Origin of the sequence: Nocardia jejuensis NBRC 103114 (assembly GCF_001613145.1) — a bacterium.
GTDB lineage: Bacteria > Actinomycetota > Actinomycetes > Mycobacteriales > Mycobacteriaceae > Nocardia > Nocardia jejuensis.
This window is the reverse complement of the sequence record NZ_BDBU01000035.1, coordinates 1-115,343: the sequence shown is the minus strand read 5'-3', so window position 1 is coordinate 115,343 and position 115,343 is coordinate 1. Positions and strand designations below refer to the sequence as shown.

The 115,343-nt window shown below is 68.1% G+C and carries 103 protein-coding genes and 1 pseudogene (1 of these 104 running past the window's edge); 70 read left to right on the top strand and 34 right to left on the bottom strand.

Translation table 11 applies throughout. The features are described from left to right. Positions 1–1,927, bottom strand: partial view of an asparagine synthase (glutamine-hydrolyzing) gene (gene asnB, locus NJ1_RS26850; RefSeq protein WP_067699277.1) — the 5' portion only. The gene continues 101 nt to the left of window position 1, outside the view; 1,927 of the gene's 2,028 nt are visible here — the first part of the coding sequence; it begins with the start codon at positions 1,925–1,927; its stop codon lies off the left edge, out of view. Between the two features lie 466 nt (positions 1,928–2,393). Between asnB and ctaC the strand changes: the two genes are divergently transcribed. Beyond that, entirely contained in the window at positions 2,394–3,485 is a 1,092-nt protein-coding gene (ctaC, locus tag NJ1_RS26845) for an aa3-type cytochrome oxidase subunit II (protein ID WP_084478888.1), read from the top strand. A 13-nt stretch (positions 3,486–3,498) separates the two neighbouring features. Further along, entirely contained in the window at positions 3,499–3,915 is a 417-nt protein-coding gene (locus NJ1_RS26840) for a cytochrome c oxidase subunit 4 (RefSeq protein ID WP_067699275.1), read from the top strand. Between the two features lie 64 nt (positions 3,916–3,979). On the opposite strand, the gene NJ1_RS26835 is transcribed toward NJ1_RS26840, so the two are convergent. The 3 genes from NJ1_RS26835 to NJ1_RS26825 form a co-directional block, all read right to left on the bottom strand. Continuing rightward, positions 3,980–4,789 carry an SDR family NAD(P)-dependent oxidoreductase gene (locus tag NJ1_RS26835; protein ID WP_067699273.1) on the bottom strand — a complete coding sequence of 270 codons (810 nt, stop codon included), beginning with the start codon at positions 4,787–4,789 and terminating at the stop codon, positions 3,980–3,982. A gap of 115 nt (positions 4,790–4,904) precedes the next feature. Further along, a complete protein-coding gene (locus NJ1_RS26830) occupies positions 4,905–6,164 on the bottom strand; it encodes an FAD-binding oxidoreductase (RefSeq protein ID WP_067699271.1) in 1,260 nt (419 codons plus the stop codon). A 54-nt stretch (positions 6,165–6,218) separates the two neighbouring features. Further along, a complete protein-coding gene (locus NJ1_RS26825; RefSeq protein WP_067699269.1) occupies positions 6,219–7,817 on the bottom strand; it encodes an alkaline phosphatase D family protein in 1,599 nt (532 codons plus the stop codon). A 137-nt stretch (positions 7,818–7,954) separates the two neighbouring features. Here NJ1_RS26825 and NJ1_RS26820 point away from each other — a divergent pair, with 137 nt between their 5' ends. Both NJ1_RS26820 and ybiA read left to right on the top strand, forming a co-directional pair. Next, entirely contained in the window at positions 7,955–8,605 is a 651-nt protein-coding gene (locus tag NJ1_RS26820) for a DUF1444 domain-containing protein (RefSeq protein ID WP_067699267.1), read from the top strand. 58 nt (positions 8,606–8,663) lie between these two features. Next, a complete protein-coding gene (gene ybiA, locus NJ1_RS26815) occupies positions 8,664–9,215 on the top strand; it encodes a riboflavin biosynthesis intermediates N-glycosidase (protein WP_067699265.1) in 552 nt (183 codons plus the stop codon). A gap of 18 nt (positions 9,216–9,233) precedes the next feature. Here ybiA and NJ1_RS26810 read toward each other — a convergent pair whose 3' ends face one another. Then, positions 9,234–10,406, bottom strand: coding sequence for an FAD-dependent monooxygenase (locus NJ1_RS26810; protein WP_067699263.1), 1,173 nt, complete (start codon positions 10,404–10,406; stop codon positions 9,234–9,236). Positions 10,407–10,511: 105 nt separating this feature from the next. On the opposite strand from NJ1_RS26810, the gene NJ1_RS26805 reads away from it, so the two are divergent. Next, entirely contained in the window at positions 10,512–11,126 is a 615-nt protein-coding gene (locus tag NJ1_RS26805; protein ID WP_067699262.1) for a TetR/AcrR family transcriptional regulator, read from the top strand. Here the strand turns inward: NJ1_RS26805 and NJ1_RS26800 are convergent. Beyond that, on the bottom strand, positions 11,053–11,943 hold the full coding sequence (locus NJ1_RS26800; RefSeq protein ID WP_084478887.1) for a helix-turn-helix transcriptional regulator: 891 nt from the start codon (positions 11,941–11,943) through the stop codon (positions 11,053–11,055). The two genes, NJ1_RS26805 and NJ1_RS26800, sit on opposite strands and share 74 nt — an antisense overlap. Positions 11,944–12,028: 85 nt before the next feature. On the opposite strand from NJ1_RS26800, the gene NJ1_RS26795 reads away from it, so the two are divergent. Then, entirely contained in the window at positions 12,029–12,781 is a 753-nt protein-coding gene (locus NJ1_RS26795) for an SDR family oxidoreductase (protein ID WP_067699260.1), read from the top strand. Positions 12,782–12,789: 8 nt separating this feature from the next. Here NJ1_RS26795 and NJ1_RS26790 read toward each other — a convergent pair whose 3' ends face one another. Both NJ1_RS26790 and NJ1_RS26785 read right to left on the bottom strand, forming a co-directional pair. Continuing rightward, a complete protein-coding gene (locus NJ1_RS26790) occupies positions 12,790–13,332 on the bottom strand; it encodes an NUDIX domain-containing protein (protein ID WP_067699258.1) in 543 nt (180 codons plus the stop codon). 32 nt (positions 13,333–13,364) lie between these two features. Next, positions 13,365–14,333: an IclR family transcriptional regulator gene (locus NJ1_RS26785; RefSeq protein WP_245717596.1), complete on the bottom strand. Its 969-nt coding sequence runs from the start codon at positions 14,331–14,333 to the stop codon at positions 13,365–13,367. A 217-nt stretch (positions 14,334–14,550) separates the two neighbouring features. Between NJ1_RS26785 and cysD the strand changes: the two genes are divergently transcribed. The 7 genes and pseudogenes from cysD to NJ1_RS26750 all read left to right on the top strand — a co-directional run bounded on the left by cysD (position 14,551) and on the right by NJ1_RS26750 (position 22,632). After that, positions 14,551–15,456: a sulfate adenylyltransferase subunit CysD gene (gene cysD, locus NJ1_RS26780; RefSeq protein ID WP_067699366.1), complete on the top strand. Its 906-nt coding sequence runs from the start codon at positions 14,551–14,553 to the stop codon at positions 15,454–15,456. Continuing rightward, positions 15,456–17,375: an adenylyl-sulfate kinase gene (gene cysC, locus NJ1_RS26775; RefSeq protein ID WP_067699254.1), complete on the top strand. Its 1,920-nt coding sequence runs from the start codon at positions 15,456–15,458 to the stop codon at positions 17,373–17,375. The genes cysD and cysC overlap by 1 nt, the downstream gene beginning before the upstream one ends. Further along, positions 17,375–18,577 carry a hypothetical protein gene (locus tag NJ1_RS26770; RefSeq protein WP_067699252.1) on the top strand — a complete coding sequence of 401 codons (1,203 nt, stop codon included), beginning with the start codon at positions 17,375–17,377 and terminating at the stop codon, positions 18,575–18,577. The genes cysC and NJ1_RS26770 overlap by 1 nt, the downstream gene beginning before the upstream one ends. Next, entirely contained in the window at positions 18,574–19,368 is a 795-nt protein-coding gene (locus tag NJ1_RS26765) for an SDR family oxidoreductase (RefSeq protein ID WP_067699250.1), read from the top strand. Before NJ1_RS26770 ends, NJ1_RS26765 begins: the two co-directional genes overlap by 4 nt. Positions 19,369–19,390: 22 nt before the next feature. Further along, on the top strand, positions 19,391–20,527 hold the full coding sequence (locus tag NJ1_RS26760; RefSeq protein WP_067699247.1) for a sulfotransferase family protein: 1,137 nt from the start codon (positions 19,391–19,393) through the stop codon (positions 20,525–20,527). Positions 20,528–20,605: 78 nt separating this feature from the next. Then, positions 20,606–21,952: a TIGR03118 family protein gene (locus tag NJ1_RS26755; protein WP_067699245.1), complete on the top strand. Its 1,347-nt coding sequence runs from the start codon at positions 20,606–20,608 to the stop codon at positions 21,950–21,952. Between the two features lie 204 nt (positions 21,953–22,156). Continuing rightward, positions 22,157–22,632 (top strand): annotated as a pseudogene (locus NJ1_RS26750) (Dps family protein). A gap of 321 nt (positions 22,633–22,953) precedes the next feature. Here the strand turns inward: NJ1_RS26750 and NJ1_RS26745 are convergent. Both NJ1_RS26745 and NJ1_RS26740 read right to left on the bottom strand, forming a co-directional pair. Then, positions 22,954–23,529, bottom strand: a complete 576-nt coding sequence (locus tag NJ1_RS26745; protein ID WP_157574223.1) for a GtrA family protein — start codon at positions 23,527–23,529, stop codon at positions 22,954–22,956. A 247-nt stretch (positions 23,530–23,776) separates the two neighbouring features. Further along, positions 23,777–25,312: an FAD-dependent monooxygenase gene (locus tag NJ1_RS26740; protein ID WP_067699241.1), complete on the bottom strand. Its 1,536-nt coding sequence runs from the start codon at positions 25,310–25,312 to the stop codon at positions 23,777–23,779. 265 nt (positions 25,313–25,577) lie between these two features. On the opposite strand from NJ1_RS26740, the gene NJ1_RS26735 reads away from it, so the two are divergent. After that, positions 25,578–26,453 (top strand): LLM class F420-dependent oxidoreductase, encoded by an 876-nt coding sequence (locus NJ1_RS26735; protein WP_067699239.1) that lies wholly within the window; start codon positions 25,578–25,580, stop codon positions 26,451–26,453. A gap of 30 nt (positions 26,454–26,483) precedes the next feature. Here the strand turns inward: NJ1_RS26735 and NJ1_RS26730 are convergent, their stop codons facing one another. Together NJ1_RS26730 and NJ1_RS26725 are read right to left on the bottom strand one after the other, a co-directional pair. Continuing rightward, on the bottom strand, positions 26,484–27,854 hold the full coding sequence (locus NJ1_RS26730) for a DoxX family protein (RefSeq protein ID WP_157574222.1): 1,371 nt from the start codon (positions 27,852–27,854) through the stop codon (positions 26,484–26,486). 190 nt (positions 27,855–28,044) lie between these two features. Then, positions 28,045–28,689, bottom strand: coding sequence for a TetR/AcrR family transcriptional regulator (locus tag NJ1_RS26725; RefSeq protein WP_067699237.1), 645 nt, complete (start codon positions 28,687–28,689; stop codon positions 28,045–28,047). A gap of 128 nt (positions 28,690–28,817) precedes the next feature. On the opposite strand from NJ1_RS26725, the gene NJ1_RS26720 reads away from it, so the two are divergent. Genes NJ1_RS26720 through NJ1_RS26710 form a run of 3 tightly spaced genes read left to right on the top strand, consistent with a single transcriptional unit; the run spans position 28,818 to position 31,240 of the window. Next, positions 28,818–29,969 (top strand): acyl-CoA dehydrogenase family protein, encoded by a 1,152-nt coding sequence (locus tag NJ1_RS26720; protein WP_067699235.1) that lies wholly within the window; start codon positions 28,818–28,820, stop codon positions 29,967–29,969. Positions 29,970–30,011: 42 nt separating this feature from the next. After that, a complete protein-coding gene (gene fabG / locus NJ1_RS26715) occupies positions 30,012–30,761 on the top strand; it encodes a 3-oxoacyl-ACP reductase FabG (RefSeq protein WP_067699233.1) in 750 nt (249 codons plus the stop codon). A gap of 26 nt (positions 30,762–30,787) precedes the next feature. Continuing rightward, positions 30,788–31,240 (top strand): MaoC family dehydratase, encoded by a 453-nt coding sequence (locus NJ1_RS26710; RefSeq protein WP_067699231.1) that lies wholly within the window; start codon positions 30,788–30,790, stop codon positions 31,238–31,240. A gap of 79 nt (positions 31,241–31,319) precedes the next feature. Here the strand turns inward: NJ1_RS26710 and NJ1_RS26705 are convergent, their stop codons facing one another. Next, positions 31,320–32,153 carry a YdcF family protein gene (locus NJ1_RS26705; RefSeq protein WP_245717595.1) on the bottom strand — a complete coding sequence of 278 codons (834 nt, stop codon included), beginning with the start codon at positions 32,151–32,153 and terminating at the stop codon, positions 31,320–31,322. Between the two features lie 245 nt (positions 32,154–32,398). On the opposite strand from NJ1_RS26705, the gene NJ1_RS26700 reads away from it, so the two are divergent. Both NJ1_RS26700 and NJ1_RS26695 read left to right on the top strand, forming a co-directional pair. Then, entirely contained in the window at positions 32,399–32,866 is a 468-nt protein-coding gene (locus NJ1_RS26700) for a carboxymuconolactone decarboxylase family protein (RefSeq protein WP_067699229.1), read from the top strand. A gap of 46 nt (positions 32,867–32,912) precedes the next feature. Beyond that, a complete protein-coding gene (locus tag NJ1_RS26695; protein WP_067699227.1) occupies positions 32,913–33,188 on the top strand; it encodes an Lrp/AsnC family transcriptional regulator in 276 nt (91 codons plus the stop codon). Between the two features lie 255 nt (positions 33,189–33,443). Here the strand turns inward: NJ1_RS26695 and trpD are convergent, their stop codons facing one another. Together trpD and NJ1_RS26685 are read right to left on the bottom strand one after the other, a co-directional pair. Continuing rightward, positions 33,444–34,499 carry an anthranilate phosphoribosyltransferase gene (gene trpD, locus NJ1_RS26690; RefSeq protein ID WP_067699360.1) on the bottom strand — a complete coding sequence of 352 codons (1,056 nt, stop codon included), beginning with the start codon at positions 34,497–34,499 and terminating at the stop codon, positions 33,444–33,446. A gap of 70 nt (positions 34,500–34,569) precedes the next feature. Continuing rightward, positions 34,570–35,007, bottom strand: coding sequence for a hypothetical protein (locus tag NJ1_RS26685; RefSeq protein WP_067699225.1), 438 nt, complete (start codon positions 35,005–35,007; stop codon positions 34,570–34,572). A gap of 156 nt (positions 35,008–35,163) precedes the next feature. Here NJ1_RS26685 and ctaE point away from each other — a divergent pair, with 156 nt between their 5' ends. The 5 genes from ctaE (at position 35,164) to NJ1_RS26660 (ending at position 40,879) form a co-directional block, all read left to right on the top strand. Further along, positions 35,164–35,775 carry an aa3-type cytochrome oxidase subunit III gene (gene ctaE / locus NJ1_RS26680; RefSeq protein ID WP_067699223.1) on the top strand — a complete coding sequence of 204 codons (612 nt, stop codon included), beginning with the start codon at positions 35,164–35,166 and terminating at the stop codon, positions 35,773–35,775. An 88-nt stretch (positions 35,776–35,863) separates the two neighbouring features. Next, complete coding sequence (qcrC, locus tag NJ1_RS26675) at positions 35,864–36,733, top strand: cytochrome bc1 complex diheme cytochrome c subunit (protein ID WP_067699221.1); 870 nt, start codon at positions 35,864–35,866, stop codon at positions 36,731–36,733. A gap of 73 nt (positions 36,734–36,806) precedes the next feature. Next, positions 36,807–37,961, top strand: a complete 1,155-nt coding sequence (gene qcrA / locus NJ1_RS26670) for a cytochrome bc1 complex Rieske iron-sulfur subunit (protein WP_067699219.1) — start codon at positions 36,807–36,809, stop codon at positions 37,959–37,961. Continuing rightward, positions 37,958–39,583, top strand: coding sequence for a cytochrome bc1 complex cytochrome b subunit (gene qcrB, locus NJ1_RS26665; RefSeq protein WP_067699217.1), 1,626 nt, complete (start codon positions 37,958–37,960; stop codon positions 39,581–39,583). The genes qcrA and qcrB overlap by 4 nt, the downstream gene beginning before the upstream one ends. 156 nt (positions 39,584–39,739) lie before the next feature. Beyond that, positions 39,740–40,879 (top strand): epoxide hydrolase family protein, encoded by a 1,140-nt coding sequence (locus NJ1_RS26660; protein ID WP_067699215.1) that lies wholly within the window; start codon positions 39,740–39,742, stop codon positions 40,877–40,879. A gap of 159 nt (positions 40,880–41,038) precedes the next feature. Here NJ1_RS26660 and NJ1_RS26655 read toward each other — a convergent pair whose 3' ends face one another. Then, positions 41,039–42,886, bottom strand: a complete 1,848-nt coding sequence (locus NJ1_RS26655) for a DEDD exonuclease domain-containing protein (protein ID WP_084478896.1) — start codon at positions 42,884–42,886, stop codon at positions 41,039–41,041. A gap of 620 nt (positions 42,887–43,506) precedes the next feature. Between NJ1_RS26655 and NJ1_RS26650 the strand changes: the two genes are divergently transcribed. From NJ1_RS26650 to NJ1_RS26605, 10 genes are all read left to right on the top strand, one after another. Further along, on the top strand, positions 43,507–44,100 hold the full coding sequence (locus NJ1_RS26650) for a C40 family peptidase (RefSeq protein ID WP_067699214.1): 594 nt from the start codon (positions 43,507–43,509) through the stop codon (positions 44,098–44,100). A gap of 152 nt (positions 44,101–44,252) precedes the next feature. Next, positions 44,253–45,326 (top strand): NlpC/P60 family protein, encoded by a 1,074-nt coding sequence (locus NJ1_RS26645; RefSeq protein ID WP_067699358.1) that lies wholly within the window; start codon positions 44,253–44,255, stop codon positions 45,324–45,326. Positions 45,327–45,460: 134 nt separating this feature from the next. After that, positions 45,461–46,471 carry a hypothetical protein gene (locus NJ1_RS26640; RefSeq protein ID WP_067699212.1) on the top strand — a complete coding sequence of 337 codons (1,011 nt, stop codon included), beginning with the start codon at positions 45,461–45,463 and terminating at the stop codon, positions 46,469–46,471. A gap of 104 nt (positions 46,472–46,575) precedes the next feature. Next, positions 46,576–47,727 carry a glycosyltransferase family 4 protein gene (locus NJ1_RS26635; RefSeq protein WP_067699210.1) on the top strand — a complete coding sequence of 384 codons (1,152 nt, stop codon included), beginning with the start codon at positions 46,576–46,578 and terminating at the stop codon, positions 47,725–47,727. A 21-nt stretch (positions 47,728–47,748) separates the two neighbouring features. Beyond that, entirely contained in the window at positions 47,749–48,135 is a 387-nt protein-coding gene (locus tag NJ1_RS26630) for a polyketide cyclase / dehydrase and lipid transport (RefSeq protein WP_067699208.1), read from the top strand. Between the two features lie 20 nt (positions 48,136–48,155). Continuing rightward, positions 48,156–48,593: an SRPBCC family protein gene (locus NJ1_RS26625; RefSeq protein ID WP_067699205.1), complete on the top strand. Its 438-nt coding sequence runs from the start codon at positions 48,156–48,158 to the stop codon at positions 48,591–48,593. A gap of 38 nt (positions 48,594–48,631) precedes the next feature. Next, positions 48,632–49,903: an ArsA family ATPase gene (locus NJ1_RS26620; protein WP_067699203.1), complete on the top strand. Its 1,272-nt coding sequence runs from the start codon at positions 48,632–48,634 to the stop codon at positions 49,901–49,903. Then, complete coding sequence (locus tag NJ1_RS40675; protein WP_245717594.1) at positions 49,900–51,063, top strand: hypothetical protein; 1,164 nt, start codon at positions 49,900–49,902, stop codon at positions 51,061–51,063. Before NJ1_RS26620 ends, NJ1_RS40675 begins: the two co-directional genes overlap by 4 nt. Then, on the top strand, positions 51,060–52,061 hold the full coding sequence (locus NJ1_RS26610; RefSeq protein ID WP_067699201.1) for an ROK family glucokinase: 1,002 nt from the start codon (positions 51,060–51,062) through the stop codon (positions 52,059–52,061). The genes NJ1_RS40675 and NJ1_RS26610 overlap by 4 nt, the downstream gene beginning before the upstream one ends. Positions 52,062–52,396: 335 nt before the next feature. Beyond that, entirely contained in the window at positions 52,397–53,122 is a 726-nt protein-coding gene (locus NJ1_RS26605) for a lysophospholipid acyltransferase family protein (protein ID WP_067699199.1), read from the top strand. Positions 53,123–53,204: 82 nt separating this feature from the next. On the opposite strand, the gene NJ1_RS26600 is transcribed toward NJ1_RS26605, so the two are convergent. Beyond that, positions 53,205–53,702 carry a polyadenylate-specific 3'-exoribonuclease AS gene (locus NJ1_RS26600; protein WP_067699197.1) on the bottom strand — a complete coding sequence of 166 codons (498 nt, stop codon included), beginning with the start codon at positions 53,700–53,702 and terminating at the stop codon, positions 53,205–53,207. 200 nt (positions 53,703–53,902) lie between these two features. Between NJ1_RS26600 and NJ1_RS26595 the strand changes: the two genes are divergently transcribed. Further along, complete coding sequence (locus tag NJ1_RS26595; RefSeq protein ID WP_067699195.1) at positions 53,903–55,291, top strand: class II 3-deoxy-7-phosphoheptulonate synthase; 1,389 nt, start codon at positions 53,903–53,905, stop codon at positions 55,289–55,291. 109 nt (positions 55,292–55,400) lie between these two features. On the opposite strand, the gene pknB is transcribed toward NJ1_RS26595, so the two are convergent. Next, complete coding sequence (gene pknB, locus NJ1_RS26590) at positions 55,401–57,404, bottom strand: Stk1 family PASTA domain-containing Ser/Thr kinase (protein ID WP_067699356.1); 2,004 nt, start codon at positions 57,402–57,404, stop codon at positions 55,401–55,403. 106 nt (positions 57,405–57,510) lie between these two features. On the opposite strand from pknB, the gene NJ1_RS26585 reads away from it, so the two are divergent. After that, complete coding sequence (locus tag NJ1_RS26585) at positions 57,511–57,879, top strand: Rv2175c family DNA-binding protein (protein WP_067699193.1); 369 nt, start codon at positions 57,511–57,513, stop codon at positions 57,877–57,879. 149 nt (positions 57,880–58,028) lie between these two features. Here the strand turns inward: NJ1_RS26585 and NJ1_RS26580 are convergent, their stop codons facing one another. The 4 genes from NJ1_RS26580 to NJ1_RS26565 form a co-directional block, all read right to left on the bottom strand. Next, on the bottom strand, positions 58,029–59,087 hold the full coding sequence (locus NJ1_RS26580) for a phytoene/squalene synthase family protein (RefSeq protein WP_067699191.1): 1,059 nt from the start codon (positions 59,085–59,087) through the stop codon (positions 58,029–58,031). Then, a complete protein-coding gene (locus tag NJ1_RS26575; protein ID WP_084478884.1) occupies positions 59,084–60,721 on the bottom strand; it encodes an alpha-(1->6)-mannopyranosyltransferase A in 1,638 nt (545 codons plus the stop codon). The genes NJ1_RS26580 and NJ1_RS26575 overlap by 4 nt, the downstream gene beginning before the upstream one ends. Before the next feature lie 64 nt (positions 60,722–60,785). Next, complete coding sequence (gene crtI, locus NJ1_RS26570) at positions 60,786–62,399, bottom strand: phytoene desaturase family protein (RefSeq protein WP_067699188.1); 1,614 nt, start codon at positions 62,397–62,399, stop codon at positions 60,786–60,788. 259 nt (positions 62,400–62,658) lie between these two features. Beyond that, positions 62,659–63,795, bottom strand: a complete 1,137-nt coding sequence (locus tag NJ1_RS26565; RefSeq protein ID WP_084478883.1) for a polyprenyl synthetase family protein — start codon at positions 63,793–63,795, stop codon at positions 62,659–62,661. A gap of 274 nt (positions 63,796–64,069) precedes the next feature. Between NJ1_RS26565 and NJ1_RS26560 the strand changes: the two genes are divergently transcribed. Together NJ1_RS26560 and NJ1_RS26555 are read left to right on the top strand one after the other, a co-directional pair. After that, the gene (locus NJ1_RS26560) at positions 64,070–64,984 is read left to right on the top strand and encodes a methylenetetrahydrofolate reductase (protein ID WP_245717593.1); all 915 of its coding nucleotides are present in this window, start codon (positions 64,070–64,072) and stop codon (positions 64,982–64,984) included. A gap of 110 nt (positions 64,985–65,094) precedes the next feature. Then, positions 65,095–65,847 carry a hypothetical protein gene (locus NJ1_RS26555; protein ID WP_157574220.1) on the top strand — a complete coding sequence of 251 codons (753 nt, stop codon included), beginning with the start codon at positions 65,095–65,097 and terminating at the stop codon, positions 65,845–65,847. Between the two features lie 89 nt (positions 65,848–65,936). On the opposite strand, the gene NJ1_RS26550 is transcribed toward NJ1_RS26555, so the two are convergent. The 5 genes from NJ1_RS26550 to NJ1_RS26530 form a co-directional block, all read right to left on the bottom strand. Further along, positions 65,937–67,217, bottom strand: coding sequence for a glycosyltransferase (locus tag NJ1_RS26550; protein ID WP_245717592.1), 1,281 nt, complete (start codon positions 67,215–67,217; stop codon positions 65,937–65,939). A gap of 65 nt (positions 67,218–67,282) precedes the next feature. Then, positions 67,283–67,966: an LppM family (lipo)protein gene (locus tag NJ1_RS26545; protein WP_067699181.1), complete on the bottom strand. Its 684-nt coding sequence runs from the start codon at positions 67,964–67,966 to the stop codon at positions 67,283–67,285. A 105-nt stretch (positions 67,967–68,071) separates the two neighbouring features. After that, entirely contained in the window at positions 68,072–68,827 is a 756-nt protein-coding gene (locus tag NJ1_RS26540) for a carotenoid biosynthesis protein (RefSeq protein WP_422615782.1), read from the bottom strand. Between the two features lie 391 nt (positions 68,828–69,218). Continuing rightward, the gene (locus tag NJ1_RS26535; protein WP_067699177.1) at positions 69,219–70,781 is read right to left on the bottom strand and encodes a phytoene desaturase family protein; all 1,563 of its coding nucleotides are present in this window, start codon (positions 70,779–70,781) and stop codon (positions 69,219–69,221) included. Then, a complete protein-coding gene (locus NJ1_RS26530) occupies positions 70,778–71,389 on the bottom strand; it encodes a GNAT family N-acetyltransferase (RefSeq protein ID WP_067699174.1) in 612 nt (203 codons plus the stop codon). Before NJ1_RS26530 ends, NJ1_RS26535 begins: the two co-directional genes overlap by 4 nt. 182 nt (positions 71,390–71,571) lie before the next feature. On the opposite strand from NJ1_RS26530, the gene NJ1_RS26525 reads away from it, so the two are divergent. From NJ1_RS26525 to NJ1_RS26415, 23 genes are all read left to right on the top strand, one after another. Further along, entirely contained in the window at positions 71,572–72,012 is a 441-nt protein-coding gene (locus NJ1_RS26525; RefSeq protein ID WP_067699172.1) for an SAV_6107 family HEPN domain-containing protein, read from the top strand. A gap of 123 nt (positions 72,013–72,135) precedes the next feature. Beyond that, positions 72,136–72,561, top strand: a complete 426-nt coding sequence (locus tag NJ1_RS26520; RefSeq protein ID WP_067699170.1) for an SCO2097 family morphological protein — start codon at positions 72,136–72,138, stop codon at positions 72,559–72,561. Positions 72,562–73,016: 455 nt separating this feature from the next. Next, positions 73,017–73,448, top strand: a complete 432-nt coding sequence (gene mraZ, locus NJ1_RS26515; RefSeq protein ID WP_067699168.1) for a division/cell wall cluster transcriptional repressor MraZ — start codon at positions 73,017–73,019, stop codon at positions 73,446–73,448. A 277-nt stretch (positions 73,449–73,725) separates the two neighbouring features. Then, the gene (gene rsmH, locus NJ1_RS26510; RefSeq protein ID WP_067699166.1) at positions 73,726–74,706 is read left to right on the top strand and encodes a 16S rRNA (cytosine(1402)-N(4))-methyltransferase RsmH; all 981 of its coding nucleotides are present in this window, start codon (positions 73,726–73,728) and stop codon (positions 74,704–74,706) included. A 52-nt stretch (positions 74,707–74,758) separates the two neighbouring features. After that, entirely contained in the window at positions 74,759–75,397 is a 639-nt protein-coding gene (gene ftsL, locus NJ1_RS26505) for a cell division protein FtsL (RefSeq protein ID WP_067699164.1), read from the top strand. Continuing rightward, positions 75,394–77,346, top strand: a complete 1,953-nt coding sequence (locus NJ1_RS26500; protein WP_084478880.1) for a peptidoglycan D,D-transpeptidase FtsI family protein — start codon at positions 75,394–75,396, stop codon at positions 77,344–77,346. The genes ftsL and NJ1_RS26500 overlap by 4 nt, the downstream gene beginning before the upstream one ends. Positions 77,347–77,538: 192 nt before the next feature. Continuing rightward, positions 77,539–79,320, top strand: a complete 1,782-nt coding sequence (locus tag NJ1_RS38400; RefSeq protein ID WP_084478878.1) for a UDP-N-acetylmuramoyl-L-alanyl-D-glutamate--2,6-diaminopimelate ligase — start codon at positions 77,539–77,541, stop codon at positions 79,318–79,320. After that, the gene (locus NJ1_RS26490) at positions 79,317–80,867 is read left to right on the top strand and encodes a UDP-N-acetylmuramoyl-tripeptide--D-alanyl-D-alanine ligase (protein ID WP_067699160.1); all 1,551 of its coding nucleotides are present in this window, start codon (positions 79,317–79,319) and stop codon (positions 80,865–80,867) included. Before NJ1_RS38400 ends, NJ1_RS26490 begins: the two co-directional genes overlap by 4 nt. Continuing rightward, positions 80,864–81,940, top strand: coding sequence for a phospho-N-acetylmuramoyl-pentapeptide-transferase (mraY, locus tag NJ1_RS26485; RefSeq protein ID WP_067699158.1), 1,077 nt, complete (start codon positions 80,864–80,866; stop codon positions 81,938–81,940). Before NJ1_RS26490 ends, mraY begins: the two co-directional genes overlap by 4 nt. Before the next feature lie 52 nt (positions 81,941–81,992). Next, a complete protein-coding gene (gene murD / locus NJ1_RS26480) occupies positions 81,993–83,435 on the top strand; it encodes a UDP-N-acetylmuramoyl-L-alanine--D-glutamate ligase (protein ID WP_067699156.1) in 1,443 nt (480 codons plus the stop codon). Continuing rightward, the gene (ftsW, locus tag NJ1_RS26475) at positions 83,432–84,937 is read left to right on the top strand and encodes a putative lipid II flippase FtsW (RefSeq protein ID WP_067699154.1); all 1,506 of its coding nucleotides are present in this window, start codon (positions 83,432–83,434) and stop codon (positions 84,935–84,937) included. Before murD ends, ftsW begins: the two co-directional genes overlap by 4 nt. A 2-nt stretch (positions 84,938–84,939) precedes the next feature. After that, positions 84,940–85,245 carry a hypothetical protein gene (locus NJ1_RS26470; RefSeq protein ID WP_067699152.1) on the top strand — a complete coding sequence of 102 codons (306 nt, stop codon included), beginning with the start codon at positions 84,940–84,942 and terminating at the stop codon, positions 85,243–85,245. A 125-nt stretch (positions 85,246–85,370) separates the two neighbouring features. Then, positions 85,371–86,816 carry a UDP-N-acetylmuramate--L-alanine ligase gene (gene murC, locus NJ1_RS26465; RefSeq protein WP_067699350.1) on the top strand — a complete coding sequence of 482 codons (1,446 nt, stop codon included), beginning with the start codon at positions 85,371–85,373 and terminating at the stop codon, positions 86,814–86,816. 6 nt (positions 86,817–86,822) lie between these two features. Beyond that, positions 86,823–87,692, top strand: coding sequence for a cell division protein FtsQ/DivIB (locus tag NJ1_RS26460; RefSeq protein WP_339381104.1), 870 nt, complete (start codon positions 86,823–86,825; stop codon positions 87,690–87,692). Between the two features lie 333 nt (positions 87,693–88,025). Next, the gene (gene ftsZ / locus NJ1_RS26455; RefSeq protein ID WP_067699150.1) at positions 88,026–89,309 is read left to right on the top strand and encodes a cell division protein FtsZ; all 1,284 of its coding nucleotides are present in this window, start codon (positions 88,026–88,028) and stop codon (positions 89,307–89,309) included. Positions 89,310–89,608: 299 nt separating this feature from the next. Then, a complete protein-coding gene (gene pgeF / locus NJ1_RS26450; protein ID WP_067699148.1) occupies positions 89,609–90,349 on the top strand; it encodes a peptidoglycan editing factor PgeF in 741 nt (246 codons plus the stop codon). Continuing rightward, a complete protein-coding gene (locus tag NJ1_RS26445) occupies positions 90,346–91,119 on the top strand; it encodes a YggS family pyridoxal phosphate-dependent enzyme (RefSeq protein WP_084478875.1) in 774 nt (257 codons plus the stop codon). Before pgeF ends, NJ1_RS26445 begins: the two co-directional genes overlap by 4 nt. A 105-nt stretch (positions 91,120–91,224) precedes the next feature. Continuing rightward, positions 91,225–92,037 (top strand): cell division protein SepF, encoded by an 813-nt coding sequence (locus NJ1_RS26440; protein ID WP_067699146.1) that lies wholly within the window; start codon positions 91,225–91,227, stop codon positions 92,035–92,037. Between the two features lie 216 nt (positions 92,038–92,253). Continuing rightward, a complete protein-coding gene (locus NJ1_RS26435) occupies positions 92,254–92,556 on the top strand; it encodes a YggT family protein (RefSeq protein WP_067699344.1) in 303 nt (100 codons plus the stop codon). 72 nt (positions 92,557–92,628) lie between these two features. Further along, positions 92,629–93,453 carry a DivIVA-like cell division protein Wag31 gene (gene wag31 / locus NJ1_RS26430; protein ID WP_067699144.1) on the top strand — a complete coding sequence of 275 codons (825 nt, stop codon included), beginning with the start codon at positions 92,629–92,631 and terminating at the stop codon, positions 93,451–93,453. Between the two features lie 102 nt (positions 93,454–93,555). After that, entirely contained in the window at positions 93,556–93,765 is a 210-nt protein-coding gene (locus NJ1_RS26425; protein ID WP_067699342.1) for a hypothetical protein, read from the top strand. Positions 93,766–94,087: 322 nt separating this feature from the next. Then, entirely contained in the window at positions 94,088–97,237 is a 3,150-nt protein-coding gene (ileS, locus tag NJ1_RS26420) for an isoleucine--tRNA ligase (protein ID WP_067699142.1), read from the top strand. A 296-nt stretch (positions 97,238–97,533) separates the two neighbouring features. Then, positions 97,534–98,070, top strand: a complete 537-nt coding sequence (locus NJ1_RS26415) for a C40 family peptidase (protein ID WP_067699140.1) — start codon at positions 97,534–97,536, stop codon at positions 98,068–98,070. Positions 98,071–98,092: 22 nt separating this feature from the next. Here NJ1_RS26415 and NJ1_RS26410 read toward each other — a convergent pair whose 3' ends face one another. Beyond that, the gene (locus NJ1_RS26410) at positions 98,093–98,524 is read right to left on the bottom strand and encodes an organic hydroperoxide resistance protein (protein WP_067699138.1); all 432 of its coding nucleotides are present in this window, start codon (positions 98,522–98,524) and stop codon (positions 98,093–98,095) included. A 73-nt stretch (positions 98,525–98,597) separates the two neighbouring features. Between NJ1_RS26410 and NJ1_RS26405 the strand changes: the two genes are divergently transcribed. Beyond that, complete coding sequence (locus NJ1_RS26405) at positions 98,598–99,134, top strand: TetR/AcrR family transcriptional regulator (protein ID WP_067699136.1); 537 nt, start codon at positions 98,598–98,600, stop codon at positions 99,132–99,134. 121 nt (positions 99,135–99,255) lie between these two features. Here the strand turns inward: NJ1_RS26405 and NJ1_RS26400 are convergent, their stop codons facing one another. Next, the gene (locus NJ1_RS26400; protein WP_067699134.1) at positions 99,256–100,308 is read right to left on the bottom strand and encodes a YhgE/Pip domain-containing protein; all 1,053 of its coding nucleotides are present in this window, start codon (positions 100,306–100,308) and stop codon (positions 99,256–99,258) included. A 54-nt stretch (positions 100,309–100,362) separates the two neighbouring features. Between NJ1_RS26400 and NJ1_RS26395 the strand changes: the two genes are divergently transcribed. Together NJ1_RS26395 and NJ1_RS26390 are read left to right on the top strand one after the other, a co-directional pair. Then, a complete protein-coding gene (locus tag NJ1_RS26395; RefSeq protein ID WP_084478873.1) occupies positions 100,363–100,869 on the top strand; it encodes a MarR family winged helix-turn-helix transcriptional regulator in 507 nt (168 codons plus the stop codon). 124 nt (positions 100,870–100,993) lie between these two features. Further along, positions 100,994–102,154, top strand: coding sequence for an SMP-30/gluconolactonase/LRE family protein (locus tag NJ1_RS26390; RefSeq protein WP_067699130.1), 1,161 nt, complete (start codon positions 100,994–100,996; stop codon positions 102,152–102,154). On the opposite strand, the gene NJ1_RS26385 is transcribed toward NJ1_RS26390, so the two are convergent. Both NJ1_RS26385 and NJ1_RS26380 read right to left on the bottom strand, forming a co-directional pair. Further along, positions 102,108–103,148 (bottom strand): alpha/beta hydrolase, encoded by a 1,041-nt coding sequence (locus tag NJ1_RS26385; protein ID WP_084478871.1) that lies wholly within the window; start codon positions 103,146–103,148, stop codon positions 102,108–102,110. The genes NJ1_RS26390 and NJ1_RS26385 overlap by 47 nt on opposite strands. 130 nt (positions 103,149–103,278) lie before the next feature. After that, a complete protein-coding gene (locus tag NJ1_RS26380; protein WP_067699128.1) occupies positions 103,279–104,160 on the bottom strand; it encodes a UTP--glucose-1-phosphate uridylyltransferase in 882 nt (293 codons plus the stop codon). A gap of 407 nt (positions 104,161–104,567) precedes the next feature. Here NJ1_RS26380 and NJ1_RS26370 point away from each other — a divergent pair, with 407 nt between their 5' ends. The 3 genes from NJ1_RS26370 to NJ1_RS26360 all read left to right on the top strand — a co-directional run bounded on the left by NJ1_RS26370 (position 104,568) and on the right by NJ1_RS26360 (position 110,113). Further along, positions 104,568–105,893, top strand: coding sequence for a DNA polymerase IV (locus tag NJ1_RS26370; RefSeq protein WP_067699124.1), 1,326 nt, complete (start codon positions 104,568–104,570; stop codon positions 105,891–105,893). Positions 105,894–106,145: 252 nt separating this feature from the next. Continuing rightward, positions 106,146–106,646 carry a WKL family lipoprotein gene (locus tag NJ1_RS26365; protein WP_067699122.1) on the top strand — a complete coding sequence of 167 codons (501 nt, stop codon included), beginning with the start codon at positions 106,146–106,148 and terminating at the stop codon, positions 106,644–106,646. 161 nt (positions 106,647–106,807) lie between these two features. Then, on the top strand, positions 106,808–110,113 hold the full coding sequence (locus tag NJ1_RS26360; protein ID WP_084478867.1) for an arabinosyltransferase domain-containing protein: 3,306 nt from the start codon (positions 106,808–106,810) through the stop codon (positions 110,111–110,113). 119 nt (positions 110,114–110,232) lie between these two features. Here the strand turns inward: NJ1_RS26360 and NJ1_RS26355 are convergent, their stop codons facing one another. Both NJ1_RS26355 and NJ1_RS26350 read right to left on the bottom strand, forming a co-directional pair. Further along, positions 110,233–110,970, bottom strand: a complete 738-nt coding sequence (locus tag NJ1_RS26355; RefSeq protein ID WP_157574217.1) for a sensor domain-containing protein — start codon at positions 110,968–110,970, stop codon at positions 110,233–110,235. A 23-nt stretch (positions 110,971–110,993) separates the two neighbouring features. Further along, positions 110,994–111,884, bottom strand: coding sequence for a hypothetical protein (locus NJ1_RS26350; protein ID WP_067699118.1), 891 nt, complete (start codon positions 111,882–111,884; stop codon positions 110,994–110,996). A 258-nt stretch (positions 111,885–112,142) separates the two neighbouring features. Here NJ1_RS26350 and lspA point away from each other — a divergent pair, with 258 nt between their 5' ends. Genes lspA through NJ1_RS26335 form a run of 3 tightly spaced genes read left to right on the top strand, consistent with a single transcriptional unit; the run spans position 112,143 to position 114,557 of the window. Next, entirely contained in the window at positions 112,143–112,814 is a 672-nt protein-coding gene (gene lspA / locus NJ1_RS26345; RefSeq protein ID WP_084478892.1) for a signal peptidase II, read from the top strand. Next, positions 112,811–113,737: an RluA family pseudouridine synthase gene (locus tag NJ1_RS26340; RefSeq protein ID WP_067699114.1), complete on the top strand. Its 927-nt coding sequence runs from the start codon at positions 112,811–112,813 to the stop codon at positions 113,735–113,737. The genes lspA and NJ1_RS26340 overlap by 4 nt, the downstream gene beginning before the upstream one ends. A 58-nt stretch (positions 113,738–113,795) precedes the next feature. Continuing rightward, positions 113,796–114,557: a hypothetical protein gene (locus NJ1_RS26335; protein ID WP_245717590.1), complete on the top strand. Its 762-nt coding sequence runs from the start codon at positions 113,796–113,798 to the stop codon at positions 114,555–114,557. Here NJ1_RS26335 and NJ1_RS26330 read toward each other — a convergent pair. Continuing rightward, on the bottom strand, positions 114,554–115,072 hold the full coding sequence (locus NJ1_RS26330; protein WP_084478865.1) for a pyridoxamine 5'-phosphate oxidase family protein: 519 nt from the start codon (positions 115,070–115,072) through the stop codon (positions 114,554–114,556). The genes NJ1_RS26335 and NJ1_RS26330 overlap by 4 nt on opposite strands. Positions 115,073–115,343 lie beyond the last annotated feature (271 nt).

Genomic DNA, 115,343 nt, shown 5'->3' with positions numbered 1-115,343 from the left:
GGCGGCTGTGGTCGACCGGCCCGGTGCGGTGCGCCTCGAGCATGGCCAGCACGGCCGACTTGTTCAGCAGGTGATCGGTGCCGGACTCGGTGATCTGGGCGCGTGCCCAGTCGTACAGTTCCGGTCCGCGCAGCCAGTGCCGCAGCGGCACCGGGAAACCCAGCTTGGGGCGGTGCAGGACGTGCGCGGGCACGATGCCCTCGAGCGCCTGACGCAGCGCGTACTTGGTGGTCTCCTTGGTGATCTTCTGCTCGAACGGGATCTTCTCCGCGACCTTGAAGACCTCGGGATCCAGGAACGGCACGCGCAGTTCCAGCGAATTGGCCATCGTCATCTTGTCGGCCTTGACCAGGATGTCGCCGCGCAGCCAGGTGAACAGGTCCAGATGCTGCATGCGCGCGACCGGATCCCAGTCCCGGCCCTGCATGGCGTAGATCGGGCCGGTCACGTCCTGATGCGTCCACTCGGGGCGGAAATCGCGCAGCACCGAACGCAATTGGGCGTCGCTGAAGCTGCGGGCATTGCCGTAGTAGCGGTCCTCGAGGGTGAGCGAGCCGCGCTGCAGCAGGCTCTTGCCGCGGGTGCCCTCGGGAATCCGCTCGGACAGCTTGCCCGCGAGCTTGCGCACGCCCTTGGGCAGGTATTCGAACGGCTTGAGCGACAACGGCTCCCGATAGATGGTGTACCCGCCGAAGAGCTCGTCGGAGCCCTCACCGGACAGCACCACCTTGACGTGCTTGCGGGCTTCCTTGGCCACGAAGTACAGCGGCACCAATGCCGGGTCGGCCACGGGTTCGTCCAGGTACCAGACGATCTCGGGGATCGAGGCCGCGTACTCCTCGGGGCTGACCATGCGGATGAAGTGCTTCGCGCCGATGGCCTCGGCGGTCTCGGCGGCCACATCGGCCTCCGAGTACCCCTCGCGCTCGAATGCCGAGGTGAAGGTCAGCAGGTTCGGGTTGTGCCGGATGGCCAGCGCCGCGATCGCGGTGGAGTCGATGCCGCCGGACAGGAACGCGCCGACGGTGACATCCGCGCGCATGTGCTTGGCGACCGAATCCTCCAGCGCCTCGGCGATTTCCCGGTACCGGTTGGCCGGGGTGTTCGGGCGCTGGGCGGCCGGGCGCGGCTTGGTGGTCGGGGTGTGCGCGGTGACGTCGTCCGGCTTGCCGAAGGGCACCACGCGGAACTGCGGATCGAAGTAGCGGGTGACGCGCGGAGCGGTGCCGGGCGTGATCCAGGCGTAGCAACCGGATTCGAGCCGGCGGATGTCCTTGTGCAGCGTCTCGGCCTCGGGCACGTACTGCAGGACCGTGTAGTGCTCGAGCGCCCGCGGATCCAGCGCGTCCGAAAGGCTCAGCTCCGGAAGCAGTTCCAGCAGGCTCTTCTTCTCGCTGGCGAAGGCGGTGCCGGTCGCGCCGGTGGCCAGGAAGAGCGGCTTGATGCCGAACGGGTCACGCGCGATGAACAGCTTGTGCAGCTCGGTGTCCCACACCGCGAACGCGAACATGCCGCGCAACCGGCTGGGGGCCTTGGCGCCCCAGTAGTGGAAGGCCGCGACGATGGTCTCGGAGTCGCCCTCGGTGCGGAACATGGGCGCGTCACCGAATTCCGCGCCGTGCTCGGCCTGGAGTTCCTCGCGCAGTTCGAGGTAGTTGTAGATCTCCCCGTTGAAGGTGAGCGCGTACCGTTCCGGGTTCTCCGGCGGCCCCCAGCGCAGCGGCTGATGCGAGTGCTCGATGTCGATGATCGACAGCCGGTTGAAGCCGAAGATCATGCGGTCGTCGTTCCAGGTGCCGCGCTCGTCGGGCCCACGGTGGCGCTGGCAGTGCAGCGCCTCGTAAACCTGTGCCGCGGTGGTCTCGACGGTCCGCCCATCCTGAGTCGAAGCCGTGTCAGATGTCAGAAATCCGAGCAGTCCACACACTGCGGGCAGAACCTCGTTTCCGGAGTCAAGGATGTGCGCACCACCGCGGTGCGCGGGAGGCGAAACTTACTGCCAGAGTATGCCGCACCGGGGCGCCGTGCGCCGCCGCGGTCGGCTGCCCGTGATCCCGCGCGTTGAGACGCCTCAGGTTTCGCGGCCCGGCCCGCTTCCGCACCGATGGCGCGGGGGAGCGCGGCCCAGGAGCGGAGGAGGGAAGATTCGACCGTGCCGGGCCGCGAAACGGCCCGTAGCAGCGGAGGGCGAATCAACGCCGTGTCGAATGCGACCCGATCACAAAGCGGGCGCCGGTTTGGTCTACGCTGCGTAGTACTCGGGAACTCCCGGGGTCGGTCGTGCGTTGTGCGCGGTCGTCCCAGGGGCTCCCTAACGTGCTGAATTTGTGTCACCCGGCGGAAGGGAGTCCGGGTGGCGCTGAGTCGGATAGACGACCAGGAAGGCGTTGAGCGTGGCGCAACAGGCGAGCGAAGCGATAGGGGCACGACCCGCCCAGGGTCGGCAGGGCCGCATCCTTCGGCGGGCCGGGCTGGCGGTGTCCTTGGGGACGACCGCTCTGCTCGTCTCCGGCTGCTCGATCGACAACGAGGTGCTTCGGTTCGGATGGCCCTCGGGTGTCACCGAGTCCGCCACCCGGATGCGAGAGCTGTGGACCTGGTCCGTCATCGCCGCGCTGGCGATGGGCGTGCTGGTGTGGGGTCTGACCTTCTGGACCATCATCTTCCACCGCAAGCGGCCCAATTCCCCCGAGTTCCCGCGCCAGACCGGTTACAACGTGCCGCTGGAGCTGAGCTACACGGCGATTCCGTTCGTGATCATCGCGGTGCTGTTCTACTTCACGATCGTCGTGCAGAACTTCGTGCAGGAGAAGGTCGACAACCCGGACGTCGTGGTCGATGTGACCGCGTTCCAGTGGAACTGGAAGTTCGGCTACCAGAAGGTCGACTTCAAGAACGGCGGGTTCCAGTTCGACGGCGTGGATCACGTCCGTCAGGACATGAACGCGCAGATCAAGGAAGAGTACGCCGAGCGTACCGAGGACGGGCACCCGCAGCCGGGCCCGAACAACGGTCTGCCGGCCAACGACATCTCGTACCTGAACTACGACACCGTCGAGACCATCGGCACGTCGAACGAGATCCCGGTGCTGGTCCTGCCGACCGGTAAGCGGATCGAGTTCCAGCTGGCCGCGGCCGACGTCATCCACTCCTTCTGGGTGCCGGAGTTCCTGTTCAAGCGCGACGTCATGCCGAACCCGAAGCAGAACAATTCGGACAATGTCTTCCAGATCCCCGCGATCGACAAGGAAGGCGCGTTCGTCGGCCGTTGCGCCGAGATGTGCGGCACCTTCCACTCGATGATGAACTTCGAGGTCCGCGCGGTCACGCCGGAGAACTTCGAGAAGTACGTGAAGGCGCGCCAGGCCGGCATGACCAACGCCGCCGCGCTGGAGAGCATCGGCGAGTCGCCGGTGTCGGTGACCACCAAGCCGTTCAACACCGACCGGGCAGCCCGCGGTGCGGGGCTCTCGGAAGTCAAGTGAGGATTGAACTGACATGAAGGTCGAAGCTCGCATCTTCGAACTGATCACGGTCTTCTTCGTGATCGTTGCGGTGATCTACGGCTACTTCACTGCCAAGTCGCGCACCGGCGTCGAGTGGGCGGGAACCACCGCCATCGTGCTGTCGGCGGGCCTGGCGCTGATCGTGGCCACCTACTTCCGCTTTGTCGCCCGTCGACTGGACCTGCGTCCGGAAGACTACGAAGAGGCCGAGATCGTGGACGGCGCGGGCGACCTGGGCTTCTTCTCGCCCGGTTCGTTCTGGCCCATCCTGCTGGCCGGCGCGGGCTCCATCGCCGCCCTCGGCTTCGCGTTCTTCCAGTACTGGCTGATCGCGATCGGCGTGGTGTGCATCCTGATCGCCGCAGGCGGTCTGGTGTTCGAGTACCACCTCGGCCCGGAAAAGCACTGAGCTGAACTGAGCAAACCGACAGACGCCCCCTGGATCTCCAGGGGGCGCTTTGTTTTTCAGGGATTCAGATGCCCAGGGCGTGTTTGAGCCTGGTCGTGCGCGGCGAGCCGAGGCCGAGCAGTGCGCGCGGGAATCGCTGGGACCGGCTGGGTCTGGTGCGGATCGCCGTCTCGATCCACCCGGCCGCCTCCTCCGCGGTGAGCATCGGCTGCTCGGTGAACCTCGAGGCCGAGGCATGCACGGGGGCAGCGGGATTCATGCGCACGGCCGGATAGTGCACGGTCGTCACATGGATGCCACGGGGTGAGAGTTCCGCGTCGGCGCACTGGCCGAAGGTGGTCCACGCCGCCTGCGAGCTGGCATAGGACGCGAAATCGGGGGCCGCGGCGGTGGTGAGATTCCACGGCCCGACGTTGACCACGTGTCCGGATCCGCCCGCGAGCATCGCGGGTAGTAGGCCCAGGGTCAGGCGCAGTGGCCCGAAGAAATTGGCCGCCATCGTGCGCTGGTAGTCGCTGAAGCGGTCCAGGGTCTGCAGGATGGGCCGGCGGGTGGGGCGTCCGGCATTGTTGACCAGGACGTCGATGCTGTCGAATTCGGTGAGCAGCCATTCGACCAGCTGATCGACATCGCCCAGGGCGGAGACGTCGCAGCGGTACCAGTGGGCGCGAGCGCCGGATTCGACAATGGCGGCGCACTCGTCGACGAGTTGACTTCCACTGCGCGCCACCATGATCACTTCCGCGCCGTGGAAGGCGAGTAATCGGGCGGTGGCGCGGCCTATCTCGGAACAGGCGTCGGTGACGACGACCCGTTTGCCGGTGAGGGCGTCGGCGGCGGTGCGGGGACGGCGGGCAGCACGGAATTCGATCATGGCAACCTTCGGTGAGAACGGGCTGAACCATGCACCGGCACCCCGCCGACAGTGCCGATACCGCCGCACCCGCGCCGGCTGCTAACCGGTTGCTGGAGGTGCGGCGGAACACATTCTAATCGGTGGGGTCATAACGCCGCGCGTGTTCCGCGACGCAGATCTCGTCGATCGAGGACACGATGTCCCGCAACAGTTCCGAGGGCAGCGCGGCCGGCCGCAGACGGCAGGTGAAGGTGATGAAACCGTGGTCCGTGCTGTCGAGTTCACGCAGGTAGCGGGACCGCACGCCATAGGTCATGGCCGAGATGACGGTGAAGCAGCCGGTGCGTTCGCGGTGCCCGGAGAACAGATCGTGCAGGCCGTGGAAGACCCGCGCGTAGTTGGCCAGCGGTGCGAAAAGCGATATGCGGTAGGCGGGTCCGCGCTCGGAGGAGCTGATCACGGTATCGGCCAGGTACTCCGCGTCCCGCAGCGTCAGCACCTTCGGAGCGAACATGAGCGCGCCCGCGGCGGCATTGCGGACCGGCATACCGGCGCGGCCGCCCGCCGAGGCGGCGATGGCGCCCAGGGACTTTCGAGCGCGTGCGCCGACCTCGCGACGGGCGCGCAGCGAGAGATTGGGCGCGGTGGGGTGCAGGCTCGACCACTGGCCGAAGCGCACGGTGCCCAGCTGCACGTGGCCAGTGCCGACCGGGCGCGCCACCTTCAGCGGTGCGGTGTCGACCCACCGGCCGACCTGGAGCATGGCGTCGCCGGGAGACTGGATCGCCTTGTGCGAGTGCTCCACCCAGGTGTCGAAGTCCAGGAAGCGGTGCGCGTCGGTGGTGAGCCAGGTGCGGTCCTTGTCCACATCGGTCACCTCCAGCGTGAGCGCGGTGATGATGCCGGTGCGCCCGCCGCCGCCCAGGATCTTGCGGAACCGCGCGGTGTGATGATCACGACCGCAGGTGCCGAAACGCCCGTCCTGATCGACGTATTCGAGCTCCACCACATTGTCGGCGAACATGCCGAAGCGGTGCGAGGCCGCGGACAGTCCACCCACCGCCGCGAAGCCGCCCGCCGTGATGTCGCGGTGGTCGCCGACGATCGGCAGCCCGAGGCCGTGCGCGCCGAGCGTGCGGTCGATGTCGGATAGGCGCGCCCCCGCCTGCACGCGCACCGTGCGAGCATCCGCGTCGACAACCTGCACGCGGTTCATCTTGCGCATGGACAGCGCGGTGCCCTGATCGGGCAGCGCGAGCTCGTCGTCCGGCCGTTCCCCACCCCGGATGATCAGCTGCTTCGTGAGTTTGCGTGAATCCCGCACGGTGCGAACCACATCCGCGGTATCGCGCGGCAGGAATTCGTCATGAGGGGTGGAGACGGGCGTGCTCATGACGCCACAGCTAACCACAACCGAGCGTATTGTGCTCGTAGTTGGACAAGCGTCTCAGTGAGCGGGGGTGAGACGCTGCGTGAACAGCGTCTTTCCACTCGCGTCACACAGGTTCACCGTGAGTTCCCGGGACTTCCCGTCGATGAGCACCTCCCCGAAATGCTGGTAGGCGCCATCCAGCGGCGATGCGTTCTGCGTGGGCGGCGCGTGCACGAAAACCGCTTCCGGGCCGAACGTTCCGTCCAGGGGGTTGGGGCCGAACGCACCGGCGTTGAGGGGGCCTGACACGAATTCCCAGAATTCGTCGAAATCCTGGAAGGCGGCACGGTTGGGGGAGTAATGATGCGCGGCTGTGTAGTGCACGTCCGCGGTCAGCCAGACGACGCCCGTGACCTTGTTCGCCTTGATCGAACCGAGCACCGCGGCCACTTCGCTCTCGCGGCCCGACGGTGCGCCGTTGTCGCCGTTGGCCGGGCCCTCGAAGGCCGAGCGGTCGGGTTGCTCGCCGTCCTTGACCACCAGGCCGAGCGGCAGATCGTTGGCGACGATCTTCCAGGTCGCGGTGGAGTCCCTCAATCCGTCGATCAGCCACCGGGTTTGGGCCGGGCCGAAGATGCGGCCGTTCGGCGAGACGTTCTCGTCGTTGGCGTCCTTGTAGGTGCGCATGTCGAGCACGAAGACGTCCAGCAGCGGGCCGTAGGAGACCTTGCGGTACAGGCGGCCGTCGACGGCTTCGGTGGGCTCCACCGGCATCCACTCGTGGAAGGCCTGCCAGGAGCGCACGGCCAGGGTGTCCATGCTGCGCTCGGAGTAGCCCTTGGTCGCGGCGACCAGACCGCCGGGGTACCAGTTGTTGACCGTCTCGTGGTCGTCCCACTGCGCGATCTGCGCCACCGAGGCGTTGAAGCGCAGATAGTTCTGGTCGGTCAGGTTGTAGGCGTAGTTGCCGCGGAACTGATCGAGCGTCTGCGCCACAGCGCTTTTGGCCTCGGACACGGTATTGCGCCAGATGCGGCCGTCCGGCAGGGTGAGCGATTCCTTCAGCGGGCCGTCGGCGTAGATGGAGTCGCCCGAGTGGATGAACAGGTGCGGGTCGCGGGCCGCCATGGCGGAGAAGATCTTCATGCCGCCGAGATCCGGGTTGATGCCGTAGCCCTGGCCGACCACGTCGCCGGACCACAGCAGCTTGATGTCCGAGGCGGTATCGGGCACGGTGCGGAAGACGCCGGTGAGTGGTTCGGAGATCGCGCCGCCCTCGCCCTCCAGCGTGACGCGGTAGTGCACCTGGCTGTTCGCGGGCAGGCCGTTGACCCGGACCCGGCCGGTGCCGTCGGTGTCGGGCGTGAGCAGCGGGCCTCGGAAACGCTTGGCGTCCTTGAACGATTCGGTGGCGGCGGTCTCGACGACGAGCGTGGCGGGGCTGTCCGAACGGGCCCAGATGAGCGCGCCGTCGCCGCGCGGGTCGCCGACGGCGATGCCGTGCGTCAGCTTCGGGCGTTCGCGGACGATCGCGGGACCGCTGTCGGTGGAGCAGGCGACCAGGCCGGGTGCGACCGCCACTCCGGCGGCGGAGGCGCGCAGCAGGGTGCGCCGGGAGAAGGCGCTACGGGGGAAACCGGGCTGTGGTGCGGAGGATTCGACATGCGAGGCCATGCGCCGACCTTTCATCAGCCGCCCCAACCCCGGTTGAACTGTGCCGGACGGGCCAGCGAATTTTCGGCTATGACCTGGCGTGTCGATGAATTCGAGGTAGCCGGGGAGTGTCGGCAGACGTGCGTATAGTCCGCGATATGAGCATCTCGGGAGGGGATTCGGTGTCGGACTGGGAGCAGATCGCGCCGCTGTTGCGACCGGTACTGCGCCGCGAGGCGGATCAGCGTACGGAGGGCGCGCCCGACGATGCCCCGGTGTCGCGGGCGGCGCTGCCGTATCTGGTGGAGCGGGTGGTGATCGACCGGGCCGGAGCGGTGCGGTTCGTCACCGAGCGGGGAATCCAGGACTGGGGCGTGGACGCGGACACGGTCTACGAGACCGCGCGAATGAACATGGCCGAGTTGGCCATGAGCACTCTCACCGCGTTCGAACCGCCGAACGGCACCGGGGTGATGGAGTTCTCCGATGCCAACGGTGAGAGCTATGTGGGATCGCTGCCCTTGATCGGCGGGTGGCTGGCGGGGGTGTCCGCTCGAACCGGAACGCGCCCTTTGGTTTTCCTACCCGGGCAGCTCGGGATGTTCATCGTCCTGGGCGTCACCGACGAGACCCTGATCCAGGTGCTGGAACTGGCCGATCGCCAGTACGACGAGGCGGCGCAATCGTTGTCACCGGTGCCGTACACGGTGGACGAGCGTGGTGAGCTGACGCCGTTCCACGTGCAGCCGGGCCATCCGGCGTGGGAGGCGCTGACTCGCGCCGAGGCGCGGCTTGCCGTGCACACGTAGGTGGGTGCGGCTGATCGACGAAACGACGGCGTCATCTCGGTCGACTAGGGTCGGCGAGGTGGACAGAGCGCAGTTGACAGCGGACATCGCGGCGGGGGATACACCGGAATTCCTCTTCTTCTGGGGGCACACGGCGGCCCCGGGACACACTGTCGGGAAGTGGGTGCTCAGTCAGTGGTGGCCGGTGGAATTCACGGTCGACGGACAGAGTTACGGCAGCGCAGAGCATTTCATGATGGGGGAGAAGGCCAGGCTTTTCGGGGACGAGGAGATGCGCGCACGGGTGCTGGCCAGCGCGACTCCGGCGGACGCCAAACGTCTGGGCCGCGCGGTGCGGGGGTTCGACAGCGAAGCGTGGGAGGCGCACCGCTACGACATCGTCCTGCGCGGCAGTATCGCCAAATTCGGTCAGCACGAACAGCTTCGGGACTTCCTGCTGGCGACCGAGGGCAAGGTGCTGGTGGAAGCCGCTCCCCGCGACCAGATCTGGGGGATCGGACTGGGTGCGGACGACCCCGCTGCCGCCGATCCCGCACAGTGGCGGGGCGAGAACCTGCTGGGCTTCGCGCTGATGGACGCACGCGATTCCTTGGTGCCGAGTACGCGCTGAGAGCGAGTGCCGGGTGTTTCAGCGCGCCGCCAGCTCCGAGAGGCGGTAAGCCAGGGCCTGGCGCACGGCGGGGATGCGGGTGACGGTGCCCAGGAACAGGTTTCGGGCGGCCCGGGCCGGGCGCGAGCGCAGGGTCGCCATGCGGGTGATGCGGTCGGTGAAGGTGACCACGCCCAGCGCGATGGGCCTGCGGGTGGATTCGTAGGAGTCCAGGAGCGAGGCGGGCGAACCGGCGAGGACCCGGCCCAGCAGCGAACCCAGCAGGGCCGCGTCCTGGATGCCGGTGTTCATGCCCTGACCGCCGGCGGGGCTGTGCACGTGGGCGGCGTCGCCCGCCAGGAAGACGCGACCGGCGCGGTAGTGGTCGGCGAGGCGGTGGTGCACGCGGAAACGGCTGCTCCACAGCACTTCCCGGACTTCGACGCCCGCGTTCGGGCGGCGCGCGTCCAGGATGCCCTGGATGTCGGCGAGCGTCGGTTCGGCGGGCGCCTCGTCGACGGTGGCGACCACTCGGTAGCGGGTGCCCTGCTCGTCGGGGAGCGGGGCCACCACGGTGACGCCCTCGGGGGACAGGTGCAGCGAGACCTGGGTGCGCGGGTCCGGCCACGCCATGTGCACATCGGCCAGAACGAAGGATTCGGGGTAGGCCGCACCGGTGAAACCGATTCCCGCGGATTCGCGGACCCTGCTGTGCATGCCGTCCGCGCCGATCACGTAGTCGGCGCGGATCGAGCCGGGGTTGCCCTCGGCATCGGTGTATCCGACGGTGACGCCGGTGTCGTTCCCGGTGATCTCGGTGACCTCGTAGGGGCGCAGCACCCGGCCGCCGGCCTTCTCGAGCCGGGCCAGCAGGATCGCCTCGGTGGTTTCCTGGCCGATCATCAGCGTGTACGGGTACGCGGTGGGGAGGTGCTCGAACGAGGCGCGGGCGATGGCCTTGTCGCCGTCCCAGAGCACGAAGTGGGGAACCACGATGCCGTGCTCACGCATCTCGGCCGAGACGCCCAGTTCCTCGAGCACCTCGAGGGTCCGGGCGTGCACGACGGCGGCGCGGGAGGTGTTCGCGCCCTCGGCCAGGCGATCGAGCAGGACCACGTCCGCCCCGGCGTCGGTGAGGGCGATTCCCGCGGTGAGGCCGGCGGGGCCCGCGCCGACGATGACGACCGACGCGGTGGCGGGAACGGTGCTCATGATGACTCCTGAGGCTTTGCCAACAAGTGTTGGCCAACGGCTGTTGACTCAAAGGTAGAACCCCGGTGACGACGTGTCAACACTTGTTGGCCTACAGTTGTTGGCATGACTTCAGCTGGGACGAACCCCGCCGGCGACGCGGACCTCGAACAGGCGCCCGCGCGCCGCTCCGACGCCACCCGCGCCGCGATTCTCGATGCCGCCCGCCGCCGGTTCGCCGAGGACGGTTTCCGCAAGGCGACCATCCGCGCGATCGCCGCCGATGCCGGAATCGATCCCTCCATGGTCATGCGTTACTACGGCAGCAAGGACGGATTGTTCGCCGCCGCGGTGGACGTCCAGCTCGGACTCGCGGATATCGTTGCGGGCGAACCCGATTCGCTCGGCGAGCGTATGGTGCATCGCTTCGTGCAGCTGTGGGAGGAGCCGCCGAGCAGTGAGATTCTGCTGATCCTGCTGCGCTCCTCGGTCACCGACGACGCCGTCACCGATCGCGTCCGCGAGATCTTCGCGCACCAGGTGATGCCCGCCGTGCTGAGCGTCGGCGACCCCGCCGACGCTCCCCGCCGCGCGGGTCTCATCGTCACCCAGATGCTCGGAATAGCGTTGTGCCGCTATGTGCTTCGGATTCCTCCGGTGGTCGCGCTCACGCTCGATCAACTGGTCGCGGAGGTGGGGCCCACAGTCCAGCGGTACCTGAGTTCGAGTCCGGCCCGGTGAGAGCGTCGGCCAGCGCGTAGAACACGGCCTCGGTGCGTGATCCCGGGGTCGCGCAGTAGACGATCATCCGCTGATCGGTGTCGGCGATGTGCATGACCTGGCACTCGAACTCGAGCAGGCCGAGATCGGGATGCTCGATCCGCTTCCAGTGCGCACGGCGCACCTCGACGTCGTGTGCGGCCCACATCGCGGCGAAACGCGGGGAGACGCCGAGTAGTTCGGTGATCAGGGCGGTCAGATCCGGGTTACCGGGGTACCGGGCGTAGGCGGCGCGCAGGTCTGCCACGGTGGAGGCGGCGAAGCACACCGTCGCGGGCTGTGACCACTGCGGATGATCGGCCGCCAGCGCGAACATCCAGCGGACCATATTGCGTTCCGCGCCGGGGATGGAGTCGAGATCCCCGATGAACGGGACCGCCGCCCGGTTCCAGGCCAGCACCTCGTAGCTCGCGTCCACCACGTACGCGGGCGTGCGCAGACTGTCCAGGATCACTCGAACCGACTGCGGGAGAGCGCGAACCGGCCCGGCGGTACTCGGCGGGTTCTCGCCGCCCAGCCGGAACAGGTAGTCGCGTTCGTCCGTGGTGAGCATCAGCGCTCGGGCCAGCGCCAGGAGCACCTGCCGGGAGGGCTTCGCGCCGCGCGCCTGCTCCATGCGGATGTAGTAGTCCACGGAGATCCCGGCCAGCTGGGCGACCTCCTGGCGGCGCAAACCCGTTGCGCGCCTGTTGATTCCGTCCGGCAGGCCGACGTCCCGGGGCGTGAGCCGATTGCGCCGGGTGCGCAGGAAATCCGCGAGTTCGGTTCTGTCGGCCATGAGACAAGTGTGCTCCGCTCGTGCCGCGCGTGGGTGGTACAAGTTGGTCCTCCCTGTCCGAGGGGTTCCGGACCACGCTGGTGGCATGACTACGACAGCGCTCATCACCGGGGCCAACAAGGGCATCGGATTCGAAACCGCCCGTCAGCTCGCCGCTCGGGGCATGACCGTCCTGCTCGGAGCCCGTGACGAGGCACTGGGGCAGGCCGCCGCCGACAAGGTGAAGGCAGAGGGCGCGGACGCGCATTTCGTCCAGCTCGATGTCACGGACGAGAACTCGATCGCCGCCGCGGCCGCGCGCATCGACTCCGAGTTCGGCCGCCTGGACATCCTGATCAACAACGCGGGTATCACCGGTGGCTTCGACGGGGACGGCAAACCTTCCTCGACCGCCCTCGACACCTTGCGAAAGACCTACGAGACCAATGTCTTCGGTGTCGTCGCGGTGACCAATGCCCTGCTTCCGCTGCTGCGCCGCGCCGAGTCCGCTCGCATCGTGAACGTATCGAGCGAGGTCGGATCGCTCGCCGGGATGACGGACCGGGAGGGTCCCATGTGGCCGATGACCTCGGTGCCGTACCCGTCCAGCAAGACCGCGTTGAACATGGTCACCGTCATGTACGCCAAGGAACTCTGGGACACCCCCATCAAGGTCAATGCCGCCAACCCCGGCTATTGCGCGACGGACCTCAACGGCAACAACGGCTTTCGCACCGCCGAGCAGGGCGCGGAGCCGTCGGTCCACCTGGCCACCCTGCCGGCCGACGGGCCCACCGGTCAGCTGTGGGGATTCCTCTGGGGTAACGACACGCAGACCTACGGCCGTCTGGACTGGTAACTCGGGCGTCAGCGGGGCGGGTTCGCGCGTTCGTGCAGGCACAGCAGGGTGTAGGCGGCGACGGTCTGGCCGTCGATGATTCGGCCCTGCTCGATCATGGCCTCGAACTCGGCTCGGGAGAACCAGGCCGCTTCCATGTCCTGTTCCGAGGGTTCGCGTTCGTGCGGGCCCTCGGTCAGACCGGTGGCGAGTACGACGTGGCCGAAGTGACTGGTGGTGGCGGGGCCGGGGGCGATCTTGCCGAGGTAGGTGAGGTGCTCGGCGCGGAGGCCGGTCTCCTCACGCAGTTCCTGGGTGGCGGCGGCGATCGGGTCGAAGGTCCGCGCGCCGGGGATGGAACCTCCGGGGAACTCCCAACTACGCTGCCGCAGTGGGTATCTGAACTGCTGGACCAGATGGAAACGGTCGCCGTCGCGCGGGATGATGATGGCGAAGTCGGACTTGTCGACGACCGCGTAGAGGGCTTCGGTGCCGTCGGAGCGGCGCACGACGTCCTCTCGGACGGAAATCCACTGGTTCTCGTAGATCGGGCGCGAAGAGACGGTTTCCATACCCGCGATCCTGCCTGATGCGTCGCCGGGACTCAGCGGGTGTGCGCGACGCGCTCGGCCGCGGCGATGGTCGCCGCCGCCAAGTTCTCCAGCTGTTCCGCCCGCAGATTGGTGTCCGGGCAGGCGACGATCGAGGCGATGACCGTGCCGTCGGGGGCGAAGATCGGGGCCGAGACCGAGACGACGGCATTGTGATCGGTGAGCTCGTCGGGCAGGTAGTCGATGGTGATCAGGTCCGCGATCATGGCGCTGAGCCGATGCCGCAGCGGATCGGTCACCGGTGAATGGCGCAGCGCGGCCAGGGCTTCCATCATCGGCCCGGAATCATCGGCCAGGCGTTCCACCGCGTAGCCGCGCTCCCGTACCGCGTCCAGGACCGCGCGCAGGCGGTCGCGGTGGGCTGGGTCGGCGATGCCGAGCCAGGCATCACGCTCGGATTCCGGTGCCCAGGCGATGAATTCGCGGCAGACCGGCGGCGCGAGCGGCAGATGGCGGCCCGAGCGGATCCACGGTACCGAGGGCGAACCGATCACCTCGGTGATGACGATGGAGGTCTGCTCCCGTTCGGCGAGGAAGACCGGAACATGGTGATCGGTGGCCAGGGTGTGCATCGGGTCCATGGCCAGGCGGCGCAGCGGGAAGGCCGCTTCGGTGCGGCGGGCCACCGTGATCAGTCCCCGTCCCAGCGCGTAGTTCCCGTCGGCGTCGCGAATGGTCCAGCCGTCGGCGGTGAGCTGAGTCAGCACCGCGTGCGCGGTGGCGCGGGACATACCGGTGGCGCGCACGATTCGCGCCAGCGACAGCCGTTCATCGGCGTGCCGCGAGAGCAACTCGATCGCCTGGACCACGCGATGGGTCGGCGGGGAATTCGGACCCTCGGCGGGACGAGTCGAGGCGGCGGGGGACGAGACATCGGACGCCGGTGAGTCAGGTGCGGCCGTGGCGGCTCCGGCAGCTGCCGGATCGGCCGATTCTGCTGAGCGAGCAGCGGTTTCAGGCACCTGAAGTCCTCGTTTCGACGGTCTGGACGGAATGTCTCGGCGGGCTCGGATGTGCAGGATGCACAGCAATCCGCCGGAGGGTATTGACCGGCGCCCACCGGCGGCCCTATCGTCGGTGTCACATTATCGAACAATAGCGTCGAATATTCGACATCGCAACTCTCGGGAACGAATTCCGAGGCAGCGGGGCCGACAGACGCGGCGAGTGAGTGAAGAGATGCGCACGGGATACGAGTTGTCGCACCTTTCCGCCTTGGAGGCGGAGTCGGTGCACATCATTCGAGAGGTTGCCGCCACCTTCGAGCGGCCGGTGCTGCTCTTCTCAGGTGGCAAGGATTCGGCGGTCATGCTGGAACTGGCGCGGCGGGCCTTCTGGCCCGCGCCGCTGCCGTTCTCGCTGCTGCACATCGACACCGGTCGCAATTTCGACGAGGTGATCGAGTTCCGGGATCGCACTGTCGCCCGGCTCGGGGCGAATCTGCTGGTGGGCAGCGTGCAGGACGATATCGACGCGGGCCGGGCCGTCGAGCGCCCGGGCGAGACCCGCAATCGGTTGCAGACCACCACATTGCTGCGCTCGATCACCGAGGGCCGCTTCGACGCGGTGTTCGGCGGTGCGCGGCGCGACGAGGAGAAGGCCCGAGCGAAGGAGCGGGTGTTCAGCTTCCGCGACCAGTACGGCGCGTGGGATCCGCGCTCGCAGCGGCCGGAGGTGTGGAACCTGTACAACGGGCGGCACCGCAAGGGTGAGCACATCCGGGTGTTCCCGCTGTCCAATTGGACCGAGCTCGACATCTGGGAGTACATCGACCAGGCCGAGGTGGAACTGCCGCCGCTGTACTACGCGCACCGCCGCACCGTGCTCGAACGCGACGGAATGCTGCTGGCGGACAACAGGTTCCTGACCCACCAGCCCGGCGAGAAGACCTTCGAGACCAGCGTGCGATTCCGCACCCTGGGCGACGCGGACTGCACCGGCTGCGTCGAGAGCGACGCCGCCACCCCCGCCGAGGTGATCGCCGAAACCGCCGTCACCCGGCTCACCGAGCGCGGCGCCACCCGCGCCGACGACCGAATCTCCGAATCCGGCATGGAAGATCGCAAGCGAGAGGGCTACTTCTGATGCGCCGCAACCTTTTACGCCTCGCCACCGCGGGCAGCGTGGACGACGGCAAGTCGACCCTCATCGGGCGGCTGCTCTTCGATTCGAAGAGCCTGTTCACCGATCAGCTCGACGCCATCGAACGCGCCAGTGCCGCACGCGGCGCCGGGCAGACGGACCTGTCTCTGGTCACCGACGGTCTGCGCGCCGAACGTGAGCAGGGCATCACCATCGACGTCGCCTACCGCTACTTCACCACTCCGCGAAGGAAATTCATCATCGCGGACACTCCGGGGCATGTGCAGTACACCCGGAACATGGTCACCGGCGCGTCCACCGCGGACCTGGCGCTGATCCTGGTGGACGCGCGCAAGGGCGTCTCGGAACAGACCCGCCGCCACGCCTTCCTGTCCTCGCTGCTGGGCGTGAGCCACCTGGTGCTGTGCGTGAACAAGATGGATCTGGTCGACTGGTCCGAGGAGCGCTTCGAGGAAATCCGTTCCGAATTCGCGGATTTCGCCACCAAGCTCGATGTCGGTGACCTCAGCTTCGTTCCGGTGTCGGCGTTGCTGGGCGACAATGTCGTGGACGCCTCGGAGAACATGCCCTGGTACCCGGGCCCGACCCTGCTGCGGCATCTGGAAGAGGTGCACATCGCCTCGGACCGCAATCTCATCGACACCCGGCTGCCGGTGCAGTACGTGATCCGCCCGCACGGGGAGAGTCAGCGCAGCTACGCGGGCACCATCGCCGGCGGCATCTTCAAGCCCGGTGACGAGATCGTGGTGTTGCCCTCCGGACGCACCAGCAAGGTCGCTCAGATCTGGGGGCCGGGCGGCGCGAAGGTCGAGGAGGCCTTCACCGGCATGGCGGTCTCGCTCACCCTCGACGACGAAATCGACATCGGCCGTGGGGATATGCTCGCCCGCCCCGGTAACCAGCCGCATCTGGATCGTGAGCTGGACGCCATGGTGTGCTGGTTCTCCGACACCACGCAGCTGAAGGCCGGGCGCGATTACGCCCTCCGCACCGCCACCCAGACCGCGACGGTGCGGGTCAGCGAGCTGGACTACCGGCTCGACGTGAACACCCTGCACCGGCAGACCGACGCGGAAGAGCTGTCGCTCAACGACATCGGGCGCATCACCCTGCACGGACGGCAGTCCATCCTGTTCGATCCGTACCGCGACAATCGCTCGACCGGCAGCTTCATCCTGATCGACGAGGCCACCGATCAGACCGTGGCCGCGGGCATGATCACCGCCCGCAGCGCCGGACCCGCGGAACTGGCGACCGGCCAGGCCGTGCGGGCCACCGGGCGGGCGCCGCGCGCGGACGTGGTGTGGCACAAGTCGAGCGTGGAACGAGCTCAGCGGCTGAGTCAGGGTGCGACGATCTGGCTGACCGGACTCTCCGGTTCCGGGAAGTCCACCATCGCAGTCGAATTGGAACGCCAGCTGATAGCTTCGGGGCAGCCCGCCTATCTGCTCGACGGGGACAATCTGCGGCACGGGCTCACCAGCAACCTCGGTTTCACCGACGAGGACCGGCGCGAGAACATCCGCCGGGTCGCCGAGACCGCCGCCCTGTTCGCGGACGCCGGTGTGGTCGCGATCGTCTCGCTGATCAGCCCGTTCCGCGCCCAGCGCCGGGACGCGCGAAAGCTGCACGACGACAAGCGATTGCCGTTCCACGAAGTGTTCGTGGACACCCCGCTCGAGGAGTGCGAGCTGCGCGACCCCAAGGGTCTGTACAAGCGTGCCCGCTCGGGTGAGCTGCCGGAGTTCACCGGCATCTCCTCGCCGTACGAACGACCCGAATACGCCGATCTGACCATCACCCCCGGAGCCGGTACCCCGGCCGACATCGCCCGACTGATCCGCCGCGAACTCGGCGGCATCGACGGCGGCAGCACCCACGGAGAGAGCGCAGAGAACTGATGGAAGAACCGAACATCGAGCAGGCCGAATTGCCGCTCACCGAGCCGTTCCTGGCTGCGGTGGCCGAGGCCGAGAAGCTCATCGCCGGAGCGGAATTCATCCGTGACGACCACGATCTGGCCGAGGGCTACGACTATCTGCAGGGCAGTATCGCGGCGGTGCTGCAGCTCTCGCGGGCGCACGGTAAGTCGCATCCGTACTTCGTGAGCTCCACCGGGCCGTACACCAAGATGGGCCTGGACAATCCCGACACGCTCTACTACCACGCGAATGTCGAGCCCACCGGCGAATACCTGCTGACCGGCGTGCGCGGCAACACCGTCGATCTGAGCTTCCAGGTGCTCAAGGGTGACTACACCGCCACCGATGTCCCCGGGGGCGAGGACGCCTTCGACGACCGCCGCATCGAGATCGCCGAAGACGGTAGCTACACACTGCGTTTCGGGCCGCCCAAGCAGAATCCGGAACCGAATTACTTCCAGCTCGGCGAGGGTGCGTCCATGCTCGCCGTGCGCGAGGTCTACGGCGACTGGAACGCCGAGCGCAAGGGCAGCATTCGGATCGAACGCGTCGACACCATCGGCACAGCGCCCGCGGAATCGGATGTGGCACAGATCCGCAAGCGGTACCGGGCGGCCGGGCGCATGCTGCTGACCCGCGTGCACACCTGGTTCAACTTTCCCAAATGGTTCTATCTGAACCTGCCGGTGAACACCCTCACCGAACCGCGGCTCACGCCCGGCGGTCTGAGCACCCAGTACTCCTCGGTCGGGCACTTCGAACTGGCCGACGATCAGGCGCTGATCATCACGGTGCCGAAATCCGATGCGCCGTACCAGGGTTTCCAGCTGGGCAGCCGCTGGTACATCTCGCTGGACTACGTCAACCACCAGACCAGCCTCAATCATCAGCAGGCACAGGTGGATCCGGACGGCCTGATCCGAATGGTGGTGTCCGCGCGCAACCCCGGCATCGCCAACTGGATCGAGACCACCGGCCGCGCACTGGGCATTCTCCAGTTCCGCTGGCAGCGCGTCGGGCGGGAGATGACGGCCGAGGACGGGCCGTCCATCGAACTGGTGCCGTTCGACAAGGTGGCCGAGCGGCTGCCGCATCACGCTCACAATCAGATCGATGACGCCGGCTGGCGTGAGCGGATCGCCGCTCGCCAGCGCGGTTTCGCGGAGAGGATGCTCGGATGACTCGCCTGAAGACAGCACTGCTGGCGGACAAGGTCGTCGTGGTCAGCGGTGTCGGACCCGGCCTCGGCCGGTCCATCTGCCTGGAGGCCGCCGCGGCCGGAGCCACGGTCGTACTGGCCGCGCGCACCGAGTCGCGGTTGAAGGAGGTGGCCGCGGAGATCGAGGCCGAGGGTGGCACAACGCTTTCCGTGGTCGCGGACATCACCGACGAGGATGCCGTGCGGAACCTGCTGGCGCGCACGCTCGAGACGTTCGGCAAGGTCGATGTCCTGGTGAACAACGCCTTCTCGGTGCCGTCGATGAAGCCGTTGGCGCGCACCGACTTCCAGCAGATTCGCGACAGCATCGACCTGACCGTGCTGGGCGGGCTGCGCATGACCCAGACGTTCACCGAGGCGCTGACCGAGTCCAAGGGCAATGTCGTCATGATCAACTCTGCGGTGCTGCGGCACTCCGAGCCGCGCTACGGCAGCTACAAGATCGCCAAGGCGGCGCTGCTCGCCATGTCCCAGACCCTGGCCACCGAGCTGGGCGAGAAGGGAATCCGGGTCAATACCGTTGCACCCGGCTACATTTGGACCGATCAGCTGAAGTGGTACTTCGGTGAGATCGCCAAGAAGTACGGGATCACGCCGGAGCAGGTCTATCAGCAGACCGCCTCCAAATCGGACCTCAAGCGGCTGCCACTGCCCGACGAGATCGCGCAGACCGTGGTGTTCCTGGCCTCGCCGTGGGCCAACTCGATCACCGGTCAGACCATCGATGTCAACTGCGGCGAATACCACGTGTGACCAAGAAGGAGCCAGTCATCTCATGACCGGACGTACCAATGTCGGAACCGTCGAAGACCTGCACGCCTCGGCCACCAAGGTCACCGGGCTGGAGGACTTCGGGTCCGACGACTACCTCGAGGGGCTCGGTGTGCTGCTCGAGTCCTATCAGCGTGACGCGGGGCTGACCGAGCTCGGCAGCAAGATGAGTCGGTACTTCCTGCGCGGGGCGCTGGTGGCGCGGGCGCTGAGCGAATCGTCGTGGAAGGCAAATCCCGGATACGCCGAAACCTCGGTTCAGCGACCGATTTTCGTCACCGGACTGCCGCGCACCGGTACCACCGCGCTGCATCGGCTGCTCGCGGCCGATCCGGGACATCAGGCGCTGGAGATGTGGCTCGCGGAGTTCCCGCAGCCGCGACCGCCGCGCGAGAGCTGGGCCGAGAATCCGATCTATCAGGGCATCGATGCCGGATTCGCGCAGCATCGGGTGGAGAACCCGGAGTTCATGGGACTGCACTACATGAGCGCGGCCGATGTGGAGGAGTGCTGGCAGCTGCTGCGGCAGACGGGCAAGTCCATCTCGTACGAGTCGCTGGCGTACCTGCCGACCTACTCGCAGTGGCTGCGCAAGCAGGACTGGACCGATGCCTACACACGGCACAAGAAGAACCTGCAGCTGATCGGCATGGGCGACAGTCGCGGATGGGTGCTGAAGAACCCCAGCCACCTGTTCGCGCTGGACGCGCTGATGGCCGTGTACCCGGACGCGCTGGTCATTCAGACGCATCGCGATCCGGTCACCATCGTCGGGTCCTCGTGCAGTCTGACCGAACACGCGGCGCGCGGGTGGTCCGACACCTTCAGCCGGGAGCGGATCGGCGAGACGCAGCTGGAGCTGTGGTCGCGTGGTCTGCGCGAATTCGACACGGCGCGAGCCAAGTACGATCCGGCGCAGTTCCTGGACATCCAGTTCGACGATCTGCGGTCCGATCCGATGGGGACCGTCGAGACCATCTACTCGACGTTCGGCATCGACTTCTCCGAGTCCGCGCGCGCCGCGATGGGTTCGCTCGACGAGGAGAGCAAGAGTGGCGATCGGAAACCGACCCATCAGTATTCGCTCGCCGACTACGGGCTGACCGAAGACCAGGTCAGGGCGCAGTTCGGCCTCTCCTGACCTTTCCTGTGAGCCTTCCAGCTATGGTTAGCGTCACCTAACGCCGAACCGGGCGTTTAGCTGGAAGGACCTGGGTTCATGGACGGACGCTGGAGCGGTAAGCCGCCGATGCGCAAGACACTGCTGCGTCTCTCGGCGCTCGGCGCGGCACTGGTTGTCGCGGCGGCCTGCAGCAGCACCGAGTCTCCCAAGGACGACGTGCAAGCCCTCGACGGCAATACGTACGCGCAGACGAATCTCGCGGCGAACCTGCCGAAGTACAAGGCCCAGTTCACCCTTCCGGACATGGTCAACGCCTGGGGCATCGCCGATCGGCCCAAGGGCGCCGGCGGGCACTTCTGGGTCGGCGGCGGTGGCTTCTCGTTCCAGTTCGTCGGCGATGTCACCAAGTCGGCCGACGCCAAATACCAGCAGCTGTTCCAGGATCCGCTGAAGCTCGTCACCATCCCGGGCGCGGATTCGGACACCTCGGACAAGGGTGTCGGCAAGACCACGGGCGTCGTGTTCAATCCGGCGCCGATCACCTCCGACCTGTTCGTCGTGCGTGATCAGCCGGTCACCGTGGACGGCAAGGAGCAGAAGCTCACGGGCTCTTCGCGATTCATCTTCGCGACCGACTCCGGAAAGATCTCGGCCTGGACCGAGCTGGGCACCGGCGGGGAGGTCGTGCGCCACGACGGCCCGGCCAACCTGGTGTTCGACGGGACCGCCGACGGCATGCAGTTCTTCGGCATCGGGCTCGCGCCGTCCGGGGACAAGCTCCTTGCGGCCGACTTCGGCGACAACCCGCAGATCCGCACGTTCGACAAGAACTGGAAGCTGATCCCCACCAGCGGTTTCGCCAACCCGTTCGCCACCGGTGACAACCTCGACCCGGCCGATCCGGCCAAGGGCAAGAAGGTCAAGCCGGGCGATCCGGCACCGTGGAACGTCTCCACCGTCGGTCAGCGCGTGTTCGTCTCGTACGCGAGCACCAAGCCCGACGAGGTCGACGCGGCCAAGATCGATGTGGGCGAAGAGGATTCGCTCGACAAGGACGCGGAGAAGGACGCCGGGAACAAGGCGAACAAGGGTCAGATCGCGGAGTTCGACGCCACCGGCAAGCTGGTGCGGACCCTCGATGGCGACTCGCGCTTCAACGCGCCGTGGGGCGTCACCGTCGCACCCGAGGGCTTCGGGCCGCTCAGCGGCAAGCTCCTGGTCGGCAACTTCGGCGGGGCGGGCCACATCCTCGCTCTCGATGACAAGACCGGCAAGTTCGTCGACTACCTGCGCAACACCACCGGTGCGCCCATCGAGATCGCGGGACTCTGGGGTCTGATGTTCGGCAACGGCGAGAGTCTCGGTGACTCCGACGCGCTGTACTTCACCGCCGGGCCCGAGGACGAGAAGGAAGGGCTCTTCGGCAGCTTGCGGCTGAAGTAGTCCGAGGTTTCCACGAGGGCCCCGAGTCGACTGCGACTCGGGGCCCTCTGCGTGGGTTGGGGCGAATGTGGGGTGGGCCGGGAATGGGGGAGTGTGTGGTGAGGGTCATTGGCATCGTGGCTGGCCAGAGCCCGCGGGGTTACCTAGACTGGAATTGTTCCAGAAAAGGTCAACCCTAGGAAAGGAACCACTATGACTGCGACCATGCCCAAGGTTTCCATCACCGGAACGCTCGGGAAGGCCGAGTCCAAGGTTGTCGGCGTCGTCCTACAGGAAGCGCTCACCGACCTCATCGACCTGAGTCTCATCGCCAAGCAGGCCCACTGGAATGTCGTGGGACCGCACTTCCGCTCGCTGCACCTGCAATTGGACGATCTGGTCGCCGACAGCCGTCAGTTCTCCGATGCCGTCGCCGAACGCGCTGCCGCCCTGGGTATCTCGCCCGACGGCGTCCGGGCACCGTCGCCGAATCCGCCGCGGAATTCCCTTCGGGATACCTGCCCGATCACGAGGTCGTCGCACTCGTCGTAGCGCGCCTCGACACCCTGATTCAGCGACTGCGCAAGCAGATCGAGGCCACCGATACTGCCGACTCGGTCACCCAGGATCTGCTGATCGGCATCACCGCCAAACTCGAAGAGCATCACTGGATGTTCCAGGCTCAGTTCCCCGCGAACTGATTCCCGCATGAGCGGCCCGCGCGCCGCCGGTACCGGAAACGGAATCGGCGGCGCGGCACTGCGTCCGGGCGTTCGATCCGCAGCTCAGGTACTGCTTTCGTGCCGATCGCGAGACAATTGACCGGTGTCGTCAGACCTGGAAATCGAGCTGCTCGCCGATGTCGCATCGGAACGGTCCTCGGTTGTCGCGAACAACGCCATGAACCGCGATCGGGGGCTGTCCGGCGTCCTGCCGTTCATGTCCTCGGGCCGAGTCCTTCTTCACCGAAGCAGGAGGTGATGCTCACCGCCTGCTCCGGATGGCCTCGCCAGAAGCCGTGCTCAGGGTGTGGCGAGTGCGGGGTTGCGGAAGATGTTGGGGCTCACAGGGTTCACGGTGTCCAGGCGAGTCATCGCGTTGCGGTTGATCGTGCGGACGGTGCCGCGCAGGCGTGCAGAGGCCCTGGGGCGGTGGGGAATCGGAGGTTCGTTCGGGGATTGGGTGTCGACCAGGACGAAGGCTCGCAGGACCAGGAAGCGTGCGATGCCCGCCAGACCTGACGCGGTGAGGTAGACGGCCTGCTGGGTCAGGGCGCCGGCATTCGGGTCGAGGTCGGCCAGGCCGAGCATCGCGCCGGTGGTGACGAGGTAGGCGACCAGGACCGTGGCGGCGGCCTGCAGGTGCGCGGTCCAGCTGGTGGGGCCGGACTGGAAGGCGAACCGGGCGTTCAGCTCGGTGGTGACGAAGGTGCCCGCGATGGTGAGAAGGGCGTTGGCCAGGGCCAGGGGCATCAGGTCGTCGAGCAGGATCAGCGCGGTCGCCGAGAGCATGGTGACGCTGCCGCCGCACACGACGAACCGCGCGAATGCCGCTACCGCGTTCCACTTCTGCTGGGTGCTGCCCGCTGTCTTGCTCATGACAGTGAGAATGCCGGGTGGGTCTGACACGGCGCTTACAGCGGACTGACATCTGGCTTGCATCGAATCGGCGGGCATCGGTGTCGGTATCAGTGCAGCTCCGAGGGTAGGTCCAGCCGGGGACACGGGGACGCGGCAGCTCACGAAGAGACCGAGTAGTCGGTCGCAAGCCGTGGCAGCCCTCGGATGAGCGGGTTCGGTCGTGGAGGCGGTTCGCCACGACCGAACCCGGCGTCGGCCGTGCGGGTTATGCGTCCGCTGCGGGCAGTGGCTCACCGAACCAGGTGGTGAGGGCGGTGCGGAGAGTGGCTGCGTCGGTCGGTGCGTGAACGTCTGTGGCCCAGGCGATGTGGGCGTCGGGGCGGATCAGGAGGGCTTCGGTGGTCAGGTCGTCGGTTTTCGCAATGCGGATGTCTATGCGGTGGGACCACTCTCGGGCCACCTCGTGCAGGTCCGTGCGGTCGGCCAGGTCCAGAAGTACCGGGCGGGCGGTGCGCATCAGCTCGGCAACCGATGTGGTGCCCTGATCGGTGTGCAGGGTGAGGTCGGGGGCGAAAGTTCCCGCCAGGGGGTGGGTTTCGGGGTCGGGCTGGGGATAGCGGACGTCGGTGGCGCCGACCATGGCTCCCATTCGCCGTAGAGCGGGTGTATCGGAGATCAATTCTCGGAAGACGTCGCGGAGCGCCTCCACGGCCGGATCGTCGGTGCGCCGCAGGGCCGCTTGGGCGCGGGTCTGCGTGCGGGCGCGCGCTCCGGCGAAGTGGCGTTCGTCGTGGTACGAGTCCAGCAGGCCCGCCGGAGCCCACCCCGCGATCTCCGCGCCCAGCTTCCACGCCAGGTCGACGGTGTCGAGCATGCCGACATTGAGGGCGGTGCCGGTCGCGGGGAACAGGTGGGCCGCGTCGCCCGCCACCAGGATTCGGCCCGCGCGGTATCGCTCGGCCTGCCGGTCCTGGAAGGTGTAGCGCGAGAGGCGGATCGGGTCTCCCAGCGGGAGATCCGCACCCAGTACCCGGCGGCAGCTGTCCGCCAGTTCGGCCATGCTCAGCGGCTCGTTGTCGTCGTACTCGGCGGATTCGTCCTCGGTGGTCTGCAGGGACAGCACGCCCGCGTTGACCGCGAACGCGAACACGCCGTTGTCCGTTCGGGTGAAACCGGGGTGCAGGCGGCCCATGCCGGCGACCTCGATGTCGCCGTCGTCGTGCACGGTCACCGACTCGTGCACGGTGACCTGCGCGAGCCGGTTGACCTCCGGATAGGTGATGCCGGAGAACGCGATTCCGGCCAGCTCGCGAATCGGGCTGCGGCCACCGTCGCAGCCGACCAGGTAGCGCGCGGTGACCCGATAGACCCCATCGGGGCCGCGCACCTCGGCGGTGACGGCGTTCTCGTCCTGGCTCACCGCCAGCACCTCGTGCCCGCGCCGGACCTCGGTGCCGAGATCGCGCGCGTGGTCCTCGAGCACCCGTTCGATCGCCCGCTGCGGAATCGGCAACGCGTGCATCGGAACATCGTCCAGCTGAGTCAGGTCCAGGTACAGATTCCCGAACGGGAAACGCGGCGGCGGGTACGGGCCGGAGGCCGCCGCCTCGAACCGCTCCAGCAGACCGCGGTAGCGCAGCAGATCCAGGATCCGGCCGCCGAGGCCGCTCGCCTTCGGGGTTTCCCGAATCTGCGCCTGACGCTCCAGCACCAGCGGCTCGACCCCTGCCAGCCGCAGCTCACCGGCCAGCATCAGCCCGGTCGGGCCCGCGCCCACGATGATCACGTCGGTGTCGGTCATACGAATTCGACTCTCCCATTTCCGCATGTTTCGGCTTACGGCGGATGATTCTGCGGCATCCCCGGGGTCTTGCGGCAAGTCCCCGGGTGCGTTATAAGTTGAGAGTGGAAAGAGGTGATTCCTCCCTTTTTCCGGTCGCCCGCGGTCCGCGGACATCCCTGTGATCCGAAAGTCCCGGGCGCACAGCGCCACCGGTTGACTTGGAGTGCGCTCCAGCGCTTAGCGTGCGCAATCGAGCTGTTTCCTACACACGAGGGATCGCATCATGGAGCTCGGATTTCATATTCCCATCTTCGACATCGACGGCGGAACCACCGCCATCGCAGGCGAATTGGCCAGGGTCGGCGTCGCCGCGGAGGAGGCCGGAGCGGTCTGGCTGTCCTTCATGGACCACTATTTCCAGATCGAACCCGTCGGGCTGCCCGCCGAGGCGAACATGCTCGAGGGGTACACGACGCTAGGTTTCTTGGCCGCGCACACCACGCGGATCGAGCTCGGGCTGCTGGTCTCGGGGGTGACCTACCGGCATCCGGGGCTGCTCGCCAAGATCGTCACCACCCTCGACGTGCTCTCGGGCGGACGGGCCACGCTCGGACTCGGCGCGGCCTGGTTCGAGCGCGAACATCAGGGGCTGGGTGTGCCGTATCCGCCGATCGCCGAACGATTCGAGCGGCTGGAGGAGGCGTTGCGGATCTGCGCGCAGATGTGGGATCCGGAGAACAACGGGCCGTTCGAGGGCAAGCACTACCGGTTGACCGAGACCCTGTGCTCACCGCAGCCGATCCGCCGGCCACCGGTCCTCATCGGCGGCAGCGGCGAACGCAAGACGCTGCGACTGGTGGCGCAGTACGGCGACGCCTGCAATCTGTTCGCGTCCTCGCCGCAGGAGGTACGGCACAAGCTCGAGGTGCTGCGCAAGCATTGCGACGACGTCGGTAGCGACTACGACGCGATCCGCAAGACGATGACCGCGAACAATCCCCGGCCGACCGTCGCCACCCGCGACGAATTCGTTCGCGCCATGGGCGAGTACGCCGCTCTGGGTATCGATACCGCCATCATCACCCCGACCACGGGCAGCCCCGCGGCCTGGATCGACGCGATGGCGCCCGCGGTGCGGCAACTTCAGGAACTCGGCTGAGCGGCCGCCGCGCTCGGTGATGCGCGGGCTCTAGCGGAAATAGGGTGCTGCCTGGACCCAGTGGAAACCTCGGGACACCACGGGGTAGCGGTCCAGGTCCACCCGGTCCAGTTGCATGTGGACCGGGCTGCCCGCCAGTTGGCCGTCCAGGACGAGGCGGTCCGCTTCGGGCTCGGTGTAGGTGAAAGTGGCTATCTTCCACCGGTGTTCGAGATCCTTGGAGATCGTGATCGTGTGCGCGTCGGTGTCGACGGCGGCGGGGAAGGACAGCAGCGAGTCGTCCATGCGCTGCGCGGTGATGCCGATCGGGATGTCGAAGATGACGCGCTGGAAACGGTCTGTGGCGGTGAGCGATCGGGTCGGGTTCGGATGATCGGCGTAATCGACCAGCGGGGGGAGCTGCCGGCCCGCGACGGTGTATTCGGTGACGTTCCAGATGCCGTACAGCGGGGACTGTTCCCGGCCGTTGCCGTGCGTGCGGTAGCCGTCGTACCCCTCGGTGGCGGCGGTGAACAGCAACCACACTCCGAACGTCACCTGCGCGATCAGTAGCAGCCGGTTTCCGCGCGGGCTGTCGAGCAGGCGGCTCGGAGCCCGGGTGGGGACCGCCTGGCCGAGTAGCGCGCGAACGATTCGGACGATATCGGGAGCGGCCAGAATCGTTGCGTAGGTGAGGAGTTGGAGGGAGAAGATCTTCACCGGAACGTCGTAGGTGAGGTTCAGCAGTGCCACCTGCAGGGTGGCGATGAAGGCGAGCACCGCGCCCAGCCCGGCCGTGCGCGGCAGCACAAGCAGGAGCGCGGCGGTGATTTCCGCTGCGCCCAGGGCGATCTCGTACGGTTCCGACGCCGCCGTCTGCGCCCACAGCACGGCCATCGGGCTCATATCGCCGAACGGCTCCACCAGCCGCTCCAGGCTGAACGTCATCTGCGACGGCAGCAGCTTGATCATCCCGTACAGCAGCAGGGCGCTGATCAGGCTCGCGCGCAACAGCAGTCGGAACCACCCGTGGAGCCGGACGTAGTTCGGGCGATCCCGATCCAGCGCCGACCAGACGGCGGTGGCCACGATCGCGACGATCGTCAGCGTGAACAGCGAAATCCATTGGGTGGCGGTGTCACCACTGGCGGTCGGCGTGTAGTCGACGGTGGTGTCGAAGAGCTGGGCGCCGACCCGGTCGGTCAGCGGATGCAGAGACGTCCACTTCGCGAACTCGGCCACCGCGTCCTGCGGCACCCCGAAGGACCGCAGCAGCGCGTGGGCCAGCCACACTCCGGCCATCCCGATGCCGACGAACACGAATCCGAACCGGAACACCACCCGCGAACGAGAATGCCATCGCTGGATCGGCGCGTGCTCCGCGCCCTCGTCGACCACCTCGGCCGGCAACTGTGCAACCACGTCGATCCTCCCCGCAACCCGGCCAATGTTCTTGCGGGCGAGACGTTATGGCAGCGTCCGAGCAGGTGGTATCCGTCAAAACCCTTGCCCCGACCCCCGCTGCCCCCAGAAATCGTGCCCCTGGATCGTCGTCGCCGACCACCGGACCGGCGCTGAGGTTCCAGGCGCTGAGGTTCCAGGCGCTGAGGCTCTAGTGTGCGACGTGAGTGGGGGAGAGACGTTCGTAGCGCAGCCGGAGGCCGTCGGTGAAGGCGGTGAGGGCGAGTTCGAAACTCTCGGTGTCGATTTCGTCGGCCTTGGCGCGCAGGAGGTGGGCCTGGTCCAGGTGGGGGTAGCGGTCTCGGTAGACCTGCGCGTCGTCCTCGAAGCCTCGCGAGAACGAGCCCATGGTCGAGCCCATGACCAGGTACCGGGTGGCCGCGCCGATCATGGTGGCCTCGCGCGGCGGCCAGCCCGCGCTGACCAGGCCGCCGTGGACGGCGTCGGCGGCGCGGAGGTTCTCCTCGCGGGTGCCGGGGCCCGACGCGAGGTAGGGGACGAAATTGGGGTGGCGGACCAGGGCCGCGCGGTACGAGCGGGCCCAGCCGGTCAGGCCCGCGAGCCAGTCGCCGGATTCGAAGGCCGAGGTGTCCACCCTGGCCATGACACCCCGGGCGATGTCGTCGAGGACCTCGTCCTTGGTCGGATAGTGGCCGTAGAGGGAGGCGGCCTGCACGCCGAGTTCGGCGGCCAGTTTGCGCATGGACAGTTCGGTAAGCCCGTCGCGGTCGATCAGCGCGAGCGCGGCGTCGGCGATGCGTTCGCGGCTCAGCAGCGGCACTTTCGGCCTGGCCATATCCCCTCGCCTTCGCTGCTCTTGCGGGTGATCGTCGAAGGTATCACCGGGCTCTTGAGAAACCGAACAGCGTTAGGATACCGTCGGGGGCAGAAACCTAACAACGTTTGGTTAGGAGCCATCGCACCATGGATTTCGAACTCGGCGACGATCAGCGCGCACTGCGCGAACTCGCCCGCGAGTGGGTGGACAAGGAAGTCGTGCCGTATGCCGCCGAGTGGGATCGCGCCGAATCGGTCGATACCGCCATCGTCGGCAAGCTCGGGCAGATGGGGTTCCTCGGCATCGAGATTCCGCAGGAGTACGGCGGTTCCGGCGGCACCGCCCTGGATTACTGCCTGGTGCTCGAGGAACTCGGCCGGGGCGACAGTTCGGTGCGCGGCATCGTCTCGGTGTCGCTCGGGCTGGTCGGCAAATCGATCAAGACCTACGGCACCGAGGCGCAGAAGCGAGAGTGGTTGCCGCGCATCTGTTCCGGGGAAGGTATCGGTTGCTTCGGCCTCACCGAACCCGGCACCGGATCCGATGCGGGCAGCCTGACCTCGAAAGCCGTTCGGGACGGCGAGGATTGGCTGCTGTCCGGGACCAAGATCTTCATCACCAACGGCACCTGGGCCGATATCGCCATCATTTTCGCGCGCACCGGCGAGGCCGGGCCCCGGGGCGTCACCGCCTTCCTGGTGCCGACCGACACGCCCGGGTTCACCCGGACCGAGATCAAGGGCAAGCTCGGCCTGCGCGGGCAGGCGACCGCCGAATTCGTGCTCGACGGCGTGCGCGTGCCCGACAGCGCCCGGCTCGGGGAGCTCGGGCAGGGCTTCAAGATCGCCATGGCCGCCCTGGACAAGGGGCGCATGGGCGTTGCCGCCGGGTGCGTCGGCGTCGCGCGCGGCTGCCTCGAGGCCGCGGTGAAGTACGCGGGCGAGCGCGAACAGTTCGGCAAGCCGATCGCCTCCTATCAGCTGGTGCAGGAACTGCTGGCCGATATCGCGGTGGACGTGGAGGCGTCCCGGCTGCTGGCCTGGCGGGTCGCGGACCTGATCGAACGCGGAAAGCCGTTCGGCACCGAGGCGTCTGTCGCGAAACTCTTCGCCAGCGAGGCCGCGGTGAAGGCCGCCAACAATGCCATCCAGGTCTTCGGCGGCTACGGCTACATCGACGAGTTCCCGGCGGCCAAATACCTGCGCGACGCACGCGTGCTGACCCTCTACGAGGGCACCAGCCAGATTCAGAAACTGCTCATCGGCCGCGCCCTCACCGGCGTCAACGCCTTCCTCTGACGCGCCTTCCTCTGACGCCTCCCTTCTGACAAGGAGATTCGAATGTCGAAAGTAGCCTTCGTGACCGGTGCGGCCCGCGGTATCGGCGCCGCCACCGCCGCCCGCCTCGCCGCCGACGGGTTCACCGTCGCCATCGCGGACCTCGACGAGGCCGCCTGCAAGACCGCCGTGGACGCCATCGCCGCCGCGGGCGGACAGGCGATCGCGGTGGGCTGCAACGTCTCCGACGAAGCCTCGGTGGACGCGGCGTTCGAACGTGTTGCCGCGGAACTGGGTTCGATCGACGCACTGGTCAACAACGCGGGCGTGCTGCGGGACAACCTGCTGTTCAAGATGTCCGTCGAGGACTGGGACACCGTCATGTCGGTGCACCTGCGTGGCGCGTTCCTGTGCAGCCGGGCCGCACAGCGGTACATGGTGAAGCAGAAGTCCGGCAAGATCGTGAACACCTCCAGCGTGTCCGCGCTGGGCAGCCGCGGCCAGGCCAACTACTCCGCCGCCAAGATGGGCATCCAGGGCTTCACCCGCACCCTCGCGATCGAACTCGGCCCGTACGGCATCAATGTCAATGCCGTCGCGCCCGGCTTCATCGTCACCGATATGACCGATGCCACCGCCGCCCGCGTCGGTGTGGACCCGGAGGACTTCCGCAAGGCGGCGGCGGAGATCACCCCGCTGCGCCGGGTCGGCAAGCCCGAGGACATCGCGAACGTGGTCTCGTTCCTGTGCTCGGCCGACTCCTCCTTCGTCACCGGCCAGACCATCTACGTCGACGGCGGCCGCAAGCTCTGAACGGCCGAGAACGGAAGGGCCACAGCATGATCGACTTCACGGACTTCGACCTGCTCCGCGCGGCGGTCGGCACCGAGATCGGCGTCAGCGACTGGATCACCATCGATCAGCGGCGGATCGACACCTTCGCCGACGCCACCGACGACCACCAGTGGATCCACGTCGACGCCGAACGGGCGGCGGCGGGACCGTACGGCCGCACCATCGCGCACGGGTTTCTGACGCTGTCGCTGATCGTCCCCATGACGGGGCAGATCATGACCGTCAGCGCCGCGCGCATGGCGATCAACTATGGGCTGGACAAGGTTCGGTTCATCAACCCGGTTCCGGTCGGCAGCCGTATTCGCGGGCGCATCACGCTGGACGCGGTCACCGATATCAAGGGCGGCGTGCAGGCCGCGCGCACGGTGACGGTCGAGATCGACGGCGAGGCCAAGCCCGCGTGCGTGGCCGAGAGCATCGCCAGGTATCTGGCCTGAGACAGCGAAAACCCGGGCCCGCGGATCGAATCGATCCGCGGGCCCGGGTTTTTCGGTTCCTCGACGAAAGCTGTTGCCGCTAGCGGATTCCCGGTCCGAACGGCTGCGCCGACATCGGTGCCACATCCGGGGTCATGGTGGCCACCACCGCGATCCCGGCCGCGCGGAAGTTGCTCAGCGCGCGGGCGATATGGTCCGCCGAGGTGATCAGGATCGCGGCTCGCGCCCCGATCGTCTCCATCAGCTGAGCGGAGAAGGCCGCGTTCTGCACGGTCGAATTCGCCTGTGTCTCAGCGAAAACGCGCGCGGCCGAGATGCCCCGGTCGATGAGCCACTGTGCCATCGCGGACGCCTCGGTCACGCCGTTCTGCGGATTGCCGCCGGTTACGATGACCGGCGACTCCGGCGACAGCAGCGCCGAGACGTAGCCCGCGTAGAGCCGGTTCTCCAGCTCCGGACGCATCTCCCCATCGGGTTCCAGGCCGTAGCCGAGCACCACGATCGCGGTGGCCGGACTGAACAGCGCGGGCAGTTCCAGGCCCGGCAGATCCACGCCCGGCAGGCTGAACGGCGCGAGCGAACCGATGTTCGCCAGCACATCTCTCGGCAGTCCGAGCAGCGCGTCGATCTGCGGGGGAGCGGGTTGTGCGTGTGCCGGGGCCGCGGCCATGGCCAGCACGGTCGCGGTGGCTCCGGCCATCAGGGCTCGGGCCGCGCCGGTGCGCAGCGGGGTGGGGACGACCCGGCGGTGGCGGCCCGAACCGCCGCGCAGGGCGAGCGCGCCCTGCCATCCACCGGCGGTGGTTACTTTCCGGTGTCTACCGGATCGAAGGGGATTGCGGTCGCCGCCCACCAGGAATTCGGTGGTACCTCGGCGTACTGCGGAAATGGGGGCGCGCAGGCGATAGAGCATCGCAACCTCCTTGGTAGCCCGATAGTGACTACCGGCTGGTTCACATTCTTGGATTTCATGATCGCGCGAGATCCCGCTGCTGGTAGGCGAATTCGTGAAATCAAGATCCGCGGTCGGCAGGGTTGTCGCCTTAGGCGGCCGGGTGAGCGGCGTCACACTCGCGTCCGTGTCACACCCGCGCGGGCCACGTCGTCATCTTCGTAGAGCCCGCCAACGAGCTCACCGACACAGAAAAGAGCAGCACAGTGACCCGCTTCGCCCTGCACCAGAACGACGTCGCCGCCAAGTTCGTCAAGCGTCTGAACACCGCGGCCCGCGTCATCGACGAGTCCTCCCTGCCCAAGACCACCCAGGAACTGGTCAAGATCCGCGCCTCGCAGATCAACAGCTGCGGCATGTGCCTGGACATGCACACCAAGGACGCCGCCCACGCCGGTGAGACTCCGGTCCGGCTGGCCATGGTCGCGGCCTGGCACGAATCCACCGTCTTCACCGACCCCGAACGCGCGGCTCTGGCCCTGACCGAAGAGGGCACCCGCCTCGCCGACGCCAATCCCGGTGTCTCCGAGGACACCTGGTCACAGGTGCGCAAGCACTACGACGACGAGCAGATCGGCGCGCTCATCTCCCTGATCGCCACCATCAACGCCTGGAACCGGCTCAATGTCATCGCCGGGGCCACCGGCGGGGAATACGTACCCGGTCAGTGGTGATCCGGGATAGGGCGGACGGGGTGAGCCATCACCTAGAGTTGGCCGCATGATTACCGCGATCGTGCTGGTTCACGCCGACTCCGCCCGCATCCCCGAGACCGCGCAGGCGCTGGCCGCCATCGACGGCGTCACCGAGGTGTACTCCTGCGCGGGCGACGTCGACCTGATCGCCATGGTGCGGGTCCGCGATCACGAGCGGATCGCCGAGGTGGTCACCGGGCGCATCAACAAGACCGATGGGGTGGTGCGCACCGCGACCCACATCGCGTTCAAGTCGTACTCGCAGGCAGACGTCGAGGCGGGATTCTCGATCGGCGAATAGGGTCCGGGTTCTCCCGCGCCGGGCGAACCATCGAATCGGGTGCGCCTCGACGGTCCTCGCGATCTCCATGCCTGATCCGGCCGTGCGGGAAAGACCTCGATCAGGTTTCGATGGATGCGCCGAGAGGTGCGACGGACGCGCCGGGCTCGACCACATCGGTGACGCCGCCCCTGCGCGGCCGATCGGCACACTGCCGCCCGCAATGGGTGAATTGTCGGTATCAAGCGACTTGCGTGCCGCTCGGCAGATGGTCGGTCAGTCCGAACCGAGCTGGTTGGTGACGGTCACCCAGCGCTCCAGCAACGCTCCCGCAGCCCCGGTGTCGACGGCCGCGGACACCCGCTCCAGTGCGATCGCGAGCTTGTCGTGCAGATCGTCGCCGACCTGATCGCCGGTGAGCTCGAAGGCCACGACCGCGGCCGCGGAATTCAGCAGCACCGCATCGCGCACCGGACCCGATTCGCCCGCGAGCATGTTGCGCGCGATGACCGCGTTCATCTCCGCGTCGCCGCCCCTGAGGGCCTCCTGGGGGACCCGCTCGATGCCGAGTTTCGTTGGGTCGATGGTGGTTTCGGCCATACGGCCGCCCGCGACCACCCAGACGTCGGTGGTGTCGGCGGTGGTGATCTCGTCCAGGCCGTCGTTGCCGCGCACCACCAGGGCCGAGGCGCCGCGATCGGCGAACACGCCCGCGATGACCGGCAGCAGATCCGCGAACGCGCATCCGATCAGCCCGGCCCCCGGCCGTGCCGGATTGGTCAGCGGGCCCAGGATATTGAAGACCGTCGGAATGCCGATCTCACTGCGCGCGGGACCCGCGAAGCGCAGCGAGGGATGGAAGACCGGCGCGAAGCAGAATCCGATCCCGGCCCGGCGCACGCATTCGGCGACCGACTCCGGTCCGAGCGCGATCTTCACGCCCAGCGCCTCGAGCACGTCCGCGCCGCCGCTCTTGGAGGACGCGGCCCGATTGCCGTGCTTGACCACCGGAATTCCGCTGGCCGCCACCACGATCGAGGACATTGTCGAAATGTTCACCGTGCCCGAGCGGTCGCCGCCGGTGCCGACGATGTCCACGGCCGCGCCGTCCCACTCGACCAGGCGGGCGTGCGAGAGCATCCCCTTCGCCAGGCCGGTCAGCTCGCCGGGGGTCGGGCCCTTCATCTTCATGGCCACGCCGAAGGCCGCGATCTGGGCCGAGGTGGCGCTGTCGGTGAAGATCTCGTTCATGGCCCACGCGGCCTCGTCCACGGACAGATCGTTGCCGTCGGTGAGGATGCCGAGGATTTCTCGCCAGCTGCGCGCGCTCATCTTGCTCTTCCGTTCGTCGCCGGTGGACTCCGTGCACCAGTGTTCTGGCCGCAAGCCTAGTGCGCGGGGGCTATTTCTTTTCTTCCGGCCGATTCCGGGCCGGTTGCAGCGCTTCCCAGCCCAGGGCGTCGCCCTCGTGGCGCTGGGCCAGCCCGGCCATGCGCGAGCGCTCCTGTGAGCAATGCAGGGCGTCCAGTATCTGCACGCGCTGCAGGATCAGGTTCACGGGATCGGCCTCGTCCCGGGAACCGGTCTCATAGCCGTCCTGCGCGGCAATGACTTGCACCGCATTCACCTGCGCGGCGGGCAGGCGCAGATGATGCCGGAGCAGCACGGATTGGTCGGCCGTCCAGTCCATTGCCTTGCCGAGGGCGGCCGAACACGCTTCCGCGTCATCGAAACTCGACGCCACCACGATCAGATCGGCGCGCGCGGGATCCAGTTCCGTTGCCGCGCCGGGCCCGAACAGCCGCCGCCACCATGGTTTCACCTCTGCACTACCCCTCACCTGGGCTCAGCTTCCTCTTACCTGGTCAATCTAGGCTGCCACGTGACACGCCGAGCGCCCATCGAGAGGCTCGCTCGCGCTGCGCTTTCCGACACGTACGACGAAGTTTCGTACCCCGCTACTCCTGTCGTACTACGACAAGTCATACTTACCGGCGTGACGACCGCAGTAGGGACCCCAGGATCGGCCATTACCCAGCGTGTGCATTCGCTGAATCGGCCCAACATGGTGAGCGTCGGTACCATCATCTGGCTTTCCAGTGAGTTGATGTTCTTCGCCGGCCTGTTCGCTATGTACTTTGTCGCTCGCGCGCAGGCGCACGGCAAGTGGCCGATGGAGCCGACCGAGCTGAACCTGAAGCTCGCCGTGCCTGTGACGGCCGTGCTGGTCGCTTCCTCCTTCACCTGCCAGATGGGTGTCTTCGCCGCCGAGCGCGGCGATGTGTTCGGTCTGCGGCGCTGGTATGTGATCACGCTGATCATGGGCGCGTTCTTCGTCGGCGGTCAGGGCTACGAGTACTTCCACCTGGTCGAAGAGGGCACCACGATCTCCAGCACCGTGTACGGCTCGGTGTTCTACATCACCACCGGCTTCCACGGTCTGCACGTCATCGGCGGTCTCATCGCCTTCGTGTTCCTGCTGATCCGCACCAAGGTCAGTAAGTTCACGCCCGCGCAGGCCACGGCGGCGATCGTCGTTTCCTACTACTGGCACTTCGTCGACATCGTCTGGATCGGGCTCTTCGCCACGATCTACTTCGTCCGCTAGTTCGGACCAGCCCGCAGGCCACAGCCCCGGCCGCAGGCGCCTGAAACTTTTTCGACAAGTCGGTTCCGTCTACTCCAAAGGGACACAGATGAGTTCATCTCCCCCGTCAGCGCCAGATCCGAGCCTCGGCTCCGGGATCGGCGAGGCCACCAAGACCCGCAAGCAGCGTCGACTGCGTCGGCGCCTGGCCGGCGGTCTGGTTCTTCTGATGGGCCTCGTCGGAGCCGGCTTCGCGGCTGCGGCCCTGACTCCGACGGCGCAGGTCGCGACCGCCCACGAGGACACCTCCGCGCTGATCCGCGAGGGCAAGCAGATCTACGACACCTCCTGCGTCACCTGTCACGGTGCCAACCTGCAGGGTGTCGCGGATCGCGGCCCGAGCCTCATCGGCGTCGGCGAGGCCGCGGTGTACTTCCAGGTCTCCTCCGGTCGTATGCCCGCCGCCCGCAACGAGGCGCAGATCCAGCGCAAGCCCCCGAAGTTCGACGCCCGTCAGACCGACGCCCTCGGCGCCTACATCCAGGCCAACGGCGGCGGCCCGACCGTGCTGCGCGACTCCGACGGCGAGATCGCCCAGGAATCGATCATCGAGGGAGCCGACCTCGGCCGCGGTGGCGAGCTGTTCCGCATGAACTGCGCGTCCTGCCACAACTTCACCGGCAAGGGTGGCGCGCTGTCCTCGGGCAAGTTCGCGCCCCCGCTGGATCAGGCCAGTGAGCAGCAGCTGTACCTGGCGATGCTGACCGGCCCGCAGAACATGCCCAAGTTCTCCGACCGGCAGCTCTCGCCGGAGGAGAAGAAGGACATCGTCGCGTACATCAAGGACCGCATGGAGACCAAGTCCGAGGGCGGCTACGGCCTCGGCGGCTTCGGCCCCGCGACCGAGGGCCTGGCGATCTGGATCATCGGCATCGTGGTGCTGGTGGGATCGGCTATGTGGATCGGCTCGCGGTCATGAGGTCGTCAGGCGCGGAGGCGGCAGCGCAGCGTAACCACGTAGCGCTCGGCCTCATGACCGAATGGATACAGTCATGAGTGAACAGGAGCGAAACAGCATGGGGGACAACCCCACCGGGGAAAACCTCACCGACGAGCAACTCGACGCCATGTCGCGGGACGAGCTCGTCGCCCTCGGCACCAAGTTGGACGGCGTCGACGTCGCCTACCGCGCGCCGCGCTGGCCGGTCCCGGGCACCCGGGCCGAGAAGCGCGCCGAGCGTCAGGTCGCGATGTGGTTCGCCATCTCGGGTATCGCCGCTGCCGCGCTGATCGGGGTGTTCCTTTTCTGGCCGTGGACCTACAAGGGCCGCAACCAGGACGGCAACGCCGCGTACTCGCTGTACACCCCGCTGGTCGGCATCACGCTCGGCATCGCCGTGCTGGCCATCGGCATCGCGGTCGTGCTGATCCGCAAGAAGTTCATCCCGGCCGAGATCTCCATCCAGGACCGCCACGACGGCCGGTCCCCGGAGGTCGATCGCCGGACCCTGGTCGCCGAGCTGACCGACGCGCTGGACACCTCCACGCTCGGCCGCCGCAAGCTGATCACCCGCACCGCGGGCCTCGGCGTGGGCGTGCTCGGCGTCGGCGCGCTGCTCGTCTTCGTCGGCGGTCTGGTCAAGAACCCGTGGGCCAAGGGCGACAAGTCGCCGCTGTGGGTCTCGGGCTGGACCCCGGACTACGAGGGCCAGACCATCTTCCTGCGTCGCGACACCGGCCGCCCCGAGGACATCGTCCTGGTCAAGCCGGAAGATCTGGACGCCGGCGCGATGGAGACCGTCTTCCCCTGGAAGGAAGAATGGCGCGGTGACGAGCACGAGACCCTCCAGTCTCTGCGCGGTATCCGCAACGCGGTCATGCTGATTCGCCTGCGCACCAAGGACGCCGAAGGCGCCATCAAGCGCAAGGGCCAGGAGAGCTTCAACTTCGGCGATTACTTCGCCTACTCGAAGATCTGCACCCACCTGGGCTGCCCCACGTCGCTGTTCGAGCAGCAGACCAACCGGATCCTCTGCCCCTGCCATCAGTCGCAGTTCTCGGCGACCGAGTGGGGTAAGCCGATCTTCGGTCCCGCCGCCCGCGCGCTGCCGCAGCTGCCGATCACCGTCAACTCCGAGGGCTACCTGGTCGCAGTCCACGACTTCATCGAGCCCCTCGGACCGGCCTTCTGGGAGCGTCGTTCATGAGTCCTAGCAAAGCGGCCACGCAGGCCAATGAACTGGACGAGCGCTACCGCGGCGCTACGTTCCTCAAGCGCTCGATCAACAAGGTCTTCCCGACCCACTGGTCGTTCCTGCTGGGTGAGGTCGCGCTCTACGCGTTCATCATCCTGCTGCTGTCGGGTGTGTACCTGACGCTGTTCTTCGATCCGTCCATGAGTGAGACCGTCTACAACGGCGTGTACCAGCCGCTGCGCGGCGTCACCATGTCGCGGGCCTACGAGACCTCGCTCAACATCTCCTTCGAGGTGCGCGGCGGTCTGTTCGTCCGTCAGGTGCACCACTGGGCGGCACTGCTCTTCGCGGCGTCGATCATCATTCACCTGTTCCGCATCTTCTTCACCGGCGCGTTCCGCAAGCCGCGTGAGGCGAACTGGGTGATCGGCTCGCTGCTGCTCATCCTGGCGATGTTCGAGGGCTTCTTCGGCTACTCGCTCCCGGACGACCTGCTCTCGGGTACCGGTCTGCGCGCGGCGTTCTCGGGCATCACCATCGGCGTGCCGGTGATCGGCACCTGGCTGCACTGGCTGATCTTCGCCGGTGACTTCCCGGGCACGATCATCATCCCGCGCCTGTACATCGCGCACGTGCTGCTGCTTCCGGGCATCATCCTGGCGCTGATCGGTGCGCACGTCGCGCTGGTCTGGTACCAGAAGCACACCCAGTTCCCCGGACCGGGCCGCACCGAGAAGAACGTCGTCGGCGCGCGCATCGTGCCGGTGTTCGCCTCGGATCAGGGCGCGTTCTTCGCCTTCACGCTCGGCGTGGTCGCCCTCATGGGTGGCGTGCTGCAGATCAACCCGATCTGGAACCTGGGTCCGTACAACCCGTCTCAGGTCTCCGCGGGTTCGCAGCCGGACTTCTACATGATGTGGACCGATGGCATGGCCCGCCTCATGCCGCCGTGGGAGCTCTACTTCTGGGGTCACACGGTTCCGGCCGCGTTCTGGGTCGCGCTCATCATGGGTCTGGTGTTCACCGTCCTGGTGATCTACCCCTGGATCGAGAAGCGCCTCACCGGCGACACCGCGCGGCACAACATCCTGCAGCGTCCTCGCGACGTGCCGGTCCGTACCGCCATCGGCGCCATGTCCATCGCCTTCTACCTGGTGCTGACCCTGGCCTGTGTGAACGACATCCTGGCGCTGAAGTTCAACATCTCGTTGAACGCCACCACCTGGATCTTCCGCATCGGCCTGCTGGTGCTGCCGCCGCTCGCGTACTTCGCGGCGTACCGGTTCTGCCTGGGTCTGCAGCGCAGCGACCGCGCGGTGCTCGAGCACGGCATCGAGACCGGTGTCATCAAGCGCCTGCCGCACGGTGAGTACATCGAGATCCACCAGCCGCTGGGACCGGTCGATTCGCACGGCCACCCGATCCCGCTGGAGTATCAGGGCGCCCCGGTGCCCAAGAAGATGTCCAAGCTGGGTCTGGCCGGCAAGCCCGGTACGGGTTCCTTCCTGCGGGCCGACCCGCACAACGAGATCGAGCAGAACGCCGAACTCGCGCACAAGGAAGAGCACGACATGCTGAAGGCGCTGGAAAGCGCTCAGAACGAAGCCCGTGGCTCGGAGAACTCCAGCCACTGAGGGTGAACAACCGGAAGGCCCCGAGTCGTTTTCGACTCGGGGCCTTCTTGTGTTCGAGGGGGTTCGGGTTTTCTGCGCGCAGGGGTTGAAACGGAACGGATCATTCTGCTACTCTTTGAACAGAACAAAACATTCCGTTCCAACAGGGAGAATCTCATGAACGCCACCGTCCGCCCCTTCCTCATCGACGTTCCGCAGGCGCAGCTCGACGATCTGGCCGAGCGGCTGCGCAAGGCGCTCTACCCGAACGAGCTGGCCGGGGTCGGTGACTCGTACGGCGTTCCCGGCGATCGGGTGCGGGCCCTCGCGGAGTACTGGCTGAACGAATTCGACTGGCGGGCACTGGAAGCCAAGCTCAACGCCTACCCGCAGTTCACCGCCGAGATCGACGGGGAGGACATCCACTTCCTGCACGTGCGATCCTCGCGGGAGGACGCGCTGCCGGTGGTGCTCACCCACGGCTGGCCCGGCTCGGTGCTGGAGTTCCTGGACGTCATCGAGGCGCTCACCGAACCCGAATCCGCCGATCAGCCCGCCTTCCACCTGGTCATCCCGTCGCTGCCGGGCTTCGGCTTCTCCGGCCCGACCCGCAGCACCGGCTGGAACCGCTACCGCACCGCCCGCGCCTGGGCGGAGCTGATGAGCCTGCTCGGCTACGAGCGCTACGGCGCCATCGGCAACGACGCCGGCTCCATGATCGCCCCCGAACTCGGGCGCATCGCCCCGGATCGGGTCGCGGGAGTCCATGTGACGCAGCTGTTCTCGTTCCCGTCCGGCGACCCGGCCGAATTCGAGGGCATGTCGGGGGAGGACATGGCGGCGCTGGGGCACCTGCAGTGGTTCCACGAGAACAAGATGGCGTTCAACACCTTCCTGAGCCAGCAGCCGCAGACCATCGCCTACGCGCTGAGCGACTCGCCGCTGGGGCTGCTCGGCTGGAACGTGCAGCTGATGGGCGAGAGCCTGGACGACGAGTTCGTCATCGGCAACGTCGCGCTGTACTGGCTCACCGGGACCGCCGGATCCTCGACCCGGTTCTACTACGAGGACGCGCACGCCACCGAGCACCCGAGCGAGCCGACCACCGTGCCGACCGGACTGGCCATGTTCAAGGGTGACTTCCAGTCCATCCGGCGGTTCGCCGAGCGGGATCACAAGAACATCGTGAGCTGGAACTCGTACGACATCGGGGTGACCGGAGGCGGGGCGAACGATGCGGCGGGGCACTACGCGGCGCACGAGGCGCCGCAGGTGCTGGTCGCGGATATCCGGAAGTTCTTCGCGCAGTTGGGTTGAGCGGTCTACCTCTCACCGGAGCAAGCGGGAACATCGGTGGGGACCACACCCGCCATGCGCCGGCCGCGGCCCGTCCCGGGGGAATGAGCCGAAATCCAACTCGCCGTGGTGGCGTCGGTACTCGTACTCCGGGTATCGCCGCACACCATTCCTTGCTCATTACGGGGCGGTTCCGTTCATATCGGATCCCACAACGGGTTCGACATGATCCGTTATCGCTGAGGTGGGCAGAACTACGGGCCCCGGCCTCTCTGGGGTGCTCGGTTCTGTGACCGCGGCGGCGGCTTCGGCGCGGGCGGCCCAGGCGAGCCAGGAGCCGGCGCTGAGGCGGGGTTCGGCGTAGCCGTCGGTGGTGCGGACTATTCGGGTGCCGGGTTGTTCGAGCCAGCGGGTCAGGAGGGAGGCCTCTTCCGGGAGGGCTCCTCGCAGTGGGGGATAGGAGGGGGCGTTCGCCGGGGTGGGGTTGTTCGCTGTGGACGGGGAGTGGGGGACGGGGGTCGGGATCACCGTTTCGGCGGCGGCGACCAGGTGCTCGACGACGAGCATGGGGGAGGTGCCGCGGCGGGCGGTGCCGGCGGCGGCGAGGCGGGCGTGGCGGATGATCGCGAACTCCCAGCCGCCCGCGCCGTCGGGGTGGGCGGCGACGAGTTCGGGGATGCGGGCCAGGGCGGTGAGGCGCTGAGTGCGGCGCAGCGCCTTGATGACGGTGAGGGTGCGGTCGCGCAGGCGGGCGGCGGCTTCGAAATGCTCTGCGGTGGAGAGTGTTTCGAGTTTGTCTCGAATCTCGTGCAGCAGGGCGTCGCTCTCGCCGGAGAAGAGGGCGCGCACGGCCGTGGGGACCGGTTCGTACTCCTCTATATATAGGGGTGCGTTGTGAGTGCTCGCGGGGCAACCTCCGACGATGGCCGGCGGGCATTCGTGGCGGCCGGATCGGGGGATGCGGGTCGTGCAGGTGCGCAGGCCCGCGGTCTCGGCGACGGTGGCCGCCACCTCGAGGGCGTCGGCGCGGGAGGTGAAGGGGCCCAGGGCATCTCGGGTCGGTGAGCGGGAGACGGTGAAACGGGGGAAGGGCTCGTCGGTGAGGGTGAGCCACCAGGCGCGCTGCGGGAACTTCGAGCGGCGGTTGTACGGCGGGGTGTGCGCGAGCAGCAGACGCAGTTCGCGCACACCGGCTTCCAGCCCGTGCGCGCACTCGACGTGATCGACCCGGGTGGCCAGCTGCACCATCTCGCGGATGCGGGGACGGGTGTCCGATCCGGTGAAGTAGTTGCGAACGCGGCGGCGAAGATTCACCGCGGTTCCTATATATAGGACTTCATCGGAGGGGCCCCGGAACAGATACACGCCGGGAGTGGCCGGAAGATCGGTCGCGATAACCCGTTTGGCGCGTTGGCGGCGGGTCACCTCGGGCAGATAGTCCAGCAGCTCGGTGAGACTGTGCACGCCCTGATTGCCGACCCGGGCGATGAGCGCGTGCAGGACGTCCACCGTCGCGCGGGCGTCGTCCAGCGCGCGGTGCGTGGGCCGGGTCTCCGAGCCGAGGATCTGCGCCAGCATCTCGAGCTTCACCGAGGGCGCTTCGTCGCGGGTGAGCACCCGCCGCGCCAGCTGCACCGTGCACAGCACCTGGAAAGCGGGCCACGCGGTCTCGCACCGGGCCGCGGCCGCGCGCAGGAACCCGGTATCGAATCGGGCGTTGTGCGCGACCAGCACCGCCCCGGCGGCGAACTCCAGGAATCCGGGCAGGACCGCCTCGATATTCGGAGCGTCCACCAGCATGGCGGTGGTGATCCCGGTGATCTGCACGATCTGTGGCGGGATGGCCCGGCCCGGGTTGATCAACGTCGCGAACTCGCCGAGCACCTCCCCGCCGCGCACCTTGACCGCGCCGATCTCGGTGATGGAGTCGCCATCGGGGCTGGTCCCGGTGGTTTCGAGGTCGACGACCACGAATGTCGTGTCGTAGAGCGGGGTTTCGAGCTCGTCGAAGGCCAACTGGTGGGGCACGGCCTGCAAGCGTAGGGCGGGGGTCCGACAAGACGGCCGGATCGGACCGCCGCGACGCTCTCCCGGTCACGACACGGAAACTTGATATGCCGATGTGGAATATCGACCTGGGGAAATGTCCGTATATCGAATCGAGATTCTCGAGATGAAATCTCCGAATTGCGCGGATATGCAAGAATGTGACCAGGGTCACAGTGATTCATAAAATGAATCAATTCGGGCAGGGCGCTTGATCAGTTCGGGCGGGCTGTTGCCGTGTGCTGTCAAGCTCTCGGGCGGTTGGGCGTGTCGGTGGCGACCCGTGCTCCGGCCCAGGTCGCCGAGGATGGTGTCGACCAGGTGTTATGTGCAATTCGCCCAGGCGGGGGCGGCCTTCGCGGCCCGTTTGCTACTGGCGGGTAGCCGCCGGGAAGCTCCCGGCGAATCGGGCGCTGTTATCGTTTCGTGATTGCTGTGACGTTAGTCGCACCGAAATGTCGCCGCGTAACAATTTCCGGCCATGCCGCGTTGGTCGCGGCTTTACAAACCACCGTTATCGGCTCGTAATCTTCCTGAGACCTCGCGGAGTCCGACGCACCAAACCGGTGCGGCGTCGCGGGGCAGATTGGAAGTACCTCACCATGGCGACAAACACCGTCAAGCGGGCCATCTCGGCCGGCGCCGTCGGCGCTGCCACGCTGAGTGCGCTGCTGCTGCCCGCCACTCCCGCGTCGGCGCAGCCGGTGACCGTCCCCGGCGTCGGAACCTTCGACGTGCCGGATGCGATTCAGATCCCCGCCGGGATTCCCGGTGCGCCGACCTCGATCCCGATTCAGATTCCGGCGATCCCCGGCGTCGAGGTGCCCGCCCCGGCACCCGCCGCCCCGCAGAACAACGTGCACCAGCAGGCCGTCGACGCCGCGCTGAGCCGCGTCGGCGACCCGTACGTGTACGGCGCCTCGGGCCCGAACGCCTTCGACTGCTCCGGCCTGATGCAGTGGTCCTACGCGCAGGCCGGTGTGAGCCTGCCCCGCACCAGCTACGACCAGGCGAACGCCGGCACCCCGGTGTCGATGGACCAGCTCGAGCCCGGCGACGTCGTGTCCTTCTACGGCGGCAGCCACTCCGGCATGTACATCGGCGACGGAAATGTCGTGCACGCCTCGACCTCCGGCCAGCCCGTGAAGGTCGCGCCGATCTCCTCGATGCCGTTCGCAGGCGCTGTGCGTCCCTGAAGTTCCCGAAACGCAGGTCTCTGACCTGCGAACGAAGCGGCGACCGTAATGATTCCGTGTCCTACTGGACACGAGCGGTCGCCGTTTCGTAATCTTATCGAGACCTTCTTTTCCAACCGGGGTAAGAGAACGGGCAGTGGTGAATGAACCGCATGGCAACGACGGCAGCGCATAAGCGGGACAACCGCACGACGCGAATCGTGGGCGGCGCGCTCACGGTCGGAGCCATAGTCATCGGTACCTGCGGGGTCGGACCCGCGACAGCCGATCCGGCCGCAGCACCGGCCACTGCTGGGGAAGCAGTGCAGCGGCTGATCGACCTGTCGCGGGAGTCCGAACAGCTCAACCAGCAGGCCCTCGACGCCCAATCTGACCTCGACGCCAAGGTCGCCGTGGCGGACTCCGCCGATCGCAAGGCGGCCGACGCGGCCGCCGTGCTCGACGGAGCCCGCTCGGAGATCAAGCGCTTCCAGCCGGTCATCGACCGCGCCGCCAGTTCGGCTCTGCTGGGCAGTCGCACCAACCGCCTCACCTCGCTGCTGGTGAGTAGCTCGCCGCAGCAGCTGCTCGATCAGATGTCCATCGTGGATCTGGTCGGCACCCGCACCAATGATCAACTGAGCCAGTACAAGACGGTCAGCGACGCGGCCACCGCCGCCGAGACCGCCGCCCGCACCGCCGCCGACGTCGCGCGCTCGGCCAGCGACAAGGCGAACTCGGTCCGCACGGATCTCGAGACCAAGCGTTCGGCGCTGCAGGGCGCGATGGCGGGCGTCATCGCCGCCTGGGGCCAGCTGTCCGCCGGAGACAAGTCCGCTCTGGCCGGCTCCATGTTCCCGCCCGGCTTCAATCGCGACACCCTGCTGCAGGGCCTGGTTCCCGGCAGCGGCACGAGCGCGCTCGCCGCCGGGCTCACCCGCGTCGGCGCACCGTACGTGTGGGGCGCGGTCGGTCCCGACCAGTTCGACTGCTCGGGTCTGGTGCAGTGGGCGTTCCATCAGGTCGGCAAGAACGTCCCGCGCACCAGCCAGCAGCAGTCCACGTACGGCACCCCGGTGGCGGAGAAGGATCTGCAGCCCGGCGATGTGGTGTTCTTCTACTCCGATATCTCGCACGTCGGCATCTACGCGGGCAACGGTCTGATGCTGCACGCCTCCACCTTCGGCATCCCGGTGCAGGTCGCGCCCATGGGTTCCTCCCCGTTCAATTCCGCTCGTCGGTTCTGACCGGCCTCCGGCATGGCTGAACTCGACGAAGTCGGCGTGCGGAACCACCGGGGACCTGCGAAAGGCCGCGGTCCCGACCACGTAGGGTGCTGGGGCATGTCCCAGGGACTCCTATCCCGCCCGGCGGGATCGCGATGAGCGGACTGGTCCGGATGCGCGGCTGGCTGGCGGCTCGTCGCCGCTTCCAATTCGTCCTCACCCTGGTCATGGTGACCACGCTGACCGCCGCCTGCGGTGCGCTGCTCATGCTGCCGAACTCGGTGCTGCCCAAGATCCGGGCGGTGGTTCCGGGGTCCGACAGCGCCCTCGCGTCGGCGTCCGATCCGCAGTTGCCGGGACTTCGCCGGATCATGGATTCCTACGGCAAGATCGTCGCCGAACCGGTCTCCACCGGCGCGGGCCGCATCGGCATCGTGCTCGGTCATCCCGGCCGCGTGAGCGACGTGGAGCTGCTCTCGGGCGAACTCGCCGCCGCCACGCTCGCGGTCAGCGCGCTCTGGGGTACCGACTGGTCCCAGGCTCCGGTGGTCGTGGTCGCTTCCAGCCCAGCCGAATTCGCCGCCCTGACCAATTCCACCGGTCTCGTTCCCGCCGAAGTGGCGGCCGCGACGGTGTCCGATGCCTTCCATCCCGGTGCGCGCCCCACCGGCCAGCGGGTCGTGTTCGGCTCGGAGGCCGGGCAGCGCCTGGGCCCGGACGGCATGCGCGCGGTCCTGCGTCACGAACTCACCCATGTGGCCACCCGCGCGGTCACCGTCGACGGTTCTCCACAGTGGATGCTCGAGGGTTTCGCCGAGTACGCCGCCCATCGCGGCATGCAGCGGCCGTTCGCCGAGGTCGCCCCGACCCTGACCACGCGCGCCCGCGCCGGTGATCTTCCGGCGGACTTCCCGGCGGACGCCCTGTTCGACCCCGCCGGCGGCCAGGCCGCGTACGCGTACGAACAGGCCTGGGCCGCATGCGCTTTCCTGGCCGATCAATACGGCGACCCGGCTCTGGTGAACCTCTACCGCCTGATGGCGAGCGGTCCGAAGGATCGCGCCGCGGTGGAGGGCATCGTCCGCACCGCCCTGAACGCGGAGTATCCGGACCTGATCGCCCGATGGCGGGTCTGGATCGGCTCCCGCGCGGCCGAGGGCATCTGAGCGCGACTCCCGCCGATCCGACCCGGTCCGCGCCACGCCGACTTCGCTGGTGCGAGGTTTCGGGGCGAACAGCTGGCCGGGAGCCGGTGCGATAGGTTTACCGCATGGGGCGAACGCTGCTGGTTACCAACGATTTCCCGCCACGACCGGGTGGTATCCAGTCCTATCTGCATGCTCTGGCGCTGCAGCTGCCGCCGGACGAACTGGTGGTCTACGCCCCGCGCTGGCGCGGCGACAGCCACTGGAAATTCGATGCGGAACAGCCCTTCCAGGTGGTCCGCCATCCCACCACGCTCATGCTGCCCACCCCGCTGGTGCTGCGGCGCGCGGCCAAACTGCTGCGTGATGAACAGTGCGATCGGGTCTGGTTCGGGGCCGCGGCGCCACTGGCGCTCATGTCGCCCAAGCTGCGCAAGGCCGGAGCCGAGCGGATCATCGCCTCCACACACGGTCACGAGGTCGGCTGGTCCATGCTGCCCGGCTCGCGCCAAGCCCTGCGGGTGATCGGTGACAGCACCGACGTGGTGACCTATGTCAGCAAGTACACCCGGGGCCGGTTCGCCTCGGCCTTCGGCGCGCAGGCCGCGCTCGAATATCTGCCGCCCGCCGTCGATTCGGAGGTGTTCACACCCGATCCGGCCGCGCGCGCGGAACTGCGCACCCGCTACGGCCTCGGTGACCGGCCCACCATCCTGTGCCTGTCGCGCCTGGTCCCGCGCAAGGGCCAGGACGCACTCATCGTGGCGCTGAAGGGAATTCGCGAGAAGATCGACGGCGCGACGCTGGTCATCGCGGGCGGCGGCCCGTACGAGCAGAAGCTACGCCAGCTCGCCCAGTCCCTGGAGGTCGAGCAGCACGTCGTGTTCACCGGCCGGGTGCCCGCGAGCGAGCTGGCCGCGCACCACACGCTCGCCGACGTCTTCGCCATGCCGTGCCGCACCCGGGGATTCGGCCTGGATGTCGAGGGTCTGGGCATCGTGTTCCTGGAGGCGTCGGCCTCGGGCGTCCCGGTCGTCGCGGGCGATTCGGGTGGCGCGCCCGAGACGGTGCGCGAAGGGGAGACCGGCCGGGTGGTGAACGGCCGTTCCACCGCGTCCATCACCGACGCGATCGTCTCGATCCTGTCCGATCGCGATGCCGCCGCAGCCATGGGAGCGGCCGGTCGGTCCTGGGTACAGCACCAGTGGCGCTGGGATCTCATGGGCGCGCGCCTGCGGGAACTGCTCGATGCCAACGTGGAAACGAGCCACAGCTGACTCTGAGCTAGGCTCAGCCGCGTGAGCAGTATCCAGGTTGCCGACCAGACCTTCGTCGCCGCGCCGGGCACGGCCGTGGCCGAGGTGCTGGCTGATCGTGCCCGCTGGCGCCGGTGGTGGCCGGATCTGTCCCTCGACGTGCGGGAAGACCGGGCCGACAAGGGAATTCGCTGGACCATCAGCGGTGCCTCGACCGGCACCATGGAGGTCTGGCTGGAACCGATGCTGGACGGGGTCATCCTGCACTACTTCATGCACGCCGAACCGAAGGGCCTCGAACGCATGTCGGTGCGCGACCTGATGGCCGCCAACCGCACCCGGCGCGTCGCGGGCAAGAAGATGGCCTTCGAGATCAAGGCCCGCCTCGAAGCCGGCCGCAAAGCCGGCGTCGCACCTGCCGCACTCTAGGAAAGGAAGCGTTGTCACCCATGGCCGATCGCACTCAACGGTCGATCGTGATCGACGCCCCCTCGGATCGAGTGATGGCCGTCATCGCCGACGTGGAGTCGTATCCGGAATGGGTCGCCGCGGCCCGCTCGGTCGAAGTCCTGGACAAATTCCCCGACGGACGGGCTCGCAACGCCCGCTTCGTGCTCGACGCGGGCGTCGTGAAGGACACCTACACGCTGTCCTACACCTGGCGTCCCGACGGCAAGGCCGTGAGCTGGACCCTGGTCTCGGGTGACCTGCAGAAGGCGCAGGACGGCACCTACGAACTGATCGCGCTGCCCGACGGCGGCACCCAGGTCGTCTACGAACTGACGGTGGACCTGAACATTCCGATGATCGGCATGTTCAAGCGCAAGGCCGAGAAGGTCATCACCGACACCGCGTTGAAGGAACTCAAGAAACGGGTCGAAGGCTGACCGCGAGCGGTTCCGAACCGCCGCGGCCCTCCACCCGGGTGGAGTTGTTCATCGGCAAGGGCGGGGTGGGGAAGACGACTCTGGCGTGCGCGACGGCCATCGCGTACGCGCGCTCGGGGCAGCGGGTTCTGCTGGCCTCGCTGGATCAGGCGCATTCGCTCGGTGACGCACTGGGATTCCGGTTCCGGCGCGCGGCGGGCGCGGTGCCCGAGGTCGCCTCGGTGCAGACCGGACTCGATGTGATCGAGGTGGATTCGCTTGCGCTGCTGGAGGATCGGTTCCGGCAGGTGCTGCTCATGGTGTCCGGCGCCGGTCAGGAGCACGGAATCGACCTGGGCGCACTGGATCCCGCCGAACTGACCGGCCTGCCCGGGGTGCAGGAGCTGCTCGCGCTGCTGGAGATCACGCAGTTCACCAAGGATTCGCGCTGGGACGTGATCGTGGTGGACTGCCCGCCCTCGGCGGACATGCTGCGCATCATCACCGCGCCGGACACTCTGCTCGGCTACCTGGAGCGGGTCTGGCCCGCGCACACCCGCGCGCTGTCGGTGGGCATCGATCTGCGCCGCGCGGTGCTGTCGGTCGCGGTGGAGCAGATCGTGGACACCGTGACCGAGGCACGTGATCTGCTCGCGGACACCGCCCGCACCAGCGCCCGCCTGGTCACGGCCGCCGAACACGTCGCCATCGCCGAATCCGCGCGGGTGCGGTCGGCGGCCGCGTTGCTCGGGCTGCGCCTGAGCGCGATCCTGGTGAACAAGGTGCTGCCGGAGGTTCCGCCGCCCGATCCGGGGTATGGCGACGGGCAGGCGCCGCATCCCGCGGTGCAGTGGTATTTCAACCGGCGCGGGGAACAGATCGACGTGATCGCCGAACTACGCAAGCGCATGCGCGGTATTTCCGTGCAGGTCGTCGGGCACGCCGGACCCGAGCCGGTGGGTTTGAGCTCGCTGTCGGCACTGTCCTATGCCGTCGATGCGAGTGGTGACTGGGTCGGATCGGGTCCGGTACTTATGCTTGGCACAGATGCGGACGGTGTGCTGCCCACCTCGTCCGGGCCGATGGTGCGGCTCGAGTCCGGGGCCGGCGTGCATTCCGTTTTCGCCATGCGGATGCATCTGCCCGTGGTCGATCCGTCGACCCTGCAGCTGGGACGAGTGGAGGACGATTTGATCGTGGGAGCGGACGGGGTCAGGCGGCGCTTGCGGCTGGCGCCGGTATTGCGGCGGTGCACGGTCGATGCCGCCGAACTCGACGGCGAGCAATTGGTGATCCGATTCCGGCCCGACCCGCAGGTCTGGCCGCAATGACCAGTTCCCATCAGCCTCCCTTCGGCCACCCCGACGACAATCTGGGCGAATTCGCCGAGGAACTGCGCCTGCTCGCGGAGGCCGTACTCGAGCGCGTCGAACCGGTGTTGCGCCGCACCGCCTCCGACGGTCGCGCCGAATGGAACAACTGCAGCTGGTGCCCGGTCTGCGCGGCCGCGGCCATCGTGCGCGGTGAACACCACGATGTGGTCGCGGCGATCGCCGATCACGGCACCGCCATCGTCACGGTGCTGCGCGAGGCGCTCGCCGGAGTGCCGGTCGCCCCGGTGATTCCACCGGACCTGGATCCGGACTCGGCGGAATACCATGCGTGGCTGCACAATTCGTACGGCTACGGAAGCACCGCGGCGAGCCGCGAGGACGGCACCGCGGCGAGCCGCGAGGACGGCACCGCGGCGAGTCGCGAGGGCAGTACCGCGGCGAGCGGCGAGGACTGGAACGACGAACGGGACGGGCACTCGCCGCCGGAAGGTGCACCGGAGTCGGAGTCTGCGGACTTCGAGTCGCGCGGTGAGCAATTCGCCGGCGGCGCGGCCCAGACCTCCAGCGTCGCTGCCGGTCTCAGCGCCTTGATCGCGCGCTTCGTCGCCGGTGCCCAGGGCCGCGGGACCGCGGGTGCGTCCCAGACCCACCGCCACTTCGGCGCCACCGAGCAGGAGGACCCGCTCGGCCGCGGTCCGGGCGCCGCGCGGGACCCGGCTTCCGGCCCGTCGGGCCCCGGCTCGGCGGATCGCGCGGGCGACGACGCGGGCGTGAACGACTCGGGTGCGGGATCGGGTTCCGAGTCGTCCGACCAGGTGGGTGATGCCGCCCGGCCGAAATCGTCCGGCCGCGCCGGGTTCTTCGGAGCCCGAGGCCGTTCGACCGGGCACGCGTCCGATGCCGGGCCCTTCGATGATTCGGCCGCTTCCGAGCCGGGCCGCCCGGCGGCTCAGCCTTTCGGTCCGCCGATCGGCGGACCCGTGGCCGATGTACCCGCTCCGCCGCCGCCCGGAACTTCCGGGCGCGCCGGATCGCGATCGGACAGGCAGAGCGGACCGGAAGCCGCTGCCGCCTCGCGTGCCGGTCGCGGTGGTAAGCCCGCCCGGGGTGTGGTCAAGCCCGGGTATATCCCCATCAACGTCACCATCAAGGCATGACGGGCGGTGCTGACGTGCCTCTGACAGTCGGAATCGATGTGGGCGGCACGAACATTCGTGCGTCGGTGGTCGACGGTGAGGGCGAGGTCCTCGATACCGTGACCGCCTCCACCCCGCGCTCGGCCCGGTCCCTGGAGGACGGGCTCGCGCGGGTGGTGCGGGAATTGTGCGGGCGGCACCCGATCAGCGGGGTCGGACTGGCGGTGGCCGGTTTCGTCGACGAGGACCGGGCGACGGTGCGGTTCGCTCCGCATCTGCCGTGGGAGGACGCGCCGGTCGCGCAGCGTCTCACCGATCGTCTGGGCCTGCCGGTGATCCTGGAGCACGACGCGAATGCCGCGCTGTGGGCCGAGTACCGTTTCGGCGCGGCGGCCGGGGGTCGCAATGTCGTGCTCGTCGCGATCGGCACCGGGATCGGCGCGGCGCTGCTGACGGGCGGTCAGCTCTACCGGGGCAGCTACGGCGTCGCGCCCGAACTCGGTCATCTGCAGGTGGTGCCGAACGGTCGCGCCTGCCCCTGCGGCAAGCGCGGCTGCTGGGAAAGGTATTGCAGCGGAACGGCTCTGGTGGACACCGCGCTCGAGTTGCTCGCCACCGATCCGCAACGTTCCAAGGTGCTGGCCCGCGATGCGCTGCGCGATCCGGGCTCGCTCACCGGCCGCCGCGTCGCGGGTGCGGCGCAGGACGGTGATCCGGTCGCGGTCGAGGTGATGGCGGAGTTCGCGCGCTGGCTCGGGCTCGGCCTGGCCTTCGTGAGCGACCTGTTCGACCCGGATCTCATCGTGGTGGCGGGCGGCGTCAGCAGTTCGGCGGGGCTGTTCCTGGACGAGGCGCGGGAGCACTACTCCGCCTCGATCACCGGTGCGCGGCATCGTCGCCTCGCGCGCATCCGCACCGCGCAACTGGGTGAGGCCGCCGGGATGATCGGCGCGGCCGAGCTCGCCCGCGCGGCCCTGGAAGTGCCGCAGGACGCCATGCCGGTCAGCCCCGGCCGCTGAGAAGAGCGTGTCGCGGTTCCCGTCTCGAAAACCGCCCTCCGCCATCGCGACCGGAGGCATACTCGCACGGTGATTTCGTGCGATTCCCGAGATCGGGTGATCGTTCACAAATGGTGGGTAGGCCTTCCTATGAGTGGCTCGTGAACCGTCACAGCCCTCACAGGAATGTCGATGATCTTGGCCAGCGTTGATTCCGTGACGTAAAAGCTGGATAAACCGGACAGATCAGGCGGGCGGCGGTTGGTCACCAGCAGGTCTCAGCGGTAGAGTCGGCATTCGAATGTGGTGCCCGCAACGAGGCCGGTCCCGGGTATCGAAACAGGGGAAAGGACGCAATGTTCTACTGGCTGCTGAAATTCGTTTTGGTGGGACCGTTCATCCATCTCGTCAACCGGCCCAAGGTCGAGGGCGTGGAGAACATTCCCACCGATGGCGCAGCGATCCTCGCGGGCAACCACCTGTCGTTCACCGACTGGCTGTTCACCCCCCTCGCCAGCCCTCGACGCATCACGTACCTGGCCAAGGCCGAGTACTTCACCACCCCGGGTCTCAAGGGCCGTCTGCAGAAGTTCTTCTTCTCCGGCACCGGTCAGTACCCGATCGACCGTTCCGGCGCCTCGGCCGCCGAGGGCGCGCTCAACACCGCGCGCATGCTGCTCGAGGAGGGTCGCCTGGTCGGCCTGTACCCCGAGGGCACCCGCTCCCCGGACGGCCGCCTGTACAAGGGCAAGACCGGCGTGGCGCGCCTGGCCCTGGAGACCGGCGTGCCGGTGATCCCGGTGGCCCTGATCGGCACCGACGAGGTCTGCCCGCCCGGACCGTTCCGCTGGCGCAGTCGCAAGGTCACCGTCAAGTTCGGTAAGCCGATCGACTTCTCGCGCTACGAGGGCATGGGCGGTAATCGCTTCGTCGAACGCGCCGTCACCGACGAGATCATGTACGAGCTCATGCAGATGGGCGATCAGGAATACGTCGACGTCTACGCCGCCAGCCTGAAGAAGGGCGTGCCGTCCGGCGCCCGCCCCGATGCGGACCGCGTGCCGCAGACCATGGCGGGCTGAGACCCGAAATACTCGAAAAGCCCCGGGAGACATCGTCTCCCGGGGCTTTTCGCTGTTCGGACTCAGGACGCGCTGTGCGGGCTCAGGAGGCCGCGCGCCGCCGATGCGCTTCGATGGCGTCGAACTTGGCCAGATTGTGGCGGGCGTCGGCGAGGGCGTCGTGCGCGTCCTTGGGAACCGGCGGCAACGCCGGGCTGCCGTGCTGGACCCAGTGCTGACGCAGCTCGTTGGTGTACCGGGGGAGCGCTGCGGGCAGATCCACCATCGAACCCCAGAGCTGGCACAGTGCCACGTGGTCGTACGCGGCGACCCAGGCCCAGAGCTCGGGCTCCACACTCGTGCGGGGGACCAGGAACTTGTACAGATCGTCGCGGATCCGCTCGCGGCTGCGCCACAGCGGCGAGGTGCGCGGGGGCAGCTTCGGCAGCACATTGCGGCGGACGAACGGCCCGGCCTTCTCGGCGTCGAATTCGGTTGAGACCGCATAGTATTCGCGGCCGTCCTCACAGACGACGGCGATCGATACGAGGTCGATGACAGTGCCGTCCTCGATGAATTCCGAGTCGTAGAAATACCTCATCGAGAAGGGTTCGCTCCTTGATTCGCGGACTCCGGCTCCGGTGCCGACGCCGAGGGATAAGGATGATCCGGGCAGATCATCCGGCCTCTCAGCCTAGATTCCGGGTTTATCGGGGCGCTCGGCGGGCATACCGAGGGAGGTGCCGGGAATTCACCCTGGGGGTGGTCCGCGCGGTTTGTCACGGTCCGTATTCTGAACGGGTGAACTGGACCGTCGACGTACCGATCGATCGCCTGCCGGAACTGCCTCCGCTGCCTTCCGAGCTACGGCGGCGTCTCGACGCCGCACTGGCTCGCCCGGCACTGCAGCAGCCCTCGTGGGATCCGGAGCAGGCCGAGAAGATGCGGACCGTGCTCGAGAGCGTGCCGCCCATCTGCGTACCCGCCGAGGTGGAAGAGCTCAAACTGCGCCTGGCCGAGGTCGCGCGCGGCGAGGCGTTCCTCATGCAGGGCGGCGACTGTGCCGAGACCTTCGCCGACAACACCGAGCCGCACATCCGCGGCAATATCCGCACCCTGCTGCAGATGGCCGTCGTGCTCACCTACGGTGCGAGCCTGCCGGTGGTGAAGGTGGCGCGCATCGCGGGCCAGTACGCCAAGCCGCGCTCCTCCGACATCGACGCGCTCGGGCTCACCTCGTACCGCGGCGACATGGTGAACTCGCTGGTCGCGGATGCCGCACTGCGCGTGCACGATCCGTCGCGTCTGGTGCGCGCCTACGCCAACGCGTCGGCGGCCATGAACCTGGTGCGTTCGCTGACCTCCGCCGGAATGGCGGATCTGCACAAGGTGCACGACTGGAACCGCGAGTTCGTCGCCCAGTCCCCGGCCGGCGCCCGCTACGAGGCCCTGGCCACCGAGATCGATCGCGCGCTGGCGTTCATGAAGGCCTGCCGCGTCAACGATCCCAACCTGTCCAGCGCCCGCATCTACTCCAGTCACGAAGCGCTGGTGCTGGATTACGAGCGCGCCATGCTGCGCCTGAGCGAGCACCCGGTCACCGGTGAGCCGGTGCTGTACGACCTGTCCGCGCACTTCCTGTGGATCGGTGAGCGCACCCGCCAGCTCGACGGCGCGCACATCGCGCTCGCCGAACTGCTCGCCAACCCGATCGGCCTCAAGATCGGCCCGACCACCACGCCCGAGCAGGCGGTGGAATACGTCGAGCGGCTCGACCCCAACAACGAGCCGGGCCGCCTGACCCTGGTCGCGCGCATGGGCAACGGCAAGGTCCGCGACGTGCTGCCCGCCATCATCGAGAAGGTGCAGGCCACCGGTCACCAGGTGATCTGGCAGTGCGATCCGATGCACGGCAACACTCACGAAGCCTCCACCGGGTACAAGACCCGGCACTTCGATCGCATCGTCGACGAGGTGCAGGGCTTCTTCGAGGTGCACCACGCCCTGGGCACGCACCCGGGCGGCCTGCACATCGAGCTCACCGGTGAGAATGTCACCGAATGCCTCGGTGGCGCGCAGGACATCTCGGATCTGAACCTCGAGGAGCGGTACGAGACCGCGTGCGATCCGCGCCTGAACACCCAGCAGTCGCTGGAGCTGGCGTTCCTGGTCGCGGAGATGCTGCGCTGAGCCGGTAGGGCTGAAAAGCGCAGGCCGACAAGCAACGAGCCCGGTTCGATCCAGTGGATCGAACCGGGCTTCGCTGTATCAGGGCTACGCGTCTACGAGCAAAAGTTCGCTAGGGAATCGCCACGACATTGATGGTGGAACCGGGTTTGACCGATCCGCCGGGGGCAGTGCTCTGGGAGATCACGAGCGAGCTGTCGTTGTCGACCAGCTGCTGCACGGTCATCTGCAGTCCGACCGCCTGTAGCTTCGCGCGGGCGCTGGACACGCTCGAGCCCAGGAGGTTCGGGACTTCGACGGCGCTGTTGACGATCAGCACGACCGTTCCGGTGTCGATGGTGGTTCCGGCGGTCGGATCGGTGCCGATGACCTGGCCCGACTTGATCTTCGAGTCGAAGTCGGTGCTGGTGGTGGTCACGGTGATGCCCGCGGCCTGCAGTACGGACTTGGCTTCGTCCTCGGTCTTGCCCCGCACGTCCGGAATCTTCACGGGCGCGGTTCCCTTGCTGCGGAACACCTTCACGTTCGCGCCGGCCGGGAGGACGGTGCCCGGGGCCGGATCGAGCTTGGCGACAGTGCCTTTCGGGGCTGTACTTCCGACCTCTCCGCCGTCTACCGGAGTCAGCCCCGCGTCTCTGATCGCTTTGTTCGCACTGCTGACATCTTGACCAGCGGTGATGTCGGGGACCTTCGGTTTACCGCTGGAGACCAGCACCGCGACCGTGGATCCCTTGGTCACCTTGGTTCCCGCGACCGGGTCGGTCCCGACCACATTGCCGACCGGAATGATGTCCGAGGCCTTGTTTCGGGTCTCGGTCTCGAATCCGGCGTCCTGTAGCGCCGTGATCGCCTTTTCGGAGGTCAGACCGGCGATCGAGGGGACCGCCTCGTATCGCCCGACCCCGACCCACCAGCCGCCGACGCCCAGCAGAATGGCCAGCGTGACCACGATGCCCAGCCAGATCAGCACGGTCCGGCGGGACTTGCCGCGATTCTCGATCATCTCCGAGCGATAGTCGGAGGGGCCGTGGCCCGGTGGGCCCGGCGGCGCGGGGGCATACCCGGGAGGTAGCTCGCGGGCCGCGGTCATCACGCGGGTGTTCTGGTGCGGCGGTACCTGCATGGTCGGCGGGTCGGCCGGGATGCGCGTGGTCATCTCGGTGGCGCCGTACTGCGCGGGCCGGGCCGCCGGGGTGTGCGCGCGGGCCGGAGCCATCGCGGCCGGTGTCATCTTGTAGGTCGCGCTGAGGTGTTCGGCCGAATCCTTCGGCGCGGGCACCCGATAGTCGGGCAGTTGCAGATCGCGGGCGATCCGCCGCAGTTCGCGGGCCATATCGGTGGCGTCGGCGTAGCGGCGCGAGGGCTCGCGGGCGGTGGCGTGCGCGACCAGTTCGTCGATCTCCGGCGGCACTCCGGAAATGAAGCGGCTCGGACTCGGCACGTCCTTCTCGACCCGCTGCAGGGCGATCGAGAGCGAGTTGTCGCCGGTGAAAGGGGTTCGCCCGGTGAGCATTTCGAAGATGAGCACGCCCGCGGAGTAGACATCGCTGCGGGAGTCGGCATTGCCGCTGGTGACCTGTTCGGGGGACAGGTAGGCGGCGGTGCCCAGAATGACGCTGTCGGAGGTGACCTTGGCCTCGGCGACGGCGCGCACCAGGCCGAAGTCGGCGATCTTCACCTCGCCGGAATCGGAGATGAGCACGTTCTCCGGCTTGATGTCGCGGTGCACCAGCCCGGCCGCGTGCGCGACGCCGATGGCGGCCAGCACCGGCTCGGCCACGGCGCGCACCGCGTGCGGGGGCATGGGTCCGCGCTCGCGTAGTAGCTCGCGCAGGGTGCCGCCCTCGACCAATTCCATGATCAGGAACGGGTGGTCGCCGTCCACGCCCTGGTCGTACACGGCCACCAGCGAGGGATGCTTGAGCTTCGCGACGGCCCGCGCCTCGAGCTCGAAACGGGTCAGGAATTGCGGATCGGAGGCGAACTTGGGATCCATCACCTTGATCGCGACCGGGCGATCCAGACGGATGTCCACCCCCCGGAACACCATCGACATTCCACCGCGCGCGATCGGCGCGTCGATGCGGTAGCGCCCTTCCAGCATCTGGCCGATCAACAGCAACCCTTCCAATAAATTCGTCCGCCCCGGTGCGGCTCACCCGATGGTAGTCGTGCCGGGGTGTGATGCGACCTCAGCGGCACGAACGACTACCGTGGTGGGGGTGAGCACCTTTCCCTACATCGAAGATTTCCTGCCCGAATCGGTCACCCTGATCCCGCTGCCCGACGTGGCAGAGCAGCTCGGCATGGTGGTCACCCGGGTGCATCAGTTGCTGCGTGACGGTCAGCTCATCGCTGCCCGCCGCAATGGCGTGGTCGGCGTGCCTGCGGAATTCTTCGACACGACCGGCGCGATCGCGAAGCACATTCCCGCGCTGATCACCGTCATGCGAGACGGCAAATACAGCGACGCGGAAATCCTCGAGTGGGTGTACACCGAGGACGACTCGCTGCCCGGCCGCCCGATCGATGCCCTGCACGGTCAGCTGGCCCGCGAGGTCATCCGCCGCGCCGCCGCCGACCCGTTCTGATTCTCACCGCGGCACTCACGGCCGGGTGATTCGGCGCCCGGACATAGGGGCCGAGTGTCCGAGGAGTCCGGAGTCGGTACTCGAAAGTGCCCGGCTCCGGATTTCATGTTCGCGATTCAGGGTTTCCGGCCCGAAATCAGGGTCGGAAATCAGCCGTGAGTATGACGTAGCGGCCGGGCGGCGACGAATTCGCGCGCTGCCACTCGTATTCGCCGCAATTGCGGCACCGTCGCGCGCTGCCGGAAGATTTCGTAGTCGGCGCGTTCGATCTCGTCGAGAATGCCACCGTACAGAGTTGCCGCCGTGCGAATCGCGGGCCGCACTCTCGGAGTGAGAAAGTCGATGCCGGGATGCGCGGTCCGATAGATACCGCGATTCACCGCGATCAGATGCGCGAGCGCCTGCCGGACCCGCTGATCGGTGCGGCCGGTGCGGCGGCAGTGGGCGAGTAGTTCCTCCTCGACGCCGAAGGCCGCGAGTTCGTCGGCGGGCAGGTAGATCCGGCCGCGGTCCAGATCCTCGGCGACGTCGCGCAGGAAGTTGGTGAGCTGGAAGGCTTCTCCCAGCGCGGCGGCGGCCGGTTCGGCTTCGGCGACGGGAACCACGGTGCCCAGCACCGGCACCAGCTGCAGGCCGATGGCCGCGGCCGAGCCGCGCATGTATTCGCGCAGCGCGTCCATGTCGGGATAGCGGTCGCGGTACCGCGGGCCGCCCGGGATGTCCATGCGCATGGAGTCCAGGAAGACCCAGAAGTGTTCAGCCGCAATGTGATAGCGGCGAATCGTGTCCGAGACCGCGAGCAGCACCCGGGTCTCGACGGCGGAGCCGTCAGTGGTGTCGGCGGCGGAGCTGTCAGTGGTGTCCGTGGCGGAGCCGCCGTTGGTCTCGGCGGCGGAGCTGTCAGCGGTCTCCGTGGTGGAGCCGAAAGTCGCCTGCGCGGAGGTGGTTCCGGAGGGTTCGATCGGCTGGGCCAGCCGCCCGCGTAGCTCGTATTCGATCCGATTCAGGCGCCGAGTGGACTCGCTCGCGTGCGCCGGGGCGTCGCTGCCGTCCACGATGTCGTCCACCATGCGGGCGAACGCGTACAGCGCGTGCACGGCCGGTCTTCGCGCCGGCTCCAGCAGCCGGGTGGCCAGAAAGTAGGTGCGTCCGTGCTCGGCGGCGGTGCGCCGGCAATCCCGATATGCCTGGTTCAGTTCCGGTGTCATGCCGGGCTGGTCGGGGCGGGCAGGACGGCGACGTGGTTGGCTCGGACCTTCAACGGGTCCACGGTGCACAGCGAGACCGCCGCGACCACGGCGGCGAAGGTCGCCAGCGCCACGTGCCAGAAGTTGTACAGCCCGATCGAGCCGTCGGGCTGGAACACCAGCATCAGCCACGTACACAGGCCGACCAGCACCTGCAATGTCCGTGTGGACAAGGCGAATCCGGCGATCAGGGCCAGCGGCCACGAGTAGTACCAGGGCAGCGCTGCCGGGGACAGGATCACGATGGCCACGAACGCGATGGTGATGCCGAAGACGGCTTCGCGCTCGCTGTGCCGGAAACGCCACCAGGTCCACACCAGCACGGCCACCAGCACGATGGCGCAGATGGTCCGGGTCACCGCCAGCACCGATTCCAGGCGCAGCGGGGTCACCCAGGTGATCATGTGCGCCATGACGGTCGGCAGCGACAGCCAGTTGATGATCTTCTTGGAGCCGGACAGTGCGGTGAGCCAGCCGATTCCGACCCCGGCCAGTGCCGAGGCCAGTGCGAACACGGCCGCGAACACCGCCACGCCGAGTCCCGCGATCCTGGCGAACATGAGCGCCGGATGCGGCAGCTCGCTCGCGCGCGCATCGGTGGAACCCTCGGCCTCGGCGAGTGCCGCGCGGCGTTCGCGTTCGTGAATCATCCAGATCCACACCAGGAACGGCAGGGCGATACCCGCGGTCGCCTTCACGCCCACGCCGACCGCGACCACCACGATGCCCGCCACGTGATGGTGCTCGAGCACCAGCGCGATACCGGCCGCCATCAGCCCGACCATCAGCATCTCGTTGTGCACGCCGCCGATCAGGTGGATGAGCACCAGCGGATTGAGCACGGCGAGCCACAGCGCGGTGGTGGGCTTACCACCCAGATGTTTGGTGAGATGCGGGACCGCCCACATCATCAGGGCCAGACCCGGCAGCATGACCAGGCGCAGCGCGATGGTTCCGGCCACCACGTTCTCTCCGGTGAGGGAGGTGATGGCGCGGGCCAGCAGCAGGAAGATCGGGCCGTAGGGCGCGGTGGTGGTGGTCCAGACCGGGCTCACATTGTTCAGCAGCTCACCGGGATTCACCACCGGGCCGACCTCGTACGGGTTGAAGCCGTCGCGCAGCAGCGCGCCCTGCGCCAGATAGGAGTAGGCGTCGCGGCTGAACATGGGCACCGCGAACAGCAGCGGGAACACCCAGATGCCGACGATGGCGCGCAGTTCGTTCAGCGTGACCTTCGCGCCGGGCACGGTGCCCAGGGTGGCGCGGCCCAGGCGCACCCAGGCGGTGATCATGGCCAGGACGCCGACCCACACGAACACGGTCGAGAGCGCGTAGCCGTGCCCGAAGCGCAGCCACGACAGGTGCGCGGCCTCGAGCAGGGGATCGCTGCGCCGGACGCTGCCCGCGCCGAAGCCACCGAAGGTGATCATGACGGCGCCGAAGAATCCGAGTACGGCCGCATGGCCTTCGGGGCTGCGCGCGAAATCGGCGTAGTTCCGCAGCCAGTTGTGCGGCGGCGCGCTGCCGGTGATCCGGTCAGCGGTGGCATCGGGTGTGGCGACCATGGGCGTGTCGTCCGTATCGGGGGTCGGCATAGTCGGTCGTTTCCCCCCGGAAAGGTCGTCGGCGGCAGCGGTTGGATCAAGGACGCCGGTCAGTCTAGTGCTTGCGCGACACTGCTACCGCTTCGGCGTGGGGCGTTCGGGCTTCGGCATGTCGCAGATCACCCACGATCCGCGCGGCGGCCAGTTTTCCCGAGATCAGGACGGTCGGCACGCCGACTCCGGGCACGGTCCCCGAACCTGCGAGAACGATATTGTCGCGGCCGCGCACCAGGTTCCGCGTCCGGAAGGGGCCGGTCTGGCGGAACAGGTGCGCCGCGGAGAACGGGGTGCCCGCGAGCATGCCGCGCTCGCGCCAGGTGCGCGGGGTGTCGAGGTGGTCGATCCGGAAGTGCCGTGAAATGCCCTGGTAGCCGCGACGTTCCAGTACCTCGAGCAGTTCGCGCAGATAGGAGGGGGCGAGCCGGTCCCAGTCCAGGGGCGCGGCATCCAGATTCGGGCAGGGTGCGAGCAGCGAGAGCGGCTCGTAGCGCACGGTGTCCACCAGCTGACCGGACTCGTCGATGTGCTGTTCGGCGCGATCGATGTAGAGCGTCTCGTCGGTGAGCGCGGGCCGGGTGAGCAGCAGCGACGGATCGCTCATCAGCGTGCCGCGGCCCTTGGCGGCCGCGATCTCCTCGAAGGTCCGCTCCCACTCCTGTCCGAAGTCGATGGTGTGATGCGCGCGCACCGGCCACCGGCGCGTCACCTCGATCGGAATGGTGCCGTGCGCGACCACCGCGGACGGGGAGGCCCGCAGCCCGCGTCGGCGCCGCAGCCCGAACCGCTCGAGCGAGCCGATGTCGGCGGTGACCACGACCGCGTCGCAGTCCAGCGTGCGCCCGTCCGCGGTGCGCACCGCGGTGGCCCTGCGGCCGGACCGGTCGATCCCGATCACCTCGGTCTCGAATCGCACGGTTCCGCCGGCCTCGGTCAGCGCCCGGGTCATCGCCTCGGCGACCGCGCGCATTCCGCCTTCCGGGTAGTACACGCCCAGGCAGGTGTCCATGTACGGGATAGCCCCGTAGACACCCAGCGCCTGCTTCGGCGACATTCCGGCGAACAATGCCTGGAAGCTGAAGAGCCGGGCGAGTCGCTCGTCTCCCATGAGCCGCCCGACCTTCGGGCCGAGCCGCCCGAACGCGCCCAATCGCACCAGTGTGATCAGCGCGGAACGCTTCTCGCCGTCGCGCACCATGTCCAGCGGCGAATCGAAATTGCTGTCCATGAAGTGCATGAACTCGGCCTCGTACACCTTCCGCAACCAGTCGCGCAGCCGGCGATACCGGGTGGCCTCGGCCGTTCCGCGGACCCGGGTGATCTCGGCGGCCATCTGGTCGGGATCGGAGTAGACCCCGATGCCGGACCCGTCCGCGAAGCGCGCCTGATACGCCGGCGCCATCGGCAGAATCCGCAGACCCACCGACTCCCGGGTGGCGCCCACCGCCGCCAGCGCCTCGTCGATCAATCCGGGCACCGTCAGAATCGTTGCGCCGGAGTCGATCTCGTAGTCGTCTCCGCGGTAGAGCCCGACTCGGCCGCCGGGGTGATCGGCTCGCTCCAGGACGGTCACCGTGCGCCCGGCTCCGGTCAGATGCAGGGCCGCCGCCAGCCCGGACAGTCCCGCGCCGATCACCACGACCCGATCGCTGGGTCCCGCAACAGTTTTCATGCCACCCTGAACTTCCGTGTCGTATGCGGCCGGCCGCGATACCGGGGTGATACACCCGATGTCGTTGCCGCGCCGCGGTGTTCGGTGTGCCGGATCGACGGTCTCGCCCGGCCCTTCGTTCCGGTTCGCCCGCCGCTCCAGCGTTCCCGGTCCGGCTCCGGGTCACCCTCGTGGATGCGGCGGCGGCTCAGGACCAGCGGCGACGTTCGTGTGCTCGAGCAGGTTTCGGTTCTCGATCACCGGCCGTGGCCGGTGATCGTCAGTACGACCGAGCCGTCGCGGCCAATGCCATCGACCGTAGCTGCCGCTTGGCCTCGTCGGTCGCGCTGCTGGCATCCAGAGCCTCGAGCGCCCGGTCGGTGAGGCTGGTGATGCGCTGCTCCACCGCGTCCACCGCGCCGAGATCGGTGAGGACCGAACGCAATTGGTCGACCTGCTCCGGCGTCACATCGGTACCGAGGCTCGTGCGAATCAGCGTCGCCGCCGGCGGCGCGACCAGGTCGGCGCGCTGCAGTGCCTCGGCGATGAGCACGGTGCGCTTGCCTTCGCGCAGGTCGTCACCCGAGGGCTTACCGGTGATCGCCGGATCGCCGAAGACCCCGAGCAGGTCGTCGCGCAGCTGGAAGGCGATGCCGATATCGGTGCCGAATTCGCGGTACGCGCCGATCAGCGCCGGGTCGGCGTCGGCCAGCGCCGCACCCATGTGCAGCGGGCGCTCGATCGTGTACGCGGCAGTCTTGTATCGGTTGATCCGCAGCGCGGCCGCGACGGATTCGTCCCCGCCCGCCTCACCGTGGATGTCCAGCAGCTGTCCGCCGAGCACCTCGGTGCGCATGGCGGCCCAGACCGGGGCGAAGCGGGCGGCCGCGTCGGCGGGCAGCCCGGCATCGCGGGTCATGTCGTCGGCCCAGGCCAGCGCCAGATCGCCGATGAGGATGGCGAAGCTCGTGCCGTAGTGCGCGGGGTCACCGTGGAAGCGCTGATTGCGGTGCCGGGTCTCGAAGTCCACGTGCACGGTCGGGAAGCCGCGGCGCGTGCGCGAGGAGTCGATGATGTCGTCGTGGATGAGGGCGCACGCCTGGACCAGTTCCAGCGCGGAGCAGGCGGTCAGCACCGCGTCGGCCTCGGGATCCTCGGGGCTGCGGCCCGCGCCGAGCCACCCGGTCCACGCGAAGGCGGGCCGGGTGCGCTTACCGCCGCGGATGACGAAGTCCTCCAGCGCGCGGATCGCGTCCACGACCACCTCGCCGAGAGGTTCGACCAGGCGCTGACGGGTGAGGAAGAAGCTGGTGAGACGGTCCTCGACGGCGGCGACGAGGGTTCCCGCGCCGACCGCGTCGCGGGTCGGGGTACCGGGTCCGGCGGACAGGGGAACCTCCTGGGTCGAGCGCCGCACTCTGCGCGGCGCATTACGCGCCCCCTCGGATCAGCGCGGGTGGAGCTCACCGAACAGCCGAGCCGACCGCGAACCGCAATGGCCTCGCGCGGGGTTCGGCACCGACTGTACCGAGCGATCGCGCGCGTCGCGAAGCCGCTCCCGCGGGACGTGAGGCACTGGCCACCTGCGCTGTCGCCCCCTCTAAACTGTTCCGGTGAGTTCCGACAACGAGCGGGGATATTCGACCCCAGGCCGAGTTTCCCGCACACCTCGGGCGTCCGGAACTCGTTCGGTGGTGCAGCAGCTAGGGCCTCGGGCGGACGGCTCGGTGCCGTTCTCGGTGGAGTTCAATCCGCCGCGCGATGCCGCCGGTGAGGCTCGGCTGTGGCGTGCGGCACGCGAATTCGAGTGCCTGCACCCGGCCTTCGTGTCGATGACCTACGGTGCGGGCGGCTCCACTCGCGATCGCACCATTCGGGTGACCGGTCAGCTGGCCCGCGAGACCACCCTGCTCACGGTGGCGCATCTGACCGCGGTGGATCACAGTGTCGCCGAGCTGCGTTCGATCGTCGGAGCGTACGCGGATTCGGGCATCCGGAACCTGCTGGTGCTGCGCGGCGATCCGCCGGGGGATCCACTGGGGGAGTGGGTCGCGCATCCCGACGGCGTCGAATACGCCGACGAACTGGTGCGCATGGTTCGCGATCTGGGCGACTTCCACGTCGGCGTCGCGTCCTTCCCGCAGGGGCATCCGCGCTCGACCGACCTCGATCAGGACACCCGGCACCTGGTCACGAAACTCCGTGCGGGCGCTGAGTATTCGATCACCCAGATGTTCTTCGACGTCGAGCACTATCTGCGCCTGCGCGACCGGGTGGCGAAACACGATCCGGCCGAAGGCGACAAGCCGATCATCCCCGAACTCATGCCGATCACCTCGCTGCGCACCGTCGAGCGCGCGGTCGAACTGTCCGGCCGTGAGCTGCCGACCGCGGTCATGGAGCGGCTTCGCACGGCGGCGGGCGACGGGCCCGAGGAGAATCGTGCCGCGGTCCGCGCCGCGGGTATCGAGATCGCCACCGAGATGGCGCAGCGGCTCATCGACGAGGGCGCGCCGTGCCTGCACTTCATCACGCTGAACTTCGCCAAGGCGACCGGAGAGGTGCTGGCCAACCTCGGGTACACGGGCGGGCAATCCCCGGCCTGAGGTGAGTGCGCCCGCGTTTCCGGTGCTCGGCGTGCCGCATCAAATACCGGGAAACCGCTGGTCAGCGGAGTAGCGTCGCTCTTCTTCCGCAAGGGTGAGGAGGAGTGTCGATGTCTGTGCTGCCCAACCTCGTTCGGGTCGCCGCTGTGCTGGGCGCCTGCGCGCTGTTCACCGTCACCGGCCCGGTGGCCGTGGCGCCCGCGGATTCACCCGGCCGTCCGAGTTCGGCCGACGCGACCGGGACCACGGATGTCGACGCCGTCGTGGCGGCCCTCGCCCGCGCCGACGAGGCCGCCGCTCCCTCGGACTGGTTCTCCGCGTACGGCCAGACTCTCGAGGGACTGCAGTCGCTGGGCATCGAGCCCTTCCTGTACCCGACGGCCGCCCCGTACTGCCTGGGCGGCACCACCTTCGGCCTGGCGCCCGCCGTCGCCGGAGCGATTCCCGGCCCCTGGCCCAAGGTCGGCATCTCCATTCCCGGCCTCGACCTCTCGGCCGTCAAAGCGGGCCAGACCATGTTCGCCTTCATCCCCTACGGCCTGAACCCGGACGGCGCCGACACCACCGGCATGCAGGTCGCCTGGCTCAACCTCACCACCGGTCACGGCGGCATGACCCCGATGGGCTCGCTCGGCCAGGTCCTGAACGCCATGATCCCGCCTCAGGTCCCCGTCGAACTGCGGCCCCTGCTCGAACAGGCCGTCCGCGAGATCTTCGCCGGCGCCCTCCCGACCGGCGGCGTCCGCGCCGTCCCGGTCGACACCGGCTCCGGCACCGTCCTGGCCGCGGTCTTCGGCACCGTCCGCAACGGCGCCACCACCTGCTTCTTCCTCCCCACGGTCGGCATCACCCCGGTCCCGTAGCGGCACACATGCGGTCCACCTGATCGGGCGTGGATCACCGTCGGGAATCGCTGATTCCTCGCGGCGAACCGGCCACAGCGGCAGTCCGGTCAGAGCGAGACTCGCCGACCCTTCCAGGACAGGGCGCCGTGGCGATGGGCGCGGTGGGAGCGGGCCGAGAGGCGGGCGTACGCGGCGACGGAGGCGGGATGTGCCAGGGCGGCAAGCAAATCCGTGCGGTCGGGGCGCGTGCCGGTCTCGGTGGAGCGGGCCAGGAGCCGGGTGGTGACGGCGGCGGTGTAGCCGAGCAGCCCGACTCGGCGAATCGGGCCACGGCCGAGGATCGCGGCCAGGGGTGGCGCCCAGAACGCGAGGGCCGCGACGCCGCCGACCGCGAGACTGCCCGCCGGTCCGCCGTATGCCGACCACAGCCATCGGGTGTATCCCGTGTCGAGTTCCGCTGCCCCCCGGTACATTCGGGTCCGTGCGAGCCGCCCGGCCGCGACCAGGGTGGTCCTGCGACCCGCGCGCCGCAGTTCCCGGGCGATGGCCAGATCCTCGGTCACCTGATCCGCCACGGCGAGATGTCCGCCGATGCCGCGATAGGCCGCGGCGTCGAACACCAGGAATTGCCCGCAGGCCACCGCCGTCGACGGTCGCAGGCTCCGATTGCTCACCGGCACAGGCAGCGTCGAGGCCCACGACCAGCACAGCAGCGGCTGCACCAGCCGCTCGGCGCCGGTCTCGGCCTGCTGCGCGGGCCACGGGCACACGAGTGCCGCTCGCGCGCGGCGCAGTTCGCCGACCGCCGCCGCCAGTGCCCCGGGTTCCAATCGCACATCGGCGTCGAGGAACACGAGAGCGCCGGGGGCGTCCCGGTCTTCGAGATCGGGTGGTGTGTCATCGGCTCGACGATGTCGGCCTCGGCGGGTGGCCGCCGGGTCGTCGCCGGTACCGGGTTGCCGGGTGAGCAGTGCGATGACGCTCTCGGGGCGAGCCTCGGGAGCGTCGCCCTCGGCGCGGAACTCGCCGGGAGCGGTTCCGGCCCGCCCCGTCTCGTCCACGCCGAAACCGGCGAAATCCGCGAGTCGTGCGCAGGCGGTGGTCTTGCCCGTCCACCCCTGCGGCGGGTCACTGTCGTTGTGCAGCAGGGTGAATCGCTCGTCGTGCCCGATCGCGTCCGCCGCCGCCGCATACGTTCTGTCGGTCGACGCGTCGTCCAGGATCAGCACGCGCAGTCGTGGAACCCCCTGTTGCGCACGCAGATCCGCGATCAGTTCCGGCAGCCGCTCGGCCTCGTTGCGTGCCGGTACGCACACCGTGACCGGTTCGATCACCGTGTGCGCCCCGCCGTGCAATTGCCGGACACCGAGCCGATTGACCAGTGCCACAGCGGTTCCGAAGGCTGCGATCCCCGTTCCGGCCCGCACCGCCGACTCGAGGGTGCGGGGCCCGATCACACGAAGGTGTCGTGGTTGTCGCGACGCCAGCGCGCCGCACGGACGAACGCCGGCGGATCGGGATTGCGGGTCATGTAGGCCAGGACCGCGACCACGGCCGCCACCGCCAGGGTGATGCCGCCGACGATGCCGGCCCATCCCGCGAAGGAGCGGGTGTTCGGATCGGCGTATCCGACCTCCGCGCGCAGGGTGCTGACGTCACCGGCGGGCAGCTTCCAGGTCACCACGGAGTCGCCCTCGCGGGTGCCGTTGGTGGTGGCCACGCGGGCCGGGAAGGCCACGGTGAACTGCACATCGGATCCGTGCGGCGGCAGACCCTTGAGATCCACCCGCCCGGTCAGCGTCACCAGGTCGCCGACCCGGTTGAACTGCAGCGTGAACATGCCCTGCGTCTGATCCGAGAGCGATCCGAGCTGCTGCACCTCACCGAAGGTGAGATCGTCGAAGTAGACCTGACTGCCCACGTACCCGTCCTGCGAGTACGGATCGACCCGCACCTTGCCCGACAGCGTGTCGGGCGCCTTGAGCTGCGGGCCCTTGTCCTTGTCGTTGGCCGGAACGGTCGCCGCGACGACGCGACCGGACACGCGGTCGTTGGAGGACACGCCCATCGACACCTGGACGCGTAAGCATCCGGTCAGCAGTACGGCCAGCGCCGCGAACATCAGGACCGCCACCATTCGCACCCAGCGGTGCGGTCTGCGCCCGCCCGGAAGCGAACCCGTCACCGGGGGCGCGGACTCGAGCGTTTCGTCTGCTGTGGAGATCGGACTCGGCTGCACGGCTCACATCGTGCCATGACCCCCGGGCCGCAGCGCGATTCGACGGGCACACAACCCGAGAACCAGCGGAATCCCCAGCGTTCCCAACCCCGCGAACCCGTACCCCGCCGACACCGGCAACCCCAGGAACACCCCGTGCGCCAGCGTCGACCCCAGCCAGGTCCACAGGAAAACCGCCACCGGCACCAGGTGCGAGGGCTCGTCGTCCGGCGCCGTCCGATCCCACAATTGCAGCGCCCCGGCCATCACCAGCCCGACCGCGAACCACCCGAGGTAGTTGCTCACCGGAATCTCGGGCAGCCCCGGCAATCCCGCGGCCCCCGAGCGCCAGCTCCACTGTCCGTCCGCCACCATCTGCGGATCCAGGAACAGATCCCAGCCGACCGCCCCCATCGCCGTCAGCGGAACCCGCACCGCGGCACGCGAATTCAGCAGTCCGGCCACCACCCACACCGAGTACAACCCGCCGGTCCACGCCAGCGGCACGATGAGCGGCACCCCCGCGAGATCCGGCCCCAACCGCCCCACCGCGTAGTCGTAGCCACCGAACGGCACCCCGGTCGCCGTCCCCACCACCTCGGCCGCCAACCCGATTCCCGAAACGATCACCAGAAACCCGGCGGCCCACCGCGGCCCCCGGGTCACCCCGGCATGCACCAGAGCCGTGGCGGCCGACAGCAAAACAACGGCAACCGTCACCCGATCCCGTCCGACCCCCTCGGTCAGCGGATACGAAATCTGCACCAGCACCAACAACACCGCGGGCACCACCGCGATCAACCCGGCCCGTTCCCGAACGGGTCTCCCCGACGTGGCTGCCCGACCGCTCACCGACCATTCACGGGGCTCCGGGCGCGGATTCCGAACTCGCCGGGGTCCGCCGCCACCGCTCACCGGAGCCGTCACCACGCCCTCGCGAACTCGGCCGAGTCCGGCCCGTATCGCCTTCGTGCCACGGTCGACTGCGCCTGCCGCCTGTGCACCACTGCCGATTCGAACGAGGCTGACACGAACGGGGCTGGCACGGGTGGGGTCGACTCGGACTGCGCCGAACCGGACGCGGACGGACCGGTCCATCTCGGACCGCGTCCGCATCGACTCTGCGGCCCCGACCGCACCCTGGCGAATCCTGTTCCGCCGCTAGCGCTCCTCATCGGGCGAACCGGAACCGGCCGCGCAGGTCGCGGTGCACCAGCCGCGCGACGGTGCGGCCGCTGGCTCCCGAGACGCCGCCGCCCGGGTGGGTGGAGGCGCCGGTGAGGTAGAGCCCGGGAGCGCCGGGGACTCGCTGGCCCGAGAGCTCGGGCAGCGGACGCCACATGAACATCTGGTCCAGGGACATCTCGACGTGCATGACATTGCCGCCGAGCAGACCCATCTCACGTTCGATGTCCGCGGGGGTCTGCACATGGCGTTGCAGCACGGTGTCGGCGAAACCTGGTGCGTGAGAGTCGACTTCGGCGATGATCCGGTCCGCCTCGGAGTCGGCGTGCTTGTCCCAGGAACTGCCGTCCGCCAACTGGTAGGGATGCCATTGCGACCACAGTGAGAGTTGATGCTCGCCCGCCGGAGCGATGCTCGGGTCCAGCGCGGAGAAGCTCATGGCCAGCACGACGGGCCGGGGCGGAAGGTCCCCGGCGAGTGCGGCCCCGTGTGCCCGGCGCAGTTCGCGACGGTCGCCGACCAGCAGTTGCAGTCCGTGTGCGGACTCGCGGGACTCGGCACCGGGGTACCGGGGGAGCGCACTGGTCGCCGCCCGCACCACCATCCCGATGCCGGGTCCGACCCGGATCCGCCGCCGCCAGTCCGCGAGCGTCGCCGCGTCGAATCCGCCCTGCTCGAGCAGGTCCAGCGTGGTGAGAATGTGACAGCCCGCGATCACCTTGTCCGCGTGCAGGTTCCGGCCGCTCGCGGTGCGCACCTGCCAGCCGTTCCCGGAAGGCGTCAGCGCCACCGCCGCGTCTGCGGGGCTCACCGCGCCCCCGTCCGATCGCAGTCGTGCCACCAGCGCCGCGCTCAACGCCCCGCTGCCGCCGACCGCCCGCCCGGGCGGCAGGGTGTGCATCAGCGCCGCGAACCCGACCATCGGCGCGGAGCCGGGTTCGGACATCGGCGGCCCGGACTGCGCACCCCACCAGGCCAGCGCCGCCTTGAGTCGCTCGCTGTCGAAGTAGCTGTCCAGCAGCGCGTCTCCGGTCTGCAGGAATTCCCGTGAGAGCGCGCTCCCGCCGCCCTGTGCGTCCAGCCCCCAGAACGACCGCAGCAGTTTTCCCGGCGTCGGCCCGCCCGTGAACGCCCGCATGACCCGTGCCGTGCGCGGTCCCCAGATCCGCACGAATCGCCGATACGCGTCGGCGTCGCGCTCGCCGCACGCGGTCGCGATCGACGCGCAGGTCCGATCCAGATCGCGCGAGAACACCAGGGGCGCACCGTCCGTCCCGGGCGGCGCGGGTGCGAAAGCCCAGGGATCGCAGTCGAGGTACCGCAGTCCGAAGCGCCCCAGTTCGAGCTCCTCGATGATCCCGCTGTGCCGGATCATGATGTGCGCCGAGGACCCGCGATCGACCCGATGCCCCGGAAACCGCTCCACCGTGGACACGGCCCCGCCGAGTACGGTGTCGCGCTCGAGCACCTCCACCGCGTGCCCGTCGCGCGCCAGATAGCAGGCCGCGACCAGTGCGTTGTGGCCCGACCCGATGATCACCACGCTCACAGCGGCAGTTTCCGCCCGAGCACCGCGAAGCGCCGCGTGTCGCCGGAGAAGATGAAGTGCCGCACCACATCCCCGAAGCCCTGGCGCCGGTACAGCCGCCAGGCGCGATTGGATTCGCGGTCGACTTCCGGCGTGGACAGCAGCACGTGTCCCTCGGGCCGGTTCTGCAGCAGCCGGGTGAGCAGGATCTCCCCGATGCCGCGGCCCTGCGCACCGGGGTGCACGTGCAGTTCGGTCAGCTCGAAGTAGTCCGTGAGCAGTTCGCGCGCCGCGTGCTCGGGCCATCCGGTGCGGCGCATACCGCTGTACACCTGCTGATGCCACCACTGGTGCGGCGCGCCGCGGTACCCGTACGCGATGGCCACGATGGGTGCGGTGCGCAGGTCCAGGTGGCCGTCGTCGTCGGGCAGCACGGCCGCGACGGACTGCCAGCCGGGCCGGGTGGTGTGCTCGGTCCACATGGGCGCGCGCTGATGTTCGGTGCCGCGGGGGTAGTCCATCGCCGCGACGTACACCGCGAGGGCATCGTGTAGCCGAGCACGCAGGGTCGCGGCCGAGAGGTCGACGACGACGGGTGCGGGGGTGGTGTTACGAGGTACGGCGGTCATCTGGCAGGCGCAGCTCTCGTTGGCGCGGACGGTGGAACCGACGATAGCGCCGATGTCGTGGACCGGAACTTGTCGGTGGGTGTCTCTATATTCGAACTCAATTGAAACCTTCGAATACCTGTTCGATCTTCGTGAGGGCCCAATGGCCTGGTGATCGAGGTATGCGAGTGGGGAGGTGCCCGATGACCGGCAAGAACGAACGCCCGGCCCATACCGGCCGAGCAGGAGAACTACTCCGTCGAGCCGACGGCCTGCTGCGGGATTCCGCGGGGGAGCCCGATCCGGCCGAACGATTCCGTGTCGCCTACCTGGCGGCCCTGCGCGGGGCCGGCGCGATGCTCGCGCTCACCGGCGCGGACCGTGCGCCACGGGCGCGTTCGCGCAATGCCTGGGTGCTGATGCAGCGCACGGCCCCGGAGTTCGTGATGTGGGCGGACTACTTCTCGGCCCAGTCCGAGACGCGCGCGGCGCTGGAGGCGGGTCTGCCCCGCCCGGTCGATGACCGCCGCGCCGACGAGTTCGCTTCCCGGGTAGGAGCATTCCTGCATGACGTGGAAGATCTGCTGGCCGCGGCGGTCCGGCAACGTCCCAGCACAGGGTGGGTTCCGGGAATGCTGGCGTGAGTATCGGCGAGTAGGTGGTCGCACTCTGATCGAACTCGTATCATTGGTGGCAGACAGCCGCCAACGTCGGCTATCCGTCGCCGACCCGGAGGCGAGCCACTACCTAGTGCCGGGGGAGGTACCGTGCCACTCTCCGAGCACGAGCAGCGCATGCTCGAACAAATCGAGAGCGCTCTCTATGCTGAGGATCCCAAGTTCGCCTCGACGGTTCGGGGCGGAAGGCTTCGTTCTGCCACTGGTCGCCGCAGACTCCAAGCGGCGGCCCTGTTCGTCCTCGGCCTGTTCCTATTGGTGGCAGGCATTGCCGCTCCGGTGAAGCCGGGCGGATTTCCGATCATCAGTTTGATCGGGTTCATCGTCATGTTCGGTGCGGGCGTGCTGTTGCTGATCGGTGGCCCCGGGATGAACTCCCAGGGCGCACGCGGCGGCGACACCCAGCCCACCGCGGGAAGCGGACCCGGTGCGAGCCGGGGTCGGCCGCGCAAGCAGGGTGGTTTCTCCGCACGTATGGAGGACCGCTTCCGTCGAAGGTTCGAACAGGACAGTTGATCCGGGCCACCGTGCAGCCGGTCCGTCCGGCGCCGCGCGGCGGAGCGTGAGCGAATAACTGAAACACACACGACACGCCGTGGCGCCACACCGATTCGAGGTGGGGCGCCACGGCGTTTCTCGTGCTCTCAACGCGGCGTGTCGCCGCCCTCCCAGGGTTCCCCACATCACCCCACGCCCTCACCCCACATACGCCCACTTCCGTCGGAAATGGGCGCTATCTGCGGGTTTGCTGGCGGTTGTCGGGTTCGTCCCGACACGAGTCGTGCGTGTCGGGGGAACTGCGCGGAAAGTTCCCCACCACCGCGATAGCTGATGTGACCTGCAAAGTTCGCCAACCGGGGACCGAGATCACCGTCGCTTTCGATTGAAAGTGGGGGAAAGTGGGGTAATGTGGAGCGCGCACTACAGGAGCCGAACGGTCGAGAGGGTGATCCAGTAGGAGGTGTCGGGACTTGTTTCTCGGGACCTATACCCCTCGGTTGGACGACAAAGGGCGACTCACGTTGCCTGCGAAATTTCGGGACGAACTGGCGGGAGGGTTGATGGTCACGAAAGGTCAAGACCACAGCCTTGCTGTCTATCCGAAGGACGAGTTCACCGCGCTGGCGCGGCGAGCCGCGGCCGCGTCCCGGAGCAATCCGCAGGCTCGGGCATTCGTCCGAAATCTTGCGGCCTCCTCCGATGAACAGCGTCCGGACGCTCAGGGCCGGATCATGTTGTCGGCCGAGCACCGCCGCTACGCGAGCCTGTCCAAGGACTGCGTGGTGATCGGTTCGGTCGATTTCCTCGAAATTTGGGACAAGACGGCGTGGGATACCTACCTCGCCGAACATGAGGAGGATTACTCGCAGGCCAGAGACGAGTCGCTGGGCGGAATCTTCTAGCCCCGAGCGAGGCGAGTGCCCTGCGGCCTCTGCCCGACGCGGACCCTGACGTACTTCCCCAACGCCAGGTGCCGTGCTTCGGTCAGAGACCCTGGGGCATTGGCTACCGACGCTGAGTGATGTGGGTGCTCCGAGCACCGGTGTACCACCGCACCGATGTATCAGTAACGCCGCCCGCACATCTCGGCGAGTCCAAATCGCAAGCGACCCATGCGCGAATCAACATCTCGGCATGCGGCTCTGCGAACGAACGTGAGGCAGGATCCGGGAGGTCGAGTTGCACCGAAACAGTGACGGTCCCCGCCATGTTCCGGTTCTGCTCCACCGCGCCGACGAAATCCTCGGTCCCGCACTGCATGCCGATGGCGCGGTGTACCTGGACTGCACGCTCGGGCTCGGTGGTCATGCCGAGCACTTCCTGCGGACCTATCCGAACATCCGGCTGGTCGGGCTGGATCGCGACACCACCGCCCTGAAGCTGGCGGGTGAGCGACTCGAACCGTTCAAGGACCGGATCACCCTGGTGCACACCAGGTATGACGGCATCGCCGACGCTCTGGAAGAGGCCGGGCTGCCGGCGAAGAGCTCGGTCTCCGCGATCCTGATGGATCTCGGCGTGTCCTCCATGCAGCTTGACGAGGCCGATCGTGGTTTCGCCTACTCCATCGACGCGCCGCTGGACATGCGGATGGATCCCAGCACCGGTCCCACCGCCGCCGATGTGCTCAATACCTACAGCCACGGTGAACTGGCCCGGGTGCTGAAGGTCTACGGCGAGGAACGATTCGCGGGCAAGATCGCCGCCGAGGTCGTGCGCCGTCGCCAGCGGACCCCCTTCGTCACCAGCGCGCAGCTGGTGGAACTGCTCTACGACGCCATCCCGGCCGCCACCCGCCGCACCGGTGGGCATCCCGCCAAGCGCAGCTTCCAGGCGCTGCGGGTGGAAGTGAACCGGGAGCTCGAATCGCTCGAGGCGGCATTGCCGGCGGCGTTCGATTCGCTCGTGCCGGGTGGCCGGATCGTGGTCATGAGCTATCAGTCGCTCGAGGATCGCGTGGTGAAGGCCGAGTTCGTGCAGCGGTCGGCCTCCCGCACCCCCATCGACCTGCCCTACGAACTGCCCGGCATGGGACCGGAATTCAAGGTGCTGACCCGCGGCGCGGAGAAGGCGACCGAGCAGGAGATCGAGGAGAATCCGCGTGCCACTCCGGTGCGCATGCGGGCCGCGGAACGCATCGCAGGGGAGGAGAAGCAATGAGGTTCCGGAATCCGGATCGGTACCCGAGTCCCCGTGGGATCGGGGTCGCGCTATGACGATCCAGAAACAGTCGACGGGCCGGGGGGCTCGCCGGGTGCAGGCGGCGGACAAGGTGAAGTCCGGCGCGGCGAAACGCGCCTACGCGCGGCGCCGCAGCCGGGAGGGCGCCACCGATATCCCGGCCATGCTGCGCCGGAGCGCCGACGGCGCGCCGCGCGGCCGAATGTCGTTCGTGGCCACCATCATCGCCCTGCTGGGCTGTGGTCTGGCCGTGACCCTGCTGCTGACCACCCGGGCCACCGAGGACAGCTACAACCTCGGTGATGCGCGCCGGGTCAATCAGCGGCTCTCGGACGAGCGTGACGCGCTGCAGCGCGAGGTCGCGGCCGCGGACTCCGCGCCCGAATTGGCACAGCGCGCAGCCGAACTGGGAATGATCCCGGCCAAGGATCCCGCCCGTCTGGTGATCGGCCCGGACGGTGAGGTGACCGTGGTCGGCAATCCGCTTCCGGCGCAGGGCCTGCCCGCCGCGCCGTTGAACACCACCCCGTCCACCGCGCCCGCGCAGCCGAAGGCGGTGCCGGGTCAGGGTGAGCGCCCGGTCCCGGTGACCACCACGCCGAAACCGCCCACCACCCCGGCACATGCCCCGGAGGCTCCGGCGGTGCAGGCGAACGGAGCGCCTCGATGAGTCCTTCCCGCGCGGCGGGCGGTCGCGACTCCGGTCGGGGCCGGACCGAGTCCGCCCGGGGGCGCGCCGCCTCCGGTCGGAGCCGGTCCGGCGTCGGCCGCGCGAGTTCCGGGCCGGGACGGCAATCGCGGCCGCGGCCCACGCCCGGTCTGGATGCCGGCACTCGCTTCCGCTTCGGCGTCGGCCGTGTGGTCATGCTGGCCGCACTGCTGGTCACGGCCATCCAATTGCTCTGGATCCAAAGCTTTTCCGCGCCGACACTGTCCGCGCAGGCCGCCGATCAGCGCACGGTGAAGCTGCCGGAACTGGCCACTCGCGGGTCGGTCCTGGATCGGTACGGCAATTCGCTGGCCTTCACCATCGCCGCGAAGGAACTGAACTTCCAGCCGATCAAGGTCCGCAAGGATCTGGCCGACGCGCACGAGAAGAAGTCCTCCGCGCCCGAGCCGGACGACCGCTTGCAGGCGATCGCCAAGTACATCCACGAGAAACTCGGCAACGCCGCGCCGGAGAAGGATCTGCTGACCAAGCTGCGCAGCGACGAGCCCTTCGTCTACCTGGCGCGCAATGTGGATCCCCGGGTCGCCGACGACATCAGCCTGAAGTTCCCCGAGGTGGGTTCCGAGCGCAAGGATATGCGCCAGTACCCCGGAGGTTCGCTGGCCGCCAACGTGATCGGCGCGACCGGCTGGGACGGGCACGGTCAGATCGGCCTGGAGTCCTCGATGGATTCGATCCTGGCCGGTTCGGACGGTTCGATGACCTACGACCGCGGCTCGGACGGCGCGGTGATCCCGGGTTCGTGGCGTGATCAGCAGCCGGCCGTGAACGGGTACGGCGTCGAGCTGACCCTGGATCAGGATCTGCAGTACTACGTGCAGCAGCAGGTGCAGCAGGCCAAGGATCTGTCCGGCGCGCAGGCCGCCTCGGCGGTGGTGCTGGACGCGCACACCGGTCAGGTGCTGGCCATGGCCAACGACAAGACCTTCAATCCGCAACTGGGCCCGCAGTATTGGTCCGCCTCGGATCTGGGCAACCCGTCCGTGCAGGAGGTGTACGAGCCGGGTTCGGTGAACAAGATCGTCACCGCGGCCGCCGCCATCGAATACGGCCTCACCACCCCCGACGAGGTGCTGCAGGTTCCCGGCAGCATCTACCTGGGCGGGGTGACCGTGCACGATGCCTGGGAGCACGGCGTCGCCCCGTACACCACGACGGGTGTCTTCGGTAAGTCCTCGAACGTGGGCACGCTGATGCTGGCGCAGCGCATCGGCGAGGATCGCTACTTCGACATGCTCCAGAAGTTCGGCCTCGGCCAGCGCACGGGTGTCGGCCTGCCGGGCGAGAGCTCGGGCGTGCTGCCCTCGCGTGATCAGTGGTCCGGCTCGACCTTCGCGAACCTGCCCATCGGACAGGGTCTTTCGATGACGACCCTGCAGATGACGGCCATGTACCAGGCCGTCGCCAATGACGGTGTGCGGATTCCGCCGCGCATCGTGAAGGCCAAGATCGCCCCGGACGGCACCCGCACCGACGAGGAGCAGCCGGATCCGGTCCGGGTGGTGAGCCCGCAGACCGCGCAGACGCTGCGCGAGATGTTCCAGTCGGTGGTGCAGAAGGATCCGCGCGGCGTGCAGACCGGCACCGGCAGTCCCGCCGCGATCGAGGGCTATCAGGTGGCGGGCAAGACCGGCACCGCACAGCAGATCGACGAGAAATGCCACTGCTATTCGGCCGACCGCTACTGGATCACCTTCGCCGGTATGGCTCCCGCCGACAATCCGCGCTATGTGATCGGCATGATGCTCGACGCGCCGGTCCGCAGCTCCGACGGCAGCGGCGGTGGATCAGTCGCGCCGCTGTTCCACAGCATCGCCTCCTGGGCGTTGCAGCGCGATCGGGTGCCGCCGTCACCGCCCGCGAAACCGCTGATTCTGCAGGCGAGTTAGAGCAGGGATCGAATGAACGTGACACACGCCGCTGTCTGCTCGGATGGCGGCGGGTGACCGAACTGCGCCGTGCCGATCGCCCGCCGATCGAACACAGGTAACCTGACTCGTCGATCCGCGACAGCGCCCCGTAGGCGCGTACCGGATCCTTCGGATCAACCCGCACACGACCACAGTCCTGGAAGGAGCTTCGTGCCCGCGCAGTCGCAGGTACTACGGCCCGCTGTACCGCCGGTGACCACTCTGCGCACGGTGGCCGAGCTGACGGGCGCGACGCCCATTGTCGGTGGGGGCGCGACGCCCACTCTTGGCGCAGCGTTCGAGTCCGTGCAGGTCACCGGCATCGAGCAGCGTTCCGGCGAGATCCAGCCCGGTGACCTGTTCACGGGGTTGGCCGGATCGCATTCGCACGGTGCTCGTTTCGCGCACGACGCGGTGGCCCGCGGCGCGGTCGCGATCTTCACCGATCAGGCCGGAGCGGACCTGATCGGCGAGGTCGAGGTCCCCGTGCTGGTGCACGCCGCGCCGCGGTCGGTGCTCGGCAAGCTGTCCTCGGCCCTGTACGGCGATCCGTCGCGCAAACTGCGCATCATCGGTATCACCGGCACCTCCGGCAAGACCACCACCTCGTATCTGGTGGAGACCGGTCTGGCCGCGGCCGGCTTCCGCACCGCGCTGCTCGGCACCATCGAGACCCGCATCGGCGGCGTCCACGTGCCCTCGGCGCTGACCACCCCCGAGGCCCCGCAGCTGCACGCGCTTTTCGCGGTGATGGTCGAGCAGGGCGTGAACGCTGTGGTCATGGAGGTCTCCAGCCACGCGCTGGCCCTGGGCCGCGTGGACGGCGTGCAATTCGAGGTGGGCGCGTTCACCAACCTGTCGCAGGACCACCTCGACTTCCACAAGGACTTCGAGGACTACTACGCCGCCAAGCGCAGGCTGTTCATTCCCGATCATTCGCCGGCGATCGCCGACAGTGTGTCCGCCGCCGGTGAGATGCGGTCCGCGGACGCCGCGCCGCAGGTCGACGATGCCGCCGCTGGGCACTCCGCCGCCGCGCCACAGCCGTTCACCGCCGCGTACACGGCCGTGATCTGCGTCGACGACGCGTGGGGCCGCCGCTTGCGCGGCGAGATCCTGGCCGACTCCGCGAACGGCTCTCGCTACCTCGCGCCGGACTCCGCGCCCCCTGTTCCGCACGGCCGTCTCATCACCGTGAGCACCTCGCCCGAGCATCGGGCGAGCTGGCTCGCCGGTCCCGCGACCGCGCGCCCCAGCGGCATCCAGGAGTTCACGCTCGAGGAGTTCACCGAGTCCGGCCTCGAGGCGAGTTTCGATGTGCGCCTGCGTCTTCCGGGCAATTACAACGTCGCGAACGCCTCGCTGGCCATCGCCGTGTGCCAGGCCGCGGGCGCGGATCCGGCCGTCGTCGCGGCCGCGCTGGCCGAGGTCGATGTGCCCGGCCGCATGCAGCGCGTGGATCGGGGTCAGGATTTCCTGGCCGTGGTCGACTACGCGCACAAGCCCGCCGCCATCGAATCGGTGGTGGTCACCCTGCGCGCCCTGCTCGCCGAGCAGGGACACGGCAGGCTCGCGGTGGTGGTCGGTGCCGGTGGTGATCGCGATGCCGGCAAGCGCCCCCTGATGGGCGCGGCCGCGGCGCGCGGCGCCGACCTGCTGATCATCACCGACGACAATCCACGCAGTGAGGATCCGGCGGTCATCCGTGCCGCGGTCCGGACCGGAGCCGAGCGGGTTCCGGCGGATCAACGCGGAGAGGTCCGGGAAGTCGGGGACCGGGCAGCCGCGATCGAGGCAGCCGTCGACTGGGCACAACCCGGTGACGTCGTGCTGGTCGCGGGCAAGGGACATGAGACAGGGCAGGAGATTTCAGGCGTGAAGCATCCGTTCGACGACCGCGAGGTGCTCGTCGCAGCTCTGTCGCGAAAGACGAGGGACCTGACGCATTCATGATCGAGATGACTTTGCGGGAGATCGCGGACATCGTGGGCGGCACGCTCCACGACGTCCCCGACCCCGAGGCGAAGGTGACCGGTGCGGTCGAGTTCGATTCGCGCGCAATCGGTTCCGGTGACCTCTTCCTGGCGCTGCCGGGTGAGCGCGTGGACGGCCACACCTTCGCGGAGAAGGCGATCGCGCAGGGCGCGGTAGCGGTGCTGGCGGCGCGGCCGGTCGGCGTCGCCGCCATCGTGGTCGAGCCCCGGCTCGGCAACACCCGCGCCATGGCGCTGGCCCACGACACCGACGGATCCGGTGCGGCGGTGCTGCACGCGCTGGCCAAGCTGGCGCGCGCGGCCGTCGATCGCCTCACCGCGGCCGGTGGCCTGACCGTGGTCGGCGTGACCGGCTCGTCGGGCAAGACCTCCACCAAGGATCTGCTGGCCGCCGTGCTGGCCCCGCTGGGAACGGTGGTGGCCCCGCCCGGTTCGTTCAACAACGAGATCGGCCACCCGTGGACGGCGTTGCGCGCCGACGCGGACACCCGCTTCCTGGTGCTGGAGCTTTCCGCGCGCGGCCCCGGACACATTCGGGCGCTCACCGAGGTCGCCCCGCCCGCCGTCGGCGTCGTGCTCAATGTCGGCACCGCGCATCTGGGCGAGTTCGGCAGTCAGGAAGTCATCGCGCAGACCAAAGGTGAACTGGTGGAAGCGCTTCCGGCCTCCGGGCTGGCGGTGATCAACCTCGACGATCACCTGGTCGCGAAGATGGCCTCGCGCACCCGGGCGCGCGTGGTGACGGTCGGGGTGAACGCGAACGCGGATCTGCGCGCCTCGAACGTGCGGATGGACGAGCAGGCCCGCGCGCGATTCACCATGCACCACAACGGCTCCAGCATCGAGATCCAGCTGGCCGTGCACGGCGAGCACCAGGTCGGCAATGCCCTCTCCGCCGCCGCGGTGGCGCTGGACTGCGGCGCGGATCTGGAGACCGTGGCCGAGGCGCTCGAAGGCGCGACCGCCGTCTCGGCCCGCCGCATGGACGTGCGGACCCGCGCCGACGGCGTGACCGTCGTGAACGACTCCTACAACGCCAACCCCGATTCGGTGCGCGCCGCACTCAAGGCGCTGGTCACCATGTCGCGCGCCGGCGGCACCGACGGCACCGGTCGCGAGATCGATCGCCGTCGCAGCTGGGCCGTGCTCGGCGAAATGGGCGAGCTCGGTGAGGAATCCGTGCTCGAGCACGACCGGATCGGCCGGCTCGTGGTGCGCCTGGATGTGGACCGGCTCATCGTCGTGGGTGCCGGCCGTCCGGTGCGCGCCCTGTTCCAGGGCACCGTGCAGGAAGGTTCCTGGGGTGAAGAGGCAGTGCACGTGCCCGATATCGCCGCGGCCATCGAGCTGCTGGACGAGGAACTGGAACCGGGTGACGTGGTGCTGGTGAAGGCGTCCAAATCGGTCGGACTGTGGGCCGTGGCAGAGCATTTGATCGGCACCGCCGATGAGCATTCGATCAACGCTGATGAGCATGTCGGTGCGGAGCAGGAGGCCGCGCGATGACCCAGATTCTTTTGTCGGCGGCCATCGCGCTCGCTGTATCCATTCTGCTGACGCCCGCGGTGATCAGCTGGTTCGCTCGTCAGGGCTTCGGCCAGGAGATCCGGGTCGACGGCCCGGAGAGCCACAAGGCCAAGCGCGGCACCCCCACCATGGGCGGCGTCGCCATCCTGATCGGCATGTGGGCCGGTTACCTGGGCTCGCACCTGATCAGCATGAGCTACGGCGAGGCCGGACCGTCCGCGTCGGGTCTGCTGGTGATGGGCCTGGCCACCGCGCTGGGCGCGGTCGGCTTCCTGGACGACATGATCAAGCTGCGCAAGCAGCGCAATCTGGGTCTGACCGCCGCGGGCAAGTACATCGGCCAGCTGACCGCCGCCATCGTGTTCGGCGTGCTGGCATTGCAGTTCCGCGGCGCGAACGGGCTCACCCCGGCCAGCGATCACCTGTCCTACACCCGCGATATCGCCACGGTGTCGATGGGCTCGATCATCTTCCTGCTGTTCGTCTCGCTGCTGGTGGTGGCGTGGTCCAACGCGGTGAACCTGACCGACGGCCTGGACGGGCTGGCGGCCGGTTCCATCAGCCTGGTGCTGGGCGCGTACATGATCATCACCTTCTGGCAGTGGCGCAACGCGTGCTCCACCCATCCGGAGGCGGGCTGCTACAACGTGCGCGATCCGCTGGATCTGGCGCTGGTGTGCGCCGCCGGTGGCGCGGCCTGTATCGGCTTCCTGTGGTGGAATGCCGCGCCCGCCAAGATCTTCATGGGCGATACCGGTTCGCTGGCGCTGGGCGGTCTGCTCGCGGGCCTGTCCATCACCACTCGCACCGAGCTGCTCATGGTCGTGCTGGGTGCGCTGTTCGTGGCCGAGGCGGCCTCGGTAGTGTTGCAGGTGGCCGTTTTCCGTACTACGCGCAACCGATTGTTCAAGATGGCGCCGTTCCATCACCACTTCGAATTGAGCGGATGGGCCGAAACCACTGTGATCATACGGTTCTGGCTACTCGCCGGCATGGCGTCGGCGACCGGTCTGGGCCTGTTCTACAGCGAATACCTCTCCGCGGTCGGGTGATCCAATGGAACATTCACAGCATTCCCCCAGGGTTCTGCGTTCTCCCGGACCCATGCTCGAATTCCTGCGCGGCCGTGACGTTCTCGTCGCCGGATGGGGGGTGTCCGGGCGCTCGCTGATCGAGCCGCTGCAGGACATCGGCGCCCGTCCGGTGGTGACCGACGCCGGTCAGAAAGCGCTGGCCGAGGCGGCCGAACTCGGTTTGCCCACAGCCACTTCCGGCGACCTGCTCGAGCACGGCGCGCTCGCACGGTTCGCGCTGGTGATCACCAGCCCGGGCTGGCGGCCGGACTCCCCGGTGCTGGCTTCGGCTGTCACCGAGGGCATTCCGGTGTGGGGCGACGTCGAGTTCGCCTGGTGGGTCGATCAGGCCCGCATCTACGGCCCGGTCCGCAAGTGGCTGGTGGTGACCGGCACCAACGGCAAGACCACCACCACCCAGATGACGCACTCGATTCTGCGCGCCGCCGGGATTCCCAGCGTGGCCTGCGGCAATATCGGCCTGCCGATCCTGGACGCGCTGCGCCGCAGCCCCGGCCCGCAGGTGCTGGCCGTGGAACTCTCGTCGTTCCAACTGCATTGGGCTCCCTCGGTGCGACCCGAGGCGGGCGTGGTGCTCAATGTCGCCGAGGATCACCTGGATTGGCACGGCGGCCTGGACGCCTACGCCGCGGCCAAGGCGCGCGCTCTCACCGGACGGGTCGGCGTCGTCGGCCTGGACGATCAGGTGGCGTCCGCGCTGGCGCGAAAGTCCAAGGCGCGCCGCACCGTCGGCTTCCGCATCGGCGTCCCGGCCGACGGTGAACTCGGCGTGGTGGACGGCAAGCTGCTCGATCGCGCCTTCACCAAAGCCGCCATCCTGGCCGAGGTGGGCGATATCAGCCCGCAGGGTCCGGCCGGAGTGGCCGACGCGCTGGCCGCGGCCGCGCTCACCCGATCCATCGACGTGGCCCCGCAGTTCGTGAAGGAGGGCCTGCAGGAGCACAAGGTCGGCCCGCATCGCGCCGCGTTCGTGCGCGAGCTGGGCGGCGTCGCGTTCGTGGACGACTCCAAGGCCACCAATCCGCATGCCGCGCGCTCGTCGATCCTGGCGCATCCGCAGGTGGTGTGGGTGGCCGGTGGTCAGCTCAAGGGCGCGAGCGTGGAGGATCTGGTGGAGGAGGTGCGCGAGCATCTGGTCGGCGCAGTGCTTTTCGGCGTCGACGCCGCCGTGATCGCCGCCGCACTCGCGCGACACGCCCCGGATGTCCCGGTCGTGGAGCTCGGTTCGGGGGACGATGCAGTGATGGGTGTTCCCGTCACCGGCACCGAGCCCGACGCGGTGATGGCTCGGGCGGTGCATGTGGCCGCCGGTTTCGCTCAGCGTGGTGACACCGTGCTGCTGGCTCCGGCCGCGGCTTCGCTGGACATGTTCGCCGACTACACCCACCGCGGCCGGAGTTTCGCGGCGGCGGTACAGGCCCTGGACGAGAAGGACATCGGGAGATCGGAATGACGGTGCCGACGCGACGGGTCCGGACCGGATGGTTCGGAGCATGGCTCGCCCGCCCGCTCGCGTCGTTCCACCTCGTGGTCGCCATCGCCGTACTGCTGACCGTCCTGGGACTGGTGATGGTGCTCTCGGCCTCCAGCGTGGAGTCCTATGCCGTCGGCAAATCCGCGTATTCGCTGTTCATTCAGCAGGCGGTGCTGGCGGGGTTCGGCGCGGTGCTCTTCTATATCGCGCTGCGGATTCCGATGCGGGTGATGCGGCAGCTGTCGTTCCCGGTCTTCGTGGTCTCGCTGATCCTGTTGGTACTGGTGCTGATTCCCGGTATCGGCACCAAGGTGCAGGGTTCGCGCCGCTGGTTCGACCTGGGCGTGGTCTCGGTGCAGCCGTCCGAGATCGCCAAGGTGACCCTGGTGGTGTGGGGCGCGCACCTGCTGGCCTCGCGCCAGTCGGAGAAGGCCGGGTACAAGGACATCCTGATGCCGCTGGTCCCGGTGGGCCTGCTGGTGTGCGCGCTGGTCATCCTCGAGCCCAACCTGTCCACCACCATCGCACTGGGCATCGTGCTGACCTCGCTGCTGTGGTTCGGTGGGCTGCCGCTGCGCATGTTCGTCACCATCGCGGTGTCCGGCGGTGTGGCGGCGGGAATCCTGGCGCTGTCCGCGGGCTATCGCTCGGACCGCATGCGCGCCTTCTTCAGCCCCGGTGACGATCCCCAGGGCGTCGGGTATCAGGCGCGCCAGGCGCTGTACTCGCTTGCGGACGGCGGTATCTGGGGACGCGGACTGGGGCAGTCCAGAGCCAAGTGGAGTTATCTTCCCAACGCGCACAACGACTTCATCTTCGCCATCATCGGCGAGGAGCTCGGATTCCTCGGATGTGCGCTGGTGCTGGGGCTTTTCGCGCTGTTCGTCTACACCGGCCTGCGGATCGCGACCCGCTCGGTGGATCCGTTCCTGCGCCTGCTGACCGGCTCGGCCACCACCTGGATCACCGGTCAGGCGCTGATCAACGTCGGCTACGTGGTGGGCCTGCTGCCGGTGACCGGTCTGCAGCTGCCGCTGGTGTCCGCGGGTGGTTCCTCGCTCGCGATCACCCTGTTCATGTTCGGCATCATCGCCAATGCCGCCCGGCACGAGCCCGAGGCGGTGGCGGCCCTGCATGCCGGGCAGGACGGCCGCTTCAGCCGGATGCTGCGGCTGCCGAAACCCGAGATGTATTCCCCCGCACGGGCGCACGCCGCCCGTGCCAGGGCCAAAGCGAAGGCGAAAGCCAAACCCAAGCCCAAGCCGAAGGCCGGTGCGATGGGAGCGGGACAGAAACGCCGTGCCCTGCCGCCCTCGGATCCGGGCCGCGGCGGCGGTTCGCGCCGTGCGGTCGATTCCGATTCGGCTCGGCGCGCGCCCACCAGCCGCTCCACCGAATCGTGGCGCAGCACCCGGGCATGGGAGCCCAGCTACCCGGCCAAGCAGATGAAGCATTCGAGAGAACGGGGTAATTCGAGGTGACTGTGGAGCGACAGCTCTCGGTGATCATGGCGGGCGGTGGCCCTGGCCATATCGAGCCGGCCATGGCCGTGACACAGGAACTCGACGCGCGGACCGTTGTCGGCGCGAATGGTGGCAGAATTGCTGCGGACGCGGAGCTGACTCCGAAAATTGTGATCGACGAGGTGATACCGCTGCTCATGGATGCTGACATCGTGTCTCGAACGGGTCGTGCGGTAGCGGGTGCGAAGCACCGTGGCGCTGCTGCGAAGCACCGTGGCGCTGCCGAGGTGGTGGCGCGAATCGTGCCGGAGGTGGCGAGCCGATGACCGACGCAGCGGACACCGAGCTGGGAACCGACAACGCGGTGGACACGGAAAACCCTGTGGCCGTTGGTGACCCGGGCAACCCGGCACAGCAGACCGACCTGCCCGAATCGCTCCAGCGCGTGCACATGATCGGCATCGGCGGCGCCGGTATGTCCGGCATCGCGCGCATCCTGCTCTCACGCGGTGGCATGGTCTCGGGTTCGGACGCCAAGGAGAGTCGCGGCGTGCTGGCCCTGCGCGCGCGCGGCGCGCAGGTGCGCATCGGTCACGACGCCGGCGCGCTGGACCTGCTGCCGGGCGGCCCGACCGCCGTGGTCACCACCTACGCGGCCATCCCCAAGACCAATCCGGAACTGGTGGCGGCGCACGAGCGCGGCATCCCGGTGCTGATGCGTCCCGGCGTGCTGGCCTCGCTCATGCAGGGCCACAAGACCCTGCTGGTGTCGGGCACGCACGGTAAGACCTCCACCACCTCCATGCTCGTGGTGGCGTTGCAGCACTGCGGGTTCGACCCGTCCTTCGCGGTCGGCGGTGAGCTGAACGAGTCGGGCACCAATGCCCATCACGGCACCGGCGGTGTCTTCGTGGCCGAGGCCGACGAGAGCGACGGCTCGCTGCTGCAGTACGCGCCGGACGTCGCGGTGGTCACCAATATCGAATCCGATCACCTGGACTACTTCGGCACCGACGAGGCGTACACCCAGGTCTTCGACGACTTCGTGGATCGTCTGCAGCCCGGCGGCCGCCTGGTGGTGTGCCTGGACGATCCGGGTTCACGCGGGCTGGCCGAGCGCTCGGTGGCCCGGCTCTCGGACGATCCGCGCGGCATCGAGGTGATCGGCTACGGCTCGAGCGAGTCCGCAACGCCGGGCGTCACTTTCGGGGCCCGGATGGAGTCCTGGGAGCCGCGTGACGTCGGCGGCGTCGCGGTGTTCCAGCTCTCTGACGAACCGGCTCCGCGCACCCTGCGCCTGTCGGTTCCCGGCCGGCACATGGCCCTGAACGCGCTGGGCGCGCTGCTGGCGGCCCGCGCCGCCGGTGCGGATATGGGCGAGATCATCCAGGGGCTCGAGGGTTTCGGCGGCGTCCACCGCCGCTTCCAGCTCACCGGCCGCGAGAACGGCGTGCGCGTCTTCGACGACTACGCCCACCATCCGACCGAGGTGCGCGCGGTGCTCAGTGCCGCCGCGGAACTGGTCGCCCAGGAGGCCCGTGACGGGGCGCGTTCACGCCCGGGCCGGGTGCTGGTGGTCTTCCAGCCGCATTTGTACAGTCGCACGGCCACTTTCGCGACCGAGTTCGGCATCGCGCTCTCGCTCGCGGACGAGGTCGTGGTGCTGGACGTGTTCGGCGCGCGCGAGGAACCGCTGCCCGGTGTGAACGGTGCGCTGGTGGCCAACTCGGTCACCAAACCCGTGCACTACCAACCCGATATGTCGAAGGTGGGCCGTCAGGTGGCCTCGCTCGCACGACCCGGCGACGTGGTGATCACCATGGGCGCCGGCGACGTGACCATGCTCGGCAGCCAGATTCTCGACGGGCTGCGGGCACGACCCTCACACGGGCGGTGAGCGAGGGTGAGCCGGGGCGGGGGAGCGGACGACGGGCATGATCCGCGGGAGTGGATCGAGGAGGACGGTCTCGATCAGGACGCCGGTCTTGATAGGGACACCGGTCTCGACGAGGACACCGAGCCACCGGAATCGGCGGCCGCGCGGCGGGCCCGGCTGGCGCGTCTGCGCCGCGGCCGCCGCGCCGGGAAGCAATCGCGCCTGAGCGATGCCTGGCGCTCTCCGCGCGTGCGCATCGGCGGCGCGGTGGCCCTGGTCCTCGTGCTCGCTCTGGGCCTGGTGGCCTACTTCTCACCGATCCTGTCGGTCCGCACGGTGCGTATCGACGGTCTGGTCGCGGTCCCGGAGTCCGACGTGCTGGCGGCTCTCGATGTGCCCGAGGGCCTGTCGATGATGCGCATGGACACCACCGCCATGGCCGAGCACGTGGCCCAGCTGCCGAAGGTCAGATCCGCGCGCGTGCAACGGGTCTTCCCGTCGAGTGTGCGTGTCACGGTGGACGAGCGCGTCGCCGTGCTGTATTTCGATTCCCCCGAGGGCCCGCATCTACTCGATTCCGACAGCGTCGAATTCGCGATCGAGCCGCCGCCGCCCGGCGCGGCGAAATTGGTGACCGAGCATCCCGGCGGCGCGGATCCGCTGACTCGCGCGGCGGTGGCCGTGATGGCCGCCGTACCTCTCGGTCTGCGCGATCAGGTGGGAGAGGTTGTGGCCCGCTCGGTTTCGGATATAGCCCTCGAGTTGCGGAACGGCAGTACTGTGCTGTGGGGAGGAACGAATGACGCCCAGCGCAAAGCAGCGGTGGTTCTGCCCCTGCTCACCCAGCCCGGCAAGGTGTTCGACATTTCTAGTCCGAATCTCGTCACGGTAAAGTGAGCGATACCCATTGGGCCACCGAAATTTTCGGCGGCTTGCCGGAATGTCACCGTCGGCGCCACCGTGGACTTCACGATTGGCGCCGGAGGGCAACCGTCCACGATACGATGCCCAGGTGGGTCGGACGAGGTGAATCACGCAAGATTCTGCCACTCGTTTCGGCGCGCCTGCGCCCGCAACGCGGTGGCTGCGAATACCGTTCCGCACCAGTCGGATACTTGACATAACGCTGAAGCTATGGTTGAGGGTTTATCGTCCCGAGACCAAAGGACCGGCGCGGACAAGCATTCGAAGACGCTGAAGCTGTTTTGGATCAAAGGAAGGCGAGAGCCCATGACGCCCCCGCACAACTACCTTGCGGTGATCAAGGTCGTCGGTATCGGCGGCGGCGGCGTGAATGCCGTCAACCGAATGATCGAACAGGGACTCAAGGGAGTCGAGTTCATCGCGGTCAATACCGACGCGCAGGCTCTGCTGATGAGTGATGCCGACGTCAAGCTCGACGTCGGCCGTGAACTGACCCGTGGCCTCGGCGCGGGCGCCGATCCCGAGGTCGGCCGCAAGGCCGCCGAGGACCACAAGGACGAGATCGAAGAGGTGCTCAAGGGCGCCGACATGGTCTTCGTCACCGCGGGCGAGGGTGGTGGCACCGGTACCGGTGGCGCGCCGGTCGTCGCCCAGATCGCCCGCAAGCTCGGCGCGCTCACCATCGGTGTCGTCACCCGGCCGTTCTCCTTCGAGGGCAAGCGCCGCAGCGGCCAGGCCGAAGCCGGCATCCAGGCGCTGCGCGAATCCTGCGACACCCTGATCGTCATCCCCAACGACCGGCTGCTGCAGCTCGGCGACGCCGCGGTCAGCCTCATGGACGCCTTCCGTTCGGCGGATGAGGTGCTGCTCAACGGTGTTCAGGGCATCACCGACCTGATCACCACCCCCGGCCTGATCAACGTCGACTTCGCGGACGTCAAGTCCGTCATGTCCGGCGCGGGATCGGCGCTCATGGGCATCGGGTCGGCCAGGGGAGAGGGCCGGTCGGTGAAAGCCGCCGAATCCGCGATCAATTCGCCGCTGCTGGAAGCGTCCATGGACGGCGCGCACGGCGTGCTGCTCTCGATCGCGGGCGGGTCGGACCTCGGCCTGTTCGAGATCAACGAGGCGGCCTCGCTGGTGCAGGAGGCCGCGCACATCGAGGCCAACATCATCTTCGGAACGGTCATCGACGATTCTCTCGGCGACGAGGTGAGAGTCACTGTGATCGCCGCGGGTTTTGACGGGAGCGGTCCCGCCCGTCGTGTCGAACCTGCCGTAGGCCGCACCGGCACATCCACATTCGGCACGGCTCGTGCGACCGCCGGCGAGGTCGGTCGCACCAATGAATACACCACCGCACGCACCCCGGACCCGGTCCCGCCGCGTCCGGTCGAGCCCGCCCCGGCTCCGGCTCCGGTCGCGCAGACCCCGCCGCCCTCCTCGGGTCGCGGCCCGGCTCCCTCCTACGAGCCCCAGCGCCCGGCCCCGGTCGACCCCACGGTCGCCCACAACAACCGCAGCCACATCCAGCCGCCCGACGGCGACGACGACGATGTCGACGTGCCGTCCTTCATGCAGCGCCGGTAACCGCCGGTAGTTCCGGCGACCGACACCAGCCCCGCCCGGCCCCAGATCCCAGGGAGCCGGGCGGGGCTGTGTTTGTCGGCCGGTGCTGGCTGACTGGTCTGATGCGGTGCTGGTGGTGCTGGTTGGTGTGACGTGATGTCGGCAGTGCGGTGGTGATGTCCGGTGGGTGGTGACGTGACAAACCTCGCGCCCGCAGACCGTGAGACGCGCTGTGCCGCCCAGTTTTCGGCCGATATCACCGCTCACCATCGTCAGCCCAGCCCCGCGGTTGCCAGGTATTGCCCAGTACCCTCGGGGATATGACTTCTGCGCCTCAGATCTTCCGGACCAGACGGGTCGTGACCTCGCGCGCGGGCGGCTACTCGCAGGCCCCCTACGACTCGTTCAACCTCGGTGATCACGTCGGCGACGATCCGGAGGCCGTGCGCCGCAATCGTGTTCGGCTCGCCGAGAACATCGGCCTCGCGCCGGACCATCTGGTCTGGATGGAGCAGATCCACGGCCGCAATGTCGAGATCGTGGACGGCCCGCGCGCCGAGCCGGTGCCCGCCACCGATGCGCTGGTCACCACGCGCCGCGATCTGGCCCTGGTCGTGCTGAGCGCGGACTGCGTGCCGATCCTGCTGTCCGACGACGAGGCCGGTGTGATCGCGGCCGTGCACGCGGGCCGGATCGGCGCGCGCATCGGCATCGTGCCGAAGGTGCTCGAGGCCATGGCGTCCCTCGGCGCGCGACCCGAGCGGATCGGCGCCTTCCTGGGACCGGCGGCCAGCGGTCGTCAGTACGAGGTGCCCGCCGCCATGCGCGCCGATGTCGAGGCGCATCTGCCGGGCAGCGCGACCACCACCGTCCGGGGCACCCCGGGCCTGGATCTGCGCGCGGGCATCCGCAGACAGCTCGAGGCGGCCGGCGTCCCGGCCGTCGCGATGGACCCGCGCTGCACCATCGAGGACAAATCCCTGTTCAGCCACCGCCGTGGCGCGCCGACCGGCAGACTCGCCGGTGTGATTTGGATGTCATCCGAGGGGATCGCAGAATGACCGAAAGTTCTGCCGCCACAAGCCGTTCCGATGCGGCGCAGGTCACCCGATCGCAGGAGCGCACCGCGCAGCTCACCGCGGCCCTGACCGCGCTGACCGAACGTATCGACGCAGCGTGTCGCGCTGCCGACCGCGCGCCGGGGTCGGTCCGGCTGCTGCCCGTCACCAAGTTCCACCCGGCTTCGGATATCGAGATCCTCTATGAGCTGGGCTGTCGTGAGTTCGGCGAATCGCGTGAACAGGAGGCCGCGGGCAAAGTGGCTCAACTGGGACATCTGTCTCGAGTGCGCTGGGAGTTTATCGGCCGGCTCCAGCGAAACAAGGCGAAATCCGTTGCCACCTGGGCAAACACGGTCTATTCGGTGGACAGCGAACGGCTGGCCACCGCATTGGACTCCGGGGTCCGCGCGGCATTGGACTCCGGTGACCGCGAGACGCCGCTGCGGGTCCTTATCCAAGTGAGTCTGGACGAGGATCCGACTCGCGGAGGGGTGGGTGACGAGTCACTTCTCGCCCTCGCGGAACAGGTCGAAAAGTCCGAATCGTTGCAGTTGGCGGGCCTGATGGCGATCCCGCCGATGGACGTGGAACCGGACATTGCGTTCGCGCGGCTCGCCCGGATCCATTCCTCTCTTTTATCGGAACATCCCAAGGCCAGAGAGCTGTCCGCGGGTATGTCGGGCGACTTGGAGGCCGCAGTTCGCCACGGATCGACATGCGTGCGTGTCGGAACCGCTTTGATGGGCGCTCGACCGATAACCTCGGCGTAGCAAAGAAACCTCATCAGTCACATATGAAACATATGCTTGGTGGCGGACGAGGAACTGAGCAGGACAACACCCCAGGCCAACCGGGGCCGAAGGAAGGTCGACCAGATGAGCACGCTGCACAAGTTCAAGGCGTACTTCGGGATGGTTCCGCTCGAGGATTACGAAGACGACTACGTCGACGACCGCGGGGCTACCCGGAGTGCTGTCGACGAACGTGCCCAGCGACGCCCTCGGCCCTACCCGGAGCGCGAGTACGACCGCGGCGATCGCTACGGCGACGAGCGGTACGACGATGAGCCGGCCTACGGCGAACCGGCGTACAAGGCCCCGTACAAGCCCGCCTACGGCACCGCGCGCCGCGATGACTACGTGGACGAGTACGCCGACGAGCGGGAGCGCGAGCGCGACCGCTACGAGGCGCCGCGTCGGCCCACCCGCATCGAGACCGCACCCTCGAGCCGCACCCGGACCATGCCCGGCGGCGGTGTCGGCGGTGGCTCCATGGTCCGCGGCACCACGCGTGGCGCGCTCGCGGTGGACACCGAGGCCGAGCGTCGCATGGAAGAGCTGCGTATGGAGGAGCGCCGGGTCGAACCTCCGGTCCCTCGCCGTTCGCAGATCTTCGAGGACGGAGGCACCTTGTCCAAGATCACGACACTGCGTCCGCGCACCTATGCCGAGGCCGCCATCATCGGAGAACGCTTCCGCGACGGCACCCCGGTGATCATGGATCTGGTCGAGATGAGCAACGCCGACGCGCGCCGCCTCGTCGACTTCGCCGCGGGACTCGCGTTCGCGCTGCGTGGTTCGTTCGACAAGGTCGCGACGAAGGTGTTCCTGCTCTCGCCGGCCGATGTCGACGTATCAGCCGACGAGCGCCGCCGCCTGGCCGAGAACGGCTTCTACAACCAGAAGTAACGAGCATCGGATGTAAAGGGCCGCAGACTGTTCCGCGGCCTGCAACGGGGGTTGCGCCGGTCGCTGCGCCCATCCCGCTCGAGCGGGCCGAACCGGCCCCGGAGCACGCGGATGGGGTCGTGTGCGGCTTCCGGCAGGGGGCGTCTTGCAAGATCGGGTACCACCGGCGGCACCACACATTTTGCAAGCCATCGAATCTGAGGCAGAGTGAACGACGTGGCCTTGTTCCAGGTGTTGAACCTACTGCTGTTCCTCTTCTGGCTGCTGCTGATCAGCCGCGTCATCGTCGAGTTCATCCGCAGCTTCGCGCGTGACTGGCGTCCCACCGGCTTCGTCGTGATCGTCCTGGAGCTCGTCTTCACGATCACCGACCCGCCGGTGAAACTTCTGAGGCGTTTGATACCCCCCGTGAATCTTGGGGGAATTCGACTCGATCTGTCGATTATGGTGCTGCTGTTTATCGTGTTCATCCTCATGACGATCACGGGCTCGCTCGGGCAACAGGTAGCTCAGGTGTGACAGAATGGGCTGAAAGAAAGCTCGCCCAGATCTACCGCTAGATCTCCATACGAAGCGTGAAGGGATCGTTCCATGCCGCTGACCCCAGCCGATGTGCACAACGTCGCGTTCAGCAAACCACCGATCGGGAAACGCGGCTACAACGAGGACGAAGTCGACGCCTTCCTCGATCTGGTCGAGCAGGAGCTCTCCCGCCTCATCGAAGAGAACGCCGATCTTCGCCAGCGTGTTGCCGAGCTGGACGCGGAACTGGCCGACGCCAAGAAGAACCGTGGTCCGGTCCAGGCCGTGAAGGCGCCGCCGATGCCGGAGCCCGTCAAGGCGGCTCCGCCCGCGCCGGCCCCGATGCCCGCTCCCGTCCCGGTCGCCCCCGTCAAGGCCGAGGCTCCCAGCGCGGATGCGAATCTGCAGGCCGCCAAGGTGCTCTCGCTCGCGCAGGAGATGGCGGACCGCCTCACCTCCGATGCCAAGACCGAAGCCGAGCAGCTGCTGGCCAATGCTAGAGCCAACTCGGAGCGACTGGTCGGCGACGCGCGGACGCGTTCCGAAGCGATGATCGCCGATTCCCGCCAGAAGGCCGAAGCCATGCTGTCGGACGCGCAGAACCGTTCGGATTCGCAGCTGCGCCAGGCCAAGGAGAAGGCCGACGCCCTGCAGGCGGACGCCGAGCGCAAGCACACCGAGATCATGGCCACCATCACCCAGCAGCGCAGTGTGCTGGAGAGCCGGATCGAGCAGCTCAAGACGTTCGAGCGCGAATACCGCGTCCGGCTCAAGTCCTACCTGGAATCGCAGCTGGAGGAGCTGGAGAACCGTGGTTCCGCGGTCCCCGTCGATGGCGGCGAGTTCGGCGAGGGTGCCCAGGGCAACGGCGCACTTCTCAAGGGCGGCAAGTAAACTCGTTACTACGGCCCCTGGGGCTGCGTTGCCCGGGAATGAGACCTCCGGGAGCACGGCGCAGCACCGCCACCGTTCACTCGGCACGAGGGAGTGGTGCTCATGCTCGTGGTAACGCTCGTACTCGCGGCAGTCGGCTTCGGCCTGCTGGTGACAGCACTGACCACCGGTTCGGTGATCTGGGCGTGGGGTTGCATCATCGTGTGCGTCGCAGGCGCGGTGTTGCTCCTCGTCAGTGCGTTGTCGCTCCGGCAGGACGATGACAGCGAGACACAGCAATCCCATCTGGGTGGGCGGCACGCCAAGCACTAGCGGTGCTGAGCGGCGGGGGTAGTCGGGGTCCAGGGAATATCCCCTGGACCGCGCGGTTAGAATCGAAAACACACCAGCAACCACACATCAGCATCACGGCGTCGATCCGGCCATCACCGGGGAGCTTTCGGAAGAACAGCGCGTGCTCGTCGAGCCACCGCCCAGTAGAACCGAACGGTGGAGCCCGTCACAGCTCACAACGAGAGGCTCGGCCCGCGTATTCACACAGCGCAGCCGGGCAAGCGGGGTGGTACCGCGGTTTCGGCGCACGAGCGCCGTCATCGTCCCCGTGCCTACTTCGGCACGAGGAGACGAACCGGCCATGGCAGCCGACGACAAGAACGCCTATCCCCGCGTCGAACTCGGCGTGACCAGCGGTCCGGTGTCCTTCCCGGAGCTGGAGACGCGAGTTCTCGACTACTGGGCCGCCGACGACACCTTCCGTGCGAGCATCGAGAACCGTTCCGATGCACCGGAATTCGTCTTCTACGACGGTCCTCCCTTCGCCAACGGGTTGCCGCACTACGGCCATCTGCTGACCGGATACGTCAAAGATTTGATCCCACGATTTCAGACGATGCGCGGGAAGAAGGTCGAACGGCGATTCGGCTGGGATACTCACGGGCTGCCCGCGGAAATCGAAGCCGAGAAGCAGCTGGGTATCACGGACAAATCACAGATCGATGCCATGGGTCTGGCGGAATTCAATGCCGCGTGCAAATCCTCGGTGCTCCGGTATACCCATGAGTGGCGCGAGTACGTGACTCGTCAAGCACGATGGGTCGACTTCGACAACGACTACAAAACCCTCGACATCGACTTCATGGAGTCGGTCATGTGGGCGTTCAAGTCGCTGTACGACAAAGGTTTGATCTACCAAGGTTTTCGGGTCTTGCCCTACAGCTGGTACGAGCAGACCCCGCTGTCGAATCAGGAGGCGCGCCTGGACGATGCCTACCGGATGCGCCAGGACCCCGCGGTCACCGTCGACATGCTGCTGCAGGTCCCCTCGGAGCACCCGCTGGCCGCGCTCGACGGCGCGAACGCGCTGATCTGGACCACCACGCCCTGGACCCTGCCGTCCAACCTGGCGATCGCGGTGCACCCGGACGTCACCTACGTGCACGTGCTGGGCAAGGACGACAAGCGGTACCTGCTTGCCGCGGAACGGGTCTCGCACTACGCGCGGGAACTCGGCGAGGAGCCGCAGGTGCTGTCCGAGCATTCGGGCGCGGCGCTGGTCGACCTGCGCTACCGACCGCCGTTCGACTTCTTCCTCGGCCACCCGAACGCGCACCGCGTGCTGAACGCCGACTACGTGACCACCGACTCCGGTACCGGCATCGTGCATCTCGCGCCCGCGTTCGGTGAGGAGGACATGGATGTCGCGACCGCCGCCGGCATCGAGATCGTCCAGCCGCTGGATCCGGGCGGCAAGTTCACCTCGATGGTGCCGACCTACGAGGGCCTGATGGTCTTCGACGCCAACCCGGTCATCATCAAGGACCTCAAGCAGGCCGGAAAGCTGCTGCGGCACGAGACGATCGAGCACTCCTACCCGCACAGCTGGCGTTCGGGCCAGCCGCTGATCTACATGGCGGTGCCGTCCTGGTTCGTGGCGGTCACCAAGTTCCGCGATCGCGCGCTCGAGCTCAACAAGGAGATCGACTGGACTCCGGAACACCTGCGCGACGGCCAGTTCGGCAAGTGGCTCGAGAACGCCCGCGACTGGAACATCAGCCGCAACCGCTACTGGGGTGCGCCCATCCCGGTGTGGATCTCGGACAACCCCGAGTACCCGCGCGTGGACGTCTACGGCTCGCTCGACGCCCTCGAACGTGACTTCGGCGTGCGCCCGGACGACCTGCACCGCCCGCGCATCGACGAGCTGGTGCGCCCGAATCCCGATGACCCGACCGGCAAGTCGATGATGCGCCGCACCCCCGAGGTGCTGGACTGCTGGTTCGAGTCCGGCTCGATGCCGTACGCCCAGGTGCACTACCCCTTCGAGAACAAGGAGTGGTTCGAGGGCACCGCGGACAAAGCACCGCACAGCCCCGGCGATTTCATCGTCGAGTACAACGGCCAGACCAAGGGCTGGTTCTACAACCTGCACGTGCTCTCCACGGCGCTGTTCGACCGCCCGGCGTTCAAGTCCGTTGTGGCACACGGCATCGTGCTCGGCGACGACGGCATGAAGATGTCCAAGTCCAAGGGCAACTACCCGAACGTCAACGAGGTCTTCGATCGTGACGGCTCGGACGCGATGCGCTGGTTCCTGATGGCGTCCCCGGTGCTGCGCGGCGGCAACCTGATCGTCACCGAGCGCGGCATCCGCGAGGGTGTCAGCCACGCGCTGCGACCGCTGTGGAACGCGTGGACCTTCCTGCAGCTGTACGCATCCCGGCCGGGGACGTGGCGCACCGATTCGCAGAACGTGCTGGATCGCTACATCCTGGCCAAGCTGGCGGCGACCCGCGATGTCATGACCGAGGCGCTCGAGGTCTTCGACATCGCCACCGCCTGTGAGGAATTGCGCTCCTTCGCCGACGCGCTCACCAATTGGTATGTGCGCCGGTCGCGTTCGCGCTTCTGGGAGGAGGATCGCGACGCCATCGACACCCTGCACACCGTGCTCGAGGTGACGACCCGGCTCGCGGCCCCGCTGCTGCCGCTCATGACCGAGGTGATCTGGCGTGGCCTGACCGGCGAGCGCTCGGTGCACCTGACCGACTGGCCGGCCGCGAGCGACCTGCCCGCCGATCCGGAACTGGTCTCGTCCATGGACGAGGTGCGCACGGTCTGCTCGACGGTGCTGAGCCTGCGCAAGGCCCAGAACCTGCGGGTGCGCCTGCCGCTCTCGGAGGTCACCGTGGCCGCGTCGGACGCCGAGCGCCTCGCCGCGTTCGCCGACCTGATCGCGGACGAGGTCAACGTCAAGAAGGTCGATCTGACCACCGACGTCGCCTCGCACGGCCGCTTCGAGCTGGTCGTGAACGCGCGGGCCGCCGGTCCGCGCCTGGGCAAGCAGGTCCAGACGGTGATCAAGGCCGTCAAGGCGGGGGAGTGGAGCGAGTCCGCCGACGGCACGGTCACCGCCGCCGGTATCGCGCTGCTGCCCGAGGAGTACACCCAGCGTCTGGTCGCCGCGGAGCCCGACTCCACCGCCGCCCTGCCCGGCAATGCCGGCCTGGTGGTGCTGAACTCGCAGGTCACCGAGGAATTGGAGGCCGAGGGGTGGGCCCGCGACCTGATCCGCGACCTGCAGGAGACCCGTAAGTCCCTGGGTCTCGAGGTCTCGGACCGGATCTCGGTGATCCTCGAGGTGCCCGCGGCGCAGCAGCCGTGGGCCGACACCCATCGCGACCTGATCGCCGGTGAAATCCTCGCCACCGCACTCACTTTCGGTGAGGCGGGCGCGGCGGCGGCCGAGATCGTCGGCGGCGTGAAGGCGGCGGTCGCCAAGGCGTGAGCCGAGCTGACCCGAGTCGGCCTGAGCAAGCGGCGAGGGGCGGGACCGAAACGGTCCCGCCCCTCGCTGTGTTTGTGCCCGACCGGCCGAGTTGTGTGCCTGCCTGCCCAGCCGCGCCCGAGTGACCTGGATCTCTCGACACACCCCCGCTGTCCATCTTGTGGCGGGTGTTGCAGATGAGATAGAACAGCTACTGAGTAGTTAACATATAACTCGAGAGTCGAGTTCAATCACACGACTGCACTTCCTAGCTGTATTTCCAGTTCCACGGCGTCAAAGATCCGAGGGGCAAGGACATGAAGCGAAGCCTGCAACGTCTGTTCACGTCGACCATCGCGACATCGGCGGCTTTGATCTCGATCAGCACACTGATGGCAAATCCTGCCAACGCCGATTCCGGCTCTGCCTCGGGCTCCGCGTCCGGCAGTGCCAGCGGTTCCGCCTCCGGCAGTGCCAGCGGCTCGGCCCAACTCCCGCTCGCCAGTCCGCGTGCCATGGTCGCGCTGTCGCTGGCTGCCACCCAGACCGGGAAACCCTACAAATGGGGCGGCACCGGACCGGATGCCTGGGACTGCTCCGGATTGGTGCAGTGGGCGTTCCGCAGCGTCGGCATCGATCTGCCCCGCACCACCTGGCAGCAGGCGGAGGCCGGGCTGGAAGTCCCCTACGGCGCACTGCAACCCGGTGATGTGCTCATTCTGAACAGCGACGGCTCGCACGAGGGCATCTACGCCGGCGCCGGGCAGGTCCTCAACGCCTTCGACTGGGGTGTACCCGTCGGCCTGACCCCGCTGGGGCAGTTCGACATCTACGCCATCCGCCGGTTCTTCTAGGCGGGGGCCGGTCGGTCGGGGACTACTCGACGACCAGTTCCACCGGGATGTTGCCCCGGGTGGCATTGGAGTACGGGCAGACCTGGTGGGTGGCCTCGATGAGCGCCTGGCCCTGCTCGTTGTGCAGATGCTCCGGCAGTTCCACGCGCAGCACGACCGAGAGTCCGAAGGCTCCGCCCTCCAGCGCGTTCAATCCGACCTCGGCCGTCACCGACGCATCCTCGGCGTCGAGCTTCATCCGCTTGGACACCAGTTGCAGGGCGCTGGCGAAGCAGGCCGAGTATCCCGCCGCGAACAGCTGTTCCGGGTTGGTGCCGGCGCCGTCGCCGCCCATCTGCTTGGGCCGGGCGAGGGTCAGGTCCAGCACGCCGTCGTCGCTGTAGGAACGCCCGTCGCGGCCGACCGAGGTGGCCACTGCGGTGTAGAGCGGGGCGGTTGTGGAAGTGGAAGTCATCGTGTCCTCCTAGACAGACTGGTCTGTTCACCTGACGTCAACAGTAGACAGGTCTGTCTGCTATCGTCAAGGGGTGAGTGCAGCCCGCGAAAGATTGCTCGATACCGCCACCCGGCTCTTCTACGCCGAGGGCATTCACACCGTGGGCATCGATCGCATCATCGCCGAGGCCGAGATCGCGAAGGCGACCTTCTATCGTCACTTCAAGACCAAGGACGACCTGGTGGTGGCCTACCTCGAACGCGAGTACGCCCGCCAGCGCGAGGCGCTGGAATCGGTGCCGGGCTCCGGCGCGGACGCCATCGCCACCATCTTCGAGCGCCTCGGTGAGATCAGTTGCGGCCCCGGCTTCCGCGGCTGCCCCTTCCTCAATGCCGCCGTGGAATTTCCCAGCGCCGACCACGCCGTGCGCAAGATCGTCGAGGACTACCGCACGTGGTTCCGCGACCTGATGGCGGAGCAACTGCACGCCGCCGGTATCGCCGATGCGGAGAACGCCTCCCGCGCACTGCTGTTGACCCGCGACGGCGTCGCCGTGAGCGGCGGAATCGGTGACGACGACACTGTTCGGGCCGGAATTCGTACAGCGTTGGCACAGCTGAAGGCATGACGCGGCGCACGCGAATCCGCGTGCGCCGCAGCGATGTCGATTTCCCGAGGGGCTACCGGGTTTGTCGAAGGAACCGTCTCGGGCCCCATGTCGGTATGGGACCCGCGAGGCCGCTCCGGAATCAGACCCCGACGGTCTCCTCCATCTCCTCTTCGGCGGCCTCGCCCGCGTCTCCGGCCGTGGTCTCGGCCTTCGTCTCGGCGGTCCCGCCGGCCACGGCCTGTCGCTTCTCGGCGGCTCCCGCCGCGATCACCAGCACCGCACCCGCCGCCAGCCACACGAACAGACTCCACACGCGTCCACTCATCCCCACTCCGTCGAAATACAGCAGACTCCGCGCGCCCTCCACGAACCCCGCGCCGTTCCAGAACCCGTGCAGCGCACCGAAGAAGTCGTTCTGCAGCGCCGGCGTGTAGACCCCACCCGAGCTCGTGAAGTTCAGCATCACGAACAGCACCATCATCACCAGCGTGGTCCATCGCTTCAGGAACGTGTGCAGTCCGATGCCGATGGCCAGCACACCCGCCGAGTACAGCCACGACATCGCCCAGATCGCGCCCAGATCATGATCGACCACATGGAACACCGGCCCGGCCAGTGCCAGCCCGATCAGGCTCACCAGCAGCGAGGTGACCAGTCCGAAGGCCGCTCGAATCCAGATCGAGAGTCCCGCGCCCGCCGCGCCGATGGCGGCCACGCTGCCGTACGACCCGATGCTCAACGCCACCAGCAGGAAGAAGATGCCCTGCCCGGTCGGATCGCCGGAGCTGTGGGTGGTGATGTCGGTGGTCGTCACCGGCACGCCCTGCGTTCCGGCGACCTGCCCGAACACCGCCTCGACCGCCATCGCGGTCGTATCGGACCCGGCTTTCGCGACCAATACCTCGGGGTGCTGGGCGTCCGGCACGAACGCCCCGGCGAGGTCGCGATCGCGCAGTCGTGCGATCGCGTCGTCGCGGCTGGGCAGGGTCACCACGTCCAGCGCATCCCCGGCGCGGTCCTTCATCGACTGCGCCAGCACCTTGACCTGCGGCGCGTCCCCGACCACGGCCACGGCCAGATGGTTCGGCTCGGGCTGGTGGAACGCGCCCAGATAGGCCAGTCCCATCCCCAGGCACATGAGCAGCGGGGTCAGCAGGTGGGTGGCGACGTGCCGGATCTGATGCGAGACCATGAACGCACTCCAATGGTTGGTAAATACAACTATATGAGGTTGTAGTCTACAACCATGCCGAGCGACGTTGTATTTCCGGGCCGGGGCGGTGGCCCGAAGGGGCAGGTGGATGCACCCGAGAGTCGTGCCGCTGCTCCCGGAGACCGGGCCGAGGCGCTGCGGGACATTCAGCGCGAGCTCACCGCCTTCGCCCGCCGCGCCCGCGGCCGCGCCGCCGAACTGCATCCCGAGCTGTCCCTGGTCGCCTCGAGCATCCTGGACCTGGTGATCGAGCGCGACGGTTGCCTCGCCGCGGACCTGGCCGGGCACTTCCGCCTCGACAAATCCACCATGAGCCGCCAGGTGGCGGCGCTGGAGAAACTCGGTTACCTGGACCGCGAGGTCGACCCCGCCAACCGCCGCAACCATGTCCTGAAGGCGACCGCCGAAGGGCGCCGGATAGCCCGCGCCGCCTCCGACAGCCGGGCCGCCGCTTTCGCCGAGCGTTTCCAGGACTGGGATGACGCCGACGTGGCCCGGCTCGCGGGCTATCTGATCCGCTACAACGCGGCGGAGGAATAGCCGTCCGCGGTTCGTGGAAACCACGTGCGGTTCAACCGGTTTCGTTGATCAACTCCCGTACCGCTGGATACACTTGATCTCGTCTCGTCGGTCGGGGCGAGAGCATCCGCTGAAGGGTGGCGTCATGTCCCAGGCGAAGCGCACAGCCGTGTTCGGCGCAGGTGCGAGAGTTCTGCCGCCGAGCGCGGCCCTGTTGTCCGGTGCCCTGCTGCTGACCGCGGCGGTCGGCTGCGGAATCTCCGATGACAACGGCAACGGCGTGGCCCGGGGCACCAGTACCTCCCTGCCCGGCGGTACCACCAGCGCCGCCTCCGCCACGCCCGCCAAACCCGGCACGCTGGAGGGTTTCTCGTCCCCCGAGAGCGTCGTGTTCGCCGGCGACCGCTGGTTCATCTCCAATATCGGCGCGAAACAGGAACCCACCGCCAAGGACGGCGACGGTTTCCTCACCGAGCTCAGCTCGGTAGGCACCCTCACCGCACGCAAAGCCGTACCCCGCCAGGGTGATCCGGCACTGAATGCTCCGAAAGGCATGGCCTACACCGCCAACCGGCTCTTCGTGGCCGACATCGATCGAGTCGTCGGCTACGACGTCGACAGCGGCGCCCAGGTCTTCGAAGCGCCCCTGGGCGGCGACCAGCCCGCGCTCCTGAACGACATCACCCTGGCCGACCCCCGCACGCTGCTGGTCACCGACTCCCTCCGCGGCGCGGTGTACCGCATGGACCTGGAAACCAAGAAGTTCGATCCGGTGGCCACCGGGATCCCCGGCGCCAACGGCATCGCCCTCGAAAGCTCCGGCAAGACAGCCTATGTCGCCGCGAGCGGCACGGACTTCAAGGGCGGTGACCTGTGGCGGCTCGACCTCACGCAGAATCCCGTCGTCCCGCAGCGGGTGGGCGCGGTCCACGGCGTACTCGACGGAATAGCCGTGCTGGCCAACGGCGAACTGGTGATCTCGGACTGGGCGGGGTCGGGCAGCACCCCGGGCACGGTGACCGTCCACCGTCCGGACGGCAGCGAGGTCGCCAAGGTAAGCCTCCCCGAGAACCTGCACGGCCCAGCGGATTTCACCGTGGATCCGGCCGGCCGGAACCTCTGGATCCCCGCCATGCCCGACAATCGGGTGCTGGTGGTCCAGCTGCTGGAATCGGCGGTCGGAGGCACGTCCTCCAGCGCCACGACCACATCGGGCAGCCCGGTGGTGACCACCGTCGTGCCGACGGTCCCCACCACGACTACGACAGCCCAAGCCCCTTCGCCAGCACCGGCCACGACGCCTTGAGCGCGTCCTCCCAGTATCCCCAGGAGTGCGTCCCGGCCTGACTGATGTCGAAGGTCGCCGGAATGTTCAACTCCTGCAACCGAACCCGCAGATTCCGCGCGCACCAGTCGCTGGCCGCCTCGAGAATCCCGCCCACCACCAACTGCTGCATGATCCCGCCGTCGGCCGGTCCGAGGCTACGCACGTCGGTGAACGTGTCGTGCCGCCCGGGCAGTCCGCTGCCGTTGGAGACGTACAGCTCCAGGCCGCGCAGGGCGTCGGCATTGACGTACGGATCGTTCTCGGTCCATTCCGGATCGTTTTCCGGGCCGTACATGTTCTCCGGATTTCCGCCGCCGACCGACACCACCAGTTCGGCGAACTTCCGTCCGATCGGATCGCTGATCTGCGCACACCCGCTGTACGCCGCCACCGCTCGATACAGGCCCGGCTTGGCGATCGGCAACTGCAGCACCGAGGTCCCCGACATCGACATCCCCGCGATCGCGCTGATTCCGTTGGCGCCCAAGGCCCCGTCGATGATCGGCGGCAGTTCCTCGGTCAGGAACGTCTTCCACTTGTTCACGCCGAGACGGGGATCGGCCTCGCGCCAATCGGTGTAGTACGTGAACGCGCCGCCGATCGGCATCACCACGTTCACGTTCTTGTCGCTGAAGAACTGATCGGCGTTGGTGTTCCGCTTCCAGGTGGCCGTATCCTGCCCGCCCCCGGCGCCATTGAGCATGTACAGCACCGGGCGCGGCACGGAGGTGTCGGCGGGCCGCTGCACGTCGACCTCGAACTCGCGGCCCATGGCCGTCGAGCGCACTCGCAGCGTCAGATTGCGCGCGTCGCGGATCTCGAAGGAGGTGATGCCGGACCCGTCCTCGGAAAGCGGTGTCCCGGAGAGGGTCGCGGTGCTGGTGATGGGGTCGGGCGGTGCCCCCGCCGCAGCTCCCTGCCCCTGGATCGCGGCATAGGAGCCGACCGAACAAACCACCGCCGCGAGCGCCATCGCCCGTGTACCAACTCCGCGTAGCAAAACCGAACCTTCGAGATCGTTCCCCCGACTACCAATGTGTTTCGGGTCTCGACAGTACGTGAGGACGCATGATTGTGAAACGGTGTGTCTCTTGTGAGAAGTCCTATTCGTCCTCGACCAGCTGACGAAGCACCGGGCCGTAGTCGGGGTGGGTGAGCGCGGAGGCGAACTGCGCCACCAGATAGTCGGCCGGGTTGCCGGTGTCGTACCAGCGGCCGCGAATCACCTGTCCGTACACGGGATTCTGAGTGGCGAAGATATTGATGGCATCGGTCAGGTACACCTCGCCGGTCCGGTGCGTGTACCAGTTGTCCACCTGCGCACGCAGTTCCGCGATGATCCCCGGCGTCACCACATAACCGCCGATGGCGGCATACGAGGACGGTGCGTCGGCCGGCTTGGGCTTCTCCTTCAGGCCGCTGATCCGCATGAGCCCGTTGCCCTCGGTCTGCTCCACCACGGGAACGCCGTAGCGCTGCGATTCGGAGGGATCCATCGGCATCAGCGCCAGCACCGGCGCGTCGGTCTTCTCGTACGCGTCGATGAGCTGCTGTGCGCGCGGCACATCCGCGACGAACACGTCGTCGGGCCACAGCACCAGCATCGGCTCGTCACCCAGCGTGCGCGCGGCATTGAGCACCGGGGTGCCGTTGCCGTACGGGCCGTGCTGGTCGAGATAGTTGATGTGCCCCTGCCTGCTCAGCTCGCCGACCTCCTCGACCGCGTCGGCGTACGCGGCCTTGCCGTCGGCGCGCAGTTGCGCCACCAGCGCGGGGTTGGGCCGGAAATGGTCCTGGATCAACGACTTCCCGCCGCTCACCACGATGGTGATATCGGTGATGCCGGACGCCACGAGTTCGCGCACCGTGTGCTCGATGACCGGCTTGTCGCCGACCGGAAGCATTTCCTTCGGGATGGCCTTGGTCAGCGGCAGCAGGCGAGAACCGATGCCTGCGGCGGGGATCACGGCCTTGCGAATCGTCATGAACCGATCATCACACACCGGGATGGACCGACCTGTCGGTAGCCGCGCGTAGATTCCGTAAAGTGAGCTGCATCGCGGACCCGGCCGACAGGGCTGTCATGCCTGTTCGGGGCCGTGTTCGAGGGGCTGAGACAGAGGGCGCCGAGACTCAGGGGGCTGGGATTCAGGGCGCTGAGACTCGAGGTGCCGAGACTCGAGGTGCCGAGGCGGAACGTGTCGAGATTCAGGGGGTCGAGATTCAGGGTGTCGATGCTCGCGATGGCGAGGCCGCGCGTCTCGAGACTCACGGGGCCGGGATACAGCGTGTCGATGCTCGCGCTGCCGAGGCCGTGCGCGCCGATCCGCGACGTGCCGACACCGCCGCCGGGCGCGCACAGCCGGGCCGCCGCTGGGTCCTGCACATCGACATGGACGCGTTCTTCGCCTCGGTTGAACAGCTGACCCGCCCGACCCTGCGCGGTCGTCCCGTCCTGGTCGGTGGCACCGGCGGGCGCGGCGTGGTCGCGGGCGCGAGCTACGAGGCGCGGGTCTTCGGCGCCCGCTCGGCGATGCCCATGCACCAGGCTCGCCGGCTGGTGGGCGTGAACGGCGTCGTGGTCCCGCCTCGGGGTGCGGTCTACGGCCACCTGAGCAGCCAGGTGTTCGAGACCATGCGCACCCGCATCCCGGTGCTCGAGACCCTGTCCTTCGACGAAGCCTTCGGCGAGCCCGCCGAATTGGCCGGTGCTACGCCCGATCAGGTCCTGGATTTCTGCGAGAGCCTGCGCGCGCTGGTTCTGGACCGCACCGGCCTGATCGCCTCGGTCGGCGCGGGCAGCGGCAAACAGCTGGCCAAGATCGCCTCCGGCCTCGCCAAACCCGATGGCGTCCGGGTCATCTCGCCCGCCGAGCAGCGCGAGTTCCTCGCCTCCCTGCCGGTCCGAAAACTCTGGGGCGTCGGACCCGTGGCCGAAAGTCGTTTGCGCACACTGGGAATCGAGACGATCGGCGCCCTGGCCGCCCTTCCCGAATCCGAGGCGGCCTCGATCCTGGGCAGCGCCATGGGCATCGCGCTGCACCGTCTGGCCCGCGGCATCGACGACCGCCCGGTCGCCGAGCGCGCCGAGGCCAAACAGATCAGCGCCGAAACCACCTACGAGAGCGATATCGTCAGCCTCGCGCAGCTGCGTCCGGCCATCGAGGCCATGGCGGTGTCCGCGCATCGCCGTCTCACCGCCGACGGCCGAGCCGCGCGCACCGTCGTGCTCAAGCTCAGGAAATCCGATATGAGCATCGTGACCCGGTCCTCCACACTGCCGTACGCGACCGAGGACCTGACCACCCTGTCCGCCGCGGCGCAGCGCTCCGCCCTCGATCCGGCCGAGCTGGGGCCGATCCGTCTGGTGGGCGTGGGTTTCGCCGGGTTGTCCGAGATCCGGCAGGAATCGCTGTTCCCCGAGTTGGACCAGACCGTGCGGACGGTCGAAGCCGTCTCCGAGGAGCCCACCCTCGGTCTGGTGGAGAGCCCGGATCCCGTGGTACCGCCCGCGACTCGCTCCTTCGCTCTCGGAACCTGGTATCCCGGTGTGGATGTCGAGCACGCCGAGTTCGGCCACGGCTGGGTGCAGGGCGCGGGCCACGGCGTCGTCACCGTCCGTTTCGAGACTCGCACCTCCGGTCCTGGCCCCGCACGGACTTTCGCGGCGGATGACCCGGCCCTGCGAAAAGCGGACCCCCTGGGAAGCCTCGTGTGAGGCCGCGGGGCTGGTATTGCCTGATAGAGCCGCCGCCGCACCCTCGCTCGTCGCCGAAATCGCGGTGTGCCAGGCACATAAGAGACGTTTGCGCCAATTATGAGGATTCGGACTGAAAGTGCCGCGCCAGCCACTTCGGACTCGGTTTCCGGGGGAACTCGTTGGTAGCGTGTGGGTCGTCGTGCAGCGCCGCCGGTCGGATGTGGCTGTCACGTTGTCGAACGGACCTACTCGAACGCAAAGGACGAGCAGTTGAAGCTTCAGAAGACTGGACGTATCGCCGTAGCCACCCTGGCGGTCGTGACCGTACTCGGGCTGTCGGCGTGTGGCAGCGGTGACAAGAAGGAGACCAAGCCCACCAAGGTGAGCACCTCCAGCACCGCCGCCGCGCAGTCGAACTACCCGCCGGCCCCGACCGCGGCGGAACTCAATGCCGATCTGCAGAAGGCCCTGGATCCGGCTGTTCCGGACGCCGAGAAGCTGGACATGATGCAGGGTGTGCAGGCCGACCCGAGCCTCCCGTCGCGTCTGACCGAGGCCTACAAGCAGAACGGCGCCGCTGTCACGGTCACCGGTGTGACCGACCTCGGCAATGGCACCATCACCGCCGACGGTCAGGTGTCGATCAACGGTGGCGCGCCGAACCAGGTCGTCGTGCCGTTCGTGGCCGAGGACGGCAAGTGGAAGGTCCAGAAGGAATGGATCTGCAACACCCTCTCGCTGGCCAACCAGACCTCCCCGGCCTGCAGCTGAGCTGAGCTCGGCCCCGGCTGAGCACGCGATTTCCGAGCCCGGCACCCCGCGCATGGGGTGCCGGGCTCGTTCGGTTCGTATCCGGAGCACAGCCGGGTGCCACGTCCGCTAACCGGGGCAAAGCGGCGGCGGGTCGGCTTCGCCCCTTAATATCGGCGGTCGTGACCGACGTGTTGGAAAAAGCGGGGCAGGACTCCGCCGGGAGAGCCGGTGCCGGGGCGGGCGTACGGACTTCCGGAGGCTGGGAGCAGGCGGTAGCCCTGATCGCGGGCGTGATCGCGGTGCTGGCGGCCATAGCGGTGCCGCTGCTGCCGGTCCGGGTGGACGCCACGACCTTGAACTGGCCGCAGAGCGGGTCGGTCGCGAGCGTCGAGGCCCCGCTGGTCTCCTACGCGCCCCTGACCTTCGACGCGACGATCCCGTGCGCCGCCGTCACCCAGCTCGCCGACACCGGCGGCACCCTCGCGGCCACCGCCGCGAACGGCGCCCCGAACCTGGACCGGTACGGCTTCTCCGCGCGCGTGAAGGCCGCGAGCACCGGCGACGACGGCGTGGTCAAGCCCGCGAAGTTCGAAGCGGTCCTGCACAACAAGTCGCTCGTGAGCGTCCCGGTCGACGAACTCACCCCCGGCTGCGCCCTGACCGTGCACGCGGACATGACCCAGGCGACCGCGGTCATGACCGGAACCGCTCTCGAACCGGTGACCCTGTCGGGCGACTACCGCCCGCAGCTGGTCGGCGTCTTCAGCGACCTGCGCGCCGCCGACGGCACCACCGTGACCGCGCAGATCGACAGCCGCTTCTCCTCGACCCCGAGTCCGATCAAGCACATCGCGATCTGGACCGCGTACCTCGCGACGATCCTCGCCCTCGTCGCGCTGTACCGGATCGACCGCCGCGACGGCCGCCGCCCGCGCCGTTTCCTGCCCGAGCGCTGGTGGACCTTCCGCCCGATCGACGGCGTGGTGATCGGCGCGCTGGTGCTGTGGCATTTCATCGGCGCCACCACCTCCGATGACGGCTATCAGTTCGGCATGGCCCGCACGTCGATCCACGCCGGGTACATGGCGAACTACTTCGGGTACTTCGGTGTGCCCGAAAACCCGGTCGGCACACCGTATTACGACCTGCTCGGCCGGATGGCGGAGATCAGCGTCGCCAGTCCGTGGATGCGACTACCCGCGCTGCTGGCCGGCATCCTGATCTGGATGGTGCTCAGCCGCGAGGTGATTCCGCGCCTGGGCGCGCGCATCCGGCACGACCGGGTGGCGGTCTGGACCGGCGCGCTGGGCTTCCTGGCGGTCTGGCTGCCCTACAACAACGGCCTGCGTCCGGAGCCGCTGGTCGCGCTCGGGGTGCTGCTCACCTGGGTCTCGGTGGAACGCTCGATCGCCACGCGCCGACTGCTGCCCTACGGCATCGCCATCCTGATCGGCGCCTTCGCCTGTACCGTCGGCCCGTCCGGAATCATCTGTGTCGCACCGCTGTTGGCCGGTATCCGCCCGCTGTGGCGCAGTATCGACGCCCGCGCTCGCGCCCTGAGCGCGCCGACCGCTCCCGGCGCGGGCGTGTTCGCCGTGCTGCGCACCCGCGGCCCGGCCTACCTGGCGCTGGGTCTGCCGCTGGTCGCGGCGGGCTCGGTCGTGCTCGCGGTGATGTTCGCCGATCAGCCGCTCTCGTCCATGTTCGAGATGAGCCGCGTGCACACCCTGGTCGGGCCGAATGTGCACTGGGACGGCGAATACATTCGCTACCAGTACCTTTTCATGCCCACCATCGACGGTTCGGTGGCTCGCCGCTTCGGCATGTTCATGCTGTGGATCGGTATGGCCGTGTGCGCCTTCGTATTGCTGCGCAAGGGCGGCCGGATCCCGTTCACCGCACCGGGTCCCGTGCGCCGCATCCTGGGCACCTGCCTGGGAGTCATGCTGCTGATGATGACCACCCCCACCAAGTGGACCCACCACAACGGCATCTACGCCGGACTGGCGGGCGTGATCGCCGTGCTGACCGCGGTCGCGGTCGGCCCCGCCGTGATGCGCTCCCCGCGCAACCGCGCGCTGTTCGCCTCGGTGGTCTCCTTCGCCACCGCGATGGTGTTCACCAGCATCAACGGCTGGTGGTACGTCTCCAACTGGGGCATCCCGTGGCGTGACAAGTCCGTGGTGGTCGCGGGCGTCGAGTTCAGCAAACTGTGGCTGGCGCTGGCGCTGATGTTCCTGGTCCTCGCCGGTTTCTGGCATGTGCGCGCCCCAGAACCCGCTGCGCCCCATCGCATCTCGAAGCGCGGCTGGAAGCTAGTCTCGATTCCGCCGCTGACCGTGATCGCGGCCTTCGTGGTCCTGTTCGAGGTCGGTTCGCTGGCCAAGGGTGCGATCGCGCAGTACCCGGCGTACTCGCTCGCGCGCTCCAATGTCGATGCGGTCCTGGGCAATACCTGCGGCCTGGCCCGAGATGTCCTGGTGGAGACCGACGCTCAGGCCGGCATGCTCAGACCGCTGACCGGCGACGCGTTCTCGGCCTTCGCCGCCGACGCGGTCGGCTTCACCCCCGGCGGCGTCGGCACCGACCTGCGCGCCGACGACGAACTGGACACCGGCGGCAACATGGCCAGCGCGGTGAGCGATCGCTCCGACCAGACCGCGGACGGAACCACCACCACCGCACTGCCGTTCGGCCTGAGCCCCGCCACCACCCCGGTGCTCGGGACCTCGGGCACGACCGAGGCCGTGTCCACCCTCACCACCGGCTGGTACGCCCTGCCCGAGCCCGGCGACCGCTCCGGCATCATCGCGCTCACCGCGGCGGGCCGGATCCGCTCGGTCAATCACGACGGTGTGGTGACTCCCGGCCAGTCCATCGAAATCGAATACGGCACAGCCGATTCCAGCGGCGCGGGCCGGCCCCTGGGCCGGGTCACGCCGCTCGATATCGGCCCCGCCCCCAGCTGGCGAAACCTGCGGGTTCCGCTGGCGGACATCCCCGCCGACGCCACCGCTATCCGCGTCGTCGCGCAGGACCGCGACCGCGATCCGAAACAGTGGATCGCCCTGACCCCGCCCCGCATTCCGCAGACTCGCACCCTGCAGGACGTCGTCGGCTCGTCGGCCCCCGTGCTGCTGGATTGGGAAGTGGGCCTGCAGTTCCCGTGCCAGCGGCCCTTCGATCACCGCGATGGCGTCGCCGAGATCCCCGGTTACCGCGTTCTGCCCGATCGCGGCGGCGCGGCGATGACGTCGCTGTGGCAGAGCCACGACGGCGGCGGCGCGCTCGGCTGGAGCACCATGCTGCTGCGGCCGTACACCCTGGCGACCTACCTGAAGGACGACTGGAGCAAGGACTGGGGTGAGCTGCAGCGCTTGTCCCCGATCGACGGCCGAGCTGTCCCGGCGAAGCTCGAGACGGGAACGGAGACCCGCTCCGGCCTGTACAGCCCGGGCCCGATCAACGTAACCGGCTGGCAGTAGCCCCTGCCGACGGTGTGACCTGCCGGCAGTAATTTCGGAACACGGAAAACACAGAGATCCGCACTCGCTTCGACACAGAGGCGGGTGCGGATCTGTGTCCGGCGGTGCTCGCAGTCCTCCTACGGTCCCGCTTCGCCCTTCAACTTCCGCGCCTGGGCCGCGGTCAACGCGCTCAACTCCTGCGGATCCGGCTCGGCCGCTCCCGACATGGCCAACTGCACCACCACCGACCCCACCAGGGTCACGCTCACCACCGAATACAACGTCAGCCCCTGGCTGGTCGTGTGCACCCGGAACGCCGTCGAGGCATCGCCCGCGCTGGGCTGATCCACCGCGCCGACCTGGAAATCCACCGATTCCCCGTCGACGTCCTTGCCCGAGTACCTGGTGCACTCCCGCAGCAGCGATTGCACCGTCGAGAACGCCTGCGCCGCGCCCCCGTTCGCGTACGAGGCCGCGTCGATGTCGAGGGTGTCGAAGTCGGGCCCGCCGAACTGCGCGACGGTCTGGGAGAACGATCCCGGGGCCTGTGCCGACACCGGCGAGAGCACCTTGGCGCACTGTGGCGGATCGGTCTTGGCCCCGGCGCCGCCGGTGCTTCCCGGGGGCGGATCGTTCAGCGCCGAGTACCCCGACGGCAGTTGCGGGACATCCAGCAGATTCGATCGCAGCGTGATGGAATCCACGACCGGTGCGGCGGCGCCGGAGGTCTGCGGGGGAGCCACCGTGGGGCCGAATGTCTGCAGCGGAGCGCCGGAATCGCTGGACCCGCAGGCCGATACGGTCACCGCGACCGCGCTCGCGAGCACGGTCAGCATGGTGCGAGTAGTGCGAGTGGTGCGAGAAGATGCAGTCACGGCCACATCATCGCAGCCGGGCCTCAGGCGCCCCACTGCACCTGGGTGCGCAGGGTTTGACGCAGGGTCACCGAACTGTGCGGGTCCCGGTAGGTCTGATTGCCGCCGACCTCGACGGACCCGGAAACCGGCAGCGGCAGACCGAGATCCACGGCGATGACGCCGGTGCCGTGCATGAGGTAGTCGACGATCTCCAGCTGTCCGGCGTCGTTGGGCAGATGCCACACCGTCGATTTCGGCGTCTGGACCACGTTCAATTCGATGTTCAGCAGGTTGCCCTCGCGCGCGGTGAGGGTCGCGGTGGTCACCTGCTCCAGTGGCACGCTGCCCGAGACCTGCTGGCGCACAGTCCACACCGCGCCGACTCCGACGGGCTCGTCCGGGAACGCGACGGACTGGTACACCGCCTGGTAGAAGGCCTGCTCGAGCGCCGCGCGGGCCGCGTCCGAGGTGGCGGGCTTGGGCGCCATCCGCAGTGCGGTGATCGCGCCCGCCTCGCTGATGTCGAATCCGGCCCGTGAGCCGTCGGCGGGCAGCAGCGCCTTGGCCAGCGCCGGATCGGGGGAGGTGACCGTGCCGAGCGTCAGCTCGACCCCGTCGCCGCCGGTCTGCGCGCTGAGCGGGATGGTCACCGCGGGCGGTGAGAAGTCACGCACGGCCTGCGAGTTGATCTGCTGCTCGATGTGATGGTCCGTGCTCAGCGTCACCTGCTGCACGGTTCCCGGCTCGACCGCGGGCCGCAGCGAGGAGCGCGGCTCGGCGCCGGGATCGACGACGGTGGTGGTCACCGCCGCGATCGGCATGGTGACTTCCTTCGCGAATCCGAGAGGTTCCGCGCCGTCGGCGTCGGAGGTGGTTTCCGAGTGGTCGCTACAACCGGCGCCGAACGCTGTCAGAGTGACCGCGAGAACCATGAGCAGAACACCGGATCTCGAATTGCGGGATCGTGGTCTGCCCGGTGAACCGACGCAGCGTGCGGTGGCGTTGGCCGAGCTGGGGGATGAAGACAACACCGTCACGTCCAACAGGTTACGGCTCATTCCTGATAATCAGCTGGGATCCGCACCGGTGGTATTCCAGGGTGTTTTCAGGGGGTTCTCGGACGTGGCGGCTGGGTGGTAACCAGCCTCCGGCTACGGCGACCGACAGGTGTGAAGTGGCCATAGGGAATGATGTCAAGGGTGAGTACCGACCGGCCGAGCGAATCCGCCGCAGACGAACCCGACAAGTCGCCCGGAGATCCTGCGTCGACGGGCACCTCGGCCGACCTCGACGCGGTAGCCGAACAGCCGGAGGTACCGGAGGAGGCAGCCAAGCCTCGGCGGCCGCTGCAATTGCGGACGCTGCTGCTGATCGCCGTGGTGCTGCTGGGTCTGGATCTGCTGACCAAATGCATCATCGTCGCGACTCTGACGCCGGGCGAGCCCGTCTACCTCATCGGCAAGACGGTGCGTCTGACGCTGGTCCGCAATCCCGGTGCGGCGTTCTCGATGGCGACGAGCATGACGTGGTTGCTGACCCTGGTCGCCGCGGCCGTCGTGATCGGTGTGGTCCGGATCGGCCGCACCATGCGCTCGGTGCCGTGGGCGATCGGTCTCGGCATGGTGCTCGGCGGCGCGCTGGGCAATCTGATCGACCGTCTGTTCCGTGCGCCGGGTCCGCTGCAGGGGCACGTGGTCGACTTCGTCGCGGTCGGCTGGTGGCCGGTGTTCAATGTCGCCGATTCGTCGATCGTGTGCGGCGCGATCCTGCTGGTGATCTTGACCGTGTTCGGATTCGAACCGGATGGAACGCGCGCGGGCGGGCGCGAGGAGGACGACAAGGCGGAGGAGAAGACAGTATGAGGGAAACCCGCAGTATGCCGGTGCCGGATGGTTTGGATGGCATGCGCGTCGATGCCGGACTGTCCCGACTGCTCGGTCTGTCCCGCACCGCCGTGGCCGCCATGGCCGAGGACGGTTCGGTCCAGCTGGACGGCACCGCGGCGGGCAAGTCCGATCGCCTCACCGCCGGCGCCTGGCTGGAGGTCGAATTCCCCGAGCCCAAGCGCGAACTCACCGTCGAGGCCACTCCGGTGGACGGCATGAGGATCCTCTACGCGGACGACGACGTCGTCGCGGTGGACAAGCCGGTCGGCGTCGCCGCGCACACGGGTGTCGGCTGGTCCGGCCCGACGGTCGTCGGCGGCCTGGCCGCCATGGGCTACCGCATCTCCACCTCCGGCGCGCACGAGCGTCAGGGCATCGTGCACCGGCTGGATGTCGGTACCTCCGGTGTGATGGTCGTCGCCCAGTCCGAGCACGCCTACACGGTGCTCAAGCGCGCGTTCAAGCAGCGCACGGTCGACAAGCGCTATCACGCTCTGGTGCAGGGACATCCGGATCCGAGCAGCGGCACCATCGATGCACCCATCGGCCGCGCGCGCGGCAACGACTGGAAGTTCGCGGTGGTCGCCGACGGCCGCCCCAGCGTCACCCACTACGACACGGTCGAGGCGTTCCAGTCCGCGAGCCTGCTCGACATCCACCTGGAAACCGGCCGCACCCACCAGATTCGGGTTCACTTCTCCGCGGTCCGGCACCCCTGCTGCGGTGACCTCACCTACGGCGCCGACCCGCGCCTGGCCGAGCGTCTCGGTTTGGAGCGTCAGTGGCTGCATGCCCGCCAACTCGGTTTCAATCATCCCGCCGACGGCCGATGGGTCGAGATCACCAGCGAATACCCCGCCGATCTCGCGCATGCGCTGGCCGTTCTGCGCGCACCGTAGGTCCGGCCACCCGCTCCGGCGTAGGCTCGCTATCCGTGAACCCGGCCAGGCCCGCCGCATGACCGGCGAACTCCCAGACGAAGGGCCCGCCCGGTCGACGGACGGGACCGATGCGCCCGCGCCCGATGTGCCCGCGCCCGTGGGCATCGCCTCGCGCCTGCGCCACCCTGCCGCCCGTCCACTCGGAATGGCAACGGTGGCAGTGGCTTTCGTGGCCCTGATCCTAGTCCTGGGCTGGGCGACCCCGCCCTACCGCTCGGTCATCTCCACCGATCGCCTCGGCCCGGAGAACGGCGAGCCGGTAGCCGACTACCTGACCCGCGCTCAGACCTCCCTGCAACCCACCGACCTCGCCCCGCGCTGGTCGCTCATCTCCTTCACCGCAGGCGTCACCGCCGCCCGAATCCCCGAATTCACAGGCGGACTGCGGATCTCGGAGGTCCTGTACCACGTCCCCATCCCACGGGTGGCGACCCCGATCATCTCGATCGGCGTCCCGGCGGGCGATGCGGTGGCGGTGGCCTCCCGCCGTGCCGCCGCCGCTCAGGTCCAAGCGACCCCCGCCTATGACGAGCGTTCCGTCCGCACCAACCAGGTGGTGGCCGCCCGCCTCCGCGCCGACTGCGCCTGCGTGGTCGGCCTCGTGGTCGACGGCCCGCTGCCCCAACTCCGCACTCTCGCAGCACTTCCCGGCGTCCGCTCGATCCAATCCCTGCCGCCGGACGCCTCCGCCGGAGTTTTCGCGGTGGCCCCGCTGCTCCCCGAATACGCCGACTCCGTGAACCCCGGCACCGACGACGGACCCGTCCCCGACAACTAACCGGCGGACCACATCCCGTCCATCATCGTCGGATAGCGCACCGGCCGGAAACTGTCGAACGTCAGATCCCGCACATGCGTGAAGTTCGACCACAGCGCCCTGCCGCCCTTCAGGACCTGAGCCACCCGCACCCGGCGCTCGGCCGCCTCCCGCTCCTCTGCCGTTGCGGCCCTGAGGTTTCCGGCGGTTCCGTACAGCCGTACACCCGGCGGTGCGGCGAATCGGGCCGAGACCAGCGATCGAAACCACATCCACGATCCCGAATCGACCGCCATCAAACAGATCTCGGGGTTGGCATCGATATTGCGGGCCAGTGCGCTCGTATACACATCGAAATAGAACCCGGTCTGGTCGTCTCGCAGGAACACCGTGCCTACCGGCGTGACGTTCGGTCTTCCCTCGGGGGATATGGACGCGATGGCGCAGTGTCCGGTGGAGCGATTGCCTCGTGCCACTGTGGCTTTGATCTGGGGCCAGTGGGGGGCGAGGGGGAGTGGGTGGGCGGCGTTGTCCATATCCGCAGGGTAGAGATCAAAGATAAAAGAGGCCTGGAAGAGAAGGGAAGAAGAGCCCGCGCAACCGGCGGTTTCCAGGTCTGCCGGATGTCGGGTGTGGAGAGGGGGTGCGGGGCACTCTTGGGGCAGTAGGGCGTGCGGGTCAGTAGGGCATGTGGGTCAGTAGGGCGGGCGGACTAGTAGGGCGTGCGGGTCAGTAGGGCATGTGGGTGGTGGTCGTGGAGTGCCCGAGTGGTGACCACAGCCATCCAGCCAGGCCGGGACGAGAGAT

Coding starts and splice junctions, on each gene's coding strand:
- NJ1_RS26445 (WP_084478875.1), top strand. CDS start 90,346: ATGACCGAAAGTTCTGCCGCCACAAGCCGTTCCGATGCGGCGCAGGTC.
- NJ1_RS26525 (WP_067699172.1), top strand. CDS start 71,572: ATGACCGGCAAGAACGAACGCCCGGCCCATACCGGCCGAGCAGGAGAA.
- NJ1_RS26370 (WP_067699124.1), top strand. CDS start 104,568: ATGGACGCGTTCTTCGCCTCGGTTGAACAGCTGACCCGCCCGACCCTG.
- NJ1_RS26610 (WP_067699201.1), top strand. CDS start 51,060: ATGACGGGCGGTGCTGACGTGCCTCTGACAGTCGGAATCGATGTGGGC.
- NJ1_RS26335 (WP_245717590.1), top strand. CDS start 113,796: ATGACCGGCGAACTCCCAGACGAAGGGCCCGCCCGGTCGACGGACGGG.
- ileS (WP_067699142.1), top strand. CDS start 94,088: ATGGCAGCCGACGACAAGAACGCCTATCCCCGCGTCGAACTCGGCGTG.
- NJ1_RS26840 (WP_067699275.1), top strand. CDS start 3,499: ATGAAGGTCGAAGCTCGCATCTTCGAACTGATCACGGTCTTCTTCGTG.
- NJ1_RS26735 (WP_067699239.1), top strand. CDS start 25,578: ATGGAGCTCGGATTTCATATTCCCATCTTCGACATCGACGGCGGAACC.
- NJ1_RS40675 (WP_245717594.1), top strand. CDS start 49,900: ATGACCAGTTCCCATCAGCCTCCCTTCGGCCACCCCGACGACAATCTG.
- NJ1_RS26745 (WP_157574223.1), bottom strand. CDS start 23,529: ATGAGCAAGACAGCGGGCAGCACCCAGCAGAAGTGGAACGCGGTAGCG.
- NJ1_RS26415 (WP_067699140.1), top strand. CDS start 97,534: ATGAAGCGAAGCCTGCAACGTCTGTTCACGTCGACCATCGCGACATCG.
- NJ1_RS26660 (WP_067699215.1), top strand. CDS start 39,740: ATGAACGCCACCGTCCGCCCCTTCCTCATCGACGTTCCGCAGGCGCAG.
- wag31 (WP_067699144.1), top strand. CDS start 92,629: ATGCCGCTGACCCCAGCCGATGTGCACAACGTCGCGTTCAGCAAACCA.
- NJ1_RS26330 (WP_084478865.1), bottom strand. CDS start 115,072: ATGGACAACGCCGCCCACCCACTCCCCCTCGCCCCCCACTGGCCCCAG.
- NJ1_RS26385 (WP_084478871.1), bottom strand. CDS start 103,148: ATGGCGCTCGCGGCGGTGGTTTGTTCGGTCGGCTCCTATGCCGCGATC.
- NJ1_RS26710 (WP_067699231.1), top strand. CDS start 30,788: ATGATCGACTTCACGGACTTCGACCTGCTCCGCGCGGCGGTCGGCACC.
- NJ1_RS26830 (WP_067699271.1), bottom strand. CDS start 6,164: ATGAGCACGCCCGTCTCCACCCCTCATGACGAATTCCTGCCGCGCGAT.
- fabG (WP_067699233.1), top strand. CDS start 30,012: ATGTCGAAAGTAGCCTTCGTGACCGGTGCGGCCCGCGGTATCGGCGCC.
- NJ1_RS26340 (WP_067699114.1), top strand. CDS start 112,811: ATGAGGGAAACCCGCAGTATGCCGGTGCCGGATGGTTTGGATGGCATG.
- NJ1_RS26695 (WP_067699227.1), top strand. CDS start 32,913: ATGATTACCGCGATCGTGCTGGTTCACGCCGACTCCGCCCGCATCCCC.
- murD (WP_067699156.1), top strand. CDS start 81,993: ATGCTCGAATTCCTGCGCGGCCGTGACGTTCTCGTCGCCGGATGGGGG.
- crtI (WP_067699188.1), bottom strand. CDS start 62,399: ATGAAAACTGTTGCGGGACCCAGCGATCGGGTCGTGGTGATCGGCGCG.
- cysC (WP_067699254.1), top strand. CDS start 15,456: ATGCGCCGCAACCTTTTACGCCTCGCCACCGCGGGCAGCGTGGACGAC.
- NJ1_RS26635 (WP_067699210.1), top strand. CDS start 46,576: ATGGGGCGAACGCTGCTGGTTACCAACGATTTCCCGCCACGACCGGGT.
- NJ1_RS26380 (WP_067699128.1), bottom strand. CDS start 104,160: ATGACGATTCGCAAGGCCGTGATCCCCGCCGCAGGCATCGGTTCTCGC.
- NJ1_RS26500 (WP_084478880.1), top strand. CDS start 75,394: ATGAGTCCTTCCCGCGCGGCGGGCGGTCGCGACTCCGGTCGGGGCCGG.
- NJ1_RS26575 (WP_084478884.1), bottom strand. CDS start 60,721: ATGCCGACCCCCGATACGGACGACACGCCCATGGTCGCCACACCCGAT.
- NJ1_RS26425 (WP_067699342.1), top strand. CDS start 93,556: ATGCTCGTGGTAACGCTCGTACTCGCGGCAGTCGGCTTCGGCCTGCTG.
- qcrA (WP_067699219.1), top strand. CDS start 36,807: ATGAGTGAACAGGAGCGAAACAGCATGGGGGACAACCCCACCGGGGAA.
- NJ1_RS26640 (WP_067699212.1), top strand. CDS start 45,461: ATGAGCGGACTGGTCCGGATGCGCGGCTGGCTGGCGGCTCGTCGCCGC.
- NJ1_RS26555 (WP_157574220.1), top strand. CDS start 65,095: ATGTCTGTGCTGCCCAACCTCGTTCGGGTCGCCGCTGTGCTGGGCGCC.
- ftsL (WP_067699164.1), top strand. CDS start 74,759: ATGACGATCCAGAAACAGTCGACGGGCCGGGGGGCTCGCCGGGTGCAG.
- NJ1_RS26530 (WP_067699174.1), bottom strand. CDS start 71,389: ATGACCGCCGTACCTCGTAACACCACCCCCGCACCCGTCGTCGTCGAC.
- NJ1_RS26835 (WP_067699273.1), bottom strand. CDS start 4,789: ATGATCGAATTCCGTGCTGCCCGCCGTCCCCGCACCGCCGCCGACGCC.
- ftsW (WP_067699154.1), top strand. CDS start 83,432: ATGACGGTGCCGACGCGACGGGTCCGGACCGGATGGTTCGGAGCATGG.
- mraY (WP_067699158.1), top strand. CDS start 80,864: ATGACCCAGATTCTTTTGTCGGCGGCCATCGCGCTCGCTGTATCCATT.
- cysD (WP_067699366.1), top strand. CDS start 14,551: ATGCGCACGGGATACGAGTTGTCGCACCTTTCCGCCTTGGAGGCGGAG.
- NJ1_RS26760 (WP_067699247.1), top strand. CDS start 19,391: ATGACCGGACGTACCAATGTCGGAACCGTCGAAGACCTGCACGCCTCG.
- NJ1_RS26605 (WP_067699199.1), top strand. CDS start 52,397: ATGTTCTACTGGCTGCTGAAATTCGTTTTGGTGGGACCGTTCATCCAT.
- NJ1_RS26440 (WP_067699146.1), top strand. CDS start 91,225: ATGAGCACGCTGCACAAGTTCAAGGCGTACTTCGGGATGGTTCCGCTC.
- NJ1_RS26790 (WP_067699258.1), bottom strand. CDS start 13,332: ATGGAAACCGTCTCTTCGCGCCCGATCTACGAGAACCAGTGGATTTCC.
- NJ1_RS26825 (WP_067699269.1), bottom strand. CDS start 7,817: ATGGCCTCGCATGTCGAATCCTCCGCACCACAGCCCGGTTTCCCCCGT.
- NJ1_RS26580 (WP_067699191.1), bottom strand. CDS start 59,087: ATGACACCGGAACTGAACCAGGCATATCGGGATTGCCGGCGCACCGCC.
- NJ1_RS26650 (WP_067699214.1), top strand. CDS start 43,507: ATGGCGACAAACACCGTCAAGCGGGCCATCTCGGCCGGCGCCGTCGGC.
- qcrC (WP_067699221.1), top strand. CDS start 35,864: ATGAGTTCATCTCCCCCGTCAGCGCCAGATCCGAGCCTCGGCTCCGGG.
- NJ1_RS26725 (WP_067699237.1), bottom strand. CDS start 28,689: ATGGCCAGGCCGAAAGTGCCGCTGCTGAGCCGCGAACGCATCGCCGAC.
- NJ1_RS26395 (WP_084478873.1), top strand. CDS start 100,363: ATGCCGAGCGACGTTGTATTTCCGGGCCGGGGCGGTGGCCCGAAGGGG.
- NJ1_RS26410 (WP_067699138.1), bottom strand. CDS start 98,524: ATGACTTCCACTTCCACAACCGCCCCGCTCTACACCGCAGTGGCCACC.
- NJ1_RS26765 (WP_067699250.1), top strand. CDS start 18,574: ATGACTCGCCTGAAGACAGCACTGCTGGCGGACAAGGTCGTCGTGGTC.
- qcrB (WP_067699217.1), top strand. CDS start 37,958: ATGAGTCCTAGCAAAGCGGCCACGCAGGCCAATGAACTGGACGAGCGC.
- NJ1_RS26400 (WP_067699134.1), bottom strand. CDS start 100,308: ATGGTCTCGCATCAGATCCGGCACGTCGCCACCCACCTGCTGACCCCG.
- NJ1_RS26810 (WP_067699263.1), bottom strand. CDS start 10,406: ATGAGCACCGTTCCCGCCACCGCGTCGGTCGTCATCGTCGGCGCGGGC.
- NJ1_RS26390 (WP_067699130.1), top strand. CDS start 100,994: ATGTCCCAGGCGAAGCGCACAGCCGTGTTCGGCGCAGGTGCGAGAGTT.
- NJ1_RS26755 (WP_067699245.1), top strand. CDS start 20,606: ATGGACGGACGCTGGAGCGGTAAGCCGCCGATGCGCAAGACACTGCTG.
- NJ1_RS26795 (WP_067699260.1), top strand. CDS start 12,029: ATGACTACGACAGCGCTCATCACCGGGGCCAACAAGGGCATCGGATTC.
- NJ1_RS26625 (WP_067699205.1), top strand. CDS start 48,156: ATGGCCGATCGCACTCAACGGTCGATCGTGATCGACGCCCCCTCGGAT.
- NJ1_RS26805 (WP_067699262.1), top strand. CDS start 10,512: ATGACTTCAGCTGGGACGAACCCCGCCGGCGACGCGGACCTCGAACAG.
- NJ1_RS26720 (WP_067699235.1), top strand. CDS start 28,818: ATGGATTTCGAACTCGGCGACGATCAGCGCGCACTGCGCGAACTCGCC.
- NJ1_RS26705 (WP_245717595.1), bottom strand. CDS start 32,153: ATGCTCTATCGCCTGCGCGCCCCCATTTCCGCAGTACGCCGAGGTACC.
- trpD (WP_067699360.1), bottom strand. CDS start 34,499: ATGAGCGCGCGCAGCTGGCGAGAAATCCTCGGCATCCTCACCGACGGC.
- NJ1_RS26490 (WP_067699160.1), top strand. CDS start 79,317: ATGATCGAGATGACTTTGCGGGAGATCGCGGACATCGTGGGCGGCACG.
- NJ1_RS26800 (WP_084478887.1), bottom strand. CDS start 11,943: ATGGCCGACAGAACCGAACTCGCGGATTTCCTGCGCACCCGGCGCAAT.
- lspA (WP_084478892.1), top strand. CDS start 112,143: ATGTCAAGGGTGAGTACCGACCGGCCGAGCGAATCCGCCGCAGACGAA.
- murC (WP_067699350.1), top strand. CDS start 85,371: ATGATCGGCATCGGCGGCGCCGGTATGTCCGGCATCGCGCGCATCCTG.
- NJ1_RS26645 (WP_067699358.1), top strand. CDS start 44,253: ATGGCAACGACGGCAGCGCATAAGCGGGACAACCGCACGACGCGAATC.
- NJ1_RS26350 (WP_067699118.1), bottom strand. CDS start 111,884: ATGGTTCTCGCGGTCACTCTGACAGCGTTCGGCGCCGGTTGTAGCGAC.
- NJ1_RS26545 (WP_067699181.1), bottom strand. CDS start 67,966: ATGGTGGCGGTCCTGATGTTCGCGGCGCTGGCCGTACTGCTGACCGGA.
- NJ1_RS26820 (WP_067699267.1), top strand. CDS start 7,955: ATGAGCATCTCGGGAGGGGATTCGGTGTCGGACTGGGAGCAGATCGCG.
- ftsZ (WP_067699150.1), top strand. CDS start 88,026: ATGACGCCCCCGCACAACTACCTTGCGGTGATCAAGGTCGTCGGTATC.
- NJ1_RS26770 (WP_067699252.1), top strand. CDS start 17,375: ATGGAAGAACCGAACATCGAGCAGGCCGAATTGCCGCTCACCGAGCCG.
- NJ1_RS26600 (WP_067699197.1), bottom strand. CDS start 53,702: ATGAGGTATTTCTACGACTCGGAATTCATCGAGGACGGCACTGTCATC.
- NJ1_RS26740 (WP_067699241.1), bottom strand. CDS start 25,312: ATGACCGACACCGACGTGATCATCGTGGGCGCGGGCCCGACCGGGCTG.
- pgeF (WP_067699148.1), top strand. CDS start 89,609: ATGACTTCTGCGCCTCAGATCTTCCGGACCAGACGGGTCGTGACCTCG.